A 111289-nucleotide genomic window follows, 5' to 3' on the forward strand; every position below is an offset into this window, starting at 1 on the left:
CTTGTGTCACAACTCGACATGATCGCGGCGGCTCTTCGCGTCACGCCACACGACCAGCGGCAACACCGTGAAGATCACGATCTACGGCTGCCGTAACATGTGAGCACCCTATTCTCGCGTAACTTTTTTGCCTCTTTGACGAGAAGTCTTTCCGTACAACAGAAAGTGAGGTGTCGGCGTGCCGCCCCGTCGTGGCTTGCGTCGAATGCGAGCATCGTACGGTCCCGGCCGAAAGGAACGTCACCGTGAAGGTCAGCTCTCCATCTGGAACCGCGGCCCCGGCCCGGCGCGGGCCGAGCTGGAGAACGGCGACGCTGGTCGCCGCGGGGTCTCTCGCCACTGTGCTGGTCGCCACCCTGTCCCCGGCGGCCGGCGCTTTCCCCACCCCCAGCCCCAGGCCGACGCCCACCCCGACGCCCACCCCGACGCCCACGCCGACGCCCACGCCGACCGAGGAGCCGGACGACACGGAGACCGAGGAGCCGGAGGCAACGCCGACCCCGACGCCGCACAGGCATCTCAAGTGGGACTTCAAGGAGGAGGCCGACCACCGGTGCAACCCCAGGACCTTCTTCAAAGTCCACGGTCTTTCGCCGCGCAACTTCTACATCCCGCACACCCGTTTCATCGACGGGCCGGGCGGCACGATGACGGTGAGCGTCACCCGTGAGTACGAAGTGCTCGCCTTCCTCGAGACCGAGTCGGAAAAGCAGATAGCCCTCACCACCGGGGACGTGGTGCGCCACCTGCGCCGGCTGGGAATCCCGCACCTTGAAGAACGGCACCGGGTCTTCGCCGGGCACGAATACACGCGGGAAATCAGCAAAGGCAAGTACGGCAACATGCGGTACCGCGTTTTCGGCTACCGCATCGGCTGGTCGGCCTGGCAGGTGATCGGCACCTGCCGTCACCGCTTCATCGACCGCGGCATAGCGAACGTGCCCGCGCGGGTCGAGGGCTGGCGTTACTGGGAGACCAAGCGCCCGAAGTTCAAGGGCCGGGTGCTGCGCCGCAAATAGTTCGGGGCCCGCCGATGAGTTCCGGCTCGCTCCGTGGTCAACACCGTAACGGCCGAACCCGCAGAGGAGCAGAACATGGTCATCGTCGCAGGACACCTCATCGTCGATCCGCGGCGCCGCGAGAGCTATCTCACCGACTGTGTGAGCGTCGTCGAGCTGGCCCGCCGCGCGCCCGGCTGCCTCGACTTCGCCATCAGCGCGGACCTGGCGGACCCGGGCAGGATCAACGTCTTCGAGCGCTGGGAGTCGCGGACCGCCGTCGAGGCCTTCCGCGGCAGCGGCCCCGGCGATGCCCAGCAGGAGGCGATCCTGGCCGCTTCGGTGAGCGAGTACGACGTCGCGGACGTGCGCTCGCTGACCTGAGCACGCAGGCTGGGGGACGGCGTGTAAGGCGTTCATCGGCGGCTTTTCAGCTGGGACTTCAGCACGTCGACCTCGCAGCCCGGCGAGGACGGGTCGAAGCCGTGCTCGGCCAGCCACCGCACGCCCAGCAGGCTCCGCACCGACCACCACCCGCGGATCACGTCGAGGTCGACGTCGGTGCCGTAGCCGGAGACGACGTCATCGAGATGCTCCTGGTGTCCGAGCGTCAAGGTCGCGAGGTCGAACAGGCCGTCGCCCCGGCCCGCCTCGGACCAGTCGATCACACCGGTGATCTCGTCACCCTCGACGAACACGTGACTGACCTGCAGGTCGCCGTGCGTGAACACCGGCCGCCACGGCCGCAGCGCCGCCTCCGCGACCCGCCGGTTCCGCTCGACCAACTCGGCGGGAAGAACGCCGTGCCCGACCAGCCACGCGCACTCGGCGTCGAGCCGCGACACGATCTCGTCGAGGCTCCGGCCCTGCCACGGCGGCAACGGCGCGTCGTGCAGCCTCCGCGCGGCGGCCCCCGCCGAGGCCCAGGCCGCCGGGGACGCGGCCGACGGCTCCCCGAGACGGCCGAGCGCCGCGCCGGGGAGGGCGGCGAGCGCGAGCACGGGCGGCTTGCGCCACAGCACCTCCGGCGTCGGGACCGGCGCCCTGGACATCGCCTCCACCTCGACGTCCGTACGCCTCTGATCGGCGTCGACCTTCAGGAACACGTCGCCGACGCGCAGGGTCGCGCGCTCGTGATGGGCGACGACGACCTCGACCTCATCCACCCTCGCCATTATCACGTGAGCGGGAAAGGCTGCCGTGAGATCCCGGCAGCCACGGATCAGACGGTGAGGACCGTGCCGGGGCCGCCTTCGCGGATCGCGAAGAAGGGCTGCCGGGATCCCCTCAGAGATCCCGGCAGCCGCGGATCAGACCGTGAGGACGGTGCCGGCGCCGACGGTCAGGCCGCCTTCGCGGATCGCGAAGCCGAGGCCCGGCTCCAGGGCGACCGGCTTGCCGAGGGTGATCGGGACCTCGACCGTGTCGCCCGGCCGGGCGGGCTCGGGCAGCAGCAGCTCGCCCGGCACGTCCGTCGTGCGCAGGTAGAACTGCGGCCGGTAGCCCGAGGCGATCGGCCCGCGCCGGCCGCCCTCCTCCGCCGTCAGCAGGTAGACCCGGGCGGTGAAGGCCCGGTGAGCCTGCTGGGTGCCCGGGGCCGCGAGCACCATGCCGCGCCTGACCTGGCGCCGCTGGACGCCGCGGAGCAGCAGGGCGGCGTTGTCGCCCGCCTCGCCGCGCTCCATGGTCCGGCCGAACGTCTCGACCCCGGTGACGACCGCCGACAGGTCGCCGCCCAGCCCGACCGCCTCGACCGTGTCGCCGACGCGGACCGCGCCGCGCTCGATGGCGCCGGTGACGACCGTGCCGCGCCCGGTGATGGACATGATGTTCTCCACGGGCATGAGGAACGGCGCGTCCACGTACCGGACCGGGACCGGGATGTGGTCGTCCACGGCCGTGAGCAGCGCGTCGATCGACGCCGTCCACGCCGGGTCGCCCTCCAGCGCCCGCAGCCCGGAGACCCGGACCATCGGCGAGCCGGGGAAGCCGTGCTCGTCGAGCAGTTCCCGCAGCTCCAGCTCCACCAGGTCGGTCAGCTCCGGGTCGGCCCCGTCGGCCTTGTTGACGGCGACCACCAGGTGCTCGACGCCCACCCGGCGGGCGAGCAGGACGTGCTCCCTGGTCTGCGGCATGATGCCGTCGCGCGCCGACACGACCAGGATGGCGCCGTCGAGCTGCGCCGCCCCGGTGATCATGTTCTTGACGTAGTCGGCGTGGCCCGGCATGTCCACGTGCGCGTAGTGGCGGGTGGCCGTCTCGTACTCGACGTGCGAGATGTTGATCGTGATGCCCCTGGAGTGCTCCTCCGGGGTGCGGTCGATCCGCTCGAACGGCGTGTACGTGGCCTGGCCGCGCTCCGCCAGCACCTTCGTGATGGCGGCGGTCAGCGTGGTCTTGCCGTGGTCGACGTGGCCCATCGTGCCGATGTTGAGGTGCGGCTTGTTCCGCACATAGGCCTGCTTGGCCATGATCCCTTCCTGAGAACCTGGACGCCTGGTGACCCGTGCGGGCCGTCTACCTCTCCCCGCCGGGTCACACTCCGGGACGAACGGGAAGAGGTCAGCGCTCCAGGCCGCCGAGGGCACGCGCGAACGCACCCGCGGGGGGCGTCGTCGGAAGCGCGTGCCGGATCATGGTGAACATGGTGATGCGCTCAGCGCCGGGGGGCAAGCGAATATTCCCTTTGGTCCCGCGTACAAGACCGGGGGCCTCGTTCGTCCTGCAGACCGAAGCAGGGGCCGCGGCGCTCGCCTAGCGTTCGCTCATGGCCCGCCTCACGCTCGACGACCTGTTCCGCCTCGCCGTCCCCTCCGACCCGCAGGCGCGGCCGGACGGCGGCGCGGTCGCCTACACGCTCACCACCGCCCGGCGCGAGCCGGACGAGAACCGCGCCGAGATCTGGCTCGCCGTCCCCGGCGCGGAGCCGCGGCGGCTCGCCGAGGGGGCCTGCCCGCGCTGGTCGCCGGACGGGCGCGTGCTCGCGTACCTGCGGCCCGTCGAGGGCCGGCCGCAGATCCACCTGCTGCCCATGGACGGCGGGGAGCCGCGCGTGCTCACCGCCGCGCCGCTCGGCGCGGGCCCGCCGGTGTGGTCGCCCGGCGGCGACAGAATCGCGTACGCGGGACCTTGCGGCGAGCCCGACCCGCACGCCCCCGTGGTGGCGGACCGGCTGGACTATAAGGCCGACGGGGCGGGGCTGCTGCGCGGTGTCACCACCCAGGTGTTCGTCGCCGAGGTGGCGTCGGGGGAGACCGTCCAGGTCACCGAGGGCGACTTCCACGCCGGGCAGCCGTCGTGGTCGCCGGACGGGGAGCGGCTGGCCTTCACCGCCGGTATGGAGCCGGACGGCGACCTGCGGCTGTCGAGCTCGGTGTACGAGGTCGCGGCGGGCGGAGGTGAGCCCGGGCGGCTGACCGGTCCCGAGGTGATCGCGACCGGGGTGTGGTGGCTCGGGGAACGGCTGGTCGCGGCCGGGCTGCCGGAACCGGTCGGGCACACCCGGCTCTACCTGGTCGAGGCGGACGGCGCCCGGGAGCTGAAGACCGGCCTGGACCGCAACGTCATGGTGGGCGCGCCCGGCTATCCCGGCGCCGCACCGCAGCTCGCAGGCGGTGACCTGCTCTTCGCGGCCCGGGATCAGGGGTGCACCCACCTGTACACCGTCCCCGTCACCGGAGGCACGGCGGTCAAGGTCGTCGGCGGGGACACGGTGGTCGCCGGGGCGAGCGCCGCCGGAACACGCCTCGCCTACGTCGCGGCCACCCCGACCAGTGCGGGGGAGGTGTACCTGACGGATCTCCCCACAGGGGAAGCGCCGGTGCCGGGGGAGGCGCTCACCTCGTACGCGCTCGACGACGTCAGCCTGTTCACCCCGCGACGCCGCACGTTCACCGCCCCCGACGGAACCCCCGTCGAAGGGTTCGTGCTCCGCGACGAGTCGGCGGCCACGCCGGGGCCGCTGCTGCTCGACATCCACGGCGGCCCGCACAACGCCTGGGCGCCCGTCTTCGACGGCGCGCACCTCTACCACCAGGTGCTCGCCGCACGCGGCTGGACCGTGCTCACCCTGAACCCGCGCGCCAGCGACGGGTACGGCGAAGCCTTCTTCAAGGCGACGACCGGCGCCTGGGGCCTGGCCGACGCCCAGGACTTCCTGGCCCCGCTGGACGACCTGGTCGCCGAGGGCGTCGCCGACGCGGAGCGGCTGGCCGTCACCGGCTACAGCTACGGCGGCTACATGACCTGCTGGCTGTCCACCAGGACGGCCCGCTTCAAGGCCGCCGTCCCCGGCGGGGCCGTGACAGACCTCGTCAGCGCCAGCGGCACCTCCGACCTGGGCTTCTTCCTGAAGAGGTACGAGTACACCGGCGACCCCGCCGCCCAGTCCCCGCTCACCCACGTGGACCACGTCACCACCCCCACCCTGCTGCTGCACGGCGACGCCGACGACCGCTGCCCGGTGGGCCAGGCCGAGCAGTGGTTCGCGGCGCTGCGCGAGCACGGCGTGCCCGTGCGGCTGGTGCGCTACCCGGGCGCCTCGCACCTGTTCATCCTCGACGGACGCCCCTCACACCGCTTCGACTACAACGAGAGGATCATCGCGTGGCTGCAGCAATGGGTCACCGGCTCGCCGAGCTGATCGCCGAGTACGAGGTGCCGGGAGCGGCCCTCGCCTACCTGCATCGGGGGGAGGTCCACGAGTTCGCCGCCGGCGTGCTCAACACCGCCACCGGTGTGGAGGCTACCCCGGACTCCCTGTTCCAGATCGGCTCGGTCACCAAGGTCTGGACCGCCACCCTGCTCATGCAGGAGGCCGAGCAGGGCCGGCTCACGCTGGACACGCCCGTCGCCGAGGTGCTGCCGGAGTTCAAGGTCGCCGACCCCGAGGTGACCGAGAATGTGACGATCAGGCATCTGCTGGCGCACACCAGCGGTATCGACGGCGACCTGTTCATCGACACCGGGCGCGGCGACGACTGCGTGGCCAAGTACGTCGAGGCCTGCGCCGACCTGGTGCAGAACCACCCGCTCGGCGTCACCCAGTCCTACTGCAACTCCGGCTTCGTCATCGCCGGGCGGGTCGTGGAGAAACTGGCCGGCAAGCGCTGGGACGACGTGCTCCGCGAGCGGATCATCGAGCCGCTGGGCCTCACCCACACCTGGACGCTCCCCGAGGACGTGCTCCGCTTCCGCGCCGCCATGGGCCACGTCGACGGGCGGCCCGCCCCGGTCTGGGGGCTCATGCGCGCGGTCGGCCCGGCCGGCCTGATCTGCGCCCGGCCCGCCGACGTGGTCGCGTTCGGCCGCGCCCACCTGGAAGGCGGCCTGCTGGAGAACCCGGCCGCCCTGTGGGAGCCGCAGGTCGACATCCCCAACCCGCACACCCTCGGCAGGCAGTGGGGCGTCGGCTGGATCCTGGACGAGTGGGACGGCCACCGGATCGTCTCGCACGGCGGCAACACCATCGGCCAGCACGCGATGCTCTGGCTCGTCCCGGACACCGGCACGGTCGTCGCCGTCTCCGTCAACGGCGGCCACAGCGGCGCCTTCACCCGGGCCGTCGCCACCGAGCTGCTGGCCGAGCTCGACGGCATCACCGTCCCGCCCGTGCTCGGCCCGCCGGAGACGCCGGTCGAGGTGGACACGGCCCGGTACGCGGGCGTGTACGAGCGGGCCGGGTCCCGGATGACGTTCAGCGACCGCGAGGGCGGCCTGCACCTGCGCATGGAGGCCACCGGTGCGCTCGCCGAGCTGAGCCCGCCCGAGGAGGTCGACCTGATCCCCGTCGACGACGTCACCTTCGTCGGCCGCAGGGACGGCGACCCCGACTGGATGTCCGCCGTGTTCTACGAACCCACCGGCGGGACCACGTACGTGCATCTGGGCGCCCGCGCGACGCCCCGGATCAGCTGAGAGGCGGAGGACATGGAACTGAGCGAACGTCTGGAGACGGCGGCCCGGGCGCACGGCGTGCCCGGCGCGGCCGTCGCCGTCTGGCACGACGGACGGCTGCGCGAGGCCGCCACCGGGGTGCTCAACACCGCCACCGGCGTCGAGACCACCACCGGCAGCGTCTTCCAGATCGGCTCCGCCACCAAGCCGTGGACGGCCGCCCTGGTCATGCAGCTCGCCGAGGAGGGCCGCGTCGACCTGGACCGGCCGGTCGCCGACTACCTGCCCGAGTTCGCCTTCCCCGCCACCGTGCGGCAGTTGCTCACGCACACCGGCGGCTTCGACGGCGACGTCTTCGAGGACACCGGGCGGGGCGACGACTGCCTGGACGCCTACGTCGCCCACCTCAAGGGCGCGGGCCGGGTGCACGAGCCCGGCGAGCTCTTCTCGTACTGCAACGCGGGCTACTGCGTGCTGGGCGCGCTCGTCGCCCGGCTGCGCGGCACCACGTGGGAGCAGGCGATGCGCGAGCGGCTGATCGGGCCGCTCGGCATCACGCAGGCGGCGCTCTTCGCCGAGGAGGCGGTGCTGCTGCGCGCCTCGGCCGGGCACATCGGGCCGGACGCGGACGTCTTCCCGCGCTGGCAGATGCCCCGCTCCAACGGCCCGGCCGGCTCCACCCTCTGCCTGGCGCCGCGCGAGCTGGTCCGTTTCGGCCGCATGTTCCTGGCGGGCGGCGAGGGCGTGCTGTCGCCGGAGTCGGCCGAGGCGATGCGCACCCCGCAGGTGGAGGTGCCCGGCGTCGCCGGGCTGCTGGCGGGTGCGTGGGGGCTCGGCTTCGAGATCTTCGAGTGGGGCGCGTACGGTCACGACGGCGGCACTCCCGGCCAGAGCACGTTCTGGCGGATCGTGCCCGGCGCGGATCTCGTCATCGCCATGGTCGGCAACGGCGGCGCGTTCCTCGGCCTGATCGAGGACGTGGCGTACCCGGTCATCCGGGAGGCGGGGGTGGACGTGCCCGGCTTCCCCGTCCCGCCGGAACGGCCCGGGCGGGTGGACGCCGCACCGTACGAGGGCAGGTACGAAGGCCCCGCGCTGACCCTGGAGGTGGCGGCGGCGGACGGCGGCCTCGCCGTGACCACGATCCCGGGCGAGACCGCGCGCGGGCTGGGCATGCAGACGAGCACCAGCAGGTACGTGCACCTGTCCGGCGACTCGTTCGTCACGGCCGAGCCGGAGGCGGGCGCGCACCACACGATCACGTTCGTGATGCGGGACGGGCGGGCCGCCTACCTGCACAACGGGAGAGCGGTCGCGCGTGCCTGAGCCGCCCGCCGGGCGGGCGCGCCCGTGACCGCCGGCCTCTATGGTGAGTGGATGACCGTCCGCCCCCGGGCCAGCCTGGGACGGATCCTGCACGACCTCGGCAGCACCGTCCTCGACGTGGCCGTCGCCCCCGGTGACCTCGACGCGGAGGTCACCGGCGTGCACATCTACGACCCGCACGACGAGCCGCTGGTGCCGCCCGGCGGGCTCGTGCTCGCCGTCGGCGTCCGCGGCGCCGGCCATGTCCGCGCCCTGCTGGAATGGGCGCCGCAGGCGGCCGGAGTGATCGTCAAGCTGCCGGTCGAGGTGGACGAGCAGGTCCGCGCCGCCGTGGCCGCGACCGGCGTGGCCGTGCTCGGCCTCACCCGCGCGGCCTCCTGGTCGCAGGTCGCCGCGCTGCTCCGCTCGCTGCTGGCCGAAGGCGACCTGGACGGGCCCGAGGACGAGCCGCAGGGCGACCTGTTCTCCCTCGCCAACGCCGTCTGCGCGCTGCTGGACGCGCCCGTCACGATCGAGGACCGCTCCTCCCGCGTCCTGGCCTTCTCCGGGCGGCAGGACGAGGCCGACCCCGGCCGGATCGAGACCGTGCTCGGCCGCCAGGTGCCCGAGCGCTACCGGCGCATGCTCGACGAGCGCGGCGCGCTCAAGGAGCTCTACCAGAGCCGCGACCCCATCTACATCGAGCTGCCCGGCGACATGCTCGACCGGGCCGCCGTCGCCGTCCGCTCCGGCGACGAGATCCTGGGTTCCATCTGGGCGGCGGTGCGCGAGCCGCTCACCGAGCAGCGGCAGCGGGCGCTCGCCGACGCCGCCAAGGTCGTGGCGCTGCGGCTGCTGCGCGAGCGCGCCGGCGCCGACGCCCAGCGGCGGCTCCGCGCCGACCTGCTGTCCACCGTGCTGGCCGGCGGCAGCGGCGCGGCCGAGGCGGCGGGCAGGCTGGGCATCGCCACCCAGCGGCTCTGCGTGCTCGCCGCCCAGCTCACCGACCAGGGCGAAGGCGACCCCGCCCGCGGCGAGAGCGACCGCCAGCGCTTCTGCGACGCGCTCGCCCTGCACGTCGCCACCATCCACCCCAAGGCCGCCGCCGCGCTCGTCGGCTCCGTCGCCTACGCCGTGCTGCCGCTCACCGCGGGCTCGCAGGACGAGGAGGACCGGGCGGTCCGCATCGCCCAGGACTTCCTGGCCCGGGTCGGGCCGCGCCACCCCGCCAACATCGGCGTCGGGCGGCTCGCCGCCACCCTCGCCCAGGCGGCCAGGTCCCGCGCCGACGCCGACCGGGCGCTGCGCGTGCTGCGCGCCCGCGGCACCACCGGCCAGGCCGCCGGCTACACCGACGTGCACTTCGAGTCGCTGCTGCTCCAGGTCGCCGACGTGGCCGGGGCCGAGGAGCAGACCCCCACCGGGCCCTACCAGCGGCTGCTCGACCACGACCGCGAGCACGGCAGCGAGCTGGCCGCCACCCTGCGCGCCTACCTGGACGCCTTCGGCGACGTCAACGCCGCCTCGGCGCGCGTCCACGTCCACCCCAACACCTTCCGCTACCGCCTCAAACGGCTCGTCGAGATCAGCGGCCTGGACCTGTCCGACCCCGAAGCCAGGCTCACCGTCATGCTGCAGATGCGGATCTTCGGGCCGTAGCACGACGCCGACCGCGGATTTCGTGGCCGGGCACGAAGAACGGATCGCCGCCAGCGGAAAAGGTGGGGCATCACCTCCCACCTCCCGGAGTTCCCATGAAGAGAACGGCAGGAGCCGCCGCACTGGCCCTGTTGGCCCCCCTGGCCGCGTCGGGCTGCGGCGCCGGCACCCCCGAGGCGGCCTCCACCTCCACCACCGACACCAGCGGCACGTTCACGTTCGCGATCCCCGCCGACCCCGGCGCGCTCGACCCCGCGATGGGCGTGCTGTCGATCACCAACACGGTGCTCTCGGTCGCCTACGACACGCTGGTACGGTCCGGCGAGGACGGCGGCGTCGTCCCCGGTCTCGCCGAGAAGTGGGACGTCAAGCCGGACTCCGTCACCTTCACCCTGCGCAAGGACGCCACCTGCTCGGACGGCTCCCCGGTCACCCCCGAGAACGTGGCCGCCACCGTCAACCACATCACCGACCCGGACACCAAGTCGCCCGTCAACGGCGTGCTCGTGCCCGCCGGCATGAAGGCCGAGGCCGGCCAGGACACCGTCACCCTCTCCACGCCCGAGCCGTTCGGGTTCATCCTGGAGAGCGCCAGGGACATCTTCATCGTCTGCGGCAAGGGACTGGAGGACCGCTCCCTGCTCACCCGCGGCACCTCCGGCTCCGGCCCGTACGTGCTCAGCGAGGCCGTGCCCGGCGACCACTACACGTTCAAGGTGCGCCGCGACTACGCCTGGGGGAGCAGCGGCACCGGCGCCGACCTGCCCGAGCAGGTCGTCCTCAAGGTCGTGCCCAACGAGCAGACCGCCGCCAACCTGCTCGTCGCCGGCACCGTCAACGGCGCCCAGTTCCTCGGCCCCGACCGGGCCCGCATGGAGTCCACCCCCGGCGTCGGCCAGATCGTCCACTCCGTCGGCAACGGCCAGTTCTTCTACCACCAGGGCGAGGGCCGGCCCGGCGCCGACCCCGCCGTCCGCAAGGCGCTCACCCAGGCGCTCAACCTGACCGAGCTGGGCGGCATCGCCTCCGGCGGCACCGGACGCCCCGCCACCGGCCTCGTCGCCGAACCCCGCCCCTGCCCGGGCGACACCGTCGCCGGACACGTGCCCGCCTTCGACGAGGCCGCGGCCGCCGCCGCGCTCGACGCCGCCGGTTGGAAGCCCGGCCCCGACGGCATCCGGGTCAAGGACGGCGAGAAGCTCACCCTGAGCCTGCTCTACCCCACCACCAGAGGACCCGGCGTGCAGGCTGCCGCCGAGTACATGGCCGCCGCCTGGCAGAAGGCCGGCGCCGACGTCAAGCTCAACGGCGCGCTCGACACCAAGCTGTCGGAGTCGCTCAACGTCACCCAGGACTGGGACGTCGTCTGGCTGCCTATCACCGTCACCCTCCCGTCGCAGCTCGTCGGCTTCCTGTCCGGCCCCGCCGCCCCCGAGGGCGCCAACTTCGCCCACCTGGACAACAAGCGCTACGCCGAGCTGGTGACCGAAGCCAACGGCATCCCCGGCGAGAAGGGCTGCGAGCTCTGGCTGCAGGCCGAGTCCGCCCTGTTCGAGAACGCCGACCTGGTTCCCGTCGTCGCGAACACCGTGCTCACCGCCACCAGGAACGCCACCTTCGGGTTCTCCGGCGGGCTGTTCGACCCGAGCTCGTTCCGGCTTACCCAGGGAGGCTGAGTGCGCCGAACGCTCATCCGGCGGCTCATCCGGTTCGGGGTCTCGCTCGCGGTCCTGGTGCTGGCCGCGTTCGCGATGATCCACCTGATCCCCGGCGACCCCGTGCGGGCCTCGCTCGGCCCGGCCGCACCGGTCGAGCTGGTCGAGGCCCGCCGGGCCGCGCTCGGCCTGGACCGGCCGCTGCCCGAGCAGCTCGTCACCTACGTGTCGGGGCTGGTGACCGGCGACATGGGCACCTCGTTCCTGACGGGCGAGCCGGTCACCGCCGTGATCGCGGCCCGGCTGCCCAACACGCTGACGCTCGCCCTGCTCGCCACCGCCGCGGCGCTGCTCGCCGCCGTCCCGCTCGGCATGTGGGCCGCCGTACGGACCGAGAACGGCCGCAACCGCGGCACCGAGGCCACGTTCGGCGGCGTCACCAGCGCCGTGGTGGCCGTCCCCGAGTTCCTGTACGCGATCGCGCTCGTCGCGGTGTTCGCCATCGGGCTGCGGCTGCTGCCGCCCGCCGGGCAGTCCGGGCCCGAGTCCTACCTGCTGCCCGTGCTCGCCCTGGCCCTCGGCCCCGCCGCCATGCTCGCCCGCATCGCCCGCGTCGAGACGCTGCGCGTGCTCGGCACCGACTACGTCCGGCTGGCCAGGGCCAAACGGCTGCCCGCCGCCCGCCTGCACCTGCGGCACGTGCTGCCCAACACGCTCACCGCCACCCTCACCCTGGGCGGGCTGCTGCTCGGCTCCCTCATCGCCGGCAGCGTGCTGGTCGAGTACGTCTTCGCCTGGCCCGGGCTCGGCGGCAAGATCGTCGAAGCGATCACCCAGAAGGACTACCCGGTCGCCCAGGGCGTGATCCTCGTCTACGGCGCCGTCGTGCTGCTCGTGAACCTCCTCGTCGACGTGGTGCTCGGCGTGCTCGACCCGACCTCCGCCATCAAGGAGTCGTGATGCTCCGCACCCCCGCGGCCATCGCCGGCGCGGCCCTGGTCACGCTCATGCTGGTGCTCGCCGTGATCGGGCCGCCCATCTGGGGAGAGGCCGCCGCCCGCGTCGACGCCGGCGCGATCCTGCAGGGCTCCTCGGCCGCCCACCCGCTCGGCACCGACAACCTCGGCCGCGACCTGCTCGCCCGCGTGCTCGTCGCCTCCCGCTACTCGCTGCAGCTCGCGATCGCCGCCGCGCTCATCGGCGCGATCGCCGGGATCGTGCTCGGCGCGCTGCCGTCCGTGCTGCCCCTGCGCGCCGGACGGCTCGTCACCGGCACCGTCAACGCGCTCGTCGCCTTCCCCGGCCTGCTGCTGGCCATGTTCACCGCCGTGGTCGCCGGGCTCGGCGCACGCGGCGCGGTCCTCGGCATCGGCGCGGCCATCGCCCCCGGCTTCGCCCGGCTCACCCAGACGCTGGCCGCCTCCGTCGCCCGTGCCGACTACGTGGCCGCCGCCCGCATGCTGCGGGTGCCCCGCCGCCGCATCCTCGCCCGGCACGTGCTGCCCAACATCGCCGAACCGCTCATCCTCAACCTCACCCAGGCGCTCGGCGGCGCGCTGCTCGGCCTGGCCGGGATGTCGTTCCTGGGGCTCGGCGTGCAGCCGCCCGACTACGACTGGGGACGGCTGCTCTTCGACGGCTTCGGCCGCATCTACATCCACCCCGAGGTCGCGCTCGGCCCGGCCGCCGCCATCGCGCTCGCCGGGATCGGCTTCAACCTGCTCGGCGACGCCCTCGCCCGGCACGCCGCCCGCACCCCCGCCCCCTCACGCGCCGCCGAGCCCCGCCCGCGGCCGGTCCCGGACACCGAGCCCGAACCCGGCGCCGTCCTCGACGCCGCCGGGCTCACCGTCACCTTCCCCGGCGGCGTCACCCCGGTACGCGAAGTGTCCCTCACCGTGCGCCCCGGCGAGATCGTCGGCCTGGTCGGCGAGTCCGGCAGCGGCAAATCGCTCACCGCCGCCGCCGTCGGCGGGCTCGTCCCGTACCCCGGAACCGTCCACCACGAGCGGCTGCGCCTCTGCGGCGAGGACATGGCGGGCCTGAGCCGCGAACGGCTCGGCACCTCGCTCGCCATGGTCTTCCAGGACCCGATGGCCTCCCTCAACCCCGCGCTCAAAATCGGCGGCCAGCTCGCCGAGGTCGCCGTCGTCCACCAGAACGCCACCCGCGACGAGGCCCGGCGGCGCGCCGTCGACCGGCTCGGCCACGTCGGCCTGCCCGAACCCGGCAAACAGGCCGGCCGCCACCCCCACCAGCTCTCCGGCGGCATGCGCCAGCGCGCCGTCATCGCCATGGGCCTCATGGGCAACCCCAAGCTGATCATCGCCGACGAGCCCACCACCGCGCTCGACGTCACCGTCCAGCGGCAGATCCTCCGCCTCCTCCGCGACGTCGTCGACGAGAGCGGCGCCGGGGCGCTGTTCATCTCCCACGACATCGCCGTCGTCGGCGAGCTCTGCGACCGGGTCGTCGTCATGTACGCGGGCAGGGTCGTGGAAGAGCTGCCCGTGGACCGCCTCGCCAAGGACGCCGCCCACCCGTACACCCAGGCCCTCATCGCCTCCCTGCCGGACATGGACACCGACCGGTCGCTCCCGCTCGCCAGCATCCCCGGCCGCCAGCCCGCGCCGGCCGAAGTGGGCTTCGGCTGCGCCTTCGCACCCCGCTGCCCGCTCGCCACCGCCCGCTGTACGACCGACCGGCCCCCGCTGGAACCCCACGGCCACGACCACCGCGTCGCCTGCTGGGAGGTCTCGTGAGTCACTTGCCGGGAAGTCGCGTGAGAGCCGGAGGTTCTGTGAGAGTCGATGACCTGACCGTCCGCTACGGCGGGTTCACCGCCGTCGAGGCGGTCACCCTGGAAGTCCCGCCGGGCCGCATCGTCGGGCTGGTCGGCGAGTCGGGCAGCGGCAAGTCGTCGCTGGCCCGCGCCGTCAGCGGCCTCGTCCCGCACACCGGCCGCGTCAGCGGCGCCTCCCGCGTCCAGATGGTCTTCCAGGACCCGTACGCGTCACTCGACCCGCGGATGCGCGTCGCCGAATCCGTCGGCGAAGCCCTGCTCCACCTCCCGCGCAGATCCCGCCCGGCCGAGGTGACCCGCATGCTGGAACTGGTCTCCCTGCCGCCGGAGACCGCCCGCCGCTACCCCAGAGAGCTCTCCGGCGGCCAGCGCCAGCGCGTCGCCATCGCCCGCGCCCTCGCCGCCGACCCCGACCTCCTCGTGGCCGACGAGATCACCAGCGCGCTCGACGTGTCGGTGCAGGGCGCCATCCTCAACCTGATCCGTTCCCTGCGCGACCGGACCGGGCTGCCGATCCTGTTCATCTCCCACAACCTGGCCGTCGTCCGGTACGTGTGCGACGAGATCGCCGTCATGCACCGCGGCCGCATCGTCGAACACGGCCCCACCCTGGACCTCGTCTCCAGCCCCGCCGACCCGTACACCCGCACCCTCCTGGAGGCGGTGCCCCGCCTGCCGCGCTAGAGTGCGCCATGACCACCGATGAGTCCGCACGCCACCAGCGGTCATAACGGTCATGGCAACCTTCGCACTCATCCACGGAGGCGGCGGCAGCGCCTACGACTGGCACCTGCTCGAAGCCGAACTCCGCGACCGCGGGCACGACACGATCGCCGTGGACCTGCCGGTGACCGACCCGCAGGCAGGCCTCTGGGACTACGCGGACACGGTCGTGAAGGCGGCCGGCGAACGCCGGGACCTCGTCGTGGTGGCCCACTCCTGGGGCGGCATCGTCGGCCCGCTCGTCTGCACGCGCACCCCCGCCATCGCGCTCGTCCTGCTCGCCGCCATGATCCCCAGCCCCGGCGAGACTCCGGACGAATGGTGGAAACGGTGCAGCCCGCCCTCGTCCGGCATCGACGACCACTACGAGCTGTACATGCACGACGTCCCCCGCGACCTCGCCGAACGCGTGCAGGCCCACGACGCAGCGCTCAACGAGCACATGAACATGGACCGCGCGATCCACGAGCCCTGGCCGCTCACCACCTGGCCGGACGTCCCCACCCGATACCTGCTCTGCCGCGACGACCGCTGCTTCACCCCCGACTTCACTCGCCGCCACGTCCGGGAACGCCTCGGCATCGTCCCGGACGAAATGCCGGGAAGCCACATGGTGATGCTGTCCCGCCCCGCGGAACTGGCCGCATACCTGGTCGATGTCCTGCCGTGACGGGTGCCGAATGTGATTCGAAACCCTGTCCTGAAGTGCCAGAAATGTGGAAACAGTAGGACAGAAAGTCACTTACGCCCTGCTTGAAGCGCACAGCCTCCCGCCCGGTGACGAAATCCGGCTCGTCGTCCTGGCGGAGAAGGGCGGCTCCTTTCACACTCAGAGCCAGCCGTGTGTCGTCATGCGGGATGAACAGCTCAGGTGTCCTGAGTTGTATGTCGGAGATCCGGACAGTAAGAACGAGAAGTACACGATGATGGCTGTCCAGGCGAACGACGAAGTCGCCCGGGAGTTCATGAAGTACCTTCTCGACGCAGAGGCACGCGGTTACCCTGGGATCGGCGGCCTGCCTGATGACGCACGCATACTCCATGACGTGAAGGTCCAGCGCCATAGCTCAGTGGACTGAGGAATTGGCACCCTTTCGTGCCGCTTTCGCCAAGTACTGTCTTAATCGCGGAACTCGCCCAGCACTCGGGGGGTGCGGGGGCCGGAGGCCACCCGCCGGGGGTGTGGGGGGCACCCCCCACAGAGCGCAGTCCGAGCCGGCTCGCGCGGAGCGCGTCTACCGCGAGGGCCATGCTTTTGTACGGGCGACCAGGCTTTCAGAGGGGGATCCACTCCTTGGAGGTGGTGATCTCTTCCAGGATGGACGGGATGGGCTCCACGCCGAGGCCCGGGCCGGTGGGGACCGAAAGGTGGCCGTCGGAGAGTTCGAAGGGTTCGGTGAGGTCGGTGGCGTAGTAGCGGCGGGAGGCGGAGGTGTCGCCCGGGAGGGTGAAGCCGGGCAGCGCCGCCAGCGCCACGTTCGCCGCGCGGCCGAGGCCCGTCTCCAGCATGCCGCCGCACCACACCGCGACCCCGTGGGCCCGGCACAGGTCGTGGACGCGGCGGGCCTCCAGGTAGCCGCCCATCCGTCCGGGCTTGATGTTGATGATGGAGCAGGAGCCGAGGGCGATGGCGGCCGCCGCGTGCTCGGCCGACTCGATGGACTCGTCGAGGCAGATGGGGGTGCGCAGTTCGCGGGCGAGGCGGGCGTGCTGGACGAGGTCGTCGTCGGCGAGCGGCTGTTCGATGAGCAGCAGGTCGAAGGCGTCGAGGCGGGCCAGGTGGCGGGCGTCGGCCAGGGTGTAGGCGGCGTTGGCGTCCACCTGGAGCAGCACCTCGTCGCCGAAGCGTTCGCGGACGGCCCGGACCGGTTCGACGTCCCAGCCGGGCTCGATCTTCAGCTTGATCCGCACGTACCCCTCGGAGAGGTAGCCCTCGACGGCGTCGAGCAGGCGCGGGACGGAGTCCATGATGCCCACGGACACCCCGCACGGCACCCGGTCGCGCGCCGCCCCGAGGAAGCGGCCGAACGACTCGCCGGACGCCCTGAGCTGCGCGTCCAGCACGGCCGTCTCCAGCGCGGCCTTGGCCATCCGGTGCCCCCGGACCGGCTGCATGGCCCGGGCGGCTGATTGGGCGTCGACGTCCGAAGGCAGCCGGGGGAGCAGGAAGCGGCGGATCACGTCGGCGGCGCCGTCGGCGTACTCGGCGGAGTAGAGCGGCTCCGTCATGGCCACGCACTCGCCCCAGCCCTCCGCGTCGGGTGTCACGACCCGTACCAGCAGCACGTCGCGGACCGTCTCGGTGCCGAACGAGGTGCGGAACGGGGCCACCAGCGGCATCGCGACCCGCCGTAGCTCGACTCCAGTGATCTTCACGCCTTCTCCACTACGTAGTACGACTTGTCGTGAAATCCGATGACCTTGCGCCCCTCGGCCAGCATGTCACCCAGCGTCTCCCGTACGGCATATCGCCAGGACTTGGCCAGGCCGGGCTCGGTGCGGCGCAGGCGCTCGACGTCCTCCGGCACGGCGATCAGCACGGTGGCGGCGTCGGCGCGGCCGGGCACCGGCCGCCCGCCGTCGTCGGCGAGCGCCACCACCGCGTCCGGCGGCACCGGTACGGGGGAGCGCGGCCCCGAGACGAGGGCCTCGACGCGCGGATCGCTGATCGGCCAGACCGCGAGCACCCGGTCGGCCTCGTCGCCCTGGTTGATCGCGTCGTCCATGACCCCGTAGAAGGCCGGCAGGTACTCCTCGGGGCGGGCGCCCAGCTTGGCCAGGTTGAAGTGGGCGTTCCGGCGCACCAGCGGGTCGAACGTCCAGGTGATCCGCCGCAGCCCGCGCTCCAGCGCCCACCGCCGCTGGTGCAGCTTGAGCGCGAACCCGGCGCCGGGGCAGTTGAGCACGCCGGTGATGTGGGAGTGCAGCGTGGCGTCCGCGCCGAAGAACGCCACTGAGGCCCCCACCAGCCGCTCGCCGTCGAAGGCGCCGGTCACGTAGTTGCCCGCGTGCGCCAGGGCCAGCATCAGCTCCGGGGTGATCGGCCGCCCGGCCGGGCCGAAGTGCCAGATGTCCTCGAACAGCGCCATGACCTGCTCGAACTCTCCGATCTCGTGGAGCTCTTCGATGGAGATCAAAGCTGTCGGCCCTCTCAGTGCGGCGGATGTCACCGCGACGCTATGCCACCGCACCCCTGCCGGGATTCGTCCGGGCATACCAAGACGGTGCGCTTCTTCGTCGCCCAGCACGGTCAGCGCAGGCTGCGCACGTCGAGCTGGTTCAGCACCCGGCTGACCACCTGCGGGTTGGCGGCCGGGTCGCGGCGGGCGTCCAGCACCGCCTGCCGGGCCGCCGACATCATCTCCGCCTGCACGCGCCTGACCAGTTCCGACCGCTCCGCCCGCTTGGCGTAGGCGGCGCGCCGCTCCTCGTGGGCGCCCTCCGGGCTGATCCGCCGGCCGAGGTCCGCCATCCGCCGGTTCGCCGCGTCCAGCACGTCGGCGGGCAGCTCCTCCATCTCGTCGATCTCCTTCAGCCTGCGCTTGGCCGCGGAGACGGCCTCGGCGGCCAGCCGTTTCTCCAGCTCGCGCTCGGCCGCCGTGCCGGCCTTGACGCCGAGCCGGCTCACCAGCCACGGCAGGGTCAGCCCCTGCACCACCAGCGTGGTCAGGATGACGGTGAAGCCGATGAACACCAGCACCGGCCGCTGCGGGAACGGCGACCCGTCCGCCGTCTCCAGCGGGATGGCCAGCGCCAGCGCCACCGACAGCACGCCGCGCATCCCCGACCACCACATGACCACGGTCTCCCGCCGGCCGAGCGTCACCATCGCCCCGCCGGGCCGCCCGCCATGCGTCTTCCTCGCCAGCCAGGTGGCGGGCAGCAGCCACAGCAGCCGCACCGCGGACAGCACGCCGAGCACGGCCGCGCTCCAGACCAGCACCTCGCCGAGCTGCCCGGCGATGCCGAACAGGGCGCGCAGCTGCAGCCCGATCAGCCCGAACGCCACCGCCGTCACCAGGGTCTCGACCACCTGCCAGAACGCCGACGCCACCAGCCGGCCGGACACGTCGTCGGGGTCCGTCACCCGCTCGTCCAGATAGAAAGCGGTCGTCAGCACGGCCAGCACGCCCGAGCCGTGCAGCTGCTGCGCCACCGCGTAGCTGATGTACGGGATCAGCAGCGACAGCGCCACCTGCAGCCGCGCCTGCCCGAGGTAGGCCCGGAGCGCGCCGCCCAGCCAGCCCACGCCCAGCCCCACGACCACGGCCACCGCCGCCGCCAGCACGAACTCGCCCACCGCGCTCGTCAGCGAGAAGGAGCCGGTCACCATCGCCGCGATCGCCACGTTGTAGAGCACGATCGCGGTCGTGTCGTTGAACAGCCCCTCGCCCTCCAGCAGCGACACCAGCCGCTGCGGCAGCCCCAGCCGTCCCGCGACCGACGTCGCCGCCGCCGGGTCGGGCGGCGACACCAGCGCGCCCAGCGCCACCGCCGCGGCCAGCGGCAGCCCCGGCACGATCGCGTGCGCCACCACGGCCACCGCCATCGTGGTCACGAACACCAGCACCACGGCGAGCATGAGGATCGGCTGCCAGTCGGCCGCGAACTGCCGCCACGAGGTCCGCTGCACCGCCGAGTACAGCAGGGGCGGCAGCAGCAGCGGCAGCACCAGACCCGGCTCGATCGGCATGTCCGGCACGAAGGGCACCAGCGCCAGCCCGACGCCGAACAGCGTCATCAGCACGGGGCGGGCAGCCCGTGCCGCTCGGCGAGCGGCACGGTCAGCAGCGCGCCCAGAAGCAGGACGACGAGCAGTACGAACTGGTCCACGCATCGGGTCTACCCCGCTCCCACCCCTCTGACCGGCGCGAACACGGCCCCCGCCGCAACTTCCAGAGCCGGCGGAGGGGAGGGACGGGCCGGACTGGGCACGGGGCGCGAACACGGCCCCCGCCGCGATGTTCGAGGGTCGGATGAGGAACACGGTCCCCAGGTCAGTGTTCGAGGATCGGCAGCGGAGAAGGAGCGGCGGTCAGGGGACGGGGGCCGGACTCGGTGCAGACAACCATGTCGGCCACCCGGGCGCCGAAGAGCTCCGGCACGTAGATCGCCGGTTCCAGGCAGAGCACCATCCCGGGCTCCAGCGGCGTGTCGTCGTCCGTACGCAGCCGGGGGTCCTCCTCGATGCCCAGCCCCACGCCCCGGCCCGCGCCGGGCGCCGCGTACCGGCCGTAGCCGCTGTCGTCGATGGCCCGCGCCACCGCCGCCGCCACCGCCGAGGCCGGGACGGACGGGCGGACGGCCGCCATCCCCGCCTCGCGCGCGGCCACCACGACCGAGTACATGGCGTCGAAGTCCTCCGGCGGCTCGGCCACCGCGAAGACCCGCGCCACCTCGGCGCAGTAACCGTCCCACCGCGCGCTCAGCGACACCAGCAGCGCGTCCCCCGGATTGATCACCCGATCGGACGGCGCCCGCCGGGGCCCCGCCGTGCCCGGCCCGGCCGTGACCCGGACCGCCGGCACCTCCTCGCACCCCGCCTCCAGCGCCAGCACCCGCAGCCGCCCCGCCATCTCCCGCTCGGTGGCGCCGAACCAGGACAGCTCCCGCGCATAGCCCAGCACCGCCTCGGTCGCCCGGGCCGCCGCCTCCGCCAGCGCGACCTCGTACGGCTCCTTCACCAGCCGCAGCGGCGCGAGCACCTGCGCGGCCGGGACCAGCTCGGCCTCCACGGCCAGCCCGAACAGCTCCCGCACCCGCATCTCCGGGTCCACCCCGACCCGCCGCACCCCCTCCAGCAGGTACGGGCGCGGGTCCGCGGTCTCCACGGCCGCCTCCGCCGTCACCACGAGGAAGCCGTCGCCGCGCCCGCCCAGGAACCGGAAGTCGGGCGAGGGCCGCAGCACGAGCGCGTCGATCCCGGCCGCCGCCATCGCCTCGCGCACCGCCCCCAGCCGGTCCACGCCGGATGGGCGCACGGCCTCGCTCAGGCCGTCCGGCGCGGGGGATGGGTACTCCTGCAACGTCTGGCTCCAGGGAGGTCAGGACGGTCCGTGCAGCCAGCAGGCGACCGGCCCGAACTCCGGCTCCTTGGTCCGGCACACGTCCATGACCAGCGGGCACCGGGGATGGAACCGGCAGCCGGACGGCGGGTCCGCCGGGTCGGGCACGTCACCGGGCAGCTCGGCCGGCAGCACGCCCATCCCGTCCGGTTTGGGGATGGCGCCCAGCAGCGCCCGCGTGTACGGGTGACGCGGGTCCGCCCACACTTCGGCCGTGTCGCCGACTTCGACGATCCGCCCCAGGTACATGACCGCGATCCGGTCGGCGATCAGCCGCACCACCGACAGGTCGTGGCTGATGAACAGCAGCCCGGCCCCGGAGGAGACGGCCAGATCCCGCATCAGGGTGGCCACCTGAGACTGGGCGGAGGCGTCCAGCGCCGAGATCGGCTCGTCGCCGATGAGCAGCCGCGGCCGGGCGGCCAGCGCCCGCGCGATCGCGATGCGCTGCCGCTGCCCGCCGGAGAACTCGTGGGGGTGCCGGGAGGCGAAGTCGCGCGGCAGCCCGACCCGTTCCAGCAGGTCGGCCGGGCTGCTCGCGGTGTCGCCCGCCACCCGCAGCCCGTCGGCGATCTGGTCACCGACCCGGCGGCGCGGGTTCAGCGACGCGTACGGGTCCTGGAACACCATCTGGACGCCCGTCATCGTCCTGCGCCGCAGCCCGAGCGGCGTCACCGGCTCGCCCTCGAACGTGATCGACCCGGAGGCGGCCCGGTTCAGCCCCACCACGGCGCGGGCCAGCGTGGACTTGCCGCAGCCGGACTCGCCGACCAGGCCCACCACCTCGCCCGCGCGCACCTCCAGGCTCGCCCCGGCGACCGCCCGGACCACCGGACGGCCGGGGGTGCGGTGCTCGACGACCAGGTCGTCGATCTTCAGCAGGCTCCTCATGAGACCTCCGCGTCGGGCAGCGACGCCAGCAGCGTGCGCGTGTACGGGTGATCCGGCTCGCGCAGCACCCGCGAGCGCGGCCCGGTCTCCACGACCAGGCCGTCCTTCATCACGCTCACCTCGTCCGCGACCGCCGACATCACGCCCAGGTCGTGCGTGACCAGCAGTACCGCCAGGCCCAGCTCGTCGCAGAGCCCGCGCAGCAGCCGCAGCACGCCCGCCTGCACGGTCACGTCCAGCGCGGTGGTCGGCTCGTCCGCGATGAGCACCTTGGGGGAGCAGGCCAGCGCCACCGCGATCGCGATGCGCTGGCGCATGCCGCCGGAGAACTGGTGCGGGTAGCGCCGGCAGGCCTCCTCCGGGCCGGGGATGCGGACCTTGCGCAGCAGCTCGACCGCCCGCTCCCGGGCCTCGGCCTTGCCGACGCGCAGGTGGTGGCGCATGTGCTCGGTGAGCTGCCTGCCGACGGTCAGCATCGGGTGCAGGCTGGTGGCCGGGTCCTGGAAGACCATGGCGACCTGGCCGCCGCGCACCTCGTTCAGCTCCTTGGCCGGCAGCGTCAGCAGCTCGCGCCCCTCCAGCGCGACGCTGCCGGTGACGCGGGAGCCGTGCGGCAGCAGCCCGAGCACGGCCAGCCCGGTCATGGTCTTGCCCGACCCGCTCTCGCCGGCGAGCCCGTGCACCCGGCCGGCCTCCAGCGTCAGGTCCACGCCGCGCAGGACGTCCTTCCCGCCGATCGTCACCTTCAGGTCTGTGATCGCCAGCGTCACAGCGCACGCTCCTTGATCGCGCGGGCGGTACGGGGGTCGAGGGCGTCGCGGAGTGTGTCGCCGAGGAAGTTGAACGCCAGCACCACGGTCAGGATCGCCAGGCCCGGGAAGGTGGCGACCCACCAGCTGTCGAACACCTCCACGCCCGACGACACCATCGCGCCCCACTCCGGCGACGGCGGCTTGGCGCCCAGCCCCAGGAACGACAGGCCGGACAGCAGCAGCAGCGCGGTGCCGATGTCGAGCGTGGCCAGCACCAGGATCGGGCCCGTCACGTTCGGCAGCACGTCCACCCGGAGTGAGCGCCACGCCGAGAAGCCGAGCAGCCGCCCGCTCAGCACGAACTCCCGCTCCCGCACGCCCAGCACCAGCCCCCGGGTGACGCGGGCATACGCGGGCCAGGCCACGACCAGCACGGCCAGCACCGCGTTGGTGAGGCTGGCGCCCAGCGCCGCGGCCACCACCATCGCCAGGATCACCGTCGGGAACGCGAACACCAGGTCCGCCAGCCGCATGATCGTCTCGTCCACCCATCGGCCGAAATATCCGGCGCAGGCGCCGAGCAGCCCGCCGATCAGCAGCGACATCGCCACAAGCGCCATCGTCAGCGGGATCGACACCCGCGCCCCGTGCATCACCCGCGACAGCACGTCCCGCCCCAGCTGGTCGGTGCCGAACCAGTGCTCCGGCCCCGGCGGGGCCAGCCGCGGCAGGTCCTGGGCGAGCGGGTCGTGCGGCGCCAGCCACGGCGCCGCCACCGCGATCACCAGCCAGGCCGCCGCGATCACCACGCCGGACACGGCGAGCGGCTGCCGCCACGCCTGCGGCAGCCGGGCCGGCAACCCCTTGCGGGCCAGGGGATCCCGCCTCATCGCAACCTCACTCGGGGGTCGATCACGCCGTACAGGACGTCCACGATCAGGTTGATGACCAGGTACACCACGCCCACCACCAGGCCGACGCCCATCACCGCGGGCAGGTCGAGCGTGGTGGCGCTCTTGTAGGCGTACTGGCCGATGCCCGGCCAGGCGAAGATCGCCTCGACCAGGACGGTGCCGGACAGCAGGCTGCCGAAGGCCAGGCCCGCCACCGTGATGACCGGCACCAGCGCCGAGCGGAGCACGTACCGGAACAGGATCACCCGGCCGGGCAGCCCCTTGGCGCGGCCCGCCCGCACGTAGTCCTGGCCCAGCACCTCCAGCACCGCCGACCGGGTGAACCGGGTCAGCAGCCCGATCGTGTAGAGCGCCAGCACCAGCGCGGGCGTGATCAGGTGGCCCACGGCCGAGGTGTACACGTCCCACTGCCCGGCCAGCAGCGCGTCCACCGTGTGCAGCCCGGTCACCTTCGGCGGCGCGCCGAGCGCCGGATCCACCCGGCCGCTGCCCGGCGTCAGCTGAAGCCGGTAGAAGAACACGTAGAACGACACCAGCGCCAGCCAGAACGTCGGCACCGAGATGCCGATCAGGCTCAGCAGGCGCAGCAGATGGTCGGAGAGCCGGTCCCGGCGCAGCGCGGCGATCACGCCGAACGCCACGCCCAGCACCAGCGAGATGAGGATCGCCGCGCCGGCCAGCTCCAGCGTCGCAGGCACCGCCTGGGCGAGGTCCTGGCTGACCGGCCGGTGGCTCTGCTGGCTGGTGCCCAGGTCGCCCTGGACCAGCCCTTGCAGGTACAGGCCGTACTGCTCCCACAGCGGCCGGTCCAGGCCGTGCTCGGCCCGCCACTGCGCCACGATCTCCGGGTCGTTCATCGCCCGCTGGCCCAGGTTCGCGGCCACCGGGTCGCCCGGGACGAGGTTCGTCAGCACGAACGTCACCAGCGTCACGCCCCAGGCGAGCAGGACGGCCACCAGCAGCCGGCGGATCAGGAACCGGGCCAGCGGAGGCAGCGCCGGCCGCCGGGGGCGCGGCGGGGTGACCGCCGCGCCCTTCTCCGCGCTCGCGGACACCGCTACTTCGCGCCCAGGTCGGCGACGTCGATCTGCCACACGGGGTGGTACTCCACGCCGGTGACCGAGTCGGCGGCGACGATGTTCTGGCTCGGCTGGATGAGCGGGACGAACGGGCCGGAGGCGTTCAGCTCGCGCTGCACCTCCTGGTACGCCTCGGTGCGGGCCGCGTCGCCCACCGCGGCCCCGGCCTTCTCGCCGAGCTGCTCCAGCTTCTCGTCGGCGCCGGCCTTCCACCCGGCGCGCTCGCCGACCAGCTGGCCGGGCAGGAACGCCAGGTAGATGTTCGGGTCGGGGTAGTCAGGGCCCCAGTACCACAGGCCCATCTCCTCCTTGCCGTTGCGGTAGTTGTCCAGCGCCGTCGTCACCGGGGCGGGCTGGAGGTCCACCGTGATGCCGACCTCCTTGAGGTTGGCCTGGATGCGCTCGGCCAGCGGCTGGAAGGACAGGCCGTTCACGGTCAGCTCGGTCGGGTACTCCAGCTTGACCGTCGGGTCGGACAGCCCGCTCTCGGCCAGCGCCGCCTTGGCGCCCTCCACGTCCCGCTGGACCGCCTCGCCCTCGGGCAGCGCGCCCAGGATCTGGGAGGGGATCACGCCGGGAGCCCGGGCCGCGCCCTCACCGGCCAGCTCCAGCAGGCCCGCGTAGTCGACGCCCTTGCGGACGGCCTCGACGAACTTGGGGTTCGTCGTCACCTCGCTGATCTCGGGGTTCTGGTTGGCCAGCAGGAAGAAGACGTTCGCCGAGGCGCTCTTCTTCACCTGGAGGTTGTCCGGCATGCCCGTCACCTGGTCGCCCGACAGGTTGAGCGCCACCTGGCTGTCGCCGCGCTGCACGTTGAGCTTCTGCGTCGCCGACTCGACGTTGCGGATGACGACCTTCTCGTACGCGGGCTTCTCGCCGTGGTAGTTGCCGTTCGCCTTGAGCACGACCTGGCTGCTCACGTCGAACGTCTCGATCTCGTACGGGCCGGAACCCGCGGAGTTGGCGTTCAGGTACTGCTCGGCCTTGTCCTGGGCGTCGGCGGTGCCGCCGTTCTCCTTGACCACGTCGCTGTTGAGGATGCCGAGCGCCGGGTTCGGCAGGATGTACGGCAGCGCCGCGTTGGGCTTCTCGGAGGTCATCGTGACCGTCGTGTCGTCGGTCTTCTCGATCTCCACGCCGTCGAGCAGGAACGACGGGCTGCCCTTCATGTCGCGTACGCGGGTGAGCGAGAAGACCACGTCGTCGGCCGTGACGGGGGAGCCGTCGGCGAAGGTGGCGCCCTGCTTGAGCTTGAGCGTCAGCACCTTGCCGTCCTTGGACAGCTCGTACGACTCGGCGAGGGCGGGGACGGGCTTGGTCACGTCCGACCCCTCGAAGGTGAGCAGCGTCTCGTACGTGGCCTTGCCCACGATGAGGCCGGTCGGTTCGTAGGTGCGCCCGGGGTCGGCCGTCTTCAGGTCGAAGGACGTGTCGATGACCAGGGTCTTGCCGCCGCTCTGCGCGGCGGGGGCCTGGGCGCCGCCGCCGCCTCCGCAGGCGGCGAGGGCGAGCGCACCGGCGAGCAGCAGTGCCGCCGTCTGCGAGCGGGTCGCCATGTGTGGTCCTCCATGTGGACGGTTCGTAGGGGATCGCCGTGGATTGTGCGGCAATCCGTCCATGTACTGCGCACTCGCTGAGACGGATATAAAGGAGCGCGAGGTATCAATGACTGAAATTTCCAGAAACAGTGGCAGTGGTGGCACCCCCTCTGGACGGATCGGCATCGGTCTGGAGCTGGATTCCACCCATATGAAGATCCTGGAGGTGCTGCGCGAGAACGGCAGGATCTCGGTCGCGTCCCTGGCCGAGCGCGTGGGCATCTCCCGGGCGAACGCCTACACCCGCTTCGAGGCCCTGCGCGCCGAAGGCGCCATCCGGCGCTTCACCGCCGAGGTCGACCACGTCAAGGCCGGGCTGGGTATCACCGCGCTCATCTTCGTGACCGTACGGCAGCAGATGTGGAAGCAGTTCAGGGCCGAACTGGCGCGGATGCCGGAGGTCGAGTACTGCGCGATCACCACCGGGCAGCACGACGCGATGATCCAGGTCAGGATGTCCGACGTGGCCGAGGTGCACGCCATGGTCACCGACCGGCTGGCCAACATCCCGGCCGTCAAGGCCACCGAGACCGTGTTCATCCTGGACGAAGTGCTCAAACGGCCCTACGTGCTGCCGAGTGACCGCGAACGGGCGCGCCCCGCCCGGCGGCCCGCCCCCGAGACGCACGGGGACGTGCCGCTGGGCAAGATGCGCTTCGTGCAGGCCGCCGAGGGCAGGGCGGCGCTGCGCAAGGACACCTGACCGGTCAGGCGACGACCTCGGTGCACACAGACACGTGCAGCGTGTCGTCGCCCGCGAACTGGAACTCCTCCACCAGGCGCAGCCGCCCGTCGGGCTCGGTCTCCAGCCTGCTGTCGCTCCGCCCCGCCGCGGTGCCCCCCGCCACCAGGGCGTGCACATACGAGATCGAGACCTTCTCGCCCTCCCGGGTGCCGACGAACCGGCCGACGGTCACGGTGTCGCCGGTGTAGCTGCCCCACACCACGCCGTCCTCCTCCCAGTACTCGAACTCGGTGGGCCCGTCCGGGTCCACCTTGCTCGCGGTCGAGCTCACCATTTTGAATCTGCGGCCGTTCAGTAGGTTCACGGGCCCCATCGTGGAGTCTGCGCGCCGCGGTCCTCCGTCCGGCTGGACAGATGGCCCGCCACCACCCCGCCCCGGCGGCGATCCGTCCAGCCGGGCCCGCGGATTCCCCGGCTCTTCCGATCGGCTCGCCACTGCCCCGCCTTGGTGGCGAACCGTTCAGTCGCGCTTGGCTCTTCCGATCGGCTCGCCACCGCCCCGCCCCGGCGGCGAACCGTTCAGCCGGGCCCTGCGGACTCCTTGGCTATTCCGATCACATCGCTTACTGTGATGGTCAAATCACAGTCAGTAGCGAGGAGATCGCATGGTCGCGTACGTGCTCTCGGTCATCGCGGCGGTCGGCCTGGTGGGGGCCGCCGCCTTCACGTTCCGCCTGGCGGGCAAGGGCAGCGACGACCGCGACGCCGGCGGACCGTCGGCCGGGCACGCGGGCGCCATGCTGTCGGCGCTGTTCCTGCTGGTCTTCGCGATCGCCATCATCGTCCCCTGGACCACCGCCGACGCGGCCAGGCAGAACACCCAGGTCGAGAGCCGCGCCGTCGTCGACGCCTACTGGACCGCCGCCGGGCTGCCCGCCGACATGGTGGGTCCGGTCCGCACCGGGCTGCGCGAGTACGTGACCTTCGTCGTCGAGGACGAGTGGCCGCGCATGGCCCGCGGGAACCTCGACCCGATGGGCGGCGTCCGCCTCGACGAACTCCGCTCCCGCATCACCGAGCTCACCTCCGACGACGAGGACGTACGCGAAGCCAGGGCCGGCATGCTCGACCACCTCGCCGACATCACCGCCGCCCGCGCCCAGCGCGCCGCCGACGCCGCCGCGGCACCGCCCTCCGGGCTCCTCACCCTCACCATCCTGACCGGCCTCTCGGTGGTCCTCTTCCCCTTCCTCGCCGGAGCCCGCCCCCGCGGCATCACCCTGCTGCCGCTGGTTGCCATGGCCGCCATGCTGGGCTTCGGCACCTACCTGACCTGGGACATCACCCAAGCCTTCGCCGGCCCCCTAGCGGTCGGCCCGGACGCCTTCACGGCGGCGCTCCACGAGTTCGCCCGCGTCACGGGAGGGATCTGACATGCCCCGACTCCTGACCCCCCTCCTCACAGCACTCACCCTCCTCGCCCTCCCAGCCTGCGCCCCTTTCGTCCCGTCGAACGAAAGCACACCCCCCTCGGCCCTCAATGGATCGGAAGAGGGCCGGACCGCGCGATCGGATCGTGTGACGGAGTCCGGGGAGGCGGGGCTTGCCCGATCAAGCCGTACGCCGGGGCGGGTTGTCGGTGCGGCGGGGCGTGTGGTCGGTGGTGGTACGCAGGCAGTCGGCGTGAATGTGGGCCGGGCCGGGGCTTCGGGGGCGGCTCCTGGTGATGGGCCTGAAGTGCCGGGGCCTGGAGTCGCCAAGCCTCGGGTGCGGACGGATTACGGTCCCGGGGCGGGTGCCGCCGGGCGGCTGGGAGCGAAGGCCAAGCGGGGCGTGGCCGGAGCCCGTGAGGTGGAGCGGCGCACGAGAAAGCTGGCCCGGGTGGCGAAGCCGGGGAAGGTCCGGGTGACGAAGCCGCGGGTGGTGAAGCCTCGGGTTTCGAAGCCCATACCGTCGGTGGGTGAGGGGAGGGTGCCGGGGAGGCCGCGGCCCCGGCCCAGTGCGTCGGTGCCGGATGTGCGCGTGTACGAGGACGCGGTGTGCGTCGACACCCCGAATTCGTACATACACATCGGGCGGTGCCGGGTAGCCGGGCCGCGACCGCGTGCACAAGGGACGCCCGCACCGGAGAGGGCACGGGAGCTTCAGGCGGCCGAGGCGACGCCGACCCCCACCCCAACGAAGGCCGAGCCCACGCCCAAGGCGAGGATCGTGGCCGAGCGCCAGGCCCCGCCGGAGCGGCCCAATCCGCTCGGGACCGTCCTGCTGATGGTGGTGCTGACCACGGCCATCGCCTCAACGACCGCTGTCGCGTTCGGCGCGTTCAAGTGACGGGTGCGACCGCCGCGAGGAAGGGCAGCAGGGCCGCGGCGGTCCGCTCGGGCATCTCGGCGTGCGGGTAGTGACCGGCGCCGTCGATCATCCGCACCTCGGCGGGGCCGCCGAGCTTGGCCGCGGTGCGGGCGGCGTCGGCGGCCGTGTCGGGGAAGTCGGCGTCCTTGGACCCCATCACCAGCAGCGACGGCTGGGTGACCTCGGCGTACCGGTTCTCCACGCCTGACAGGGAGAGCGCGATCTGGGCGCGCAGCGCGGCGAGGCGGCCGGGCTGGCGCAGGTTGCTCTTGAGCTCGGCGAGGTAGGCGGCGAAGTCGGCGGGCCGCGTTGTCGGATAGCTCGAACGTACGAAAAGCCCCCACAGACTGACATGTCGGGAAACGAGCCAGGACGCCGCCCGCATCCACGCCTTGATCGGGACGTCACCCGAGAACGTGCCGATCAGCCCGAGCCCGGCCACCGACTCCGGCGATGATGCCGCCGCCCAGACCGCGGACGAGCAGCCGATCGAGTGGCCCACGACCGTCGCCGGTCCGCCCAGGTGACGGATGAGGGCGAGCACGTCGGAGCCGGTCGCCGCCACCCCGGGCCAGCCGGTGCTGGAGGCGCCGTAGCCGCGCACGTCCAGGGCGGCCACCCGGTACCCGGTGAGCAGCGGGATCAGGTGGCGGAAGGTCCGGTGGGTGTCGCCCATGCCGTGGACCAGCACCACCAGCGGGCCCTCGCCGGTGACCCGGTAGGCGAGCCGGCCTCCGGGCACGGTCAGGAAGTCCACAGTTCACCGCTCCAATGTGAGAGCACCGTTCTCTATCGAGTGCAGTGAACCACGAAGGTGCCGCGAAGGCAAGGCTCAGACGTTGGAGCGGCGCCCGCCGGTCAGGTCGCAGCTCTGGCCGCGTTCCAGGTAGACCACGCGGTCGGCCAGCCCGCTGCGCCGGATGTGATGCTGGAAGTCGCTCAGCGGCGAGGCGAACACCGAGTAGTCGTCGAAGTGGACCGGCAGCACGGTCGCGGGGTCGACCAGGTCGACGTACTGGGCGCCCTGCTTGCCGTCCATGGTCAGCGTCATCCCGAGCAGCCGGGTGCCGCCCAGGTGCACGATCGCCACGTCGATGTCGGGGAAGCGGCGCGGGATCGCGTCCAGCCGGCGGTCCATGATCGTGTCGCCGCTGATGAGCAGCCGCAGGTCGGGCAGCCCGTCCGGGTCGCTGAACTCCAGCACGCTGCCCATCACCGGCGGCAGCAGCGACTCGGCGGGGCCGGGCGCGTGCCGGGCGGGCAGCGCGGTGATCGTCACCGAACCGCCGGGGCCGCGCAGCTCGTGCTGCTGCCAGATGCTCAGTCCCGTCGCCCGGCTGAACCCCTGCCTGGACAGCCGCCGCGCCGCGTGCCGGGTGGTCACGATCTCGGTGTCCCGGTCCAGGCCTCGGCGGGCCACCCGGTCCCAGTGGTCGCCGTGCAGGTGCGACAGCACCACCGCGTCGAGTGGCGGCAACTCGTCGATCTTCACGGCCGGATCGGTGAGCCGTTTGGCCGTGAGCCCGTAGCCGAGATAGGCGCGCTGGCCCCGGTGCAGGAAGTTCGGGTCGGTGAGCAGGTTGAACCCGTTGTACCGGATCAGCGTGGTCGCGTTCCCGATGAACAGCAGGGTCCCGTGGCCGGTGACGGGCATGGCGTCCTCTTCTCCTGCGTAGCCGGGTCAGGACGGGTACGGGGGCCGCTGGCCCGGGGGGACGCCGCCGCCCTTGCCGCCGCCTCTGTGGCCCTTGTCCGTACCGTGCGCCTGACCCGTGCCCCGGGTGCCGCGCCGCTTCTCGGAGATGGCCTGGGCCGAGCCGGAGTCGGTGGCGCCCTTGCCGGATATGCGAAGCTCCGGCTGCTGTGGCTTGACCATGACTTTTGCCCCTTTTCGTGCTGCAAGTCACCCTCTGCCACCGATGCGTAGAACCAAACCCGCCGTACGGGCGACGCACCCCACCGCGCTTCCCGACGTTTCCGCCGGGAAGCGGGTTAACCTGCCCGCATGACGATCAACGCGCACCCCGTGACAGACCCCGTGGCCCACCACGGCGAAGGCCCCGTCTGGCATCGGCGCTGGGGCGGCCTGCGCTGGGTGGACATGCTGGCCGGCGACGTGCTCGCGCTGGACGAGCGGGGGGAGGTGCGGCGCCGGCACGTCGGCGCGGTGGCCGCCGTCGTCAGGCCGCGCCGGAGCGGCGGCTTCATCGTCGCCGCCGAGCGCGAGCTGATGCTGGCGGACGACGACGACCTCGACGCGCCGCTCCGCTCGCTGGGCGAGGCGTGGCAGGACCCGTCCGTGCGGATGAACGACGGCGGCTGCGACCCCGACGGCCGCTTCTACATCGGCACCATGGCCTACGACGCGACCCCCGGCAAAGGCACCTTCTACGTCGCAGACCCCGACGGGAAGCTGACCGTGGTGCTGCCCGACGTGACGATCTCCAACGGCTTCGACTTCAGTCCCGAAGGCGACCGCGCCTACTACATCGACACCCCGACCGGGCGGGTGGACGTCTTCGACTACGACGGGGAGCGGGGCCTGACCGGCCGCCGGCCGTTCGTCACCGTGGACCGGGGCTCTCCCGACGGGCTGACGGTCGACGCCGAGGGCGGCGTCTGGGTGGCGCTCTGGGACGGCGGCGCCGTACACCGCTACACCTCCGACGGTGCCCTCGACTCGGTCGTCGAGCTGCCGGTCCGCAAGGTCACCTCGGTGGCGTTCGGCGGGCCGGACCTGGACCGGCTGTTCATCACCACCTCGGCGGTCGACACCGACCGCAAGGAGCAGCCCCAGGCGGGCGCCCTGTTCGCGGCCGAGCCGGGAGTGCGCGGCCGCCCGGTCCTGGAGACCGCTCTCTGACGGGTGGCGCCGGTCGGCGAGACGCCTGCCCGGCACGCCGGGGCCGGCTCACCCGGATGGATCCACGTAGTGCGCCGAGGTCGAGCATCGGCAGCGCTGAACCCTCTTGACGGTGCAGGCTGCTGCCCTCCGGCGCACGCCTCGGCCAGCAGAGAAGTGAGCAGGGCCGCGTACGCCGGTAACCACTGCATGAACTCTCCTGACGTTTGATGCAAGAGAGCGCTCTCCTGTCCTAGACGACCAGCGGGGAAGAGCAGGCCCCGGCGAATGGTTGGCAAAGACATGGACGAGGTCGATGTAGTGGTGATCGGAGCCGGGCAGGCAGGGCTGTCCAGCGCCTACTTCCTGCGCCGGTTCGGCTACGACCCGCTGGTCCTGGACGCCGACGAGGGCCCCGGCGGGGCGTGGCGGCACCGCTCACCCACCCTCACCATGGACAAAATCCACGGCGTCTTCGACCTGCCCGGCATGCGGCGCACCCCGGACAACGCCGCAAACCTCCCCGCCGCCACCGTCGTCCCCGCCTACTACGCCGCCTACGAACGAGAACTCGGCCTGGAGGTACACCGCCCCGTCAAGGTGACCGCCGTCGAACCAGGCCCCGCCGACCGCCTCCTGATCACCGCCGAACTGCCCGCACCCAGCGCCGATCCGGCCACCGCGACCCACGCTGACGGCCCTGTGGCCGGATCGGCGCTGCCTGCAACCAGCGCCGATCCGGCCAGCGCGCCCCACGCTGACGGCTCTGTGGCCCCGGCTGCTCGCGCCGACCGCCATCCGGTCACCGCGAGGGTGCACGCGACCCGCGCCGCAGGCTCCGGCGTCAACGAAGAGGGCAGTCGTACCGCTGTCTGGGCCGCGCGCGCCGTGGTCAACGCCACCGGCACGTGGACGCGCCCGTACTGGCCCTACTACCCGGGAGCCGCGGACTTCCGCGGGCGGCAGCTCCACTACGCCTCCTACCGCGGGCCCGCCGAGTTCGCCGGGCTGCGGGTGGTCGTGGTGGGCGGCGGTCACTCGGCCACGCACGTGCTGGCTGAGCTGGCCGGGGTCGCCCGGGAGACGATCTGGGTGACCCGCCGCGAGCCCGAACTGAGGGACGACGACTTCGGCGAGCAGGCCAGGCGTGAGGCGGTGGCCAGGGTCGAGGCCCGGGTCCGCGCCGGGCTGCCGCCGCAGAGCGTCGTCAGCGTGACCGGCCTCGGTGCCACCCCGGTCGTCCGTCAGGCGATGGAGGCGGGGGCGCTGCGCCGGTGGCCGATGTTCGAGCGGATCACCGCCGGGGGAGTGGTCTGGCCGGATGGGCGGTACGAGGAAGCCGACGTGATCGTCTGGGCCACCGGCTTCCGGTCGGCCCTCGACCATCTGGCGCCGCTGCGCCTGCGGGAGCCAGGGGGCGGCATCAAGGTCGACGGCACCCGCGTGCTCAGGGAGCCCCGGCTGCAGCTGGTCGGGTACGGGCCGTCAGCGAGCACAGTGGGCGCCAACCGGGCGGGGAGGGGCGCGGCCCGCGCCGTCCGCAGGCTCCTCGCCGAGCGCAGCGCCGCCGCCTGAGCAGCCCCATAACCTCCGGGCGCGGCCCGCACTGTCCGCCTGCTCCTCGTTGCCGCCTGACCAGGGACGCCGCCGCGCCGTTCAGCGGCTCCTCAGCCTGCTCCGCGCTGCCGCTTGAGCAGCCCGGTGGCCTGCCGTCCGATACGGATTCATCATGTTTGGTCACAGCTGAACAGAAGATCCCCTACTATCGAGCCCGGAAGTGGGCGCGCCCCGCCGGTGTAGTCCGGGGCCGGAGACGCGCCCGGCACCCCCGTGGCGAAGGAGTAGCGTGGCGGTTGCGTCCCCCGCCCCCAGGCGGCGCGCTCCCCTCCGAGTCCTCGGCACGACGGCCCTCATGACGGTCCTCTGCACCTGCGTGATCGCGCCGCCCGTGCTCGCGGACCCGAAGCCCACGATCAAGAAGCTGGAGAAGGAGCTGGCCGCACTCCAGAAGGAGTCGGACAAGCTGATCGAGGACTACTACCACGGCCGCCGCGCCCACCAGAAGGCGGAGCGGGCCGTGAAGACCGCCCGGGAGCGGCTGGCCGAGGCGCAGGAGGTGTTCGACCGGCAGGCCACCGAGCTGCGCGCGATGGCCGTCAGCCAGTACATGACCGGCGGCTCCGAGAACGTCGCGCTGCTCACCGGAGTCGAGGACCGGGGCTCCCTGATCCGGCGGCTGGCGCTCACCCACCACCTGATCCAGGAGCAGCACGCCACCCTGTCGGGCTTCGCCCAGGTGCGGGACCGTCACCAGCAGGCCCGGCGGGAGGCGGAGAGCCGCGAGGAGGAGCTGGCAGACAGCGTCGAGGACCTCGAAGGCCGGCGCAAGAAGGCCGAGAAGACGATCGAGAAGATCAAGGACAAGATCGACCAGTTGCACGAGGCGCCCGGCCGCCGCGCCGACGGCACGTTCGTGCCGCAGCTCCCCGACGGGCCGGACAACATCACCCCGCGCATGCGCCTGGTCAGGAACCTCATCGAGAAACGCTTCGGCGTGCCGCACGGGATCGGCTGTTACCGGGCCATCAACGACGGCGGCGAGCACCCGCTGGGCCGGGCCTGCGACTTCATGCTCAGCCGGGGCGGCGCCTTCCCCTCGCCCGCCGAGGTGCGGCGGGGCCAGGAGATCGCCGAGTGGGCCGTGAAGAACGCCAGGCGGCTCGGCATCATGTACGTCATCTACCGGCAGCGGATCTGGCATGTGCGGAGGGGCGGCTGGCGGGTGATGACCGACCGCGGCGGCACCACCGCCAACCACTACGACCACCCGCACATCTCTGTTTACTAGCCGCACGGCGTAAGTCACCGCTTGCAACCATCGATACAGTCCGTTGCAGGCGAGCGGCATCGAGCGGGCAAGCCCCCGGCAGGCGGCCGGGCTTATCAAGGTGGTGCACACCCCGACAGCACGGGGCCCCCGGAAAGAACCGGGAGCACTCATCCTCAAGGAGAAGCCATGCGCCGCTCACTTCGCACCGTCCTCACGCTCGCCGCCGCCTCCGCCGCCACCGCCGTGGTCGTGGGCACCCCGGCCGCCGCCGACCCGCAGCCGCTGATCGTGAACCCGCCGGTGCAGAACTGGGGTTCCTACTACTCCAGCAACTTCAAGGCCAAGGCCCGGGGCACGGTCAAGACCGACTGGAACCCGGCCCACACCAAGAACAAGGTCCGCATCAAGGGCAAGCTGTACGACCTGGACTTCCGTACCCTGCAGCAGGGCGGCAAGTGCGCGTTCGTGCAGGTCCGCGTCCACCACCTCTACCAGCCGAACTGGAAGTGGGACCAGGCGGGCTCCTACAAGCTGTGCAACGCCGGCCAGGTCCGGCACTTCACGCTCTGGAAGCACAACGTGGACAAGGTCCGCATCCGCGTCAGCCAGATCGGCTACTACAGCAACGCCATCACCAAGCGGGGCGCCTGGCACCAGGTCACCATCTGATCCCCGGTGAGAAGGATCCCCCGTAGAAGGAACCCTCCGAAAGAAGGAAGGCCCGCTCACCCCGAGCGGGCCTTCCGTCGTGTGCGGGGTCAGTGGCCCGAGCGGGCCTGCCACACGGGTGCGGGGTCAGTCGCCCGCCAGGGCCGCCAGGATGCGGTCCTCGGTGACCTCGGGGCCGGTGAGCCGGCCGGTGATCGCGCCGTCGCGCAGCACCACCACGCTGTCGCAGTTCTCCACCAGCTCGGCCACGTCCGACGAGATGAGCATGATCGCCAGCCCGGCGACCGCCAGCTCGTCCAGCAGCGCCTGCATCTCCACCTTGGTGGCCACGTCCACGCCCCGGGTCGGCTCGTCCAGCAGCAGCACCTTGGGGTGCATGGCCAGCCAGCGGGCCAGCAGCACCTTCTGCTGGTTGCCGCCCGACAGCTCGCCGGCGGGCTGGTGGGGGGAGACGGCCTTGATGCCGAGCCGCTGGATGAACGTGGTGACGATGCCGTCGATGCGGGCGTCGGACACGATCCCGGCTCTGGAGAGCCGGGGCAGCGCCGCCAGCGCGATGTTGTCGCGCACCGACAGGGTGGGCACGATGCCCTCGGTCTTGCGGTTCTCCGGCACCAGGCCGATCCCGGCGCGCACGGCGTCCCTGATCGACCATTTGCGGGCCGCCGCGCCCGCCACCGTGACCTGCCCGGCGTCGACCGGCAGCGCGCCGGCGATGGCCCGGGCGGTCTCGCTGCGGCCCGCGCCCATCAGCCCGCCCAGCCCGACCACCTCGCCGGCCCGCAGCTGCAGCGACACGCCGTCGAGCACGTGGTGGCGGGTCAGCCCTTTGGCCTCCAGCACCGGCTGGTCGGCCGGGACGTCGGGCTCGCCGGCGATCGGCTCCGGCCGGGACGGCTGGAACGGCCTGCCGAGCATGAGCGACACGAGCCGCAGCCGGTCGAGCCCGGCCAGCGGCCCGGTGTGGACCACGCGGCCGTCGCGCAGCACCGTCACCCGGTCGCAGATCCCGTATAGCTCCTCCAGCCGGTGGGTGACGTAGACGACCGAGCGGCCCTCCTCGCGCAGCCTGGCCACGGCCCCGAACAGCGTCTCCAGCTCCGCCGGGTCGAGCGCGGCGGCCGGCTCGTCCATGATCACCAGGCGGGCGTCGGCGGAGGCGGCCCTGGCCAGCGCCACGAGCTGGCGGGCCCCCTCGCCGAGCGATCCCAGCGGCCTGCGCACGTCGGTGCGGAGCCCGTACGCGGCGAGGATCGCCTCGGCGCGCTCGTGCACGGCCGCGAAGTCGATCAGCCCTAACCTGCCGCGCGGCTCCCTGCCCAGCAGCAGGTTGCGGGCCACGCTCATGGTCGGCACCAGGTTGGTCTCCTGGTGGACGGTGGCGATGCCCGCCGCCCTGGCCTCGGCGGGGCCGGCGAACCGGACCGGCTCGCCGAGGTAGCGCAGCTGGCCCGCGTCGGGCTGGTAGACGCCGGACAGCACCTTGACGAGGGTGGTCTTGCCCGCGCCGTTGCCGCCGATCAGGGCGTGCACCTCGCCGGGGCGCACCGAGAACGTGACGTGGTCGAGCGCGACGGCGCCCTGGAAGGTCTTGAGTACGCCTGCGGCCTGTAGCACGGTTGCCTCCGCCTCGAATGGTGGTCGCGAGAGGAAACAATCCCGTAACGACAATGTCACATTCGATCAGACCTGGGCAACGTGCAGGCGCACCCCGCGCGCGGCCAGCTCGTCCAGGACCTCGCTCGGGGCGGTGTCGTCGGTGACCAGGTGGGCGATCTGGTCGGGCGGCACGGTCTGCACCATCGTGTCCACGCCGATCTTGGTGTGGTCGGCCAGCACCACGACCTCCTCGGCGGCCGCGGCCAGCGCCCGGTCGACCCCCGCCACCTGCATGTTCGGCGTCGACAGGCCGCGCTCGGCGGTCAGCCCGTTGCCCGAGACGAACGCCCGGCGCACCCGCAGCCCGGCCAGCGAGTGCTCGGCCGCGCTGCCCACCAGCGCCAGGATGGAGCCGCGGAGCGTGCCGCCGGTCAGCACGACCTCGATCCGCGGGCTCCCCGCGAGCACCTGGGCGACCAGCAGCGAGCTGGTCACCACGGTCAGGTCGCTGTGCCGGGTCAGCCGGCGGGCGAACTCCTGGGTCGTGGTGCCGGGCCCGACCACGATCGCGTCGCCGTCCTCGACCAGCGCCGCCGCCAGGTCGGCGATCGCGCCCTTCTCGGCCGCCTCCAGCGACACCTTGTGCGCGTAGCCGGCCTCGCGGGTCAGCTCGCCGGGCAGGGTGGCGCCGCCGTGGTGGCGGTTGAGCAGCCCCTCCGACTCCAGCGCGCGCAGGTCGCGGCGGACGGTCACCTCGGAGGAGCGGACGGCCTGGGCGAGTTCGCGCAGCGACACGGCGCCGTTGGCGCGCACGAGTTCCAGGATGCGCTGCCTGCGCTCGGCGGCGAACACGGGCCTGCGTTCGCTCTGCGTGTCGCTCACAGTCCCGATCATATGCGAACACCCGGGAACGGTTCAGCTCGGACCGTTTGAGAACGAATTTGATCGGAAACCTTGACCGAGTGCTTCCGGTGGTGCTTATTTGTTGCCGTAGAAGGTCAGAACCTGTCGAAACCTGATCACCCCCCAGTCGTGACGCCTCTGCGCTCGGATTGCGAAAGGACCCCCGTGCGAACGTCACTCGCTGTCCTGCTGACCATGCTGCTGGCCGTGCTCGGCCTGGCGCCCCCCGCTACAGCCACCACCGACGCCGCCGCCGAACGGCACGGCCTGCGCGGCGACTACCACCTGTCCACCGGCCCCGGGAAGCTCGACTTCGGCGAGCTCAAGGCCACGGTCGTGGACCCCAACCTGGAACTGCCCGACCTGAACCCCACGTTCAGCCTGCTCACCGGCCGCGAGGACGACGTCTCCGTGCGCTGGACCGGGCAGATCACGCCGGAGTTCTCCGAGACGTACACCTTCTCCATGATCGGTGACAACGGCTTCCGCCTCTGGGTGGACGGGCGGCTGATCATCGACCACTGGGTCGACGACTGGGACATCGAGCAGGTCGGCACCCCCATCGCCCTCGAAGCCGGCCGCGCGTACGACTTCAAGGTCGAGTACTTCGAGCACTACGGCGGCGCCCACCTGCGGCTGCGCTGGGAGAGCCCGAGCGTGCCCAAGCAGATCGTGCCGACGGAGGCGTTCACCCTGCCCGAGGGCTTCGACCCGCCCGGTCCCGCCGGCGCCCGGCTCGACGAGAGCGGCAAGCTGATCACGCTCAGGTTCCCCAAGCCGCTCGGCGAGCTGCCCGCCGGAGCGAAGGACGCGATCGGCGTCACCGTCGCGGGCACCCCCTGGCCGGTCAAGAGCGCCGCCCGCACCGGCGGCGACACGATCGAGCTGACGCTGGAACACCCCATCCCCGCCAAGGCGGTCAACACGCTGCGCGCCTCCTACGGCGGCGACGGCGGGCTCGTGCACGCCGACGGCACCCCGGTCGAGGCGTTCCCGTACGCGTTCGTGGTCAACGGCTCGGCCTACATCCTCCGTACGAAGTGGGCCGACGAGATCGACCCGGCCAACCCGCTGCCCGAGTACCCCCGGCCGCGGCTGGTCCGCGACGAGTGGCGCAGCCTCAACGGCACCTGGCAGTTCGCCGCCGCGAAGGAGGGTGAGGCCGCGCCGGTCGGCCGCGACCTGCCCGAGCGGATCGTGGTCCCGTACCCGGTCGAGTCGCAGCTGTCCGGCATCGGCCGGCATGAGGACCGGATGTGGTACCGCAGGACGTTCGAGGTGCCCCGCTCCTGGCGCGGCGAGCGCGTCCTGCTGCACCTCGACGCCGTCGACTGGCACTCCACCGTCTACGTCAACGGCAAGAAGGTCGGCGAGCACAAGGGCGGCTTCGACCGCTTCACCGTCGACGTGACCGCCGCGCTCAAGAACCACGGCCCCCAGGAGCTCATCGTCGGCGTCGCCGACCCCAGCGACCAGGGCTCCCAGCCGCTCGGCAAGCAGCGGCTGAACCCCGGCGGCATCTGGTACACCACCGTCTCCGGCATCTGGCAGTCCGTCTGGATGGAGCCGGTGCCCAGGCGGGACCACATCGAGCGGGTCGACGCCGTCCCCGACGTGGCGAACCAGGCTGTCAAGGTCACCGTGCACGGCGGCGGCGGGAACGCGATCGTGACCGTCCGCGACGGCAAGCGCGTCATCGGCCGCGTCACCGGCCGCGTCGGCACCGAGCTGACCGTGCCCGTGCGCGACCCGAGGCTCTGGTCGCCGGAGGACCCGCACCTGTACGACCTGACCGTCCGGGTGAAGAGCGACGAGGTCCGCTCGTACTTCGGCATGCGCAGCATCGAAGTCCAGAACAACCGGATGCTGCTCAACGGCAAGCCCGTCTTCCAGATCGGCCCGCTCGACCAGGGCTTCTGGCCCGACGGCATCTACACCGCGCCCACCGACGAGGCTCTCAAGCACGACCTGGTGGAGACCAAGCGGCTCGGCTTCAACGCGGTCCGCAAGCACGTCAAGGTCGAGTCCGACCGCTGGTACCACCACGCCGACAAGCTCGGCCTGCTCGTCTGGCAGGACATGCCGTCCGCGGCCCGGGCCGGTGACAAGACGCAGTTCGAGGCCGAGCTGAAGGCCATGGTCGACCAGCACCGCGGCAGCCCGTCGATCATCATGTGGGTGCCGTTCAACGAGGGCTGGGGCCAGTACGACCAGGCCCGCATCGCCGACCTGGTCAAGAGCTGGGACCCGACCCGCCTGGTCAACAACATGAGCGGGATCAACTGCTGCGGCGCCGTCGACGGCGGCAACGGCGACGTCAAGGACTTCCACATCTATCCGGGCCCCGGCAACCCCGGCAAGCCCACCGGCACCCGCGCCAACGTGCTCGGCGAGTACGGCGGCCTCGCCCTGCCGATGGTCGGCCACACCTGGACCGGCGGCGGCTGGGGCTACGCCACCGAGCCCGACCCGGCGGCGCTCACCGACCGCTACGTCGGCATGGTGCAGGAGCTGCGCAGGCTGCACGCCTGTGAGGACCTCAGCGCAGCCATCTACACCCAGACCACCGACGTCGAGACGGAGATCAACGGCCTCCTGACCTACGACCGCGCGGTCACCAAGCCCGACGTGCGGCGGATCCACGAGGCGAACACGGCGCTCACCGGCGAGCTCAGCCCGGCCTGCGCCTGATAGGAAGGAACACCGATGCGACCCCCCACCATGAAGGCCGCCGGCCTGGCGCTCGCCGCGCTCCTGACCCTCTCGGCCTGCGCCAAGGCCGAGGAGCCGGTCGCCGCCCCCGCCGCCACCAGCACCGCCGGGCAGCAGGTCGTCCAGACCCCCGCCGGCGACGCCGGGCCGACCTGCACGCTGGAACAGTTCGGCGGCGAGAAGTTCGACCTCAAGACCGCCGTGGTCGGCTTCTCCCAGTCGGAGAAGGAGGCCAACCCGTTCCGGATCGCCGAGACCCAGTCGATCAGGGACGAGGCGGCCAAGCTCGGCATCACCGAGCTCAAGGTCACCAACGCCCAGTCGCAGTTCTCCAAGCAGATCACCGACGTGCAGCAGCTCATCGCCCAGGGCGTGCAGCTGCTGGTGATCGCGCCGCTGAACTCCGACGGCTGGGAGCCGGTGCTCCAGCAGGCGGCCGAGAAGAAGATCCCCATCATCACCGTCGACCGGCAGATCAACGCCAAGCCGTGCGACGACTACCTGACGTTCATCGGCTCCGACTTCTACGAGCAGGGCAAGCGGGCCGCCGACCGCATGATCGAGGCGCTCGGCGGCAAGGGCAAGGTGGCGATCCTGCTCGGCTCGCCCGGCAACAACGTCACCACCGAGCGCACGAACGGGTTCAAGGACCGGGTCAAGGAGCAGGCCCCGGAGATCGAGATCTCGTTCGAGCAGACCGGCGAGTTCGCCCGGGAGAAGGGCCAGCAGGTCACCGAGCAGCTCATCCAGTCCAACCCCGACATCAACGGCATCTACGCCGAGAACGACGAGATGGCGCTCGGCGCCGTGACCGCGCTGAAGGGCGCGGGCAAGGAGCCCGGCGACATCAAGATCGTCTCGGTGGACGGCACCCGCAGCGCCGTCCAGGCCATCGTCGACGGCTGGCTGTACGCGGTGATCGAGTCCAACCCGCGGTTCGGGCCGCTCGCCTTCCAGACCGCCCAGCGGTTCCTGGACGGCGAGGCGATCCCGGACAAGGTCATCATCTCCGACCGGGACTACGACGCCTCCAACGCTCAGGACTCCCTCGGTGAGGCGTACTGACTTGGAAGCGGTACTCGAGGCGAAGGGGATCAGCAAACGCTTCCCCGGCGTCCTCGCTCTCGACGGCGTGTCCCTCGCCCTTCACCCGGGCGAGGTGCACGCCCTCGTGGGAGAGAACGGCGCCGGCAAGTCCACCCTGATCAAGGTCTTCACCGGCGTGTACCGGCCGGACGGCGGCGAGCTGCGCTACCAGGGGCGGCCCGCCGCGTTCGGCACTCCCATGGAGGCCCAGCACGCCGGCATCTCCACCATCTACCAGGAGGTCAACCTCGTCCCGATGATGAGCGTGGCCCGCAACCTGCTGCTGGGCCGCGAACCCCGCGGCCGGTTCGGCGTCATCGACGCCGCCGCCATGTACGCCCAGGCGGAGCGGGTGCTGTCCGGGTACGGGATCGACACCGACGTCCGCAGGCCGCTGCGGGACCTGGGCGTCGGCGCCCAGCAGATGGTCGCCCTGGCCAGGGCCGTCTCCGTCGACGCCCGCGTGGTCATCATGGACGAGCCCACCTCGTCCCTGGAGCCGCGCGAGGTCGAGACGCTGTTCGGGGTGATCAGGAAGCTGCGCGAGGACGGCATCGCCGTCATGTACGTCAGCCACCGGCTCGACGAGCTCTACCAGGTCTGCGAGCGGGTGACCGTGCTGCGCGACGGCCGCGTCGCGCACACCGGCGACCTGGCCGACCTGGAACGGATCGAGCTGATCTCGCTCATGCTCGGCCGCGAGCTGGGCCAGGTCCGCTCGCGCGGGCTGACCGAGTTCTCCCGCGACCGCCCCGGCGACGGGGAGCGGGCCCCGGTCGTCGAGGCCCGCGGGCTCACCCGCAAGCACGTGCTCGACGGCGTCGACGTCACCGTCAGGCCCGGCGAGGTCGTCGGGCTCGGCGGGCTGCTCGGCGCCGGACGCACCGAGACCGCCAAGGCCATCGTCGGCGCGCTGCCCCTGGACGGCGGGCAGGTGCTGGTCACCGGGCTGCCGCTGCGCGCCGGCTCCACCAGCGCCGCGATCAGGGCCGGGGTCAGCATGCTGCCCGAGGACCGCAAGGCCGAAGGCATCATCCCGACGCTCTCCGTACGCGAGAACATCGCGCTGGCCGCGCTGCCCACGCTCGCCCGCGCCGGGGTGGTGTCCGAGGCGAAGATCGACCGGGTGGTCGAGATCTTCATGCGCAGGCTGCGGATCAAGGCCGCCTCGCCGGACCAGCTCGTCTCCGAGCTGTCCGGCGGCAACCAGCAGAAGGTGCTGCTGGCCCGCTGGCTCGCCATCCGGCCCAAGGCGCTGCTGCTCGACGAGCCCACCCGGGGCATCGACGTGGGCGCCAAGGCCGAGGTGCAGGCGCTCATCGACGAGCTGGCCGGCGAGGGGCTGGGCGTGCTGCTGATCTCCTCCGACCTGGAGGAGCTGGTCGAGGGCGCCGACCGCATCCTGGTGCTGCGCGAGGGCGCGGTCGTCGGGGAGCTGTCCGGCGACGAGGTCACCGAGGAGAGGATCATGGCGACGATCGCGGAGCAGGGTGATGGCTGAGCTGACCGTGCGGGCCGCCGCGCCCAAGCCGCGCGTGTACGCCTGGGTGCAGGACTACGGCGTGTACGCGGCCGTGCTGGCGCTGCTGCTGTTCAACGTGCTGTTCACGCCGCACTTCCTGGACGTGGCCAACTTCCGCACCCAGCTCGTCCAGGTCACGCCCATCGTCATCGTGTCGCTGGGCATGGCGCTGGTGATCGGCACCCAGGGCATCGACCTGTCGGTCGGCTCCGTCATGGCGCTGTCGGCCGCCCTGGTCGTGCTCTACCTCGGCTACGGCTGGGTGCCCGCGCTGGCCGTCGCCCTGGCCGGCGGCGCGCTGGCTGGCCTGGCGGGCGGGGCGCTCGTCGCCTACATCGGAGTCCAGCCGATCGTGGCCACGCTCGCGTTACTCGTGGGCGTGCGCGGGCTGGCGAACGTGCTCGTGCCGCAGCTCGTCGAGTTCCGCAGCCCCGGCCTGATCGCGCTCGGCAGCAGCTCGGTGGCCGGCATCCCGGTGATCGTGCTGGTCGCGGCGGCGCTCACCGTCGTCATGGTGTTCCTGGTCCGCCGCACCACCTTCGGCCGGCAGGTCGTCGCCATCGGCGGCAACCGCCCGGCCAGCGAGCTGTCCGGCCTGCCGGTCAAGCGGGTGCTGCTCATCGTGTACGTGATCTCCGGGCTGCTCGCGGCGCTGGCCGGGGTGCTCGCCACCGCCCGGCTGCAGGCCAGCGACCCGACCTCGCTCGGCCAGTTCATCGAGCTGTCGGCCATCACCGCCGTCGTGGTCGGCGGCACCCCGCTGACCGGCGGCCGGATCCGGGTTGTCAGCACCGTCATGGGCGCCCTGCTCATGCAGCTGCTCGCGGCCACGCTGATCAAGCACAACCTGCCGCAGTCGTGGACCCAGATGGTCCAGGCCGTGATCATCCTGGCCGCCGTCTACGCCACCAGGGAGCGCCGATGACCTCACGCGAACAGGTGAGCCGCGTCCTCCAGCAGCACGGCGCCGTCATGGTGCTGGGCGTGCTGGTCGTCTTCGGCAGCCTCGCCTTCGACTCGTTCGCCACCCCCGGCAACGCCGCCAGCGTCGTCGTCTCGTCCTCCTTCCTGGCGATCATCGCGATCGGCATGACCTTCGTGATCATCAGCGGCGGCATCGACCTGTCCGTCGGGTCGCTGTTCGTGCTCGGCGGCGTGCTCGCCGCCTACGGCTCCCGGTACGGGACGCTCGCCGCGCTGCTCCTGCCCCTGGCCGTCTGCGCGGCGGTGGGGCTGGCGCAGGGCCTGATCATCGCCAGGACCGGGATGGCGCCCTTCATCGTCACCCTGGCGGGCCTGCTCGGCGTCCGCGGCCTGATGCTGGCGGTCTCGGACGAGGGCGCGACCACGTACCTCGTGGAGGACCGCGCCTTCGCCGCGCTCGGGCAGGGCGAGCTGTTCGGGCTCAGCCACCCCGTCTACGTGACGGCCGCGCTGGCGCTGGCCGCGATGGTGCTGCTGCAGCGGACCGGCTTCGGCCAGAACGTGTACGCGATCGGCGGCAACGAGCAGGCCGCCGCGCTGATGGGCGTGCCGGTGGCGCGGACCAAGGTGTACGTGTACGTCATGTCGGCCCTGCTGGCCGGGCTCGCCGGGGCGCTCAACGCGGCCCGGCTGTCGTCCGGGGTCACCATCCTCGGCATCGGCCTGGAGCTGGACGCCATCGCGGCCGTGGTCATCGGCGGCACCCTGCTGACCGGCGGCGCGGGCGGCATCACCGGGACGATCGCCGGAGTGCTGCTGCTGGGGGTGATCCAGAGCCTGATCAACCAGGTCGGCACCCTCACCTCGGCGTTCCAGCAGGTGGTGAGCGGCGCCTTCCTGGCCCTGGTGGTGGTGGCCCAGCGCCTCCTCAGCAAGGCGCAGCGCCTGTCGTGACCTAGAGCGCCGCCAGGAACATCATCAGGATCCAGGCGAGCACGATGAGCAGCATGCCGACCGGGATCGCCAGCAGGGCGATCATGCAGCCCAACCCGTTCCACGGCTGCGGCGCCGGGCCGAGCGAGCCCCGCGAGTAGGCCCACAGGGGAGCGCGGTACTCGACGTTCAGCGCCATCCCCGGCTGCAGCCAGACGGTCAGGTCGGCGGGGCCGATGCGCGTGGGCAGGATGTACGGCAGATGGACGTGGAGGTGGTGCTGGCCGGGCGGGAGCGGGATCGGGTTGACGCCCCACCGGCCCGGCATCGCATGGCCGTTGATCACGATCATCGGCGTGATCATGGCCAGCGCGAAGCCCAGCCAGTGCCGCTTCACGTCGAGGACCAGATGCGCCTGCCCCGGCGGCTGGGGCGGCTGATTCCAAGGGGCGGGGGGCGGAAACATGGCGGCCATGCTACTTGCGCCCCACGGGTCTCGCGATCTACCGCGTCCGGCCCCGCGGCTTCAGCCGGACGCCGGGCAGGGCGGGGGCGGGCAGCGGCTCGCCGTCGTAGCCGCGCACGGTCCCGAACCCGTCGCCCTCCATCCACTCCTTGCGGAACGCGGCGATCTCGTCGTGGTCGCGGCCGACGAAGTTCCACCACATCACGATCTCCTCGGCGAACGGCTCGCCGCCGATCAGCAGCACCCGCCCGTGCCCGCTCAGCCGCAGCCGGTCGCGGCCCGGCGGCAGGTAGCGCAGCGGCCCCGCAGGCAGCGGGGACACCTCCCCGTCCAGCAGCAGCACCCCGTGCTCGAACGCCGGATCCAGCGGCAGCTCGGCGTCCCCGTCAACCGCCACCTCCGCGCCCGCCAGCGGGCTGTACGCGGTCGCGGGCGAGCGGACGCCGCCCAGCCCGCCCAGGAACACGGTGGCCGCGAAGCCCGGCCCGGACAGCACCGGTAGCTCGGCGTGGTGCTCGAACGAGGGCGCCACCTGCCGGTGCCCGTCCGGCAGCGCCACCCAGAGCTGCACGCCGTGCAGCAGCCCGAGCCGCGACTCCTCCGAGTGGGAGATGCCGCGCCCGGCCGTCATCAGGTTGAGACCGCCCGGCCGGATCACTTGCAGGCTGCCCAGGCTGTCGCGGTGCAGCACCTCGCCCGCCACCAGCCAGCTCACCGTCTGCAGCCCGGTGTGCGGGTGCGGCGCGACCCGCATCTCCGCCTGCTCCGGGCCGTAGGCGTCGACGAAGCACCAGGCGCCGATCATGCGCCGGTGCACGTGGGGGAGGGTGCGCGTGACGGTCATGGCGCGCGGGCCGCCGAGCGGCACCGCCCGCCCCTCCAGCACCTCGACGCCCTCGTCGCCGCCGCGCGCGCAGCGGATCTCGCGGGGGTCGGTCTCCAGATTGCTCATTCCTCGACTGTACGAGGCGAGCCCAGCATCTCCCACCAGGTGTCCACCGCGGGCTCGACGGCGGTGTCCACGGCCTCGCCCGGCCTGGGCACCACGAACCGCACGTCACGGGCCTTGGCCTCGCGCCAGAGCCGGTCGACCGGCTCCGCCCACGGGTGCGGCGCCAGCGTGAACGTCGCCCAGTGGACCGGCAGCATCAGCTTCCCGCCCAGGTCGACGGTGGCGCTGACCGCCTCCTCCGGGGTCATGTGGATGTCCGGCCAGTTCTCGCCGTAGGCCCCGATCGGCATGATCGCCAGATCGAACGGCCCGTGCGCGGCGCCGATGCCCCGATAGCCCTCGAAGTAGCCGGAGTCGCCCGCGTAGAAGACCCGCTTGGCGGCCCCGGCGACCACCCACGACCCCCACAGCGTCTCGTTGCGGACCACCCACCGGCCGGAGAAGTGCCGGGCGGCCGTCGCGGTGAACCGCAGGCCCGCCACCTCCGCCTCCTCGTCCCAGTCGAGCTCGACGATCCGGTGCCCGGGCACGCCCCAGCGTTCCAGATGGGCGCCGATGCCCAGCGGCACCAGGAACGGCGCCTCCTGCGTGCGGGTGAGCGCGCGCACCGTGGACATGTCGAGATGGTCGTAGTGGTCGTGCGAGATCGCCACCGCGTCGACCCGGGGCAGCCCGTCGAGCGGCACCGGCACCGGGTGGTGCCGCACCGGCCCGACCAGGCGCGTCGGGGACGGCCGCCGGCTCCACACCGGGTCGAACAGCACCCGCCTGCCCTCGATCTCCACCAGCGTGGACGCGTGCCCGTACCAGACCGCCCGCAGCCCGGCGGGGTCGGGCGCGTCCGACGGCGGCACCCGCACCGGGACGGGGCCGGGCGGGCGGCGCAGCCGCCGGTCCCTGATCATCTCGGCCACCATGCTGACCGGCGGCGTGTTGATCCGCTCGACGGACTCGGCCATGGGGTTGACGAAGGCGCCGTCGCGGAACCGCGGTGAACGCCTGATCCTGTCCGCCCTCTCCGGCCCCGAGGTGAGAGGCCGGACGCCCAGCTGCGCGGGCACGTCGCGCAGAGCCCAGGCCGCCGCCAGGACCGCGCCGCCCGCCAGGACACGCCGTGCCGTCCGGAAACCCGACATGTTGCTCCCCCCTGGAAAGAATGTCCTCCTTGCTGATACGTACGATATATCGCGATAGTTCGGTGCGCGCGGCGGAATTCAGCCGATCACGGAGACGCCGGACCCGGCCCACAGCTTCCGCGAGACCGCCTGCGGGTCGTCCACGTCGGCCGGTTCCAGGTCGAACACGTGCGTCGTAGCGGACTCCGGCGCGTAGCGGGGCCAGCCCGGGTCGCCGGTCGCGGCGAACCGCACCCACGCCGCGCGGAACCGCTCCGACATCCGCTCCAGATCCGGCGAGCCGCCCGCCACCATCCGCGCCATCTCACCGTCCACCGTGCCGAACACCAGCGGCACGTCCAGCCCGTGACAGGCGCCCAGGAAAGGGGTCGGCGCCCAGGCCAGCTCATACAGCCAGGCCGGGCCCCGGTGCGCCTCGGCCAGCAGCGTGCTCGGCATCCTGAACAGCCAGTCGGACATCAGCCGGACGTACGCCTCGTCTCCGTCCGCCTCCCGGTAGACCGCCTCCGCGCCCGGGGGAGCCAGCCGCTTGAGCGCCCCCGCCAGGTCGACCGGCCGCCCGCCGCTCATCGCATGGAAGGTGCGGAACTCGTCGCGGGTGTAGCCGGAGATCAGCTCCACGCCCGCGCTCGCCCCGCCGCGCAGGGCATCCCACGGCAGCTCGGGCAGCACCTCGCCGTCCACCACCGGCGCGAACGGGATCGCGGCGCTGGCCAGCAGCCCCCACCGGTCGTGCCGCCCGGTCAGCTCCTCCTCGCCGAACTCCTCCGCCGCCGTCACCAGCCGCTCTGGCGGCACCTCATGAGCGGGGCCGCCGCCCGCCCGCTCCAGGATCGCCGCCGACACGCGCCCGGCCAGCCCGGGGGAGAGGAACACCCCGGGCACGCTCTGCGCGATCGCCCGCCGGAACAGCCCCGCCGCCGACGGCATCGCCAGCAGGCACGCCACCGACCCGGCCCCCGCCGACTCGCCGAAGACCGTCACGTTGCCCGGATCGCCGCCGAACGCCGCGATGTTCTCCCGCACCCAGCGCAGCGCCGCCACCTGATCGAGCAGGCCCCGGTTGGCCGGCGCGCCCGGCACCTGGCCGAACCCCTCCATCCCCACCCGATAGTTCAGCGTCACCACCACGACGCCTTCACGGGCCAGCCGCGTCCCGTCGTACTCGGGCCAGTCGGCCGACCCCACCAGATAGGCGCCCCCGTACAGCCAGACCATGACCGGCAGGCCCGAACCGCCCGGATCGGGCGTCCACACGTTCACCGTCAGGATGTCCAGCCCGCCGGACGGATCCCAGGCCGGCTGGCCCGGCACCGCCACCGGCTGCGGCGGGCGCGGCCCGAACCGGACCGCCTCGAACGTGCCGTCCCACCGCTCCGCCGGCTCGGGCGCGGCGAACCTGCGCGGCCCGAACGGGCTCTTCGCGTACGGAATACCCCTGAAGACGGCGACACCGTCGTGCACGGACCCGCTGACCTCACCGGTGCTGATCGTCGGCATGTCGTTCAGCCTAACGCTCCCGAGGGCCCCGCCCCGGGTGCGGCCACGGGTTCGGGCGGCAGCCCTTCAGCCACCGCGACTGCTGCAGCATCACCGGGGCCAGGCGGCCCTTCTTCGGGCACCTGGCGTGCCGGTGGCCGAGCGAGTGCCCCACCTCGTGATTGATCAGGTACTGCCGGTAGGCGGTCAGGTCGCCGCCGAAATGCGGCACGCCCTCCGCCCAGCGCAGCGCGTTGATGACCGCGCGGGTGCCGTTCCAGCAGGACAGATCGCCGTGCGTGCGCAGCGGCCGGCACTCCCGGTCGGTCAGCCGCGGGCTGGACAGTGCCACCCGCAGCGTCGCCGGCGGCCGCCCCACCCGCCGGAACCGGCCCCAGCCGCGCACGTCGTTGAGCGTCCGGTGCACCTCCGCCGCGAACTCCCGCGCGTCGAACGGCAGCCCCCGCTCCACCTCCACCAGATAACGGATCACCCGGCCGCCGCCCCGCCGGGGCGCCTCCTCGCCGCGCACCACCTGGTACTTCCCCGACGCCCGCTGCGGCACCAGCGGCACCGGCGGCCCGAGCCGCTCCGCCCGCGGCGGCGCGCTGGAGACCGGAGGACTCGACTCCGGGGGAGGAGGGCCGGTCGGGACCGGTGCGGCGCACGCCGCCACGGCGAACAGGACAACGACCAGCAACGCGCGCAAACCGCGCCTCCCCACGAACGTCTCGAACGGGGGAGGTCACGATCGTACCCACCACCCGGCCACCCGCAACGGCGGTTCACCACACCCGGTACCGGGACCTTTTCGCGACGGGCGGCTACCGGGCTTCCGCGTCGTACGCCTGGTCGCAGCCCTTCAGATCTACGGGTGCCCGCTGGTCGCAGCCCTTCAGATGCCGGTACGGGCGAGGACTCGACGCGCTGGTCAGCGCACCTGGTTCAGCGCACCTGGGGGCGGTAACGGCCGACGTCCAGCGGCGGCTCCTCGCCCAGCGCCAGATCGGCCGCCAGCCGCCCGGCGAACGGCCCCGCCGTCAGCCCGTACGCCCCCAGCCCCGTGGCCACGATCACCCGGTCGGTGAGCGGCCCGATGAGCGGCGAGCCCGGCGCGTACACCGGCCGCAGCCCCACCCGAGCCTCCGTCACCGTCGCCCCGAAGAGCCCCGGCGCCACCCGCAGACCCGCCTGCAGCACCTCGTCGAGACCGCCCATCGTGACCCGTGGCGTGAACCCCACGTCCTCGATCGTCGCCCCCACCACCACCCGCGACCCCGGGAACCCCAGCAGGTACGGCCCGGCGTGCGGCAGCACGATCGGCCACTCGGAGGTGTCCACCCCCTCCAGCGTCACGTGCACGATCTGCCCTCGCCGCGGAAACACCGGCAGTTCCACCCCGAGCCCCCGGCACACCTCTCCGCTCCACGCCCCCGCGGCCACGATCACCACATCGGCTTCGATCACGACCCCGGCACCGCTCGCCTCGTGCCTCTCTTCCCCCGCCTCCCCACCGGCCACCACCCCGGCGAAAACCGGCGACCCGTAGGCCGTCCTCCCGGCTTGACGCGCGGCAGCCTCCGGACCGGTGGCGGTCGCGCGCGGAGGCGGAGCATCGGACCCGGGTTGTGCGGGGGACGCCGTACGGCTGCCTGGACCGGGTGGGTGAGGGGTGGCCTGCCGCCATGATCCTTCAGCGGATGAGCCGGGTGCAGGCGTGACGTAGCCGTGCAGATCCGTCTCCTGGACGTCTCGTACCAGCACCTCGCCGTCCGGCGTGAGCGTCGCCGTGCCCGTGCGGAGCTCGGCGCCCTGACGGACGGCGGCGCGCAGCAGCGCGTCCCGTACCGACCGCCCGTCCACCCGGGCCGCGCCCGGCACCAGGAGCGCGCTCAGATCCTCCGCCAGCGGCGGGAACAGGGCGGACGGCGCGGCGACGTCCGCCACCTGCCCCATCTCCGGCGCCTCCGCGTAACGCCGGGCCAGCAGGGCGCGCACCGGCTCCAGGTCGTCGGGGTCGCCGGCGACCAGCAGCGCGCCGACCCGCGCGTACCCCAGGTCCCCGCCCAGCGAGGACAGCAGCTCCGGGTAGCGGCGGGTGCCTTCGCGGGTCAGCCGGTACCAGTCGTCGTCGCCGGGATGGTCCACCCACGGGCAGACGATCCCGGCCCCCGCCTGGGTGGCCTGCCCGGAGTACGCCCCGTCCACCACCGTCACCGACACACCGCGCCCGCTCAGGTGGTGAGCCGCGGCGGCTCCGACGATGCCGCTCCCGATGACCGCAACACGCATGCCCACATGATCCCAGCCGGGTTAACGTCAGAGGATGACAGTCGTACTCATCGGCACCCTCGACACCAAGGGCGAGGAATACGGATGGTTGCGTGACCGGCTGATCGAGCTCGGCCAGGACGTCCTGGTGATCGACGCGGGCACGGCCGCCCCGGGCGTGTCCTACCCCGTCGACTATCCCGGCGACCGGGTCGCGGCGGCGGCCGGCGCCGACCTGGAGAGCCTGCGCGCGTCCGGCGACCGCGGGGCGGCCGTCACCGCGATGGGGGAGGGCGCGGCGGCGGTGCTGGCGGAGCTGCACGCGGCCGGGCGGGTGTCCGCCGTGCTGGCGGTGGGCGGCAGCGGCGGCTCGTCGATCGCCGCGCGGGCGGTCCGCGACCTGCCGATCGGCCTGCCGAAGCTGATCGTCTCGACGATGGCGTCCGGCGACGTGTCCCCGTACGTGGGGGCGAAGGACGTCACGCTCATGTACAGCGTCGTCGACATCGCGGGCGTCAACCGGCTGTCGCGGGCGATCCTCGGCAACGCCGCCGCCGCGGCCGCCGGGATGGCCGCCGCCTACCGGGGGCAGCGGGCCGAGGAGGGCGACCGGCCGCTGGTCGGCGCGACCATGTTCGGGGTGACCACCCCGGCGGTGGACGCCGCCCGCGAGCGGCTGCGCGAGCTCGGGTACGAGGTGCTGGTCTTCCACGCCACCGGGGCGGGCGGCCGGGCGATGGAGGGCCTGGCCGCGAGCGGCATGCTGGCCGGGGTGCTCGACCTGACCACCACCGAGCTGGCCGACGACCTGGTGGGCGGGGTGCTGTCGGCGGGGCCCGACCGGCTCACCGCGGCCGGGCGGCACGGCGTGCCGCAGGTGGTCGCGCCGGGAGCGCTCGACATGGTCAACTTCGGGCCGCGCGACTCCGTACCGGAGAGGTTCGCCGGCCGCGACCTGTACGTGCACAACCCGACGGTCACGCTGATGCGGACCACGCCGGAGGAGATGGCGGAGCTGGGCCGCAGAGTGGCGGCCAAACTGGCCGAGGCGACCGGGCCGGCCGAGCTGTTCATCCCGCTCAAGGGGGTGTCCGCGCTGGACGCCGAGGGCATGCCCTTCCACGACCCGGAGGCGGACGAAGCCTGCTTCGCCGCCCTGGCGTCCCACCCCTCGACCGTGCGGCTCGACCTGCACATCAACGACCCGGAGTTCGGGCGGGCGATGGCCGACCGGCTCCACGAGATGATCGGAGGCAGCCGGTGAACCGCCGGGAAGTGCTGGAACGGCTCCGCGCGACCGTCGCGGAGGGCAGGCCGGTGATCGGCGCGGGCGCGGGCACCGGACTGTCCGCCAAGTGCGCCGAGGCCGGGGGCGTCGACCTGATCATCATCTACAACTCGGGCCGCTACCGGATGGCCGGGCGCGGCTCGCTCGCCGGGCTGCTCCCGTACGGCGACGCCAACCAGATCGTGGTCGAGATGGCCGCCGAGGTGCTGCCCGTGGTCCGGGACACGCCGGTGCTGGCCGGGGTCTGCGGCACCGACCCGTTCCGGGTCATGCCGCGCTTCCTCGACCAGCTCAAGGCGATGGGGTTCGCGGGGGTGCAGAACTTCCCGACCGTCGGGCTGTACGACGGGGTGTTCCGGCAGAACCTCGAGGAGACCGGGATGGGGTACGCCCTGGAAGTCGAGATGGTCAGGCAGGCGCACGAGCGGGACCTGGTGACGGCGCCGTACGTGTTCGACGAGGACCAGGCGCGGGCCATGACCGAGGCCGGGGCCGACGTGCTCGTCCCGCACGTCGGGCTGACCACCAAGGGCAGCATCGGCGCCGGCACCGCCCTCACCCTCGACGAGGCCGTGGACCGGGTGCAGGCGATGCGCGACGCGGCCGTCGCCGTCCGGCCGGACATCCTGGTGCTCTGCCACGGCGGGCCCATCGCCGAGCCGCAGGACGCCCAGTACGTGCTCGCCCGCACCGAGGGGGTGGCCGGTTTCTTCGGCGCCTCCTCCGTCGAACGCCTCCCCACCGAGCGGGCCATCACCGAGCAGGTGGCCGCCTTCAAGAGCCTGGAGATTTGAATGCGCATCAACCCCGAGGCGGTCCCGACGACGACGTTCGACTGGGGCTCGATCAAGTGGTTCGTCACCCCGGACGCGGTCCCCGGCGCGGGCAGCACGTTCGGCGAGGTCATCGTCAACCCCGGCATGGGCCACGCCCGCCACAACCACCCGGACGCCGAGGAGATCCTCTACGTGATCTCCGGGGAGGCCCGCCAGATGGTCGGCGACGGCGAGGAGTTCCCCATCCGCGCGGGCGACGCCGTGCACATCCCGACCGGCGTCTACCACTCGACGTACAACACCGGCTGGCAACAGCTCCGCCTGATCGTCACCTACACCCCGGGTGGCGCGGAGAAGGCCCTGGAAGCCGCGCCCGGCTTCCGCCTCCACCCGGCGGGCGACATCCCCACCTGGCGCCGGCCCTGACCCGGGCGATCCCCGCATGGCGCAGGTCCTGACCGCCGCGGGGCCTCACCGCCCCGCGGTCCACCCGTACGTGCGCATCAGCACCGCCGCCAGCCGGGTGAACCGGTCGAGGTCCAGCACCGCGCCCTCGCGCCGGATGTCGTCCTCGTCCAGCACGAACACCCGGTCCAGGCGTACGTGCGAGCTCTTGCCGTCGCGGCCCCACACGCCCAGCTCGAACCAGCCGGGCCCGTCGCCGCCCCGGCTGGACAGCATCAGACCCAGCAGGTTCCGCCCGCTCCGGCCCACCACGAGCAGGGGCCGGTCCTTGCCCCGCGCCGGGTCCTCCTCGTACGGCACCCACGCCCACACGATCTCGCCCGGGTCGGCGAGCCCGTCGAGCTCGGGGGAGTAGGTCAGCTCGGCGGCCTCCCGCAGGGACCGGATCTCCCGCACGGCGCCCTTGACGGGCCGCGGGTCCTCACCAATATCGCGCACCCGCGGATTCTACGCGTTCCGGCCACGATGTCGATCATGACAGGGCCCGCGCCAGAGCAGCGAACCGCGCCACCTCGCGGGGATCCGGCTCCCCGGTGAGCAGGGCCGCGGCCACGAGCCGGAACGTCAGCGCGCGGGCGAGCCAGCGCGGCCCCTCCGCGCCGAGCGCGTCCACCAGGTCGAACCCGGCGTCGTGGTAGAGGAGGGCGTCCGCCACCACGATCGCCTCCGCGTACCGGACGGGCCGCCAGTACGGCGAGAAGTCGATCACGGCGGGCGGGCTGCCCCGGTGGTACAGCACGTTCCCGGTCAGGTCGCCGTGCACGAGCTGGTCGGGCTCACCGCGCGGCGCCGGGACCGCGCGCAGCTCCGCCAGCACCCGCCCGGCCTCCCCGCGCAGGGTCACGTTCTCCTCCTGCCACGCCACCCGGTCCGCGACCGCCCACGGGTGTACGCGCCGGTCCAGCAGATCGGGGCGCGGCACGTCCCGCAGCGCCGCGTGGAAGGCCCTTCCGACGGCCAGCAGCGACGCCCACCGCCCGCCGGGCCCCGCCCGGCCCGGCACGAGCTCCGACGCCACCCACCCGCCGGCCACGTACGTCCCCGAACCCGCTGGCCGAGCGGCTCGGCGTGGCTGTGCGGACCGTCCGCCGCGATGTCGGGCGGCTGCGCAGTCTCGGCTACCCGATCCACTCCACGCCCGGAGTGTCCGGCGGCTACCGGCTCGGCGCCGGTGCCCGGATGCCGCCGCTGCTGCTCGACGACGAGGAGGCGGTCGCGGTGGCCGTCGGGCTGCGCACCGCGGCGGGCGGCGGCGTCACCGGCATCGAGGAGACCTCGCTGCGCGCGCTCGCCAAGCTGGAGCAGGTCCTGCCGTCCAGGCTGCGCCACCGGGTCGGCGCGCTGCAGGAGCACACCGTGCCGATCGCCCGCACCGGGCCGACCGTGGACTCCGGCACGCTCGCGCGCATCAGCGCCGCCTGCCGCGACCGCGAGCAAATCCGCTTCGACTACACCGGGAGCGAGCGGCGGGCCGAGCCGCACAGCCTGGTCCACCGGCGTGGAGCGCCGCCTGGGCCACCAGATGTGGCCCATCGAGGCCCGCGTCCTGCTGCACGCGCCCGCCGAGCGGATCGCCGGCCTGACCACCGGCGTCGTCGAGCCCGTCGACGAGCGGTCCTGCCTGCTCACCCTGCGCGGCGACGACCTGCATGTCATCGCCGTCGTGGTGGCCTTCCTGGACGTCGACTTCGACGTGCTCGACCCGCCCGAGCTACGTGAGAGGCTGCGTGACCTGGCCCGGCGGCTCTCCTCTAGAATCTGATTCTGTGACGTCCCCGTTCTTCACTTCCCACGACGGCGCGTACGTGCCCGCCGCCCACGCCAACAGCCCCTGGTCGCCGGAGATGCTGCACGGCCGCCTGCTCGGCGGGCTGGCGGCCCGCGCCATCGAGGCCGAGTACGCCGGGAGCGGCCTGCAGATCGCCCGGCTCACCGTCGACCTGTTCCGCAACAGCCCGCTGCTGCCCGTCACGGTCGAGACCGGGCTCGTCAGGGACGGGCGGCGGATCCGGGTGGCCGACGCCACCCTGAGCACCGAGCGGGGCGTGATCGGCCGCGTCAGCGCCGTCCTGCTGCGCACCGGCGAGCACCCGGAGAACCATCCGGTGCTCACCGAGCGCTGGGACGAGACCCCGCCCGACGGCCCCCCGCCGGCCACGGAGGGCTGGCAGCCGGCGTTCGACATCTGGTGGACGCCCGGCAGGCGGCGGATGTGGACGCGTGAGGACCGCCCGCTCGTCGACGATGAGAAGCTCACCCCGATCGTGCGCGCGGCCCTCGCCGGAGACTTCGCCAGCCCGCTCACCTCGCTGACCGACGACGGCGTCCCCTTCATCAACGCCGACTACACGCTCACCCTCTCCCGGATGCCCGAAGGCGAGCTGATCGGCATGGAGGCCACCGGCAGCGTCGCTGCCGCCGGACTCTCCACCGGCCAGGTCACCCTGCACGACGTCAGGGGCCCGTTCGGCTTCTGCGTGGTCACCGCCCTGGCCAACCCGGTGCTGAGAACCTGATCAGGCGGGCCGCTCCACGCGGTCGCCGGACCAGTCGGTGTGGAAGGAGCCCTCCCGGTCGACCCGCCGGTAGGTGTGCGCGCCGAAGTAGTCGCGCAGCCCCTGCACCAGCGCGGCCGGGAGCCGCTCGCGGCGCAGCCCGTCGTAGTAGGCCAGCGCCGAGGAGAAACCGGGCGTCGGCACGCCGATCTGGACGGCCGTGGTGACCACCCGCCGCCACGACTCCTGCGCCACGCCCAGCGCCGCCGCGAACGCCGGGTCGGCGAGCAGCGTCGGCAGGTTCGGGTCGGCGTCGTAGGCCTCGCGGATCCGGTCCAGGAACTTGGCCCGGATGATGCAGCCGCCGCGCCAGATCGTCGCCATCGCGCCCAGGTCGAGGTCCCAGCCGTACTCCTTGGACGCGGCCGCCATCTGGTCGAACCCCTGCGCGTACGCCACGATCTTGGACGCGTACAGCGCCTGGCGCACGTCCTCGATCAGCTCCTTCGCACCCACCCCGGACACCGCGGGGCCCTCCAGCGACCTGGCCGCCTTCCGCTGCTCAGGGTGGCCCGACAGCGCCCGCGCGAACACCGCCTCGGCGATGCCCGTCACCGGCACGCCCAGCTCCAGCGCGCTCTGCACCGTCCACCGGCCGGTGCCCTTCTGCTCGGCCTGGTCGACCACCACGTCCACGAACGGCTTGCCGGTCGCCGCGTCCACCTGGTCGAGCACCTCGGCGGTGATCTCGATCAAGTACGAGCCGAGCTCGCCCCTGTTCCACTCCCGGAACACCTCCGCCAGCTCGGCCGGAGACGCGCCGAGCGCCTGGCGCAGCAGGTCGTAGGACTCGGCGATCAGCTGCATGTCCGAGTACTCGATGCCGTTGTGGACCATCTTCACGAAGTGGCCGGCGCCGTCGGGGCCGACGTGCACCGCGCACGGCACCCCGTCGACGTTGGCCGCGATGTCCTGAAGGATCGGGCCGAGCGCCTCCCACGACTCCTTCGACCCGCCCGGCATGATGCTCGGGCCGTTCAGCGCGCCCTCCTCGCCGCCGGAGATGCCGGTGCCGACGAAGTGCAGGCCCTTCTCGCGCAGCGCCGCCTCACGCCGCCGGGTGTCGTCGAAGTGCGCGTTGCCGCCGTCGACGATCATGTCGCCCGGCTCCATCAGCTCGGCGAGCTGGTCGATGACGGCGTCGGTGCCCGCACCCGCCTTCACCATGATGATCGCCCGCCGCGGCCGCTTCAGCGACGCCACGAAGCCGGCCAGGTCCTCCGACGGCACGAACGTCCCCTCGCCGCCGAACTCCCGCACCAGGTCCTGCGTACGAGACGCCGACCGGTTGTGCACGGCCACCGCGTAACCGTTCCTGGCCAGGTTGCGGGCCAGGTTGCGGCCCATCGTGGCCAGGCCGGTGACGCCGATGTCTGCCAAGTCCATGTGAAAGCTCCTCTGTGGGTGATACGCAAGATCCAGCCCCGAGGTTCGGCCCCGTATTCCCGCTAGTCGCCGTGGCGCACGCCCAGCTCGTCCAGCCGGGCCAGCATGTCGGCGGGATCGGCGTACACCCGGAATGCCCCCGCCCGCTCCAGCTCGTCCCGTCCGTAACCGCCGGACAGCAGCCCGATCCCCAGCGAGCCCGCGCGGCGCGCGGCGAGCAGATCCCAGATGCTGTCGCCCACCACCATGGCATGCGCCGGGTCGGCGCGCAGCAGCGCGGCCCCGGCCAGAAACAGGTCGGGATCCGGCTTGGCGCGGCGCACCAGGTCACGCGTCACCAGAGGCGTGTCCTCCGGCAGCCCCAGCATGCCCAGCGCCAGCCGGGCCGTGCGCGAATACCCGCTGGTGGCGATCGCCCACGGCACGCCCCGGGCCGACAGCTCCGACAGCAGCTCCTTGGCTCCGGGCAGCGGCCGCACCGAGCCGACCTGCTGCTCGTACGCCTCCGCGTGCGTCGTCTGCAGCTCGTCGATCTGCGCCTGGCTGAGCTTCAGCCCGGTCTCGCGCAGCAGCGCGCTCACGAACAGGCCGCCGCTCATGCCGATCCGCCGGTGGATCCGCCACACCGACAGGTCGATGCCCAGCCCCGACAGCGCCTGCCGCCAGGCGATGACGTGCTGGTAGACGCTGTCGATCAGGGTGCCGTCGAGATCGAACAGAAACGCCGGTGCCGGCGCCTCAGGGAAGTCCTGCATGCTCCCATGACACCATGCCCGCATGAGGATCATCATCGCGGGCGGGCACGGCCAGATCGCGCTCCGGCTGGAGAGACTGCTCGGCTCCGCCGCCGTCGGCCTGGTCCGCAACCCGGCCCACCTTCCCGACGTCGAGGCCACCGGCGCCCAGGCCGTGCTCTGCGACCTGGAGAGAGCGAGCGTCGACGAGGTCACCGAGATCGTGCGCGGCGCCGACGCGATCGTGTTCGCCGCCGGGGCCGGGCCCGGCAGCGGCGCCGCCCGCAAGGACACCGTCGACCGGGCCGCCTCCGTGCTGATGGCCGACGCCGCCGAGCGGGCCGGGGTGCCGGGCTTCGTCCAGATCTCCTCGATGGGCGCGGGCCGGCCGCCCGCCCCCGACCTCGGCGAGGTGTGGGCCGCCTACATCAAGGCCAAGACGGAGGCCGAGGAGGACCTGCGCCGCCGCGACCTCGACTGGGTCATCGTCCGGCCCGGGCGGCTCACCGACGAGCCCGGCACCGGCCTGGTCCGGCTCGCCGCCGAGGTCCCGCCCGGCCCGGTGCCCCGCGACGACGTCGCCGCCGTCGTCGCCGCCCTCCTGCGCGCCCCCACCTCCCGCCGCACCCTGGAACTCGTCTCGGGCGACATCCCCATCGCAGAGGCGGTCGCGACGGCCTGGTGACGGTAGCGCCAGTCTCCGGCCATCTCCCGGCGCCCTCAACCCTCAGCGTTCTCCACCCCCCACTTCGGGGAGGTCGCGGGACGGCGGGTCAGTCTCCGGCGAGGGCCGCGCGGGCCAGTTCCCGGCATTCCGCCAAGGTGTGGCGGGACAGGGCGTCGCGGACGGCGGGGACGCAGACCGGGGCCATCGACAGGCTCGTCACCCCGAGACCGGCCAGGACGGGCGCGAGTCCGGGGTCGCCGGCGGCCTCGCCGCAGACGCCCACCGGCTTGCCCACCGCCCGCCCGGCCTCGGCACAGCGCTCCACCAGCCGCAGCAGGGCGGGCTGGGCCGGGTCCAGCAGGTCGGCCAGCGCCGGGTGCTGCCGGTCGGCGGCGTAGGTGTACTGGCTCAGGTCGTTGGTGCCGATGCTCAGGAAGTCCACCTCGCGCAGCAGCCGGTCGGCCAGGAGAGCCGCGGCCGGCACCTCCACCATCGCGCCCACCTTGGCGATGCCCCGCTCGCGGGCACGGCGGGCGAACGCGGCGGCCTCCCCGGGAGTGCTGACCATCGGCGCCATCACCCACGCCTCCGCGCCGGTCCGCCGGGCGGCCTCGGCGATCGCGTCGAGCTGGGTGTCGAGCACGTCCGGCAGCACCCGGTCCACCCGCAGGCCGCGGATCCCCAGCGCCGGGTTCGGCTCCTCGGCCAGGCCCAGGAAGGGCAGCGGCTTGTCGGTCCCCGCGTCGAGCGTGCGCACCACCACGTACGGCACGGCGGCGAACACGTCGGCGTAGGCCGTGACCTGCTCCTCGTACGAGGGAGCCTGCCTGCGGTCCAGGAACAGGAACTCGGTCCGGAACAGCCCGACCCCCTCGCCGTCAGGGCGCAGGTCGGCGGCCGAGCCGATGTTGAGCAGCAGCTTGACCGGGTGCCCGTCGGCGGTCCTGCCGGGCCCGCTGGTGGCCGCCAGCCGGGCGCGCTCGGCGATCTCCGCCTCGCGGATCCGCGTCGCCTCCACCTCGGTGACTCCGGCGACGATCTCGCCGGTGCCGCCGTCCACGGCGACGAGCGTGCCGTCCGCCAGGTCCGCGGCGCCCGCGCACGCCACCACGGCGGGCAGGCCGCGCCCGCGGGCCAGGATCGCGGTGTGGCTGGTCGGGCCGCCTCGCACGGTCACCAGCGCCAGCACCTCCGGGCCCAGCCCGGCGGTGTCGGCGGGGGAGAGGTCGTCGGCGATCAGTACGAACGGGTGCCCCGGGGACGGCACGCCCGGCATCGGCACGCCGAGGGCGGCGGCCACCGCGCGGTGCTTGAGGTCGTCCAGGTCGGCGGCCCGCTCGGCGAGGTAGCCGCCCAGCGCGGCGAGCGCCTCGCGGTGCCGGGTGAAGGCGGCGTCCAGGGCGTGCGGGGCGTCCATGCCGTCGCGCACCGCCTGCTCGGCCTCCTCCCTGAGCGTGGGGTCGTCGGCCATCATGGCGAGCGCGTCCAGGATCTCGGCGGCGCTGCGGTCCGCGCTCGCGGCGGCCGAGCGGCGGCGCAGGTCCTCGGCGACCGCCTCCAGCGCCTTGCCGACGACGGCCAGTTCGGCGTCCACGTCGGGCACGGCGTACGGTGCGGGCAGCTCCGGCGGGCCGGCCATGCGCAGGCAGGGCCCCGCCGTCCGCCCCGGGCTGACCCCCAGCCCGGCCAGCGTGGCCGGGCCGGAGGCGGCGTCGTCAGCCATCGAGCGCCTCTTCCGCGTCCAGATCGCGGGAGAGCAGCGCCGCCAGGGCGTCCAGGGCCTCCTCGGCCCCGGGGGCGTCGGACTCCAGGGTCACCTCCGTGCCGTGGACGACGCCCAGCGACAGCACGCCCAGCATGCTGTGCGCCGGGACCGACTTCTCTCCCACCCGGATCCGCACGGGAACCCCCAGCCGGGCCGCCTCCTGGACGAACAGCTTGGCGGGCCGGGCGTGCAGCCCGCTGGCCGACGCTACGGCCACGGTCCTTTCCGGCATGGCAATCTCCTCACGGTTCGATGGTGACCTTGATGGCCTCGCCCCGGCTGACCAGGTCGATCCCGTCGAGCACCCGCGACAGCGGGAGCCGGTGGGTGATCAGGTCGGCCACCGGCACCGCGCCCTCGGCGATCAGGCGCAGGGCCTCGGCGTTGTGGGCGGGGCTGGAGCCGTTGGCGCCGACGATCGTCAGCTCCCGGTAGTGCACCAGGTTCGAGTCCAGCCGGATGAACGGGTCGTCCTTCGGCAGCCCGCCGAAGAAGCTGATGCGGCCCTGGCGGGCGGTCATCAGCACGGCCTGCTCCTGGGCGGCGCCCGCCGCGGCGGCGGTGATGACCACGTCGGCGCCGCGGCCGCCGGTCAGCTTGAGCACCTGCTCCACCGGGTCGGCGTCGATCGCGGCGTCGGGACGTACCAGCTCGGCAGCCTTCGCGAGCCGTTCGGTGTTCACGTCCACCAGGAACACCCGCGCGGCGCCGCGCGCCCGCGCCAGCCGGACGTGCAGGCACCCGATCGGGCCCGCCCCCATCACCACCACGTCGTCACCCGTACCCACCCGGGCCAGGGCCTGCCCGTTGAGCACGCACGCCAGCGGCTCGGCCACCGACGCCTCGGCGAACCCGATGCCGGGCGGGACGGCGTTCACCCCGTTCACCGCCAGCACCTTGGCCGGGACGACCATGTACTCGGCGAACCCGCCGTCGTAGTGGTAGCCCATCGACTCCTGGTTCGGGCAGACGGTGAGGCGGCCCGCCTGGCAGTCGGGGCAGGTGCCGCACGGGATGGCGGCGATCACCTGCACCCGCTCGCCGGTGCCGACCACCTCGCCGGCGATCTCGTGGCCCATCACCCGGGGCGGCCGGATGTGGTGGTGGCCGAACTTGTAGATCTTCGCGTCGGTTCCGCACGTCGAGCAGTTCCGCACCCGGATCTTCAGCTCGCCGGGGCCGGCGACCGGCTCCGGGGCGTCCTCGATCCGGATGTCGCCCGGCGCGTGGAATCTGGCGACCTTCACGTCAGCTCCTCGATTACCTGTCGGGTCTCGGTGGCCTCGCGCAGCGTGCGGGCCCGCTCCGGATCCATGAGGATCTCGGCGAGCTCGGCCAGCAGCGGCACGTGGCCGTCGTTCTTCGCGGCGATGCCGACGCAGACGGTGACCTGGTCGCCGTCCCAGTCCACGCCCGCGGGGAAGCGCACGACGCAGATCGCGTCGCGCTTGACGTCCTCCTTGGCGGCCGCGGTGCCGTGCGGGATCGCCACTCCCTCGCCGACGTAGGTGGAGATCGAGCGCTCCCGCTCGATCATCGCCTCGACGTACGGTTCCGCGACCGCGCCGATGCCGACCAGGACCCGCCCGCACAGCCGGATGGCCTCGTCGCGGTCGGCGGCGCGCTCGTCCAGCCGGATCGCGCGCGGGTCGAGCAGGTCCTCACGCATCGACGGTGCCGCCGTTCTTGATGGTGTCGACCAGCTTGGTGACGGCCGGGTCGCCCAGGAAGATCTGGAACGGCACCAGCACCTTGCCCGGCGCCGACGCCCTGGCCCGGGCGGCCAGCCCGGCGTGGCAGAGCACCACGTCGGCGTCGGCGGGGATGTCGTTCACCGGGGTGTGCTCGACGGTGACGCCGGCGTTCTTGAGCTGCTTGCGGAGCTGGCTGGCGAGCATCACGCTGCTGCCCATCCCCGCGTCGCAGGCGACGATGATCTTACGGATGTCCTTGCTGTCGATGCTGGGCACGGTTCACGCCTCCTTGGCGGCGGTACGGGTCTGGGTCTCCTCGCGGGCGGGCTCGCCGTTCGCGCTCTGCTCGCCGGCGGTGGCCGACTGGGGCTCGGGGGCGTCGTCGGCGGGCTCCTCCTTCTCGCCCCGGCCGAAGCCGAGCAGCAGCGCGGCCAGGACGAACGACACGGCGGTGGCGACCGCGATGCCGGCGAGCGACGCCAGCAGGCCGCCGCGCGGCGTGACGGCGAGGTAGGCGAAGATGCTGCCGGGCGACGGGGTGGCGACCAGGCCCGCACCGGTGATCATGAAGGTGAACACGCCGGCCGCGCCACCGCCGATGACGGCCAGGATGAGCCGGGGCTTCATCAGCACGTACGGGAAGTAGATCTCGTGGATGCCGCCCAGGAAGTGGATGATCATGGCGGGCGGGGCGCTGGGCCGCATGGCGCGCGGGCCGAAGAACATGAAGGCGAGCAGCAGGCCGAGGCCGGGGCCGGGGTTCGACTCCAGCATGAACAGGATCGACTTGCCGGTGTCGGCCGCCTGCGCCACGCCGAGCGGGCCGAGGACGCCGTGGTTGATGGCGTTGTTGAGGAACAGCACCTTGGCGGGCTCGATCAGCAGCGACGCGAAGGGCAGCAGGCCGTTGCCGACCAGCCAGTCGACCGCGTTGCCCGCGCCGGTGGTGATGACCTGGACGACCGGGCCGATGCCCAGCACGCCGGCCACCGCCATCGCGCCGCCGATGATGCCGGCCGAGAAGTTGTCGACCAGCATCTCGAACCCGGCCCGGGTCCGCGCCTCAGCGAACTTGTCTACATATTTCAGGATCCAGGCGGTGAGCGGGCCGATGATCATGGCGCCGAGGAACATCGGCACGTCCGCGCCCACCACGACGCCCATCGCGGCCACGGCGCCGACCACGGCCCCGCGCTGCCCGTGCACCATCCGGCCGCCCGTGTAGGCGATGAGGACGGGCAGCAGGACCTTGATCATCGGGTCGACCAGCGCTGCGAGCCCCTCGTTCGGCAGCCAGCCGGTGGGGATGAACAGGGCGGTGATGAGACCCCAGGCGATGAACGCGCCGATGTTCGGCATGATCATGCCGGCCAGGTGGCCGCCGATCCGCTGGATCGTGGCCTTGACGCCGGTCCCGTAGACCGGGGGAGTGTAGGTGTCGGCCATTGGACTTTGCTCCTTAGGGGGGTGAGCAGGCTCTTGCGTGGTGAGCCGGGGTCAGCGGGGGGACGGCGGCGGATGCCGTTCCGCCCCGGTGGCCGGTGGCACCGGCCCGGACGGGTCCGCCCCTGCCTGCTCGGCGGGACGGGACCGGATGCCGAGGACCGGCGGGGTGCCGTCCTCGTGCGGGGTGCCGGCCCCTGACACGGCACCCCTCTCCTCCGGCGTGAGGCCCGCCGCGCCGGAAGCGGACGCGTCCGGCCCGAGGCGGGGTGTGTCGGCGGGCCGGGCCGCCGTGGCGGGGGTGGGTGAGAGCGGCGCGTCCGGCCGGTGGCCGGTCGAAAGCGCAGGTGTTGCGGCGGGCGGGGAGGGGTGGTCGTTCGTACTCGGAGCTTGGGCGGATGTACGGGGATACGGGGAGGTGAGAAGGCGGGCAGGGTCGGGCCGGGAGACGCGGACGGCGTCGCGGCGGATGTCCGAGGGCCCCGGCATGCGGCTGCCCGGCAGGCCGACCGCGGCGGCGCCCCAGGCCAGCGCCTCCACCAGCGCGTCCGCGCCGCGCCCGCCGCCCGCCAGGAAACCGGCGAGCATGGCGTCGCCCGCGCCGACCGCGTTGCGGGGCTCGGCGACGGGCGCCTCCCCGTACCAGGTGCCGCCGTCCTCGACGAGGACGGCGCCGTCGGCGCCGAGGCTGGCCAGCACGGTACGCGCGCCCGCCGCCCGCAGCTTGGCCGCGGCGGCCACCACGTCGCCGACGCAGGTGATCGCCATGCCGGTGGCGGTGGCCAGCTCCTCCAGGTTGGGCTTGACCAGCGCGGGCCCGCCGCCGAGCGCGGCGGCGAGCGCCGGCCCGCTGGTGTCGACCGCGACGTGGATGCCCGCCCCGGCGAACCGGCGGCACAGCCGGGCGTAGACGTCCTCGGGCACCTCGGGCGGCAGGCTCCCGGAGGCGACCACCCAGTCGGCCTCGCGCGCCTCGGCCAGCACCGACTCGGCGATGGTGTCGAGCTCGGCGGGGGAGAGCGCGGTCCCCGGCTCGTTGATCTTGGTGACGGTCCCGTCGGGCTCGGCCAGCGTCACGTTCGAGCGGGTCCGGCCGGTCACCGGGACGGTCACCATGTCCAGGCCCTCCTGCCGGAGCAGGTGGACGAGCTGCCGTCCCTCGTCCCCGCCGAACGGCACCACCGCGCGTGAGGCGACCGCGTTGGCCAGCAGGGCGCGGGAGACGTTCACCCCCTTGCCGCCGGGGTCGAGCCGGGCGGCGGCGGCGCGGATGACGGCGCCCCGGTCCAGCGCGGCGATCTCGATCGTCCGGTCCAGGCTGGGGTTGAGGGTCAGCGTCACGATCATGCGCGCACCACCTGGGGGCCCGCGGCCGACAGCTCGGCGGCGAGCGCGTCGTCCAGGCCGGTGTCGGTGATCACCACGTCGATCTCGCTCAGCTCGGCGAAGCTGGCCAGGTAGGTGTTGGTGAACTTGGTGTGGTCGGCCAGCAGCACGCTGCGCTCGGCGGCCCGCACCATCGCCCGCTTGATCGCCGCCTCCGCCGGGTCGGGCGTGGTCAGGCCCTTCTCCACTGAGCAGCCGTTGGTGGCCATGAACGCCACGTCCACGTGCAGGTGGGCCAGCGGCTGGAGCGCCCAGTCGTCCACCGTCGCCAGGGTGCGGCCCCGTACCCGCCCGCCGATCATGATCACGTTGAGGTTGCTCCGCGCGGCCAGCGCGGTGGCGAGCGGCGGCGAGTTGACCACCACGGTCAGCTCGCGGTCGGCGGGCAGCACGCCGACCAGGCGGCCCGTGGTGGTGCCCGCGTCGATGATGATCGACCCGTCGTCGGGCAGCTCGGCCAGGGCGGCCTTGGCGATGCGCTCCTTCTCCGCGGTCATCACCTCGTCGCGGGTGGCGAGCGCGGGCTCGAAGCCGAGCCGTTCCACGGGGATGGCGCCGCCGTGCACGCGGCGCAGCACGCCCGCCTTCTCCAGCGCCGTCAGGTCGCGGCGGATGGTCTCGGTGGTGACGTCGAGCTCGGCCGCCAGCGACACCACGTCGACGCGGCCCGCCGCGCGCGCCCTGCGCAGGATCTCCTGCTGCCGCTCCTCGGCGTACATGATGTTGATTCACCGCCGTTTCGAGTTGGTTTCCTCTGTGTTTATCTCCGTTTCTGTGGAAGGTCAAGACTCTGATAGGTATGTGCGATGCGAATGAAGCCGTGGGCCGCGCTGGCGGCGGCCGTTCCTCTCGTGGCGGGATGTGTCGCGGGCCCCTCGGCCGGCACCGCCCGCGCGTCGGGCGGCACCCCGCAGAGCGCCGCCGTCCAGAGCCCGTCCGCGCGGACTTCTTCTGCGGAGAGCCCGTCCGCGCGGCCCCCGGCCGCCCGTCCGGCGCCGCCCAGGGTGACGCCGGGCACGACCGCGTCCTGGCTCGTGTACGACCGGCAGAAGCGCAAGTTCGTGGCCACCCGCTACGCGCACCGCAAGTACCGCACCGCCTCGGTCGTCAAGATCCTGATCGCGATCGACTTCCTGGAGTCGCGCCGCAAGGTCTCCGCCGCCGACGCCCGGCTGCTCAAGGTCATGCTGAGGGAGAGCGACGACGCCGCCGCCACGGCGTTCTGGAACCGGCGCGGCAAGGGGAAGATCATCACCCGGATGGCGCGCAAGCTCCGGCTGTCCGACACCACCCCGCCGCCCGCGTCCAGGCCCGGCTTCTGGGGCTACGCCACGCAGAGCGCGCGCGACGTCGTCCGCACCTACCGCTACCTGCTCGACACCGCCTCACCCCGGGTGCGCGACACGATCCTGGGCCACCTGCGCGCGGCCACGCCGTGCGGCAGCGACGGCTTCGACCAGACCTTCGGCATCCCCGACGCGGTGCCCGGGCGCAAGGCGGTCAAGCAGGGCTGGTCCGGCTTCGGGACGGTGCCGCCGGTCCGATGCCGCCCCAGGGCGCAGGGCGGGGCCATCGCCCTGGCCGCCTCACGCTCGTCCAGCGCGATCGTGCCCGACTACGGCAGGCCGGTCCTCTACACGACCGGGCTCGTGGGCAAGGACGAGCGGTACGTGATGGTGGTGCTGACCGCGCACCCCGCGGGCGCCACCTGGCGCAGCTCGGTGAACCGCGTCACGAAGCTCACCAGGCAGCTCTACCGCGGCCTCGCGTGACGGGTCAGGACGTCGCGACGTACGCCGCGTACACCTTCTTCGGCACCACCATCCGCCACGCCTCCAGCACCAGCTCGCGCATCTCGCCCGGGCCGAGGGCGGACAGGCGCGCGACGACCCAGTTGTAGCGCAGGTCGGACTCCGGAGGCAGGAGGAACTTGCCGGGCTCGGCGGCCACCAGCGCCGCCCGCTCCTCCTTCGGGAAGGCGAACCCCATCAGCGTCTCGTCGCGCGAGAACGCGACGTAGACGATGGAGCCCACCCGGAACTTGACCCGATCCCTGATCAGATGCTCCGACGTCCGCGGCAGGGCCGCCGCGAACCGCCGCACGTCCTCGACTGTGACCACCCGGCCAACGCTAGCGGTTGGCCTGCGCGGCGGAGATGTCGGCGAGCGCCGAGTTCGGGTCCTGCTCCATGGCCAGGTCGCCGATGCTCAGGATGCCGATCGCGCGGCCGTCCTCCACCACCGGCAGGCGGCGCACGGCGTGCTCGCGCATGAGCCGGACGGCCTGCTCGATGCTGGTGTCCGGGCCGACTGCCTCGACGCCGGCCGAGCACGCCTCGCGCACCGGGGTGTCGGGGCCCTTCTCGTCGGCGACGCACCTGATCGCGATGTCGCGGTCGGTCACGATGCCGGTCATCCGGCCGTGGTCGTTCACGATGATCGCGCCGGTGTCGTGGTCGCGCATGAGCGCGGCGGCGACGCTCACCGGCTGGCCGCCGTCGACGGTCGCGGGGCCGGTGGTCATCACGTCTGCCACGGTCCTGGCCATGGTGTGCCTCCTCGGTTCTTCCTGGTCGGAGGAGCACCACCTACCCGATATCGCGCCTCGCATGAGACGTGCCGGATTCAGCCCGCCTTGCGGGACTCCTCGTAGGCGGCCAGCACCCGCTTGCGGCGCTTGGCCGGGAGGCGGTCGATGTAGAGGTGGCCGTCGAGGTGGTCGGTCTCGTGCTGGAGGCAGCGCGCGAGCATGCCGGTGCCCTCGACCGTGACGGGCCGCCCGTCGGCGTCGAAGCCGTGCACCTTGGCCCTGTCGGCGCGGGGGAGCGGGGCGTACTGGCCGGGGACCGACAGGCAGCCCTCCTCGCCCGGGTCGAGGCGGCGCTCGCCGACCTCGGGCAGCTCCAGCACGGGGTTGACGACGACGCCCTTGTGGCGGACGCCGTCCTCGTCGGGGCAGTCGTAGACGAACACCCGCAGGGGCACGCCGATCTGGTTGGCCGCCAGCCCGACGCCCTCCGCCGCGTACATGCTCGCGAACATGTCGTCGACCAGCGCCCGCAGCTCGTCGTCGAACTCCTTGACCGGCTCGCACGGCGCGTGCAGCACCGGGTCGCCCACATACACGATCGGCCGGACCTCTCCCACCGCAACCGCCCTTCCGTCAGTCGTCGGAAACAGTGTACGGTCGAGCAATAGATGTCCAAATAATAAGACATTTTCTCTTAAATAGTGAGATAGGTGCTAGCGTGCGATCATCAGCCGAGGCGAAGGAGTCCCGATGAACGCCGTCTACACCCACGGCCACCACGAGTCCGTGCTGCGCTCCCACCGCTGGCGCACCGCCGCCAACTCGGCCGCCTACCTGCTGCCCCATCTCCAGCCCGGGCACACCCTGCTCGACGTCGGCAGCGGCCCCGGCACCATCACCGCCGACCTGGCGGGCCGGGTGGCCAGGGTGACCGCGACCGAGGTGAGCGACGAGGCGCTGGAGCTCGCCAGGGCCGAGGCCGCGCGACGGGGCGCGGCCAACGTCGGCTTCGCCGTCGCCGACGTGCACGCGCTGCCCTTCCCCGACGCCTCCTACGACGTCGTCCACGCCCACCAGGTGCTCCAGCACGTCGGCGACCCCGTACAGGCCCTGCGCGAGATGCGGCGGGTGGCCCGCCCCGGCGGCGTCGTGGCCGTCCGCGACAGCGACTACGCGGCCTTCGCCTGGTACCCGCGCGTCCCCGCGCTCGACACCTGGATGGAGCTCTACCAGAAGGTGGCGCGCGGCAACGGCGGCGAGCCGGACGCCGGGCGGCGGCTGCTCTCGTGGGCCCGCGCCGCCGGGTTCACCGACGTCACCGCCACCTCGTCCACCTGGTGCTTCGCCACCCCCGACGACCGCGCCTGGTGGGGCGGCATGTGGGCCGAACGCGTCCAGCGCTCCGCACTCGCCGAGCAGGCCCTGGCCACCGGCGCCGCCACCGCCGGCGACCTGCGGCGCATCGCCGACGGCTGGCGCGAGTGGGCGCAGGCCGACGACGGCTGGCTGTCGATCCTGCACGGCGAGATCGTCTGCCGCGCCTGACCGCTGAAGGTCAGAGCCCCAGCGTGCGCACCCGCTGCCACTGCGGGTCGCGGAAGAGCACCACGTCGGTGCCGTCGATCAGCTCGTCCGGCGCCGACACCATGGTGATCTCGCCCGCCGACTGCATCTCCAGCAGCAGGTCGCGCACCCGCGGCCCCACCGGCAGGCGGCCCGGAGGCAGCGCCAGCCCGTCGCGCACCGCGTCGGCGATCTCCGACAGGCGGAACGGCCCGTCGAAGGACTCCACCACCCCGCGCACCACCGGGAGCGTGATCAGCTGCTCCGCCTCGGCGTGCGCCAGCTGCCAGGTGATCTGCTCGCGCCGCCGCCCGGTGCCCGCACAGGAGGTGCAGGGACGTTCGAGGCCCGGCGCCGGCTCCTCCTCCGCCGAACCCAGGCAGACCGTGCACTGGCGGTTGTCGGCCGCGTGCACCTCGGCCGCCATCCGCCCGGCCAGCTGGGCGCCGCAGTCGCAGCCGTACACTTCGCCGAGGATCGTCCCGGTCCGGAGGGTGATCGTGTGCTTCGTCATCGACGCCGACTCTACATCCGGTTCCTCACCCGCGGACCGCGGCCAGCCCGTGCAGGCGGCGCAGCGCCTTGCGGGCGGCGGAGGCCACCGCCACGTCCGGGTGATGGTCGATGAACACCCGCAGCACCGGCTCGGTGGCCGGATGGTCGCAGAGCGCCAGCAGCGCGATCGTGCTCGCCTGCTCGTCCGCGCCCATGCCGGCCGCCACCGACTCCACCACCTCCGACGGCTCGCCGCCGAACTCCAGCAGCGCCGCCGCCATGTCCACCAGCACCCAGCCGATCTCCTCGGTCGCCGGCTGCCGGTCGTCGCGGCTCAGCCTGGCCGCGATCACCGCGCCCAGCTTGGGCTGGATCACCAGCTCGTCCAGCTCCGCACGGCCCTCGTCGCCCAGCTCGAAGCCGAGCAGCTCGATGCCGATCGCCCGGCTGAGCGGGCTCACCTCCGGCAGCGCGCCGGCGATCTCCCGCGCCGCCCCGGCCCGGTCGCGGCGGGCCAGCCAGCCCGCCAGCTCCTCCGCACGCTCCGCCTCCGGGTACGAGCGCAGACCGAGCAGCAGCCCGGCCGCGTCGCGCTCCGCCAGCGAGCCCAGGACCGGCACCTCCTGCCCGGTCAGCTCCCCGATCAGCCGCCGCCCCATCCACAGCCCGACCGGGGTCGCCTCGTACGGGTCCGACCCCCGTACCAGGCCGAAGGCCACCAGCTCGGCGGGCGGGTCGCCGGCGGCGGGCTCGCGCGCCACGAACAGGCGCACCACCTCCAGGAGCAGGCCCTCCCCGAGCCGGTCCCGGCACACCTCACCCCAGGACTCCAGCACGTCCTCCTGGCCGTCGAGGAACTCCGCGGCCAGCGGCGCGGCGCGCACGGCGGCGGCCAGCTCGTCCTCCGGCGGCAGGCGGACGGGCGGCTGGAGCGGGAACACGTCTTCAAAGGCGGGCATCCCCCTATCCTGTCGGACGTTCCCGGCGAGTGCGATAGTGTCCCCGCGTACCCCGTAAGACCGGACGAAAGGAGGCGCTGAGATGTCCCGCTGTCCCCGGACGCTCACCGCGTCCGACCCCGCTCTTCGGAGGACCCGTGCTTTTCCGTCCCGCGACCGAGGCTGACCTCGGCCGCCTGCTCCACTGCGCCGTCGGCGAGCCCGTCAGCTGGGCCCACCCCGAACGGCTGCGCTCCTTCCTCGCCGACGGCCACTACCGCTACGACCGCGTCTGGGTGGCCGAGCAGGACGGCGAGATCCTGGCCCGCGCCGTCTGGTGGGGCTTCCCCGGCACCGGGCCGCTCGCGCTCGACTGCCTCTACAGCCACCCCTCGGTCACCGACCGCGTCACGCTCGCGGCCGACCTGCTCCGCCACGCCCACGACGCGTTCGGCGACCGGCCCGCCTACCACGTGTTCCTGCCGGTCGGCTGGCGTGACAACCACGCCGTCGCCGCCGCCGTCGGCTGGCGTCACGAGGCGTGCCGCCGCGCCGGGCTGACCGACGAGCTGGAACGGCTCCGGTACGCGTGGACGCCCGGCAGCCCGGTGCCGGAGCCGTCCGGCAGGCTGATCTTCCGGGAGGAACCCGACGACGAGGCCTTCGTCGCCGCCTTCGCCGCCGCCTCGGCGGGCAGCCTCGACCACCACACCCGGCAGGCGCTGCTCGTCAAGGACCCCGAGACGCAGGCCCGCGAGGACCTGGCCGACTACCTGGCGATGCCCGGCGACCGCTCCTGGTGGCGCCTCGCCTGCACCCCGTCCGGCGAGCTCGCCGGGTTCGCGCTGCCGTCGGCCAACGCCTCCGGGCCGGTCGTCGGCTACCTGGGCGTCCTCCCCGAACACCGCGGCCGGGGCTACGTCGACGACCTGCTCGCCGAGATCACCCGCTGCCACGCCGCCCGCGGCGCCCGGCGGATCGCCGCCGACACCGACACCGGCAACCTCCCGATGGCCCGCGCCTTCGAACGGGCCGGCTATGAACTCTTCGCGATCAGGCTCGTGCTGTCCGCGAATCCCGTGAACACGTGATGCGCGCGGGCCGCCTCCGCCAGCAGGCGGCTCTTGCCGATCCCCGCCGGGCCCTCCACGAGCACGCACCCGGCGCCGGCGGCCAGTGTCCGGCGGATCAGAGCGAGCGGTTCCCGCCTGCCGACGAACGTCACGGCCGTCCCAGGCGTAGCCGGACCACGAGGTCGTGCAGGGCGGCGTGCGCGGAGGCCGTCTCGGGCAGCGCCGAAGCGTCCCTGGCCAGCTCCAGCTCGCCGGTCATCCGCGCGACGTCCCGCGCCGCCGGGCCGATCTCGGGCGCGGCGGCGTGCTCGGCCTCCCGCTTGGCGGCCACCAGTTCGGGCAGATAGGAGGGCCCGTATCCGTACAGCTCGGTCAGGTCCGCGCGGAGCTCGCCCGTCTTCATCAGGTGGATTCCGGTGGCCAGCACCCGGAAGGTGTAGAGCAGCGGCTTCAGCTCGCCCGTCTTCTCGTACAGCCGCCACTGCGTCCGCGCGAACCCGAGGTAGTGGTGGGCGTGGTGGCGGGTCAGGCACGCGGGCGCCAGCGCCGTCAGCTCCTCGTGCGCCGGCGAGGATGCCACCACCAGCGGCGACAGGAGCTGCTCCAGCACGTAGCCGTTCCGGCTCAGCAGCAGCCGGCAGAACTTGGCCAGGTCGTGCGTCACCAGGTCCACTTCGACGCCGTCCCGGGTCCACGTCGTGTCGAGTGTCTGCGGGCCGGTGACCAGCCCCGCGACCTCGGCGGCGGGCAGCACGTGCACGCCGCGCAGGTCCACGTCCGAGTCGGCCGACGGGAACCCGTACAGGTGGGCGCCGCTCACGGTGGCGAACACCAGCGGGTACGGCTGCTCGCCGGGGATCTCCGGCAGCCAGGCGGGCAGGTTCACAGGTTCTCCCTCCGTACATCCACCAGGAACGCCTCGACGGCCTCCCGGTCCGGCCGCTCCGGCAGCACCGAGACGGGCGACGCCAGCTCGGCGGCGAGCCGCGCGCGCCAGGCGTCCACCTCCGCCCACGGCATCTCGCCCCGTCTGATCGCCAGCAGGCGCTCCCGGTCGTCGCCGACGTGGACGCGCGGCTCGCCGTGCCGGGCCAGGTGGACACCGCTCAGCAGCAGCCTGATCAGGTGCATCGCCTGCTTCCACCGGGGCGCGGCCGGGTCCAGCCGCCGGAACTGCGCCTGCGCGTACCTGGAGAACGTCTCGTGGGCGCGCTGGGACAGGAACGCGCCGCGCAGCTCCAGCAGCCGCCGCCCGGCGGGCGTGGCCACCTCGACCAGCGGCGACCACAGGCACTCCAGCACCGTCGGGTTCGCCTCCAGCGCCAGCGCGCAGAACCGCTCGACCTCCCACGAGAACTGCTCGGGCAGCGGCCCGTCGCGGTGCGTCGGCGGCTTGTCCAGCCGCCAGAAAGCCGCGGTGGGCACCGCGAACACGCCGCGCCGGTCGGTGTCGGACGTCTCCGTTTCCAGCCCGTACGCGCGCGAACCGGTCACCACGGACAGGATCAGATCGTCGCTCATATCGGCCTCCAGAGGGCATACCGTAACCAGACGGGCAGCCGGTGTCGCTTGGTTTAGGAGTTCGTTGCCCGTTGCGGGTTGATGATCGTCGCGCGCTGACGGAGTCTTGAGAGGTGGGAAGCGCTCCAGAGGTACGCGATTACGCGTCCGTCTACCGGCAGAGCATCGAGGCGCCCGAGGAGTTCTGGCGCGAGGCGGCGCGGGGCGTCGACTGGGAGGTGGAACCGGAACGCGCCCACGACGGCGGGCGATGGTTCCCCGGCGGGCGGCTCAACACCTGCCACAACGCCGTCGACCGGCACGTCGCCGCGGGCCGGGGCGACCAGGACGCGCTGATCTACGACAGCCCCGTGACCGGCACCGCCCGCCGCTACACCTACCGGGAGCTGCTCGACCACGTCGCCCGCACCGCCGGGATGCTGCGCGGCCTCGGCGTCGAGGCGGGCGACACCGTGGTCATCTACATGCCGATGGTGCCCGAGGCCGTCTTCGCGATGCTCGCCTGCGCCCGGCTCGGCGCCGTGCACTCGGTGGTCTTCGGCGGCTTCGCGGCGCACGAGCTGGCCGTCCGCATCGACCACGCCCGGCCCAAGGTCGTGCTCTCGGCCTCCTGCGGGATCGAGCCGTCGCGGCTCGTGGCGTACAAGCCGCTGCTCGACGACGCGCTGGAGCAGTCCTCGCACCGGCCCGAACGCTGCGTGATCCTGCAGCGCGAGCAGTGTCCCGCCGAGCTGGCCGAGGGCCGCGACCTCGACTGGGAGAGCGCCGTACGCGACGCCGAGCCCGCCGGGTGCGTCACCGTGTCGGCCACCGACCCGCTCTACATCCTCTACACCTCCGGCACCACCGGCGCCCCCAAGGGCGTGGTGCGCGACAACGGCGGCCACGCCGTCGCCCTCCACTGGAGCATGGCCAACGTGTACGGGGCCGCGCCCGGCGAGGTCTTCTGGGCCGCCTCCGACGTCGGCTGGGTGGTCGGCCACTCCTACATCGTCTACGCGCCGCTGCTCGCGGGCTGCACGACCGTCCTGTACGAGGGCAAGCCCGTCGGCACGCCCGACCCGGGCGCGTTCTGGCGGGTGGTGTCGACGTACGGGGTGCGGACGCTGTTCACAGCGCCCACCGCGTTCCGTGCCATCAAAAAGGAGGATCCGACCGGCAGTTTCGCGAAAAAGTGGGATCTGTCCTGTCTGCGCTACCTCTTCCTCGCCGGCGAACGGCTCGACCCCGACACCTACCACTGGGCCTCCGCCCTGCTCGGCGTCCCCGTCATCGACCACTGGTGGCAGACCGAGACCGGCTGGCCGATGGCCGCCAACTGCGTCGGCATCGAGCTGCTGCCCATCAAACCCGGCTCGCCCACCAAGCCCGTCCCCGGCTGGGACATGCGCATCCTCGACGACGACGGCGACGAGTGCCCGCCCGGCGTCGAGGGCGCCGTCACGGTCCGGCTGCCGCTCCCGCCGGGCTGCCTCACCACGCTCTACCGCGACGACGCCCGCTTCACCGAGGCCTACCTGTCCCGCTATCCCGGCTACTACCTGACCGGCGACGGCGGCTACATCGACGAGGACGGCTACCTGTTCGTCATGGGCCGGGTCGACGACGTCATCAACGTGGCCGGGCACCGGCTGTCCACCGGGGCCATCGAGGAGGTCGTCGCCGGGCACCCGGACGTGGCCGAGTGCGCGGTGATCGGCGTGCCCGACCAGCTCAAGGGGCAGCTCCCGGCCGCCTTCGTGGTGCTCAAGTCGGGCTGCGAGCGCGACCCCGGCGACCTGCAGCGCGAGCTGGCCGCCCTGGTCCGCGAGCAGATCGGGCCCGTCGCCGCCTTCCGCAGGTCCGTGGTGGTGAACCGGCTGCCGAAGACCCGCTCCGGCAAGATCCTCCGCACCACCATGCGCGACATCGCCGCCGGGAAGACCTACCGCGTCCCGTCCACCATCGAGGACCCCGCCGCCCTCGCCGAGATCGCCGACCTCCTCAAGAGCTGATCTCGCCCGCCGGCAGCTCGACCGTGACGGTCAGGCCGCCCTCCTTGCGGGGCCGGGCGGTCACCGTGCCGCCGTGCGCCTCGGCGATGACCCGCACGATCGACAGGCCCAGCCCGCTGCCGCGCTCGGAACGCAGCCGGTCGCCGTGCATCCGCCGGAACGGCTCGAAGATCGTCTCGATCTCGTACGGAGGAACCTGCAGCCCGGTGTTGGCCACCACCAGCTCCACCCGGTCGGCGCGCTGCCGGGTCGTCACCCACACCTCGCCCTCCGGGTGGTTGTGCCGCACGGCGTTCTCCACCAGGTTCTGCACCAGCCGCTCCACCAGCACCGCCTCGCCCGCCGTCGGCGCCGTGTCCAGCAGCCGGTGCACGGCCACCTCGCGCTCCGCCGCCTCGCCGGCCGCCTGGTCCAGCACGTGCTCGGCCACGTCCGCCAGGTCGAACGGGCGGCGGTCCAGCACCGCCCGCTCGCCCTCCGTCAGCGCCAGCAGGCCGTCGATCAGCCGTTCGTGGCGGGCGTTGACCAGCAGCAGCGACTCGCCCAGGCGTTTCACGTAGTCGGTCGCGTCCGGCCGCCGCACCGCCACGTCCACCAGCGTCCGGTTGATCGTCAGGGGCGTGCGCAGCTCGTGCGAGGCGTTGGCGACGAACCGCCGCTGCCCGTCGAAGGAGCGGGCCAGCCGGCCGAGCATCGTGTCGAAGACGTCGGTCAGCTCCTTGAGCTCGTCGGACGGCCCCTGATGGCCGATCCGCTCGGTCAGGTCGTGGCTCTGCGCCACATGCCGCGCGGTCGCGGTGACCTTGGCGACCGGCCGCAGCGCCCACCGGGCCGCCCGCCACCCGATCGGGAACGCGACGGCCGCCGCCCCCGCCGACAGCAGCGCGCCGTAGAGCCCCACCCGGCCGAGCACGTCCTCCCGGTACGCGGCGTGGTTCTTCATCGCCTGCGCGCGGGCCGCCGAGCCCCGCCACCACGAGGGCCGAGACCACCAGCGCCACCCCCGAGCAGGCCAGCGCGAACCTGAGACGCATGCTCATGGGATGCGGTACCCCGATCCCGGCAGGGTCTCGATCACCTGGGGCGGGCCGAGCTTCTTGCGCAGCTTCGTCATCGTGGTCCGCACCGTGTTGGTGAACGGGTCGATGTGCTCGTCCCACACCTTCTCCAGCAGCTCCTCCGCCGACACCACCGCGCCCTGCGCGCGCAGCAGCTCCGCCAGCACCCCGAACTCCTTGCGCGCCAGCGGCACGTACCGCCCGTCCCGGAACGCCTGGCGGTGCGCCCAGTCGAGCCGGATCCCGGCCCGCTCCAGCATCGGCGGGTCGGCCTTCCTGGCGCGCCGCCCCAGCGCGTGCACCCGCGCCACCAGCTCCTCGAACGCGAACGGCTTCGGCAGGTAGTCGTCGGCCCCCAGCGACAGCCCCGCCACCCTGGCCCGCACGTCCGACGCCGCCGTCAGCATGAGCACGCGCACCAGCAGTCCCCGCTCGACCACGGCCGCGCACACCTCGTCGCCGTGCGTGCCCGGCAGGTCCCTGTCCAGGACGAGCACGTCGTAGTCGTGCACGCCCAGCCGCTCCAGCGCCTTCCCCTGGGAACCCGTCCCGCACCCGAAGCGGATGACGCCCACCTCCACCTTCCCGTACGGCGTCTGGACCCTGCCCGACCACGAGCTCGTACGGAAGGTGCGCGCCACCTACGACCCGGACATCCGGGGGATGCGCTCGACCGAGCCGTGGGGGTCGGTGCTGGCCGCCTACCCGTACCCGTGGTTCCTGCACGGCACCCTCTTCGGCGTGCTGCTGCTGGCCGGGGCCGCCGGGTCCGTCGGCAGGGGCAGACCGGCCCTGCCGTCCTGGGCGTTCGCCATGTTCCTGCTGGTGGCGCCGGTCGCCGCGATCGACTTCGACCACCGGTACGTGCTGCCCGCGATCCCGCCGGCCTGTGTCGCCGCCGCGCTCGCCGTACACCGGATACCGCGCCCGCGGTATCGCGCGGCGGCGGAGGAGCGCACTACGGTACCGGTGTGAGGACGTTCGCCCTGGTCTGCGGCATGGCCGTGGTCGTCACGTACTCGACCGTCCTGGCCTACGGCAACCAGCCCGGAGCCACCCCGCTCGACGTCACCGGCCACCTGCTCCTCGCCGGGACCGCGCTCGCGCTGGCATGGCTGCCCCGCAGGCCGGAGGTAGCGCTGGCGGTGAGCGCCGCGGCCACCGCCGCCCTGTTCACCCTCGGCTACGCCTACGCCTTCTGGCCCGCCCCCGCGCTCATCGCGGTCTTCGCCACCATCTCCACCGGCCGCCGGGCCATCGGCTGGGCGGGCGCGGCGTTCCTGGTCGCCGTCCCCGCCGTCGGCGCCGCCCTCCATCCCGGGCTGGACAACGCGGTGGCCGTCGTCATCTGGGCGCTGCTCGTCCTCGTCATCGCCCAGCCCGCCGAGGTGTCACGGGCCCGCCGCGCCTACACCCGCGAGGTCGAACGCCGCGCCGCCGAGGCCGAACGGACCCGCGAGGAGGAAGCCTTCCGCCGCGCCCAGGAAGAGCGGTTACGGGTCGCCAGGGAAGTCCACGACGTCACCTCCCACACCCTGTCCGTCATCGCCCTGCACGCCGCCGTCGCCGCCGAAGCCGTCGACCGGGCGGGCGGACCGCCCGAGGCCCGCGACGCCCTCACCGTCATCCGCGACAGCACCCGCCAGGCCCTGGCCGAGATGAAGAACGTCCTCGGCGTCCTCCGCCCCCGCCACCCCCTCCCCGGCACCGCCCAGCTCCCGGACCTCATCCGCCACGGAGGACGATCTCACCGTCGTCGGGGAGGCCGCCGACGGGGCGCAGGCGGTGACGGAAGCGGCCCGGCTGGCGCCCGACGTGGTGCTGATGGACATCCGGATGCCCGGCGTCGACGGCCTGGAGGCGACCCGCCGCATCACCTCCGGCCGGACCCGCGTCGTCGTGGTGACCACGTTCGACCTGGACGAGTACGTGTACGAGGCGCTGCGTTCGGGCGCCAGCGGATTCCTCGTCAAGGACGCCGAACCGGCCGAGATCCGTCACGCCGTCCGGGTGGCCGCCCGGGGCGACGCGCTCCTGTCTCCGGGGGTGACCCGCAGGCTGATCGAGGAGTTCGCCACCCGCCCCGGCCTGAACGAGCAACGGCTCGCCCCGCTGACCGCCCGCGAACGCGAGGTCCTGGCCCGGGTCGCCCGCGGCCTCACCAACGACCAGATCGCCGCCGAGCTCTTCATGAGCCCCGCCACCGTGAAGACGCACGTCAACCGCATGATGGTCAAGCTCGGCGTGCACGACCGCGCCCAGCTCGTGGTCCTCGCCTACGAAACCGGCTTCGCCCGCCCCGGCCACCACCCCTGATCCCGTAGGGAAGTAAGAAGGGAAAGCCAAGTGCGAGGGGAAGACTAGTGGGCATGCCGCGGCTGGGGTAGCCGGGAGACCGCGCTGGGGGGACGACCGGGAGCGGAGGCCGTTCCTAGCGTCGGCCGCATGACCCGATTCTGCATCCGCCACCGGCGGCTCGTCCTGCTGGCCTGGCTGGCGCTGGTCGCCGCGCTCGCCGCCGGGGCCGCCGCCTTCCCGCCACCGGTCGCCACCGGCTTCACCCTGAACGGCAGCGAGAGCGAGAGAGCCGCCGCGTTACTGGGCGACGCGCCCGCCGAACCCCGGGGCACACTCGTCGTGTCCGCCCCCGCAGGCGTCGAGTCCCCGCCCGCCCGAGAAGCCGTGACCGCCCTGATCGCCCGGATGAACACACGGCGGCGATCCTGCTGTACGCGTTCCGGTCGCTGCTGGCCGCCGCCCTCCCGATCGCCGTCGGGGTGGTCGGCGTCGTCTCCGGCACCGGCCTGCTCGCCCTGCTCGGCCATCTGGTCGCCACGCCGGACTTCGCCGTCTACCTCACGATCATGCTGGGGCTCGGCGTCGGCATCGACTACGCCCTGCTCATCGTCACCCGCTTCCGCTCCGGTCTGAGCGAGGGCTTGACACGCAGGCGGCCGTCACCGCCGCGATGCGGACCGCGGGCAGGTCGGTGCTGCTCGCGGGCGTCACCGTCGTCGTCACCGGCGCCGGCATCCTGTTCCTCGGCCCGGAGCTGGGCGGCGGCATCGCGCTGGCCGCCGGGTGCGGGGTGCTCATGGTGATGCTCGCCTCCCTCACCCTCCTCCCGGCGCTGCTCGCCATGATCGGGCACCGGGTCGACCGTTTCGCGCTGCCGGAACGTACCGGAAAGGAGCCCTGGTCGGCGCGGTGGAGCAGGGCCGTGCAGGCGCGGCCGTGGACGGCGCTGCTGCTGGCGACGGCGCTGCTGGCCGGGCTGGCGCTGCCCGCGCTGGACCTGCGGACGGGCTGGTCGGACGCGTCCAACCGGCCCGTCACCGACACCACGAGGCGCGCCCACGACCTGCTGGCCGGCGCGTTCGGGCCGGGCGCCGGCGCGCCGCTCCTGCTGGCCTCCGACCGGCCGCTCGGCGCCGCCGTCGAGCAGGCCCGCGCCACCCCCGGCGTGGCGGAGGTGACGCCGCTGGGGGAGCGGGCCGCGCTCGTGGTGCCCGCCACGGCGCAGCAGGACGAGGCCACCACGGAACTGGTGCACCGGCTCCGCGCCGAACTGCCCGAGCCCGTGCTGGTGACCGGCTCCACCGCCGCCGCCGTGGACTTCGCCGGGCACGCCGCCGACCGGCTGCCGTGGATGGTCGGCGCGGTGCTCCTGGCGGCGCTGGCGCTGCTGACGGCCGTGTTCCGGAGCGTGGCGGTGCCGCTCAAGGCGGTCGTGGTCAACCTGCTGTCGATCGGGGCCGCGTACGGGGTGGTCGTCGCGGTGTTCCAGTGGGACGTGCTCGGGCTCGGCACGGGTGGGCCGGTCGACGCGTGGGTGCCGACGATGCTGTTCGTGATCACGTTCGGGCTGTCGATGGACTACGAGGTGTTCCTCGTCTCCCGGATCCGCGAGGAGCACCGCAACGGGCTGGGCAACAGCGCCGCGGTCACCGCCGGGCTGGCCAGGACGGCGCGGGTGATCACCGCGGCGGCGGCGATCATGTTCTGCGTGTTCGCCGCGTTCGGCGCGTTCGACGACCGGGCGCTGCGCGTCATGGGGGTCGGGCTGGCCGCCGGAGTGCTGGTCGACGCCACGATCGTGCGGATGGTCCTGGTGCCCGCGGCCATGGAGGTGCTCGGCGAGCGTAACTGGTGGTTCCCCGGCCTGTCCTTTACGAGGCTGACACCCGGGCGGGATGTTTCGTAGTATCCGCATTATCGAACCCTTGGGGGCGCGAAGGTGCCAGGGCAGAGCGTGGGAGTCGTCGTCGACCCGGCGGTGCCACCGGAGATCGCCGGGCTGCTGCGTGCCAACGCCCCGCTGCTGTCCAGGATCCGCTCGGGCTGGGTGCCCCGGGCCGGGCCGCCCGCGCCCGCCAGGCGGCGCAACCCGTCCAGCGTGGCCCTGCTCGCCGCCACTCCGCTGGTCGTCGCGCTGATGGCCGTGCTGCTGGAGTCGCCGGCCGCGCCCGTGGGGTTCCTGCTGCTCGGCGGGTTCGTCTTCGTCGTCCTGGTCAAGATCGCCAGTATGAGCGAGCTGACCGAGGACGACCGGCCGCAGGAGCGGATCCTGTACGAGAAGGCCCGCCGCAACGACGGCCGCTACCTGCTCCCGCAGGACTTCGACGAGGAGGCCGCGGAACTGCTCCGCCGGGCGCAGCAGGCGGTCGGCACCGTGCTGCGCTCCCACGTCAACGCCGAAGGGCTGCTCGACAGCGCCCGGAACGCGATCATGCTGCCGGAGCAGGAGTGGGAGATCGCCCGCCTGCTCGCCAAGTTGTCGGCGCTCCGCGCCGAGCACCGCGAGATGCTCGACCGCGGTCTCGCCCCCGAGGTCGAGGCCGTGGTCCAGCCCTTGCAGGGCGCGCTCGACAGCAGCGAGGCCGCCGTGCTCGCGCGCGTGGAGGCGCTGGAACGTTACGCCGGGCACGTCGCCGAGGCCGAGCGCGCCTACCACGCCCGCGACCAGATCGAGGAGCTGCGCGCCAAGCTGCCGCGCTACGAGGAACTGCTGGCCGAGTCGGGCGCCGGCACGCTGGCCCTGGCCGAGATCGAACGCCTCGCGGAGGACGCCGACGCGCTGGAACGCGCGCTGCGGCGGAGCGTCACTTCCGCACAGGACGCCTTTCGCTACTTAGAAGGCTAACGTTCGGACAGACCGGAACATAGGATCGTTTATGTGCCGGGTCGTCATGCGAACGTGGTTGTCGAACCGACCGTGCCCGCCGAGACCGCCGACCTGTTCCGCGACCATCGCACGCTCCTGCTGCGCATCCGCGCCGGATGGACGCCCCCGAACCGGCGCCGCCCGCCCGCCCTCGGCCTCGCCAGCCGGATGACCGCCACGCTGGTGGCGCTGCTCTCCGTCGGCGCCGGGTTCGACTTCTTCTTCGCGGGCCTCTACACCCCGTTCGTCGTCGTCATGACCCTGGCCGCGCTGCTCATCGTCGGCGTCCTCGCCAAGCCCCGCCCCGACGCCGAGACCGAGCGGCGGCACCTGGTCGAGCGGCAGGTCTACTACAGCGCCCGCAGGTTCGCGGGCCGCTACGTGCTCCACGAGGACCTCGACGAGGACGCCCGCAAGCTCATGACCCGCGCCCAGGACGCCATCGGCTCCGTCATGGAGTCCCACGTCCACGCCCGCGGGCTCCTCGACGACGTGCGCAACACCGTCATGCTGCCCGCCCAGGAGTGGGAGATCGCCCGCCTGCTGGCCAAGCTGTCGGAGCTGCGGTCCGGCCACCGGCAGGTGGTCGCCGAGGGCGTCACCCCCGAGGTGGCGGCCGTCGCCGAACCGCTCGCCCAGGCGCTCGACAGCAGCGAGCGCGCGGTGGTGGCCCGGGTCGAGGCCCTGGAACGTTACGCCGCCCACGTCGCCGAGGCCGAACGCGCCTACCGCGCGCGCCACCAGATCGAGCGGCTCGGCGCCCAGCTGCCCCGCTACGAGGAGCTGCTGGCCGAGTCCGGCGCCGACGACGCGGCCGTGCCCGAGCTGAAACGCCTCGCCGACGACGCCGACCGGCTCGAACAGGCGCTGCGCGACAGCGTCACCTCGGCGCACGAAGCGTTCCGTCATTTACGCGGGTGAAAGCCCGACGTCCGCCAACAGGAGGGTCGCAGACCGTTTGTCGTACAAAGAATCGAGACCGAGCATAGGATCCGGATCCGTGGGAATCGTGGTGGATCCCGGGGTGCCGCCCGAGGACGCGCGGCTGATCAGGGAGAGCGGCAAGATCCTGGCCAGGATGCGCCGCGGCTGGATCCCCGATCCGCCGCGGCCCGCCGACCCCGCGCGCTCCAAGGGCACGGTCGCCACCGTGATCGCCGTGGCCGTGGTGCTGGTCGCGCTCGGCATCATGAGCCGCGGCATCGGGCTGCTGCTGCTCGCCTTCATCGGCGCGCCCGTGCTCCTGGTCACGTTCCTCCGCAACGACCTCGCCGACGAGGACGAGGACGAGGAGACCCTGCTGGAGCGCGAGATCTACGAGCAGCTGCGCTGGTACGAGGGCCGCTACGTGGTCGCCGACGACCTCGACGAGTCCTCCCGGAGGCTGCTGGCCCGCGCCCAGCAGGCCATCGCCACCGTCAACGGGTCCGCGGTCAACGCCGAGGGGCTGCTCGACGACGTCCGCAACGCGGTGATGCTGCCCGCCCAGGAGTGGGAGATCGCCCGCCTGCTGGCCAAGCTGTCCGCGCTGCGCACCCGGCACCGCGAGACCGTCACCGGCGCCGCCGCCCCGGAGGTCGCGGCCGTCGCCGAACCGCTCGCCCGGGCGCTCGACAGCAGCGAGGAGGCCGTGGTGGCCCGCGTCGAGGCGCTGGAGCGCTACGCCGCCAACGTCACCGAGGCCGAGCGGGCCTTCCGCGCCCACCAGCAGATCGAGGAGCTGCGCGGCCGGCTCCCGCAGTACGAGGAACTGGTCGCCGAGACCGGGGCCGACAGGCTCGCGGTGCCGGAGATCGCCCGGCTCGCGCAGGACGCCGACCGGCTGGAGCAGGCGCTGCGGCGCAGCCTCAGCTCCGCGCATGAGGCCTTCCGCCACCTGGAGCCCGGCGAACGGCCCGACGGCCCGCGGCAGTGAGCGACCGAGGGCGTCCCCTCGACGGTACGGGGCCGTCCAGGCTCGCGTGGAGCAGGCGGGGCTGCGGAATCCCGGTCCCCGCCGCCAGCGGACAGAACAGCGCCTCCGTACGGATGATCCCGCGATCATTCCGTCGCCGGCAACCTCCATGGAAACGCAATCTCGTACAGAGAAAGAGCCCCCGGCGCGGAACGGCCGCTGTTCAGGCGGCCGGTTGCGCGGTTCGCAGCAGCAGGTCGCTGAGCGCGTCGGCGGCGTCCACCCGGCCCAGCTTCTGCGCCGCCTCGCCCATCGACGCCCGCAGGCCCGGGTCGGCCAGCAGCGGCATCAGCTCGGCCAGCAGCTGGTCGGCCGTCGGGTTCGGCTCCAGCAGCGCCCGCGCCGCGCCCGCCGACACCAGGTAGCCGGCGTTCTTGCGCTGCTCGTCGCCGCCCGTCGGGATCAGCGGGATCAGCAGCGACGGCTTGCCGATCGCGGTCAGCTCCGACACCGTGCCCGCCCCGCTGCGGGAGATCACCACGTCCGCCGCCGCGTACAGGTCGGCCAGCTCGGCCCCCACGTACGGCACCGGGTGGTAGCGCTCGGCCAGCTCCGGCGGCAGCGCGATCGCCCGCATCTGGTCGATCCAGGCCGGGCCGCACTGGTGGACGATCTGGGCGTGCGGCAGCAGCCGGGGCAGGATCTCCGCGATCAGCGTGTTGATCTGCTTGCTGCCCTGCGCGCCGCCCGTCACGTAGATCAGCGGCACCTCGAACGTCAGCCCGAACAGGTCGTAGGCCGCCGCCTGGTCGCCGTGCAGCAGCTCCGGCCGGATCGGGTTGCCCGTCACCACGGCCTTCGCCCGGGCCTTGGCGGGCAGGTACTCCAGCGACGACTCGTGCGACAGCGCGATCCGGGTCGCCAGCCGCGACAGGATCCGGTTGGCCAGCCCCACCACCGTGGTCTGCTCGTGCATGACCAGCGGCCTGCGGATCAGCTTGGCCGCCACCCCGATCGGCACCGCCACGTACCCCCCGGTCGACAGCACCACGTCCGGCAGGTATCGGGCGGCGTGCCCGATCGCCTGGAGCACCCCGACGGGGATGCGGAACATGTCGGCCACGTTGGTGCCGAGCTCGCGCAGGTTGGGCCGGCGGCGCAGCTTGCCCGTGGTGATCGCCTTGAACGGGATGCCGTGCTCGGCGGTGATCCTCGCCTCCAGGCCGTTGGCCGTGCCCACCCAGAGCACGTCGTGCGGCACCCCGCGGCGCTGGAGGGCCGTCAGGGTCGTCAGGGCCGGGTAGGTGTGACCACCGGTGCCGCCGCCGGTGATCAGCAGTCGCAGGGTTGGTGACATGGGCTCAGACTATGGCCGCGCAGCGGAAACCCGTGTGTCCGGTCGCGGAGTCCGGGGTGTTGGCGGTGCGGGCGGCCAGCCGGTAGCGGTTGCAGTAGGAGTCGTGGCACAGGTAGGAGCCGCCCCTGATCACCTTCATCGTGCCCTCGGCCGGCCCGGCCGGGTTCTCCGCGTACGGTTCCCAGCGGGTGTCCCACCAGTCGGCGGTCCACTCCCAGACGTTGCCCACCACGTTGTAGAGGCCGTAGCCGTTCGGCTGGAACGACTTGACCGGCATCGTGCCCCGGCTCGGCGCCGACGGGAACGGGCCCTGGAAGATGTTGCACCGCTGCCGCCCCTTCGGCGCCAGTTCGTCGCCCCACGGGTAGCGGGTGCGCTCCAGGCCGCCGCGGGCGGCCATCTCCCACTCCGCCTCGGTCGGCAGCCGTTTCCCGGCCCACCGCGCGTACGCGGTCGCGTCGTTCCACGACACGTGCACGACCGGGTGGTTCTGCCGGTCGCCGATCGACGAGCCGGGCCCTTCGGGGGAGCGCCAGGTGGCCCCTTCCACGCCCACCCACCAGGGCGCCTGCGGCACGCTCGCGTCCATGACGCCGCCGGTGGCGAACTGCCGGAACACGAACGACCAGCCGATCCGCTCGGCCTCGGTGACGTAGCCGGTCTCCTTGACGAACCGGGCGAACTGCGCGTTCGTCACACAGGCCGGGTCGATCAGGAACGGGTCGAGCCGCACTTGGCGGACCGGGCCCTCGCCGTCGCCGGGGTTCGCGTCGGGGTCGTCGCCGCCCATCCAGAACGTCCCGCCGGGGATGCGGACCATCCCGCGCGGCGGCTCGCGCCGCACCGGCGCCGGTGTCACGGGGACCGGCGTCCCCGCGACGGCCGTCCCGGTGACGGTCTCCCTGCCGGGCCCGCAGCACGCGCTCATCAGGCTCCCTCTCTCTGTCACCACCTCTGCGTAGCGTAGTGCGAACGATCACCCACGCCGTCCAGGCACCACGGCCGCCACGGAGTAAGAGGGGTATAGCGCCGCATAACACCCAACTAACGGGGATGAAACTGCAGCGGACCCGCCCCGGCGGGCAACGCTGACAGGGTGTGGACGCTGCTCGGCGCGATCGGCTCGACGCTGGTCGCCCTCACCCTGTCGTTCCTCGCGCTGCTGCTCATCGCGGTGCTCGTGCTCATCTGGCTGGTGCTGATCTCCATGACGACGGCCAGGTCGTCGTCATGAGGGGCCCGTCATGACACAGGGCGGCTCCGGGCGGCGGAGCGGCCGTGAACCATGACGCGCTCACGTCGTGATGAAATGCGGCCCCGCCGCGCCCGGCGAGTAACGCAGCCGCTTCTCCAGGCACACCACCGCGCCGTTCTCCCGCTTGTTGCTGAACCGCACGTCGTCCGCGAGCGCCCGCATGATCTGCAGCCCGCGCCCGCTCTCGGCCCCGGGCGCCGCGTCGTGCACCTTCGAGGGGTCGAACCCGTGCCCGGTGTCGACCACCCGGATCACGCACAGGTCGTCGTAGACCATCGCGCTGACCGTGTACTCGTCGCTCGGTACCGCGTGCCTGATCACGTTGGAGCACGCCTCCGTCAGCATGAGCTCGATGTCGTCGCGGATCTGCGGCTCCACCCCGAGCGAGGTCAGCGTGCCGTCCAGCATCTGCCGGATGAGAGGCACGCTCGCCGCGTCCCTCGGCAGCCGGAGCGCCATCGTCGTCTCCACGGGCGCCTCCCTTCCGTGTCAGAGGGAGCACCTGCCCTTGATCCGGGGAAGCAATCCTGCCCGCGTCAGCCTGGCGGCAGGCTGAACAGCCGGTCGAGCGCCGTCATCCGCAGCATGCTGCGCAGATAGGGCGTGACCGCCACCACCCGCAGCACGGCGTCCTCGGCGGCGGCCCGCTGGTGGAGCCGGACCAGCGCGGCCAGCCCCGACGAGTCCACGAACCCCACCTCCGACAGGTCGACTTCCACCCGCTCGAACCCCTCGCCCAGCGGCACCGCCGACAACTCGCCCGCGGTGCCGAAGTCGAGGTCGCCGCGGAGCGCGAGCTGGACCGTCCCCCCGTCGGACGAGGCGATCTCTATCTGGAGGGGTGTCCTGTCCAGCATCCCCTCAGCCTAGCGACCCGGGAAAAGCTGATGCGCGGCGAGGCACCCGGCCATCACAATCACCGCGTGAACCCCCTCCACCGGATCACCCGCCCGCGCGCCGCCGACGCCCCGGCCATCTACGAGCTCACCGCCGCCTGCGACACCGCGGTGCTCGGCCGCCCCGACCTCACCCCGGACGACGTCGCCGGCGAACTCGCCGAGCCCGGCTTCGACCTCGGCACCGACGCCTGGCTGGCCCACGACCCCGGCGGCCACCCCGCCGCCGTGGCCGATGTCGGCGTCTACCGCGCCGACCTCGCCAAACAGGCTCTCGTCCAGGAGTACGGGTTCACGCCCGCCACCAGCTTCCACCGCATGCGCGTCGACTTCGACGGCCCCGTCCCGCCGCCGGAGCCGCCGCCCGGCGTCACCCTGCACGACGGCCGCGACGAGCAGGTCCGCCGCGAGGCCCACCGGGTCCACCAGGAAGGCTTCGTCGGCCACTTCGGCCACACCTACGCCGGCTACGACGCCTGGTACGCCCGCAGGCAGGCGCGGTCCACCACCGACTGGGCTCAGCTCGTCCTGGCCAGGGTCGACGGCCGCCCCGCCGCGATGGTGCTCGGCGACGACCAGTTCGCCTCCGACGAGGGCTGCGGCTACGTCGCCACGCTCGCCGTGCTGCCCGAGTTCCGCGGCCGGGGCCTGGGCAGGCTGCTGCTCCGCACCGCCCTGGCCGCCGACGCCGCCCGCGGCCGCAAGGGCACGATCCTGCACGTCGACAGCAACAACACCACCCCCGCACTGGGCCTGTACGAGTCGGAGGGGATGCGCCCGGTCCTGGTCGTGGACGTCTGGCGGCGCACTGTACGACCAGACGCGATATGACTAGACCCGGTGCGCCGCCAGGTGCTCCAGCACCGCCTGGTTGGCCTCCCACCCGTCGGGGAACTTCACCGGCACCCCGAGCTGCACCGGCTCCGCCGACGGATGCGCGTCCAGCAGTTCGGCGATGCCCGCCCGGGCCACCACCACGCACGCGTGCCGGTGCCGCGAGGTCAGCACGCACAGCCGCCCCGACTCCAGGTGGAACGCGGTCGCGTCGCGCCGCCCCGACAGCGGGTGCAGCACGATCGTCACGTCGTACTCGCGCCCCTGCAGCCGGTTGGCGGTGTCCACGGTGATCTCCGGCGGCAGCCCGGCGTCCCTGATCGCCGCCACCTGGTCGCGGTGGGCCGCGCCGACCGCGATCCGGTCGGCCGTCACCGGCCGCTCGCCCTGTTCCGAGCTCGCCACCGCGCCGCGCTGCAGCAGCCGGGCGGCCAGCAGCGCCACCGCCTCCACCGCCTCGGCGTCGGTCCGCACGGTGTGCCGGTTGGGCAGCTCCAGCAGCGCCCACCCGGACCGGGCCGCCTCCTCCAGCGCCCGGTCGTGCACCGTGCCCATGCCGCCGGTGACCAGCTCCAGCCGCCGGTCGTCCGGCCCGGTACCGGCGCGGAACCCGGTGAACGGGTAGAACGCCCGCGACACCACCGGCGCCGCCGACGCGGGCAGCCGCCACGACACCGGCAGCCGGTGCACCGGCAGCTCCGGGTTGTGCCGCAGCAGCACCGACACGGCGCTCTGCAGCGGATCCCACGACAGCCCCGACCAGCGGTCGCCGGCCACGATCGAGAACGGGTCGAGCTGCCCCGGATCGCCCACGAACAGCGCCCGCTCGAACAGCCCCGCGATGCGCAGCAGCTTGTCGGAGCGCATCTGGTACGCCTCGTCCACGATCGCCCACGGCCACGTCCGGCCGCTGATCCACGCCCACTTGTCGGCGGTGGCCAGCACGATGTCCGGGTCGCCCAGGTCCTGGACGCGGGTGCCGACCGTCACCCCGGGCAGCTCCAGCATCCGCTTCGGCGGCACGTACCCGCTCGCCGACAGCCGGCCCACGGTGAGCCGCGGATGCTTGTCGCAGATCCGCGCCACCAGGTCGTCGACCTGCTCGTTCGTCTGGGCGACGATCATCAGCGGCTCGCCGGTCGCCGCGATGTGCGCCGCGGCCCGTACCACCAGCGTGGACTTGCCCGCGCCCGGCGGCGAGTCGACCACCACGCCGCGATGCCGCGGCAGGTCGTCCAGCACCCGCCGCACGACCTCCTCGGGCGTCGGCTCGGACGCGGCCTCGGTCACGACCATTCCTCCTGGGCGTCCTCGTCGGTCGGCTCGTAAGGCTCCGGCGGGCCGCCGTGCGTCCACGGCGTCTCCTCCGGCTCCGGCAGCGCCGCGGCGCCCTGGAAGTCGCCGGTCAGCGAGCTGTAGCAGACCCGCTCGCCGATCTCCGGCACCGCGCCGGGCGCCGGGGTCTTGCCCCGCCCCATGCCTTTGGTGATCTTCAAGGTGACCAGGCCGTCACTCGCCGACACCAGCTCGGCTCCCTGCCCGCGCCGCTGCGGCGTGCCCAGCGACGTCCCGGGCGCGATCCGTACGAGGTCGTCGGTCTTGACGGTCACCAGCGGACGGAGCTTGCGTGAACGGCCCTCGCCCTCGGTGTGGTCCGGCACCGTGTCCACGACCTCGCCCGCGAACGCCTCGCCCGTCAGCCGGTATTCGGCCATCACCAGCGGGTCGTCGTAGGCGCGCTGCACCTCGTAGGCGGCCTGCGCGCGCTCCATGCGGGCCAGCCGGGCCGCCGCCGCGACCGCGCCGTCGCGGCGGGCTTGCGGCGGCCCGCCCTCCGCGAGCTGCTGGACCATGCCGCTGAACGAGCCGCGGTCCTGCTCCCAGCGCTGCGCCACGCTCGCGCCCGGCTCCAGGCCGCGCAGCAGGCCGATGGCCCGCCACACCAGCCGCCACGTCGGCTCCAGCTGGGTACGCAGCGCCTCGGTGATCCGCTCGGCCGAGCCGCTCTCCATCGCCGGGGCCAGCACCTCGGCGTCGAACCCCGGATCGGTGGCGGGCCCGGCGGGCGGCCAGATCAGCGGGTCCTCGGCGGCGTCGTCGGGGCCGTCGGTGATCCAGGCGAGCAGCGCCGCGAGGTTCGCGTCCTCCAGCGCGCTCTGCCCGCTCGCCCAGTGGCGGGCCAGCTCGTCGGTGGCGGCCAGCATCAGCGACGAGCCGGGGTAGGCGGCCCGCTCGGCGAAGTACGTCAGCCACCGCCCCAGCAGCGGCACCCCCTCGGGCACCGGGTACGGCCCGTCGGTGCGCCGGAAGCGGGTGGAGCGGCCGAGCAGCCGGGTGAAGGCCACCCCGGCCCGGTTCGGCACGATCAGCTGCGGCGCGTCCAAGGTCCGCTCGTACGGGTCGGCGTTGCGCCGCTCCACCGTCTCGGTCTCGGCCGTGAAGCCCGCCACGTACGGCAGCAGCTCCCCGGCCAGGTCGGCCGCCCAGGCGAAGCGCAGGTCGCGGTCGCGCGGCTGGGTCACCACCAGCAGCCGCGGGCTCTCCGGATCGGTGCCGAGCATGGCCGCCAGCGGCGCCGCCGCCTCGCCCGCCAGCTTCAGCGGGATGAACACCATCGGCCGCGCCGACAGGTGGCAGTGGCGGACGGTCGCGATCGGCTGCGCGATGCCCTCGTCGATCGCCCGCAGCCGGGCGAGCGAGGTGAGCAGGCTCACGACGGGCACCTCCCGTTCACGCCAGGCACTCCCGCCGCAGCCGCTCGGCGCCGCGCAGCAGCCGGGCGATCTCCTCCTGCCCCTCCGCCGGGGCGCGCGAGCCGTCGGCCAGCGCCAGCGCCTCCCGCACCGAGGCCACCCCGCCCAGCTCGTCGCGGACGGCGCGGCCCAGCAGGTCGGAGGCGCCCTCCTGGCGGGCCTCGTCGCGGCAGAAGAAACACAGGTCGCAGGTGGACAGGCAGTCGGGGGCGTAGCGGGCCTCGGCCGTGCGCACCGCGTCGGCCAGTTCCGCGACCGGCCGGGCCGGGCGCCCGTCCTCGCCCGGAGCCAGGTCGAACGTCACGCCCTCGGGGAGCGCGTCCAGCAGCCGGTCCAGGCTCGTCATGCGGGCGAGCTGGCGGCGGAGCACCGCGAGCTGCCGGCGCACGTCGACCAGTGTCGCCACCGGGCGGTTGGCGAAGTTCTCCGGGCAGACCAGCACCACCTCGTGCGCCACCCGGAGCGGGTCGTGGCCCAGCTCCTCCAGCAGCGTGCGGAGCGCGAGCACGTAGACGGCCGCCTGCCGGGCCGCCGCCGCCACCGCCGCCGGGTCGGCCTGCCCGTCGATCACCGCGAACGACTTGATCTCCACGATGTGGAACCGGCCGCCGAGCTGGAACGCCACCACGTCCGGCTCCAGGTAGGCGGTGTGACCGGCGATGGCCAGCGCGAACAGGGGATGGTCGTAGAGGGTGCCCGCACCCTCGCCCCGGGCCGCGCGGTCGATCAGCGTCCGGGTGTGGGCGTGGCGCAGGTGGGCGCCGACGTTCAGCACGTCGTGGTAGGCGACCTCGTCGATCGGCAGGCCGAGCAGCTCGCGCAGCATCCGGATCAGCTCCGCGCACCCGTCGGCCTTCACCAGCGCCTCGAACGCGTTGCCGCGGGTGATCGCGAACGGCGACTGGCCGAACGGGGCGGGGAACCCCAGGTGGTGCGCGACGGCGCCCTTGTCGATCCCGGCGCCGTCCATGAGCGCCCGCCGCGCGCAGCCCGGATTGGCCGCCAGCGCGGCGATCGCCCGGGCGTCGTGCGGCTTCGGCGGGGTGGTGCCGCGCAGCGCGTCGAGCCGGTTCATCGGGCGTCTCCCATAGCCATCAGTGATCGTGGAACGGTGGTCAGCGTAGCGGCCCCGAACAGCCGGGCCGCGTCGTCGAGCTGGGTCACGGCGCGCCGGGCCAGCTCCGCCCGGTCGGCGGCGTCGCGCTCGGCGTGCACCGCCAGCTCCCGCCGGGCCGCCTCGGCCACCCGCCCCGGGTCGGGCGGGACCTCGTCGCCGGCGCCCGGGATGTTGCGCGCCATCCGGGCTAACAGCCGGTCGCCCTCGGGCGTGCGCGCGGGCTGCTCGGCGATCCGGACGGCGCAGGTGAGGAAGTCGACGCGGGGGCTGAGCGGCCCCACCATCCGGCGCTCCACCGGCCAGGTGCTGACGGTGAGGTAGCCGCGGGCGGGGGAGAGCCGGTCGGTCAGCGCCGCGCACAGGTAATAGGGCCGCCCGTACGGGGACGAGCGGAACGAGCGCTCCTCGTCCCTGCGCAGGCTGGTGAGCTGGGAGCTGCGGATCGTGCCGGCCAGGAACGCGCCGCTCACCGCCACCACCAGCCGGGCCTGCGCGGGCACGCCCAGCAGCGCCAGCGCCTGGTGCACCTGCTCGCGCACGGTCACCAGCCGCGGCCCGCGCGCCTTCTCGGCGGGCTGCTCGCCGCTGACCAGCGCGTCCCACGCCTTCTCCGCCGTACGGAGCTCCGCCCGTAAGACCCTGGCCGCGGCGCCGTCCCGGGCCCGCATGGCCCTGCGCACCCCGGCCCTGAGCTCGTCGATCCGCCGTTCGAGCTCGTCCAGCCGGTCACTCATGGCGCGAGGGTATCAGGGGTTCCAGTAATTTCCAGTATTTTCCTCGCGTGTCCGTACGCGGCCGCACCCGGAAAGAGCGCGGCCGCGTACGGAGGATCAGGCGGACTTGAGGCCGAGCTGCTCGGTGGGGACCCGGTAGGTCTCGCGCGCGGTCACCACCGCCACCGCGCTGATCGCGCAGAGGACCGCCGTGAAGACGCCCACGCCGACCCAGCCCTGCAGCCCCAGCCAGCCCTCGGGGGAGACGATGCCGGCGGCCGAGGCGACCGCGAAGCCGGCGACGGCGAAGCCGATCTGGGTGCCGATCGCCATGCCCGACAGCCGCACCTGCGTGGTGAACATCTCGCCGTAGAGCGCGGGCCAGATGCCGTTGGAGGCGCTGTAGACGACGCCGAGCGTGAGCACGCCGACCAGGAAGATCATCGGATAGCTGCCGGAGTTGATCGCCGCCAGGTAGGCGAACATCATGATCGGGCTGCCGACGGCCCCGATGAGGAAGACCGGCTTGCGGCCGATCCGGTCCGACAGCATCGCCCAGAGCGGGATGGCCAGTAGCGCGACGACGTTGGCCACGATGCTCACCCAGAGCATCAGGGCCCGGTCCAGGCCGACGTGCTCGGTGGCGTAGTTGAGCGCCCAGACGGTGAAGATGGTGCTGACCGTGGCGATGAGCGCCGCGCACACCACCCGCAGCACGCTCGCCCAGTGGTCGCGGAAGAGCACCGACAGCGGCATCCGCGGCACCGTGCCCGCGGCCACCTCCCGCTCGAACGCCGGGGTCTCCTCCAGCTTGCGCCGGATCACCCAGGCGGCCACGGCCACGATCACGCTCATCCAGAACGGGACCCGCCAGCCCCAGGTCAGCAGCTGCTCCTCCGGCATGGCCGCCACCGGGATGAACACCAGGGTGGCCAGGATCTGCCCGAACTGGGTGCCGTTGAGCGTGAAGCTGGTGTAGTAGCCGCGCCGGTCCTGCGGGGCGTGCTCCAGTGTCATGGAGTTGGCGCTGGCCTGCTCACCCGCCGCCGACAGGCCTTGCAGGATGCGCAGCAGGACCAGCAGTGCCGGGGCGAGGCCGCCGATCTGGTCGCGGGTCGGCAGGCAGCCGATGAGGAACGTCGACACGCCCATGAGGATGAGCGTGAACACCATGATGCGCTTGCGGCCGAACCGGTCGCCGTAGTGGCCGAGGAAGAACGCGCCGATGGGCCGGGCGGCGTAGGCGACGCCGAAGCTGGCCAGCGACTGGAGGGTCGCGGTGGCGGGGTCGGACTCGTCGAAGAAGACCTTGGAGAAGATCAGGGCGGCGGCGCTGCCGTAGATGAAGAAGTCGTAGTACTCCAGCGCGCTGCCGATCCAGGCCGCGACGGCCGCCTTGCGCGGCGTGCCCTCGCGGGCAGCGGGGGGTTGGGTCACGTTGGCTCCCTTTGGGTGCGGCGTCGTTCGAGTGCTGGGCCGTGCCCCCGTCTCAGGCCGCTGACTTGTGACGAACTAGATAGTTAATTGCCCGCCATAGTCCAGGCGACGTCTTCTCGTGTCAAGACTCTTCCCCGGACGGCTCGGGAGATGTTATGACTAACTCACTAGTTCGTACATAAGTCACGAGGGTGAGCATGACCTCCTACCTCATCGGGCTCGTCGGCACCGGCATCGGGCCGTCGCTCAGCCCCGCCCTGCACGAGCGGGAGGCGTCCCGCCTCGGCCTCCCGTACGTCTACCGCCTCATCGAGGTGGCCGGGGCGGGGGAGGCGGGCGAGATGGTCCGCGCCGCGCGGCGGCTGGGCTTCGACGGGCTCAACATCACCCACCCGTGCAAGCGGGCCGTGCTGCCGCACCTGGACGAGCTGTCGGCGGACGCGGCCACGCTGGGCGCGGTCAACACCGTCGTCTTCGACGGCGGCCGGGCGGTGGGGCACAACACCGACTGGACCGGGTTCGCCGAGTCGTTCACCCGCGGCCTGCCCGGCGCGCCCACGGGTCGGGTGACGCTGCTCGGCGCGGGCGGGGCCGGGGCCGCCGTCGGGCACGCGCTGCTCACGCTGGGCACGGGCGAGCTGACCGTCGTGGACGCCGACCCGGAGCGGGCGCGGACGCTGGCGGGGGAGCTGGCCGCCCGGTTCGGCGCGGAACGGGCCCGCCCGGCCGCCACCGGCGACCTGGCCGAGCTGCTGCCGGACGCGGACGGGCTGGTGCACGCCACCCCCACCGGCATGGCCGGCCACCCCGGCCTGCCGCTGCCCGCGGAGCTGCTCCGCCCCGATCTCTGGGTGGCCGACATCGTCTACCGGCCGCTGGAGACCGAGCTGCTGCGCCGCGCCCGCGCCCTCGGCTGCCGCACCCTCGACGGCGGGGGCATGGTCGTCTTCCAGGCGGCCCACGCCTTCCACCTGTTCACCGGCCGGGAACCCGACACCGGCCGGATGCTCGCCCACCTGACCGACCTCGTCGACGGCTGACAGGAGCACGCCATGCGCAAGTCCATCGCCACCGTGTCCGTGAGCGGCACGCTGACCGAGAAGCTGGAGGCCGTCGCCGCGGCCGGGTTCGACGGGGTGGAGATCTTCGAGAACGACCTCATCGCCTGCCCGCTGAAACCCGAGGAGATCCGCCGCCGCGCCGCCGACCTGGGGCTCGGCATCGACCTGTACCAGCCGCTGCGCGACTTCGAAGGAGTGCCCGGAGACGTGCTCCGGGCCAACCTGCGCCGGGCCGACCACACCTTCGACGTGATGAACCGGCTCGGCGCCGACACCCTGCTCGTCTGCTCGAACGTCTCCCCGGACACGGTGCCCGACGACGCGCTCGCCGCCGAGCAACTGCGCCTGCTCGCCGAACGGGCCGCCGGGCACGGCATCCGGGTCGCCTACGAGGCGCTGGCCTGGGGGCGGCACGTCAGCGAGTACCTGCACGCCTGGCGCATCGTGCGGATGGCCGACCATCCGGCGCTCGGCGTCTGCCTGGACAGCTTCCACATCCTGTCGCGCGGCTCCGACCCCATCGGCATCGAGGCGATCCCGGGGGAGAAGGTGTTCTTCCTGCAGCTCGCCGACGCGCCCCGGCTGGCGATGGACGTGCTGCAGTGGAGCCGCCACTACCGCTGCTTCCCCGGCCAGGGCGGCTTCGACGTCACCGGCCTGGTCCGGCACGTGCTGGCAACCGGTTATACGGGGCCGCTGTCGCTGGAGGTGTTCAACGACGTCTTCCGCCAGGCCGACGCCCGCCGGACCGCGCTGGACGCGATGCGGTCGCTGATCGCGCTGGAGGAGTCGCTGGAGCCCGCCGGGACGGCGCCCGTCGTGCCGTCCGGGTTCGCCTTCGCCGAGCTGGCCACCGGGGGATCCGCCGAACTGCCCGCCCTCTTGTCGGCCCTCGGCTTCGCCCGTACCGGCACGCACCGCACCAAACCGGTCGAACTCTGGGAGCAGGGCGGCGCCCGCATCCTCCTCAACGCGGCCCCGGAGCCCGCCGGGGAGGAGCCGGGGCTGGTGGCGATCGGGCTGGAGAGCCCCGACCCGGCCGCGTCGGTGAAGCGGGCCGAGACGCTGCTCGCGCCGGTGCTGCCGCGCGAGCGGGCGCCCGGGGACGCGCCGCTGGACGCCATCGCCGCCCCCGACGGGACCGCCCTGTTCTTCTGCCGCACCGGGCACGCCGACCACCCCGACTGGACGGCCGACTTCCCTCGCGAGTCGCCCGTACCGGATGGAGAGGTGACGGGGATCGACCACGTCGCGCTCACCCAGCCGTGGCAGCACTTCGACGAGGCGTCGCTGTTCTACCGCGCCGTGCTCGGGCTGCGCCCGCAGGAGAGCCTGGAGGTCGCCGACCCGTACGGCCTGATGCGCAGCCGCGCGATGGCCGGGGGCGGCACCCGCGTGGTCGTCAACATCGCCCGGGTGGGCACCCCGCCGGCGTCCCGGCAGCACGTCGCGCTCGCCGTCCGCGACCTGCGGGCGCTCGCCCGGCGGCTGCGCGCCGGGCATCCCGAGCTGCTGCTGCCGATCCCGGCCAACTACTACGACAACCTGGAGGCGAGGTACGGGACGGACCCGGAGATCAGGGAGCTGGGGCTGCTGTACGACAGGGACGAGCGGGGCGAGTTCCTGCACCTGTACACGGTGACGGCGGGCCGGGTCTTCTTCGAGCTGGTGCAGCGGATCGGCGGCTACGACGGGTACGGCGCGGCCAACGCGGCGGTTCGGCTGGCCGTGCAGCACGCCGAGCGGTCATAGGATGGGGCGAATCGTCCCCGCCGTCCCGTGGAGTCCTATGACCTCGCAGCCAGTCACCGGTGAGCGCCGGCGCGACGCCGACCGCACCAGGGCGGAGATCCTCGACGTCGCCCAGCGGGAGTTCGCCAGGCGCGGCTACGCGGGAGCGCGGGTGGACGAGATCGCCGAGATGACGCGCACCACCAAGCGCATGATCTACTACTACTTCGGCAGCAAGGAGAAGCTCTACATAGCCGTCCTGGAGCAGGCGTACTCGGTGGTCCGCGCCGCCGAGCGCGACCTCGACGTGGCCCACCTGGCGCCCGTCGAGGCGATCAGGACGCTGGCGGAGCTGACGTTCGACCACCACGACGCGCACCGCGACTTCATCAAGCTCGTCGCGATCGAGAACATCCACGAGGCCGAGCACATCCGCAAGTCGCAGGCCCTGGCCAACCTCGGCACGCCCGTGCTCGGCGTCATCGAGCGCATCCTGGAGGCGGGCAAGGCGAGCGGCGACTTCGACACCGAGGCCGACGCCGTCGACGTGCACATGATGATCAGCGCGTTCTGCTTCTTCCGGGTGTCCAACCAGCACACCTTCGGCGCGCTGTTCGGGCGCGACATGACCGCGCCCGAGCACCGCGAGCGGCTGCGCCGCATGGTCGGCGAGATGACCGTCGCCTACCTGCGCGGCTGTCACAGACCGTAGGTCTCCAGCAGGCGCAGCCACACCTCGCTCACCGTCGGGAACGACGGCACCGCGTGCCAGAGCCGGTCCAGCGGCACCTCCCCGGTGACCGCGATCGTCGCCGAGTGGAGCAGCTCGGCCGTGCCCGGCCCGGCGAAGGTGACGCCCAGCAGCACCTTGCGGTCCTCGTCCACCACGGCCTTGGCCCGGCCCCGGTAGCCGTCGCCGAGCAGGTAGGCGCCGGCCACGCTCGCCAGGTCGTACTCGACCGCCCGCACCCGGAACCCGGCCTCGCGCGCGGCGGCCTCGGTCCGCCCGACCGAGCAGATCGGCGGGTCGGTGAACACCACCTGCGGCGGCCCCAGCCCGTCGGCGGACGCCCGCATCCCCGGCCGGTCGTCGGGCCCGCCCTTGGCCCGGGCCGCGATCACGTCGCCGCACGCCCGCGCCTGGTACTTGCCCATGTGGGTGAGCAGGTTGCGCCCGTTGACGTCGCCCACCGCGTACAGCCAGCCCTCCGGCACGCCGGTGGCGCGCAGGCTGTCGTCCACCTCCACCGGCCGGTCCGCCGGCAGGCCGACGCTCTCCAGCCCCAGCCCCTCGGTCGCGGGCTTGCGGCCCGTCGCGACCAGCACCTCGTCGGCCTCGACCGGCGGGCCCTCCGGCAGGTGCACGGTCACCTTGCCGCCCTTCTCCGGCCGCTCCACCCGCTCCGCCGAGGTACGCAGCCGCACGTCGATCCCGGAGGCCGCGAACGCGTCGGCCAGCAGCTCGCCCGCGAACGGCTCCATCCGCTCCAGCAGCCCGCCGCCGCGCACCAGCAGCGTCGTCTGCCGGGCGCCCAGCCCGTGCATGGCCTGCGCCATCTCGCAGCCCACCACCCCGCCGCCGATCACCACCAGCCGGTCCGGCACCGAGTCGGCGGCCGTCACCTCGTGGCTCGTCCACGGCTCCGCCTCCCGCAGCCCCGGCACCGGCGGCACCGACGGGACGCTGCCGGTCGCCAGCACCACGGCGTGCCGGGCGGTCAGCACCCGCTCGCCGCCGTCCGCCGTGTCGACCACCACCCGGCGGGGGCCGTCCAGCCGGCCGCGCCCGCGCACGAACGCGATCGGCACGCTCTCGATCCACCGCACCTGACCGGCGTCGTCGTAGCCGCTGACCGCCTCGTCGCGGCGGGCCAGCACCGCCCGCGCGTCGATCGGCCCCAGCTCCAGCCCCGGCACCCGGGACACCTCGGCGGCCAGCTCGACCGGGCGCAGCAGCGCCTTGCTCGGGATGCACGCCCAGTAGGAGCACTCGCCGCCCGCCAGCCGCTCCTCCACGATCGCGGCCGACAGCCCGCCGCGCACCGCCCTGTCGGCGACGTTCTCACCGGCCGGGCCGGCTCCGATCACGATGACGTCGTACTCGTCGGCCACGGCTACCTCCAGGATGGCGTTTCCTCTCGGCACAGTCTGCCCAGCCGATCAGCCACCACTCAAGGGCACCGCCTTCACCCAGCCCCTGTCTTTGGTGAGGAACCCGGCGAGCCGCAGGCCCGCCTCCTCCAGCGCCCGCGCCAGCTCCTCGTCCGACAGGCGGCGGGAGGTGAACGACTGCGTCCACTCGTGTTCCCCGTGCCGGTAGCGCATGGTCGCGTTGACCACGCCCGGCGCGACCCGCTCCAGCGCCGCCAGCTCGATCCGGAAGCCGCCGTCGGTCCTGCCCTGACCGGGCGCCTGGGCGTCGTGCGCCTCCGGCGGCAGCCACTGGATCAGCACCGCCCCGTCGTCCGCGACGTGCCGCGCGCACGCCTCCAGCAGGCCCCGCCGCCCCGCCTCGTCGGCGGTGTGCACCAGATGCGAGGCCAGCAGCACGCCGTCGAACCGCCGCCCCAGCCGCAGGTCCTGGATACGCGAGCGCACCGTCTCCGCGCCCCGCACCTCGGCCAGCATCTCGGCCGACTCGTCCACCGCGACCACCTCGTAGCCGCGCTCGACCAGCGGGTGCGTCACCCGCCCCACGCCCGCGCCCAGATCGAGCACCGACCCGCCGGCCGGCACCACGCCGGCCACGATGTCCGGCTCGGCGCCCACCGGCACCAGCTTGTAGAACTCCACGGGCGAACCGTCGGGGGTGATGGGACCTGACCCGGTGCCGCTGTTCGGAGTGATCTCCATGCTCCCGACAGTAAACCCGTCAGTCCCCGAACCGGGACAACTTCCCGTGACGTCGTGCGTACCGGAGAGCCCAGCCGAACACCGCCAGCGTCGCCCCCACGTAGACCACGTCCAGCGCGGCCGCCCACGCCATCCGCTCCCACGGCACCGCGCCGCCCGCCAGCACCGTCCGCATGCCCTCGAACACGTGCGAGGCGGGCGTGAACCACGCCACCGTCTGCAGCGGCCAGCCTGCGGCCGGGGGATGAGTCAGCGCAACGGGTTTTCCTCCAGCATGGCCAGCAGGTCCCACTCGTTCTCGCACACCCGCCGCCCGATCGCCGCCAGCTCCACCGACCGCGCCTCGCCGCTCAGATGCCTGCGCGCCTGCACGACGCAGATCACGCCCCACTTCAGCACCCCGAACGTCTCCCACCAGCGCAGCGCCTCCCGGTCCACGGGGTGCCCGGACGCTTTCTCGTACGAGGACAGCAGGTCGTCATAGGTGCCGAAGCCGCCCACCGGCAGCGGCGACCCGAACCGCCACGCCTTCACGCAGAGCCAGCCGAGATCCTCCAGCGGGTCACCGGCGTGCGCCAGCTCCCAGTCGAGCACCGCCTCGACACCCCGGGGGCCGACCACGAGGTTGCCGTTGCGGAAGTCGCCGTGGACCACCGTCCGCCGCGTGCTCTCCGGCCGGGTGGCGGCCAGGCGGCGCAGCGCCAGCTCGAACACGGGATGCGGCTCACCCGCGGCGTCCAGCGCCTCCCGCCACACAGCAAGCGGATCGCCGTCGGCATCCCCCACCCCGCGAGGACCGGCCATCTGGACATCCGCGGCAGGCGTTCCGGCGTCCGCGTCCCGCGTATCGGTGGCCTGGGGGAGCGCCGACAGCGGCATCCGGTGGATCGCCGCCAGCGCCTCCCCGCACTGCCCCGCCAGCAGCGGCCGGACCGCCTCGTCCCGCAGGATCCGCCGCGGAATCGTCTCACCCTCGACCCGCTCCATCAGCACGTACGAGTCGGCAGCCGCCACCACGCCCGGCACCGGCACCCCGGCCTCCCGCGCGGCCCGCATCAGCCGCGCCTCCGCCGCCAGCCCCGCGGCCCCCGAGCGGAAGACCAGCGGATGCCGCACCCCGTCAGCCGTGACCACGTCCAGCGCCCACGTCTCCCGCGACGCCCCGCCGGACAGCCGCACCAGCCCCTCGACCGAGGCCCCGCCGCCGAACGCCTCCCGCACCACCGTCCCGACGTCGCTCATCGCAGCCCGAACTCCCAGTTGCCGCCGCCCGCGTACTCGCCCAGGATCCGCCGCCCCACCGAGTCGACGTGCACCTCGTCCGGCCCGTCGTAGATCCGCGCGGCCCGCGCGTGCCGGTACATCCGGTCCAGCGGCGTGTCCGGTGTCAGCCCCGCCGCCCCGTACACCTGGATCGCCCGGTCGATCACGTTGTGCAGCATCCGCGCCCCCACCACCTTGATCGCCCCGATCTCCACCCGCGCGTCGCCCCCGGCGTCCACCGCCTCCGCCGCCCGCAGCGTCAGCAGCCGCGCCGCCTGGATCTCCGCGTACGAGTCGAACACGTGCTGCCGCATCAGCTGCTTGCGCGCCAGCGGCTCCCCGAACGCCGTCCGCTCATGCAACCGGCGGCACATCAGGTCGAACGCCCGCTGCGCCTGCCCCAGCCAGCGCATGCAGTGGAAGACCCGCCCCGGCCCGAGCCGTCTCTGCGCGATCACGAACCCCTGCCCGCGCGGCCCGAGCAGGTTGCCCGCCGGTACCCGCACGTCCTCGTACCGCACCTCGCAGTGCGACCCGTCCAGCCCGAGCACCGGCGTGTCGCGCACGATCGTGTACCCGGGCGTGTCCGTCGGCACCAGGATCATCGAGAAGGCCAGGTGCGGCGGCGCGTCGTCCTCGGTCCGGCACATCACGGTCGTGTACGCCGCCCGGGACGCGCCCGTGGTGAACCACTTGTGCCCGTTGATCACCCACTCGCCGCCGTCGAGCACCGCCCGCGTCGCCAGCTGCGTCGGGTCGCTGCTCGACACCGCCGGCTCGGTCATCGCGAAGCTCGGTGAGATCTCGCCCCGCACCAGCGGCCGCAGGTAGCGCTCCCGCTGCTCGTCGGTCCCGTGCTCGTACAGCATGAGCGAGTCCTGCAAGGTGTACGTGCCGAGCGCGAGCTGCCCGTACTCGCTGCGCCCCTGCACCTCGTTCACGTACACGTAGTCGAGGAACGGCAGCCCGCCGCCGCCGAGCTCCTTCGGATGCCCGAGCGCCCAGAGCCCCTCCTTCTTCGCCTCCTCCTGCAGCTCGCGCAGCGCCTCACCCTCGTGGAGCAGGTGCTCGGCGGGCTCCACCCGCTCCGTCATGAACGCGTACACGGCATCCCGCAGCGGGCGGACCCTGTCAGGAACGGCGAAGCTCATGCGATGATCCCAACCGAAAACAGGTTCCCGGTCAACGGAGCAGCCATGCCCGCCCCGCACGACGCCCCGACCGCCGCCCAGCTCGTCGCAGCGGTCCGCGAGTTCCTCGAAACGGACGTGCTTCCGGCGGCCGAGGGCCGGGTCCGCTTCCACACCCGGGTCGCCGTCAACGTCCTGGCGATGGTCGAGCGTGAGATCGAACTCGGCCCGGCGCAGGCCCGCGACCACGAGACCCGCCTCGCCGCCCTCGGCGTCGCCGACGACGCCGAGCTCGCCGCCGCGATCCGCGAGGGCCGCCTCGACGACAGCCCCATGCTGGTGCCCTTCCTGAAAGAGGCCGTACGGGCCAAACTCGCCGTCGCCAACCCCTCGTACGGCTGAAATTTTCACGCGTACGAGCGATCTTCGGGAAAGCCTTTTCCGCTGCTCACCCCCGGGTCTTAGCCGCTCGCCCCCGAACTTGACAATCTTGAGTCACTGGCACACCCATCGGCGGTCAGATACCTTCGCGGCTGGGAGCGCTCCCACCCCCGGACCCCAACCGGAACACGGAGACCGCCAATGACCCACGCCAGACCCCGCCGCCGGGCGCGGCGCATCCTCGCCCTGCTCGCCGCCACGGTGACCCTCCTCGCCATGCCGCTGGCCGGCACCGCCTCGGCACACGGCTCGGTCATCGACCCCGCCTCCCGCAACTACGGCTGCTGGGAGCGCTGGGGCCACGACTTCCAGAACCCCGCCATGCAGCAGCAGGACCCGATGTGCTGGCAGGCCTGGCAGGACAACCCCAACGCCATGTGGAACTGGAATGGCCTCTACCGCGACAACGTAGGCGGCAACCACCAGGCCGCCGTCCCCAACGGCCAGCTCTGCAGCGGCGGCCACGCCGAGGGCGGCCGCTACCGCTCCATGGACACCCCCGGCGCCTGGAAGACGACCAACCTCGGCAGCACGTTCAGCATCAACCTGTACGACCAGGCCCGCCACGGCGCCGACTACATCCGCGTCTACATCACCCGCCAGGGCTACAACGCCACCACGACCCCGCTCGGCTGGAACCACCTGGAACTCGTCCGCGAGACACCCCGGTACGCCCCCGCCGAGACCTACATGATCACCGGCCTCAACAAGGGGTCGCGCACTGGACGCCACGTGGTCTACACGGTCTGGAAGGCGTCCCACATGGACCAGACGTACTACATCTGCAGCGACGTCAACTTCAGCTGAAGTTACGCGCGGAAACTCCCGTTCGAGGGCACTCGGCACCTTGGAGAGCTCTGCGCCGAGAACGCGTCCATCGCCCGCCGGGCGCGGTTCGCCGCGTCCGGCGTTGGCGTCCCCGCTCTCATCTCCCGTGCCGATCCGTCAATCGATGCAGCTATAAGGCTTAGTGATACGCCTTTCTGGGCGATGCGGTGCATCGGCTGCTCGCGCGCCTGCGGCGAACATACACTGAGGTCATGTCCCGTCCATGGCTCCCCAGCAGACTGAAGGAGGATGCGTCGCGATGACGGCCGAACCGCACGGCATGCACCGCACGCCGGAGGAGATCCGGGCCGCACTGAATGCTGACCGCACCAGCCTCAGGACAGTCCGGGACGCGCTGCCGGCCGAGGACCAGGAGGCGTTCGATCACGCGTACTGGCACGCCATCGACAAGGCCAAGCTGAGCTACGACCTGAAGCCCGTCTTGGAGTTCCAGAAGCGCTGGTGGTGGATCGCATACGAAAAGGCCGACCCGGCAGAGTGCGCGGACACGATCGCGAGAGCCGAACGGGCCATGGAGTATCTGGAGCGAGGGGAGACGCCGCCTGGCGCCGTCATCGTGGACGACGCGTACAAGCAGCGCATGCGTGAACGCATCGAGCAAGGCGAGTAGGGGTGTACGAAGTCGCCTTGGACCCGCAGGCCGAGCGGGAGCGCGACGGGCTGCAGCCCGAGGCCTGCGCCGCCTTCATGGAGTTGCTTGCGATGCTGGAGGTCGCCCCCTGGGGCGGCAAGTCCTTCCGCGAGGACAGGCCGAAGGGCAACATGCTCACCCAGCCCTTCGGTGATGGCTTGGGTATGGCCACGTACTTCGTCCTGGAGGAGCGCCGTCTCGTCTACATCGTCCGCATCGCCTGGACGGGCTGACCTCACACATCCGCGCCCAGTGAATGCGGGCCGCACCTCGTAGGAGTCGACGACGCTGCGGAGACGCCCGACTGCCCGGCTCCGCCATGATTCCTTGCCCTACACGAGCGGCCGTGACAGAAGGGATCCGCGGCCAGCCCGCATGCTTCTAAGCGTTCGCATGTCTTGCCTGCTGCTGGGTGGTGAGTTCGGCATGGCACGGAACGACCTCGGGACGTCTCATCAGATGCTCCTTGCTCCGTCCGACGGCCCGGGCCTACTGCGGGAGAGAGTCGCCTTCGTCTTCGACCACGAAGCTGCCCATTCCGGGCTCGGTGTAGATCAGGCCGTCCTCACGGAGTTTCTTGTATACCTTCTGCGCGGTCACGTTGGCGATCTGAAACTCCGCTACCAGCTCCAGCACGGTGGGGATCTTGGAGCCGGGAGGGTACGTTCCGGCCTCGATCCGACCCCGAATGATCTCGTAAACCTGCCGCCACCTGGGGCGATTCGGCTTCAGCTCCACCACGGAGATCACAATAGGTCGCCGCAGAGTGAGTTAGCGATCTGCCGTATGACATGGCGTACTACAGCATGACCGCACTAGTGTTCTCCTCGTGACGTTCCGTGCTCGCGACGTCACAGTCCATCGAAGAGAGGAGAGCGCCTGAATGGATCTGTATGGCTGTCACCTAGAAGGGGTGTCGTTCAGCCGGGCATGCGGGGGTAACCAGCAGGAGGAGGAGATGGAGTCCTGTGTCCTGATCGCGCCGATCCCGGGTGTGGAGGACGCCTACGCGGTGCGTGACTCGAAGAACCCGGATGCCGGGACGCTCCGGTTCACCGGTGACGAGCTTCGCGCCGCCGGTCTGACCATCCTCTAGGCGTCACCCGTAAGACGGCGGTCCCTGCCTGATCCAAGCAAGCAGGGGCCGCCACCCCCTAACCGTATCGGGAGCGCCCGTGCACTGGCATGCCTACCAATGGGTCGGTCCTGGGGTAGAACGCGCCAATGAGGCCGACCGCCGCCCCGCCTCGCCCGAGTTCACCACTTCTTTGCTGCCGCCGATGCGGACCGGCGACTGGCTGCTCAAACCCCCATCACGGATCGCGGCCACCTTCGAGGAGGTGGTTTCGGCGGTGGCCTGGATGGCCGATGAGTACGCCAAGATACGCGCGGCGCTGCTGCTGCCCGAGCCGATCCCCCTCGAAGAACGCCTGGAGACCGCCCGTGACCTGCTGCCTCGCGGCGTGGACGTGCAGTGGGGCGAATGGCTGCACGGCGGACGGTTCATCACCATCGGCATCATCTGCTGCCCGAACCGGCATGTCCCTCACCCGTGCCCATCCCGGTCTTCCTGAGCGCTCGGAGGCCATGCATGCCGAAAGACGAGTGCGTGGGAACGCACCTGCCGCCCCTCCGAGAGGGCCACACCATGATCGACTGGTCGGATCCCGCACTCCGCTGCAGCTCGGTCCGGGTCCGGAGTCACACCTGCGACTGCGTCCCGACCGTGTACGAGCTATGCACGGCTGGCGGCCTGGCCCACATCCGCCGGACTGTGAGGTGGGCCGGCGGCAAGCGTGTCAGCGAGAGCCCCTGGCTTCCCGCCGCCGAAGCGATGCGGCTGTGGGACCGCCTGCTGGCAGGGGACGCGCTCTGACCTGGGCTCCGTCAGTCATCTTGAGGGATAGGGAATTTCGGGCCCCTCTGTCAGAGTCTTGATCATTAGGACGAATGTCCAGGCACCCGAACTGAAGGGGATATCGATGACCGCTGAGCCTGCCGTCAAGCAGCTGCGACTCGTGGTGGAGGCCGAGGATTACGAGGCGGCCGTCGCCTTCTTCCGGGATGTGCTGGGCCTACCGGAACAGGCGGCCTTCTCCGGAGGTGACGGGGCCGAGGTGGTCATCCTGGAGGCCGGACGGGCGACGCTGGAGATCGCGAACCCGGCGCAGAAGCGGATGATCGACGAGGTGGAGGTGGGGCGGCAGGTGGCACCCAAGTTCCGGGTCGCCTTCGAGGTGGACGACACCCGGGAGACCGTCGACCGTCTGAAGTCGGCCGGGGCCGATGAGGTCGCGCCGCCCACTGTCACGCCGTGGCAGTCGCTGAACGCTCGCCTGGACGCGCCGGGCGGCATGCACATCACCGTCTTCCAGGAACTGCGGACCCTTGAGGAGCGAGAAGCCCTCGACGGATTCGGCACCGGGACCTGACTATCAGGGTCGAAGCGTTCTCTCCTTGTACGTTGACGAGGCTGACTGGTGCAGGTGTCAAGGGGCGCTAATGACGAACGTGCCCCCTGAATCACCGACCTACTCGACCTGCTCACGCTGGCTGAAGTCCTGAATGCGCTGTCCGCCCCGCGCAGCAGCCGAGGACGCCGATATTGGTTCGGGCCCCTCCTGGCCTTAACCCGCCGAACCCGGCGGAAAGGTACCCCTATGACTTTCATCGATGACGTGCTCAGCGGTGAGGCATCGCTCGAGGACTTCGACAACTACTGGGATAAGTGGCATGAAGGCCTGACTGGACTCCCTGCGCACACGTATCTCGGAATGCTGTGGCCCGAATACGCTATGTGGGCCAACGACTCCGACGCACTCGCTTACATCGTCGCCGGCCGACGGGAAGGCAGGAATCTGCTCGAACACCTTGAGCACCAGAAGGACCGCGACCCGAAGGCCATGGAACTGTGGGACCTGGCCCATCGCCTCTACTCGGAGGAATGGCGCAATCCTGAACTGGCGCCACCTCCAAAATAATCGATCGACCCTCGCCTATCGCTGTGGGTCACGCGACCAGTCTTGTGTTCCAGTGGTGGCTCCGTGAAGTGAAACGGATGCCTCTATCATCATGGGCTTCCGTCAGAACGTTGATTGATGACACTGAGATCATGTTCGGTGATCGCATCCGGTCCGTGCTCTCAGCGTGATCAAAGCGGAGCAGTATCACGATGATGAAGAGGATCATCGCGGCTTTGGCGGTCTGTGGTGCTCTGCTGGCGGGGGGTGACTCTTCTCAGGCAGTGACCAAGGACCCCGTACAGACGCTTGATGCTCTTCTGACGCCGGGACGCGGCGTGCACTTCACCGAGGTAACCACCCTGTCAGGCGGCGGTGAACGGGTGGAGCGCCGGCGTACGGGCGTCTTCGAGTTTCATCCGAAGGGCGGCGTCAAGGGCCTTGATGTCACCACCACAGGGGGCGAGCACGGACGCGAGCGCGTTATCGGCTTCAGCCACGACGTGGGCGGCGCCAGCTACCAGTCCGGGGGCTTTGTAGGTAAGTGGCTGAAGGAGGGCAACGTCTGGTGGGAGGACTCTCACCAGTCCCACCTCTGGCACACAGAGTTACTTGGTTATGACGAGCAGCTCGTCAACCCGGCCGAGCCCGCGACCCTGGCCGCTCTGCTGAAGAACGGCAAACGGCGTGGGAAAACCTTTACGGGCGCTATCACCTTCAAGAAGCTTGAGCAGGCCTCCCTCTGGGCTCAGCACTCAACGCACATCAGCTGGGGTTCGGCCACCAAGCTCTCCTACACCATCACCCTGAACTCCAGAAACCAGGTCAGCAGGGTACGGAGCACGTTCACGATCGCCGAAGGCCTGGACGAACTGATAGGCAAGACCCTTCACGTCGACACCCGCTACAGCCGATGGGGCGGCAAGGTCTCCATCAAGGCGCCGGACCCTCGTAGGACGACCGCCGAACTCTGCATCGAGGGCATCTGTAATTGGCGCCTGCCGAGCTGACTGGCAAAGCGCAGTTCGAACGCATTGGACCGCACGTGGATGAAGACCTCCAGACGAAAGTGGTGTCCCGTGGTCCGGACTCGATCGTCCTAGAAGCTTCCAGCAAGGAGACGTCCACCGTCATTGAGGGTATGCGCGAAGCAGATCAGGAGTTGGAATCTCCAAGGAAGATGGGGAAAGGTATGCGGGACACGTCAGCGGCGCTCGTATGTCCTAGGTTCGGGGACGGAGTCATTGGCCAGTTCTATCTGCTGAAGCGTGGCGTCGGCCGATGGGGGAGGCATGATGTACGACAACGCTAAGGCCGCAAGAGTGAGAACTCTCGTGGTTGCTCATTCGGGAGAACTCGTACCGGTCGAAAGCTGCGATGTCCAGTTCTGTCGAGATAGGTGCATCCAAGGGGTCATCGAGTTTTACGTCGACGGTATTCGAATCCTTGGACATGAAGATGTCGACACGATTGATGCACTCTGGTCTCTCATGCTTACGTCTCTCAAGACCTTTATCGGGGGCGAGGACGTGGTCATCAATTTTCCTGAATGCAGGTACATGCTCGTATTGAAAAGAATCTCCGGCGGAAGGGTCGTCGTCAAGTTCGTGGACCGTGACGAGGAACGCGTCGCTTCGGGTCGTATAAGGAACGTGTTGGAGGCCTTGACGAGAGGTGCTGTAGATTTCTTTGAGGCGGCCCTGAATACGCTTCCTGTAGATGAATGGACGTATAGGCGGGATTTCAATGCAGCCGTTCGACTGCATGAGGAATCTGCATACTTTGACCTCGATGACTCACGGGGTGGCCCAGAGCCGAAGCGTTCTCCGCTGAAGAGGGCATCACGGGATGACGTAGCACAGCTTTGAAGGTCATCGCCGACTTCGGGGGCACGTGGCAACGAGTCGCCTGGCTGGCCCTGCCGAGATCCCGAGGCGGAGCGGTACTCGCTTGCGATGACAATCGACCGAGCAGTCACCGAACGGACGCCTCGATGACCGTGGCGCTCAGGGGGGCAGGGTAGCCACCTGCTCTCCGGTGAGCAGGTCGGTACTAGGCAAGGCGGCGGGACTGTGGCGGCTCGTCGGCGATGTGGTTGGTGACAGGCCCAGGCTTCTGTGCCCGCTCGGCCCGGCAGTAATGATCGATATAGGCTTGATGCCACCGTCGGGCCTCGGCTACGGTCTCCTCGCCGCCAGAGTTGGCCACGATGTCGGCGCGGACCTCGCTCCACTTGCGAAAACTCGTCATCACTCCTTCTCCTCAGCTTCGCGTTCGGCCAAGTACTTCGCGTGCAGCTCACTGGATGGCAGGGGATGCGCGAAAGCCCTCGTGTACAAAAGTCTGTTTCTATGGCAGTAAGGGCGTGTATGCAAAGTCGTCCGCACAGCTAAGAAGCGTAATGGAGAGGGGGCTCTCGGGGTGGCTAGGACAGCAGTGTACGGGAGTCCGCTCTATGCGTACTTTCTCTTGTTGAAAGTTTTTGTACAGGGGGAAATTGACGCCTTAGAATTCGAGGTCATATTTCTACGCCTATACAAAAATGATCCAGAGATGTGGCCTCCTGAGGTCTTTGAGATTCTCGAATCCCTGTTTGGTGTGGTGGACGAATACTGTAGTGATCCGCACTTGAGGGAGGAGGCAGGAGGCCTCAGTGATGAAGATTTGCGAGCGGCAGCCGTGAGTGCGTTGGCGAATCTTGAACGTGTCATTGATGCAGGTCAACCTCGATGACTGCGGCGCTCAGGGGAGGCAGGGCAATCGTCTCCGCCACCTGCTCTCCGGTAAGCAGGTCGGTGCCGGGGAAAGGCAGCGGAACGGTGGCGGGCTCGTCGGCGCTGTGGTTCATAAGGAAGAGGTACTTGTCCCCTCTGATCGTGCACTCCACATGCGAGGGAACCCCGGCGAACGCCGACTCCACCCCCGCGTCCCGTACGGCATCCACCAGCACTTCACCGAAGGCGGACTCCTCCAGCAACGTGGCGAAATAAACCACCCGCCCCGAGCCGAACCCGTTCTCCACAACGGCCGCACGCCCCGCCAGCAGCCCATCCTGATAAACCGCCAGAGGCTTCCCGCTCTCCAGGTGGAGGTCCTCACGCCACCAGGTAGACGTCGTCACCCGGCCGTCGGTGAACTCCACGGTGAACGTCTCGCCAGACCGGGCCGGCCAGTATTCGTCGATTTTGGCGCCGATCAGCTCGCGGAACGCCCCCGGATACCCGTCCGGCCTGACTCGGTTGCAGGAGTCCACCACGCCGGAGAAGAACGACATGATGACCGTCTCGCCGTTGCGGGCGAACTCGTGGATGGCCGACACCCCGGCGTCGTCGATCAAATACGCGTTGGGGACGATCAGGACCTTGTACGAGGAGAGGTCGCTGGAGGTGGAGACCACATCCACCGGGATGTGTTCCTGCCAGAGCGGCGTGTAGTGACGCATGGCCGTGTCCGCGTAGCTGAAGTCATTACGCGGCAGGCCGTACATCTCCTCCAGCCCCCACCATCCGTTCCAGTCGAACAGCATCGCCACGTCGGCCCGCATGGTGGTGCCGGCGACCCCCGACAGCAGCCGCAGCTCGCGGCCCAGGTCGACGACCTCGCGGAAGGTGCGGGAGGTCGGCCCGGAGTGGGGGAGCATCGCGGAGTGGAAGCGCTCCTGGCCGCCGCGGCTGGCCCGCCACTGGAAGAACATGACCGAGTCGGCGCCGCGCGACAGCGCCTGCAGCGACCCGAGCCGCATCCGGCCGGGCTCCTTGACGATGTTGAGCTTCCACTGGCTCACCGCGGAGGCGGCCTGTTCCATCAGCATCCAGGGCTGCCCGCCCTTCAGCGAACGGAGCAGGTCGTACTGGAAGGCGGCGGAGACATGCGAGGTCGGGTCGGCGGGGTCGGGGTAGATGTCGAGGGCGGCCGCGTCCT

The 111289-nt window shown here is 72.3% G+C and carries 114 protein-coding genes and 5 pseudogenes (1 of these 119 cut by a window edge); 57 read left to right on the forward strand and 62 right to left on the reverse strand.

Translation table 11 applies throughout. The features are described from left to right. Nucleotides 1–245 precede the first annotated feature (245 nt). Both AB0J42_RS11690 and AB0J42_RS11695 read left to right on the forward strand, forming a co-directional pair. Nucleotides 246–1019 carry a hypothetical protein gene (locus AB0J42_RS11690; RefSeq protein ID WP_364291843.1) on the forward strand — a complete coding sequence of 258 codons (774 nt, stop codon included), beginning with the start codon at nt 246–248 and terminating at the stop codon, nt 1017–1019. A gap of 75 nt (nt 1020–1094) precedes the next feature. Next, nucleotides 1095–1382: an antibiotic biosynthesis monooxygenase family protein gene (locus AB0J42_RS11695; RefSeq protein ID WP_364291845.1), complete on the forward strand. Its 288-nt coding sequence runs from the start codon at nt 1095–1097 to the stop codon at nt 1380–1382. Nucleotides 1383–1414: 32 nt separating this feature from the next. Here the strand turns inward: AB0J42_RS11695 and AB0J42_RS11700 are convergent, their stop codons facing one another. Together AB0J42_RS11700 and tuf are read right to left on the reverse strand one after the other, a co-directional pair. After that, nucleotides 1415–2164 carry a phosphotransferase gene (locus AB0J42_RS11700; RefSeq protein ID WP_364291848.1) on the reverse strand — a complete coding sequence of 250 codons (750 nt, stop codon included), beginning with the start codon at nt 2162–2164 and terminating at the stop codon, nt 1415–1417. Nucleotides 2165–2308: 144 nt separating this feature from the next. Beyond that, nucleotides 2309–3469: an elongation factor Tu gene (tuf, locus tag AB0J42_RS11705; RefSeq protein WP_364291851.1), complete on the reverse strand. Its 1161-nt coding sequence runs from the start codon at nt 3467–3469 to the stop codon at nt 2309–2311. Nucleotides 3470–3765: 296 nt separating this feature from the next. Between tuf and AB0J42_RS11710 the strand changes: the two genes are divergently transcribed. From AB0J42_RS11710 to AB0J42_RS11755, 10 genes are all read left to right on the forward strand, one after another. Next, complete coding sequence (locus AB0J42_RS11710; RefSeq protein ID WP_364291853.1) at nt 3766–5640, forward strand: S9 family peptidase; 1875 nt, start codon at nt 3766–3768, stop codon at nt 5638–5640. After that, nucleotides 5604–6914 (forward strand): serine hydrolase domain-containing protein, encoded by a 1311-nt coding sequence (locus AB0J42_RS11715; protein ID WP_364291856.1) that lies wholly within the window; start codon nt 5604–5606, stop codon nt 6912–6914. The genes AB0J42_RS11710 and AB0J42_RS11715 overlap by 37 nt, the downstream gene beginning before the upstream one ends. Before the next feature lie 12 nt (nt 6915–6926). Further along, on the forward strand, nt 6927–8219 hold the full coding sequence (locus tag AB0J42_RS11720) for a serine hydrolase domain-containing protein (RefSeq protein ID WP_364291859.1): 1293 nt from the start codon (nt 6927–6929) through the stop codon (nt 8217–8219). 51 nt (nt 8220–8270) lie between these two features. Next, the gene (locus AB0J42_RS11725; RefSeq protein WP_364291862.1) at nt 8271–9857 is read left to right on the forward strand and encodes a helix-turn-helix domain-containing protein; all 1587 of its coding nucleotides are present in this window, start codon (nt 8271–8273) and stop codon (nt 9855–9857) included. Nucleotides 9858–9952: 95 nt separating this feature from the next. Then, nucleotides 9953–11533, forward strand: a complete 1581-nt coding sequence (locus AB0J42_RS11730; protein WP_364291865.1) for an ABC transporter substrate-binding protein — start codon at nt 9953–9955, stop codon at nt 11531–11533. Further along, nucleotides 11534–12472 (forward strand): ABC transporter permease, encoded by a 939-nt coding sequence (locus AB0J42_RS11735; RefSeq protein ID WP_364291868.1) that lies wholly within the window; start codon nt 11534–11536, stop codon nt 12470–12472. Then, nucleotides 12472–14274: a dipeptide/oligopeptide/nickel ABC transporter permease/ATP-binding protein gene (locus AB0J42_RS11740; protein ID WP_364291871.1), complete on the forward strand. Its 1803-nt coding sequence runs from the start codon at nt 12472–12474 to the stop codon at nt 14272–14274. The genes AB0J42_RS11735 and AB0J42_RS11740 overlap by 1 nt, the downstream gene beginning before the upstream one ends. A 38-nt stretch (nt 14275–14312) precedes the next feature. Continuing rightward, entirely contained in the window at nt 14313–14999 is a 687-nt protein-coding gene (locus AB0J42_RS11745) for an ATP-binding cassette domain-containing protein (protein WP_364291874.1), read from the forward strand. A 52-nt stretch (nt 15000–15051) separates the two neighbouring features. Then, nucleotides 15052–15708, forward strand: a complete 657-nt coding sequence (locus AB0J42_RS11750) for an alpha/beta hydrolase (RefSeq protein ID WP_364291877.1) — start codon at nt 15052–15054, stop codon at nt 15706–15708. A gap of 46 nt (nt 15709–15754) precedes the next feature. Next, nucleotides 15755–16117, forward strand: coding sequence for a hypothetical protein (locus AB0J42_RS11755; protein WP_364291880.1), 363 nt, complete (start codon nt 15755–15757; stop codon nt 16115–16117). A 196-nt stretch (nt 16118–16313) separates the two neighbouring features. On the opposite strand, the gene menC is transcribed toward AB0J42_RS11755, so the two are convergent. From menC to AB0J42_RS11800, 9 genes are all read right to left on the reverse strand, one after another. After that, complete coding sequence (menC, locus tag AB0J42_RS11760; protein WP_364291883.1) at nt 16314–17414, reverse strand: o-succinylbenzoate synthase; 1101 nt, start codon at nt 17412–17414, stop codon at nt 16314–16316. Continuing rightward, nucleotides 17411–18175, reverse strand: coding sequence for a GNAT family N-acetyltransferase (locus AB0J42_RS11765; RefSeq protein WP_364291886.1), 765 nt, complete (start codon nt 18173–18175; stop codon nt 17411–17413). Before AB0J42_RS11765 ends, menC begins: the two co-directional genes overlap by 4 nt. Before the next feature lie 113 nt (nt 18176–18288). Next, entirely contained in the window at nt 18289–19779 is a 1491-nt protein-coding gene (locus AB0J42_RS11770) for a Na+/H+ antiporter (RefSeq protein ID WP_364292571.1), read from the reverse strand. A 256-nt stretch (nt 19780–20035) separates the two neighbouring features. Continuing rightward, nucleotides 20036–21064 carry a M24 family metallopeptidase gene (locus AB0J42_RS11775; protein WP_364291889.1) on the reverse strand — a complete coding sequence of 343 codons (1029 nt, stop codon included), beginning with the start codon at nt 21062–21064 and terminating at the stop codon, nt 20036–20038. 18 nt (nt 21065–21082) lie between these two features. Beyond that, entirely contained in the window at nt 21083–21994 is a 912-nt protein-coding gene (locus AB0J42_RS11780) for an ABC transporter ATP-binding protein (RefSeq protein ID WP_364291892.1), read from the reverse strand. Then, complete coding sequence (locus tag AB0J42_RS11785; protein ID WP_364291895.1) at nt 21991–22764, reverse strand: ABC transporter ATP-binding protein; 774 nt, start codon at nt 22762–22764, stop codon at nt 21991–21993. Before AB0J42_RS11785 ends, AB0J42_RS11780 begins: the two co-directional genes overlap by 4 nt. Beyond that, nucleotides 22761–23636, reverse strand: a complete 876-nt coding sequence (locus AB0J42_RS11790) for an ABC transporter permease (protein WP_364291898.1) — start codon at nt 23634–23636, stop codon at nt 22761–22763. Before AB0J42_RS11790 ends, AB0J42_RS11785 begins: the two co-directional genes overlap by 4 nt. Further along, nucleotides 23633–24715: an ABC transporter permease gene (locus AB0J42_RS11795; RefSeq protein WP_364291901.1), complete on the reverse strand. Its 1083-nt coding sequence runs from the start codon at nt 24713–24715 to the stop codon at nt 23633–23635. Before AB0J42_RS11795 ends, AB0J42_RS11790 begins: the two co-directional genes overlap by 4 nt. A 2-nt stretch (nt 24716–24717) precedes the next feature. Beyond that, nucleotides 24718–26295, reverse strand: coding sequence for an ABC transporter substrate-binding protein (locus tag AB0J42_RS11800; protein ID WP_364291904.1), 1578 nt, complete (start codon nt 26293–26295; stop codon nt 24718–24720). 109 nt (nt 26296–26404) lie between these two features. Between AB0J42_RS11800 and AB0J42_RS11805 the strand changes: the two genes are divergently transcribed. Next, entirely contained in the window at nt 26405–27040 is a 636-nt protein-coding gene (locus tag AB0J42_RS11805) for an Lrp/AsnC family transcriptional regulator (RefSeq protein WP_364291907.1), read from the forward strand. A 4-nt stretch (nt 27041–27044) separates the two neighbouring features. On the opposite strand, the gene AB0J42_RS11810 is transcribed toward AB0J42_RS11805, so the two are convergent. Further along, nucleotides 27045–27386, reverse strand: a complete 342-nt coding sequence (locus AB0J42_RS11810) for a hypothetical protein (protein ID WP_364291910.1) — start codon at nt 27384–27386, stop codon at nt 27045–27047. A gap of 301 nt (nt 27387–27687) precedes the next feature. Here AB0J42_RS11810 and AB0J42_RS11815 point away from each other — a divergent pair, with 301 nt between their 5' ends. Then, the gene (locus tag AB0J42_RS11815; RefSeq protein ID WP_364291913.1) at nt 27688–28455 is read left to right on the forward strand and encodes a hypothetical protein; all 768 of its coding nucleotides are present in this window, start codon (nt 27688–27690) and stop codon (nt 28453–28455) included. An 890-nt stretch (nt 28456–29345) separates the two neighbouring features. Here AB0J42_RS11815 and AB0J42_RS11820 read toward each other — a convergent pair. The 3 genes from AB0J42_RS11820 to AB0J42_RS11830 all read right to left on the reverse strand — a co-directional run bounded on the left by AB0J42_RS11820 (nt 29346) and on the right by AB0J42_RS11830 (nt 31250). Continuing rightward, on the reverse strand, nt 29346–30131 hold the full coding sequence (locus AB0J42_RS11820) for an alpha/beta hydrolase (protein ID WP_364291916.1): 786 nt from the start codon (nt 30129–30131) through the stop codon (nt 29346–29348). Between the two features lie 75 nt (nt 30132–30206). Beyond that, nucleotides 30207–31028, reverse strand: coding sequence for an MBL fold metallo-hydrolase (locus AB0J42_RS11825; protein ID WP_364291919.1), 822 nt, complete (start codon nt 31026–31028; stop codon nt 30207–30209). A 27-nt stretch (nt 31029–31055) separates the two neighbouring features. Next, nucleotides 31056–31250, reverse strand: a complete 195-nt coding sequence (locus tag AB0J42_RS11830) for a hypothetical protein (protein ID WP_364291922.1) — start codon at nt 31248–31250, stop codon at nt 31056–31058. 129 nt (nt 31251–31379) lie between these two features. On the opposite strand from AB0J42_RS11830, the gene AB0J42_RS11835 reads away from it, so the two are divergent. From AB0J42_RS11835 to AB0J42_RS11850, 4 genes are all read left to right on the forward strand, one after another. Further along, on the forward strand, nt 31380–32237 hold the full coding sequence (locus AB0J42_RS11835; protein ID WP_364291925.1) for an SMP-30/gluconolactonase/LRE family protein: 858 nt from the start codon (nt 31380–31382) through the stop codon (nt 32235–32237). 282 nt (nt 32238–32519) lie between these two features. Beyond that, nucleotides 32520–33791 carry an FAD-dependent oxidoreductase gene (locus AB0J42_RS11840; RefSeq protein ID WP_364291928.1) on the forward strand — a complete coding sequence of 424 codons (1272 nt, stop codon included), beginning with the start codon at nt 32520–32522 and terminating at the stop codon, nt 33789–33791. A gap of 271 nt (nt 33792–34062) precedes the next feature. Beyond that, the gene (locus tag AB0J42_RS11845) at nt 34063–35064 is read left to right on the forward strand and encodes a hypothetical protein (protein ID WP_364291931.1); all 1002 of its coding nucleotides are present in this window, start codon (nt 34063–34065) and stop codon (nt 35062–35064) included. A 168-nt stretch (nt 35065–35232) separates the two neighbouring features. Next, nucleotides 35233–35715: a hypothetical protein gene (locus AB0J42_RS11850; protein ID WP_364291934.1), complete on the forward strand. Its 483-nt coding sequence runs from the start codon at nt 35233–35235 to the stop codon at nt 35713–35715. A 126-nt stretch (nt 35716–35841) separates the two neighbouring features. Here AB0J42_RS11850 and AB0J42_RS11855 read toward each other — a convergent pair whose 3' ends face one another. Beyond that, nucleotides 35842–37332 (reverse strand): sugar ABC transporter ATP-binding protein, encoded by a 1491-nt coding sequence (locus AB0J42_RS11855; protein ID WP_364291937.1) that lies wholly within the window; start codon nt 37330–37332, stop codon nt 35842–35844. 66 nt (nt 37333–37398) lie between these two features. Continuing rightward, the gene (locus AB0J42_RS11860) at nt 37399–38196 is read right to left on the reverse strand and encodes a DeoR/GlpR family DNA-binding transcription regulator (RefSeq protein ID WP_364291940.1); all 798 of its coding nucleotides are present in this window, start codon (nt 38194–38196) and stop codon (nt 37399–37401) included. 186 nt (nt 38197–38382) lie between these two features. On the opposite strand from AB0J42_RS11860, the gene AB0J42_RS11865 reads away from it, so the two are divergent. Genes AB0J42_RS11865 through AB0J42_RS11885 form a run of 5 tightly spaced genes read left to right on the forward strand, consistent with a single transcriptional unit; the run spans nt 38383 to nt 45415 of the window. Then, the gene (locus tag AB0J42_RS11865; RefSeq protein ID WP_364291943.1) at nt 38383–40908 is read left to right on the forward strand and encodes a PA14 domain-containing protein; all 2526 of its coding nucleotides are present in this window, start codon (nt 38383–38385) and stop codon (nt 40906–40908) included. Nucleotides 40909–40923: 15 nt separating this feature from the next. Then, nucleotides 40924–41994 (forward strand): ABC transporter substrate-binding protein, encoded by a 1071-nt coding sequence (locus AB0J42_RS11870; RefSeq protein ID WP_364291946.1) that lies wholly within the window; start codon nt 40924–40926, stop codon nt 41992–41994. Nucleotide 41995: 1 nt separating this feature from the next. Then, a complete protein-coding gene (locus AB0J42_RS11875; RefSeq protein WP_364291949.1) occupies nt 41996–43516 on the forward strand; it encodes a sugar ABC transporter ATP-binding protein in 1521 nt (506 codons plus the stop codon). Continuing rightward, entirely contained in the window at nt 43509–44462 is a 954-nt protein-coding gene (locus AB0J42_RS11880) for an ABC transporter permease (RefSeq protein WP_364291952.1), read from the forward strand. Before AB0J42_RS11875 ends, AB0J42_RS11880 begins: the two co-directional genes overlap by 8 nt. Beyond that, nucleotides 44459–45415, forward strand: a complete 957-nt coding sequence (locus AB0J42_RS11885) for an ABC transporter permease (protein ID WP_364291955.1) — start codon at nt 44459–44461, stop codon at nt 45413–45415. The genes AB0J42_RS11880 and AB0J42_RS11885 overlap by 4 nt, the downstream gene beginning before the upstream one ends. 1 nt (nt 45416) lies before the next feature. Here the strand turns inward: AB0J42_RS11885 and AB0J42_RS11890 are convergent, their stop codons facing one another. The 6 genes from AB0J42_RS11890 to AB0J42_RS11915 all read right to left on the reverse strand — a co-directional run bounded on the left by AB0J42_RS11890 (nt 45417) and on the right by AB0J42_RS11915 (nt 51719). Next, nucleotides 45417–45860: a hypothetical protein gene (locus AB0J42_RS11890; protein ID WP_364291958.1), complete on the reverse strand. Its 444-nt coding sequence runs from the start codon at nt 45858–45860 to the stop codon at nt 45417–45419. A gap of 37 nt (nt 45861–45897) precedes the next feature. Further along, nucleotides 45898–46812: a pirin family protein gene (locus AB0J42_RS11895; protein WP_364291961.1), complete on the reverse strand. Its 915-nt coding sequence runs from the start codon at nt 46810–46812 to the stop codon at nt 45898–45900. Continuing rightward, the gene (locus AB0J42_RS11900) at nt 46809–47948 is read right to left on the reverse strand and encodes an MBL fold metallo-hydrolase (protein WP_364291964.1); all 1140 of its coding nucleotides are present in this window, start codon (nt 47946–47948) and stop codon (nt 46809–46811) included. Before AB0J42_RS11900 ends, AB0J42_RS11895 begins: the two co-directional genes overlap by 4 nt. Nucleotides 47949–48026: 78 nt before the next feature. Then, entirely contained in the window at nt 48027–49448 is a 1422-nt protein-coding gene (locus AB0J42_RS11905; protein ID WP_364291967.1) for a carboxylesterase family protein, read from the reverse strand. 10 nt (nt 49449–49458) lie between these two features. Next, complete coding sequence (locus tag AB0J42_RS11910) at nt 49459–50136, reverse strand: DUF3152 domain-containing protein (protein WP_364291970.1); 678 nt, start codon at nt 50134–50136, stop codon at nt 49459–49461. 236 nt (nt 50137–50372) lie between these two features. Further along, complete coding sequence (locus AB0J42_RS11915; protein ID WP_364291973.1) at nt 50373–51719, reverse strand: FAD-dependent oxidoreductase; 1347 nt, start codon at nt 51717–51719, stop codon at nt 50373–50375. Nucleotides 51720–51753: 34 nt separating this feature from the next. Here AB0J42_RS11915 and AB0J42_RS11920 point away from each other — a divergent pair, with 34 nt between their 5' ends. Genes AB0J42_RS11920 through AB0J42_RS11930 form a run of 3 tightly spaced genes read left to right on the forward strand, consistent with a single transcriptional unit; the run spans nt 51754 to nt 54188 of the window. Then, a complete protein-coding gene (locus AB0J42_RS11920; protein WP_364291976.1) occupies nt 51754–52962 on the forward strand; it encodes a Tm-1-like ATP-binding domain-containing protein in 1209 nt (402 codons plus the stop codon). Beyond that, nucleotides 52959–53780: a phosphoenolpyruvate hydrolase family protein gene (locus AB0J42_RS11925; protein WP_364291979.1), complete on the forward strand. Its 822-nt coding sequence runs from the start codon at nt 52959–52961 to the stop codon at nt 53778–53780. The genes AB0J42_RS11920 and AB0J42_RS11925 overlap by 4 nt, the downstream gene beginning before the upstream one ends. Then, nucleotides 53781–54188 carry a cupin domain-containing protein gene (locus tag AB0J42_RS11930; RefSeq protein ID WP_364291982.1) on the forward strand — a complete coding sequence of 136 codons (408 nt, stop codon included), beginning with the start codon at nt 53781–53783 and terminating at the stop codon, nt 54186–54188. A gap of 45 nt (nt 54189–54233) precedes the next feature. Here the strand turns inward: AB0J42_RS11930 and AB0J42_RS11935 are convergent, their stop codons facing one another. Together AB0J42_RS11935 and AB0J42_RS11940 are read right to left on the reverse strand one after the other, a co-directional pair. After that, nucleotides 54234–54665: a type II toxin-antitoxin system PemK/MazF family toxin gene (locus AB0J42_RS11935; protein WP_364291985.1), complete on the reverse strand. Its 432-nt coding sequence runs from the start codon at nt 54663–54665 to the stop codon at nt 54234–54236. Nucleotides 54666–54699: 34 nt separating this feature from the next. Beyond that, nucleotides 54700–55260 (reverse strand): hypothetical protein, encoded by a 561-nt coding sequence (locus AB0J42_RS11940; RefSeq protein WP_364291988.1) that lies wholly within the window; start codon nt 55258–55260, stop codon nt 54700–54702. 17 nt (nt 55261–55277) lie between these two features. Here AB0J42_RS11940 and AB0J42_RS11945 point away from each other — a divergent pair. Both AB0J42_RS11945 and AB0J42_RS11950 read left to right on the forward strand, forming a co-directional pair. After that, a pseudogene (locus AB0J42_RS11945) lies at nt 55278–55989 on the forward strand (WYL domain-containing protein); the annotation flags it as partial. Nucleotides 55990–55993: 4 nt separating this feature from the next. Next, on the forward strand, nt 55994–56743 hold the full coding sequence (locus tag AB0J42_RS11950; RefSeq protein WP_364291991.1) for an acyl-CoA thioesterase domain-containing protein: 750 nt from the start codon (nt 55994–55996) through the stop codon (nt 56741–56743). On the opposite strand, the gene gndA is transcribed toward AB0J42_RS11950, so the two are convergent. Further along, nucleotides 56744–58168 carry an NADP-dependent phosphogluconate dehydrogenase gene (gene gndA / locus AB0J42_RS11955; protein ID WP_364291994.1) on the reverse strand — a complete coding sequence of 475 codons (1425 nt, stop codon included), beginning with the start codon at nt 58166–58168 and terminating at the stop codon, nt 56744–56746. It abuts the gene before it with no gap. A gap of 62 nt (nt 58169–58230) precedes the next feature. Continuing rightward, a complete protein-coding gene (locus tag AB0J42_RS11960; RefSeq protein WP_364291997.1) occupies nt 58231–58923 on the reverse strand; it encodes an HAD family hydrolase in 693 nt (230 codons plus the stop codon). A gap of 22 nt (nt 58924–58945) precedes the next feature. Between AB0J42_RS11960 and AB0J42_RS11965 the strand changes: the two genes are divergently transcribed. Continuing rightward, nucleotides 58946–59587, forward strand: a complete 642-nt coding sequence (locus tag AB0J42_RS11965; RefSeq protein WP_364292000.1) for an NAD(P)H-binding protein — start codon at nt 58946–58948, stop codon at nt 59585–59587. A gap of 88 nt (nt 59588–59675) precedes the next feature. Here the strand turns inward: AB0J42_RS11965 and ptsP are convergent, their stop codons facing one another. From ptsP to AB0J42_RS12005, 8 genes are read right to left on the reverse strand one after another with little or no spacing between them, the layout of a single operon-like run. Continuing rightward, nucleotides 59676–61292: a phosphoenolpyruvate--protein phosphotransferase gene (gene ptsP, locus AB0J42_RS11970; protein WP_364292003.1), complete on the reverse strand. Its 1617-nt coding sequence runs from the start codon at nt 61290–61292 to the stop codon at nt 59676–59678. After that, nucleotides 61285–61566 carry an HPr family phosphocarrier protein gene (locus AB0J42_RS11975; RefSeq protein WP_364292006.1) on the reverse strand — a complete coding sequence of 94 codons (282 nt, stop codon included), beginning with the start codon at nt 61564–61566 and terminating at the stop codon, nt 61285–61287. Before AB0J42_RS11975 ends, ptsP begins: the two co-directional genes overlap by 8 nt. 10 nt (nt 61567–61576) lie before the next feature. Continuing rightward, nucleotides 61577–62581 (reverse strand): alcohol dehydrogenase catalytic domain-containing protein, encoded by a 1005-nt coding sequence (locus AB0J42_RS11980; RefSeq protein ID WP_364292009.1) that lies wholly within the window; start codon nt 62579–62581, stop codon nt 61577–61579. Further along, on the reverse strand, nt 62578–63003 hold the full coding sequence (locus AB0J42_RS11985; RefSeq protein ID WP_364292012.1) for a PTS sugar transporter subunit IIA: 426 nt from the start codon (nt 63001–63003) through the stop codon (nt 62578–62580). The genes AB0J42_RS11980 and AB0J42_RS11985 overlap by 4 nt, the downstream gene beginning before the upstream one ends. Continuing rightward, nucleotides 62996–63304 carry a PTS lactose transporter subunit IIB gene (locus tag AB0J42_RS11990; protein WP_364292015.1) on the reverse strand — a complete coding sequence of 103 codons (309 nt, stop codon included), beginning with the start codon at nt 63302–63304 and terminating at the stop codon, nt 62996–62998. The genes AB0J42_RS11985 and AB0J42_RS11990 overlap by 8 nt, the downstream gene beginning before the upstream one ends. Before the next feature lie 3 nt (nt 63305–63307). Then, nucleotides 63308–64474, reverse strand: coding sequence for a PTS mannitol transporter subunit IICB (locus tag AB0J42_RS11995; RefSeq protein ID WP_364292018.1), 1167 nt, complete (start codon nt 64472–64474; stop codon nt 63308–63310). 51 nt (nt 64475–64525) lie between these two features. Then, nucleotides 64526–65818 carry a 1-phosphofructokinase gene (gene pfkB, locus AB0J42_RS12000; RefSeq protein ID WP_364292021.1) on the reverse strand — a complete coding sequence of 431 codons (1293 nt, stop codon included), beginning with the start codon at nt 65816–65818 and terminating at the stop codon, nt 64526–64528. Then, nucleotides 65815–66576, reverse strand: a complete 762-nt coding sequence (locus tag AB0J42_RS12005; RefSeq protein WP_364292024.1) for a DeoR/GlpR family DNA-binding transcription regulator — start codon at nt 66574–66576, stop codon at nt 65815–65817. Before AB0J42_RS12005 ends, pfkB begins: the two co-directional genes overlap by 4 nt. An 87-nt stretch (nt 66577–66663) precedes the next feature. Here AB0J42_RS12005 and AB0J42_RS12010 point away from each other — a divergent pair, with 87 nt between their 5' ends. Next, nucleotides 66664–67629 (forward strand): hypothetical protein, encoded by a 966-nt coding sequence (locus AB0J42_RS12010; protein WP_364292027.1) that lies wholly within the window; start codon nt 66664–66666, stop codon nt 67627–67629. Nucleotides 67630–67633: 4 nt separating this feature from the next. Here the strand turns inward: AB0J42_RS12010 and AB0J42_RS12015 are convergent, their stop codons facing one another. The 3 genes from AB0J42_RS12015 to def all read right to left on the reverse strand — a co-directional run bounded on the left by AB0J42_RS12015 (nt 67634) and on the right by def (nt 68983). Further along, complete coding sequence (locus tag AB0J42_RS12015; RefSeq protein ID WP_364292030.1) at nt 67634–67978, reverse strand: MmcQ/YjbR family DNA-binding protein; 345 nt, start codon at nt 67976–67978, stop codon at nt 67634–67636. A gap of 10 nt (nt 67979–67988) precedes the next feature. After that, nucleotides 67989–68405 carry a CBS domain-containing protein gene (locus AB0J42_RS12020; protein WP_364292033.1) on the reverse strand — a complete coding sequence of 139 codons (417 nt, stop codon included), beginning with the start codon at nt 68403–68405 and terminating at the stop codon, nt 67989–67991. A 77-nt stretch (nt 68406–68482) separates the two neighbouring features. Next, nucleotides 68483–68983, reverse strand: a complete 501-nt coding sequence (gene def / locus AB0J42_RS12025) for a peptide deformylase (RefSeq protein WP_364292574.1) — start codon at nt 68981–68983, stop codon at nt 68483–68485. A 154-nt stretch (nt 68984–69137) separates the two neighbouring features. On the opposite strand from def, the gene AB0J42_RS12030 reads away from it, so the two are divergent. Beyond that, the gene (locus AB0J42_RS12030) at nt 69138–69932 is read left to right on the forward strand and encodes a methyltransferase domain-containing protein (protein ID WP_364292036.1); all 795 of its coding nucleotides are present in this window, start codon (nt 69138–69140) and stop codon (nt 69930–69932) included. Between the two features lie 10 nt (nt 69933–69942). On the opposite strand, the gene AB0J42_RS12035 is transcribed toward AB0J42_RS12030, so the two are convergent. Beyond that, nucleotides 69943–70464: a hypothetical protein gene (locus AB0J42_RS12035; RefSeq protein ID WP_364292039.1), complete on the reverse strand. Its 522-nt coding sequence runs from the start codon at nt 70462–70464 to the stop codon at nt 69943–69945. Between the two features lie 25 nt (nt 70465–70489). Next, on the reverse strand, nt 70490–71404 hold the full coding sequence (locus tag AB0J42_RS12040) for a hypothetical protein (protein ID WP_364292042.1): 915 nt from the start codon (nt 71402–71404) through the stop codon (nt 70490–70492). A gap of 137 nt (nt 71405–71541) precedes the next feature. Here AB0J42_RS12040 and AB0J42_RS12045 point away from each other — a divergent pair, with 137 nt between their 5' ends. Continuing rightward, on the forward strand, nt 71542–72474 hold the full coding sequence (locus tag AB0J42_RS12045) for a GNAT family N-acetyltransferase (RefSeq protein ID WP_364292045.1): 933 nt from the start codon (nt 71542–71544) through the stop codon (nt 72472–72474). 130 nt (nt 72475–72604) lie between these two features. On the opposite strand, the gene AB0J42_RS12050 is transcribed toward AB0J42_RS12045, so the two are convergent. After that, nucleotides 72605–73342, reverse strand: coding sequence for a nucleotidyltransferase domain-containing protein (locus tag AB0J42_RS12050; protein ID WP_364292048.1), 738 nt, complete (start codon nt 73340–73342; stop codon nt 72605–72607). Beyond that, entirely contained in the window at nt 73339–73977 is a 639-nt protein-coding gene (locus AB0J42_RS12055; protein ID WP_364292051.1) for a nucleotidyltransferase domain-containing protein, read from the reverse strand. Before AB0J42_RS12055 ends, AB0J42_RS12050 begins: the two co-directional genes overlap by 4 nt. A 113-nt stretch (nt 73978–74090) precedes the next feature. Here AB0J42_RS12055 and AB0J42_RS12060 point away from each other — a divergent pair, with 113 nt between their 5' ends. Continuing rightward, nucleotides 74091–75971 (forward strand): propionyl-CoA synthetase, encoded by a 1881-nt coding sequence (locus tag AB0J42_RS12060; protein ID WP_364292054.1) that lies wholly within the window; start codon nt 74091–74093, stop codon nt 75969–75971. Here the strand turns inward: AB0J42_RS12060 and AB0J42_RS12065 are convergent. Both AB0J42_RS12065 and AB0J42_RS12070 read right to left on the reverse strand, forming a co-directional pair. Then, nucleotides 75961–76914: a HAMP domain-containing sensor histidine kinase gene (locus AB0J42_RS12065; protein WP_364292057.1), complete on the reverse strand. Its 954-nt coding sequence runs from the start codon at nt 76912–76914 to the stop codon at nt 75961–75963. The two genes, AB0J42_RS12060 and AB0J42_RS12065, sit on opposite strands and share 11 nt — an antisense overlap. A gap of 93 nt (nt 76915–77007) precedes the next feature. Further along, nucleotides 77008–77559: pseudogene (locus AB0J42_RS12070) on the reverse strand (response regulator transcription factor); the annotation flags it as partial. A gap of 34 nt (nt 77560–77593) precedes the next feature. Between AB0J42_RS12070 and AB0J42_RS12075 the strand changes: the two are divergent. After that, complete coding sequence (locus AB0J42_RS12075) at nt 77594–78004, forward strand: hypothetical protein (protein ID WP_364292060.1); 411 nt, start codon at nt 77594–77596, stop codon at nt 78002–78004. A gap of 214 nt (nt 78005–78218) precedes the next feature. Here the strand turns inward: AB0J42_RS12075 and AB0J42_RS12080 are convergent, their stop codons facing one another. Then, entirely contained in the window at nt 78219–78377 is a 159-nt protein-coding gene (locus AB0J42_RS12080) for a hypothetical protein (protein WP_364292063.1), read from the reverse strand. A gap of 40 nt (nt 78378–78417) precedes the next feature. Between AB0J42_RS12080 and AB0J42_RS12085 the strand changes: the two are divergent. The 7 genes and pseudogenes from AB0J42_RS12085 to AB0J42_RS12115 form a co-directional block, all read left to right on the forward strand. After that, nucleotides 78418–78660, forward strand: a pseudogene (locus AB0J42_RS12085) (histidine kinase); the annotation flags it as partial. A gap of 106 nt (nt 78661–78766) precedes the next feature. Then, nucleotides 78767–79345: pseudogene (locus tag AB0J42_RS12090) on the forward strand (response regulator transcription factor); the annotation flags it as partial. A 461-nt stretch (nt 79346–79806) separates the two neighbouring features. After that, a pseudogene (locus AB0J42_RS12095) lies at nt 79807–80204 on the forward strand (MMPL family transporter); the annotation flags it as partial. 330 nt (nt 80205–80534) lie between these two features. Beyond that, nucleotides 80535–81233, forward strand: coding sequence for an MMPL family transporter (locus tag AB0J42_RS12100; RefSeq protein ID WP_364292577.1), 699 nt, complete (start codon nt 80535–80537; stop codon nt 81231–81233). A gap of 48 nt (nt 81234–81281) precedes the next feature. Further along, nucleotides 81282–82172: a hypothetical protein gene (locus AB0J42_RS12105; protein ID WP_364292066.1), complete on the forward strand. Its 891-nt coding sequence runs from the start codon at nt 81282–81284 to the stop codon at nt 82170–82172. Between the two features lie 54 nt (nt 82173–82226). Continuing rightward, nucleotides 82227–83114, forward strand: a complete 888-nt coding sequence (locus tag AB0J42_RS12110; RefSeq protein WP_364292069.1) for a hypothetical protein — start codon at nt 82227–82229, stop codon at nt 83112–83114. A gap of 79 nt (nt 83115–83193) precedes the next feature. Beyond that, a complete protein-coding gene (locus AB0J42_RS12115; RefSeq protein ID WP_364292072.1) occupies nt 83194–84108 on the forward strand; it encodes a hypothetical protein in 915 nt (304 codons plus the stop codon). 202 nt (nt 84109–84310) lie between these two features. Here AB0J42_RS12115 and murG read toward each other — a convergent pair whose 3' ends face one another. Beyond that, nucleotides 84311–85444, reverse strand: coding sequence for an undecaprenyldiphospho-muramoylpentapeptide beta-N-acetylglucosaminyltransferase (gene murG, locus AB0J42_RS12120; RefSeq protein WP_364292075.1), 1134 nt, complete (start codon nt 85442–85444; stop codon nt 84311–84313). A gap of 4 nt (nt 85445–85448) precedes the next feature. Further along, entirely contained in the window at nt 85449–86372 is a 924-nt protein-coding gene (locus AB0J42_RS12125; RefSeq protein ID WP_364292078.1) for a formylglycine-generating enzyme family protein, read from the reverse strand. A 168-nt stretch (nt 86373–86540) separates the two neighbouring features. Here AB0J42_RS12125 and AB0J42_RS12130 point away from each other — a divergent pair, with 168 nt between their 5' ends. Further along, nucleotides 86541–86678: a hypothetical protein gene (locus tag AB0J42_RS12130; protein WP_364292081.1), complete on the forward strand. Its 138-nt coding sequence runs from the start codon at nt 86541–86543 to the stop codon at nt 86676–86678. A 60-nt stretch (nt 86679–86738) separates the two neighbouring features. On the opposite strand, the gene AB0J42_RS12135 is transcribed toward AB0J42_RS12130, so the two are convergent. Continuing rightward, the gene (locus AB0J42_RS12135; RefSeq protein WP_364292084.1) at nt 86739–87170 is read right to left on the reverse strand and encodes an ATP-binding protein; all 432 of its coding nucleotides are present in this window, start codon (nt 87168–87170) and stop codon (nt 86739–86741) included. A gap of 65 nt (nt 87171–87235) precedes the next feature. Next, entirely contained in the window at nt 87236–87556 is a 321-nt protein-coding gene (locus tag AB0J42_RS12140) for an STAS domain-containing protein (RefSeq protein ID WP_364292087.1), read from the reverse strand. Nucleotides 87557–87622: 66 nt separating this feature from the next. Here AB0J42_RS12140 and AB0J42_RS12145 point away from each other — a divergent pair, with 66 nt between their 5' ends. Next, nucleotides 87623–88426 (forward strand): GNAT family N-acetyltransferase, encoded by an 804-nt coding sequence (locus AB0J42_RS12145; RefSeq protein ID WP_364292090.1) that lies wholly within the window; start codon nt 87623–87625, stop codon nt 88424–88426. Here AB0J42_RS12145 and AB0J42_RS12150 read toward each other — a convergent pair whose 3' ends face one another. The 5 genes from AB0J42_RS12150 to AB0J42_RS12170 form a co-directional block, all read right to left on the reverse strand. Further along, complete coding sequence (locus AB0J42_RS12150; RefSeq protein WP_364292093.1) at nt 88427–89725, reverse strand: AAA family ATPase; 1299 nt, start codon at nt 89723–89725, stop codon at nt 88427–88429. Next, on the reverse strand, nt 89716–91143 hold the full coding sequence (locus AB0J42_RS12155; RefSeq protein WP_364292096.1) for a hypothetical protein: 1428 nt from the start codon (nt 91141–91143) through the stop codon (nt 89716–89718). Before AB0J42_RS12155 ends, AB0J42_RS12150 begins: the two co-directional genes overlap by 10 nt. A 16-nt stretch (nt 91144–91159) precedes the next feature. Next, on the reverse strand, nt 91160–92257 hold the full coding sequence (locus tag AB0J42_RS12160) for a hypothetical protein (protein ID WP_364292099.1): 1098 nt from the start codon (nt 92255–92257) through the stop codon (nt 91160–91162). Then, nucleotides 92254–93033 carry a hypothetical protein gene (locus tag AB0J42_RS12165; protein WP_364292102.1) on the reverse strand — a complete coding sequence of 260 codons (780 nt, stop codon included), beginning with the start codon at nt 93031–93033 and terminating at the stop codon, nt 92254–92256. Before AB0J42_RS12165 ends, AB0J42_RS12160 begins: the two co-directional genes overlap by 4 nt. Before the next feature lie 96 nt (nt 93034–93129). Further along, entirely contained in the window at nt 93130–94449 is a 1320-nt protein-coding gene (locus AB0J42_RS12170; protein ID WP_364292105.1) for an MFS transporter, read from the reverse strand. Between the two features lie 197 nt (nt 94450–94646). Between AB0J42_RS12170 and AB0J42_RS12175 the strand changes: the two genes are divergently transcribed. From AB0J42_RS12175 to AB0J42_RS12185, 3 genes are read left to right on the forward strand one after another with little or no spacing between them, the layout of a single operon-like run. Continuing rightward, entirely contained in the window at nt 94647–95489 is an 843-nt protein-coding gene (locus tag AB0J42_RS12175) for a shikimate dehydrogenase (protein WP_364292108.1), read from the forward strand. A 12-nt stretch (nt 95490–95501) separates the two neighbouring features. After that, nucleotides 95502–97262 (forward strand): TIM barrel protein, encoded by a 1761-nt coding sequence (locus tag AB0J42_RS12180; protein ID WP_364292111.1) that lies wholly within the window; start codon nt 95502–95504, stop codon nt 97260–97262. A 37-nt stretch (nt 97263–97299) separates the two neighbouring features. Beyond that, a complete protein-coding gene (locus AB0J42_RS12185) occupies nt 97300–97953 on the forward strand; it encodes a TetR/AcrR family transcriptional regulator (protein WP_364292114.1) in 654 nt (217 codons plus the stop codon). Here AB0J42_RS12185 and AB0J42_RS12190 read toward each other — a convergent pair. Genes AB0J42_RS12190 through AB0J42_RS12210 form a run of 5 tightly spaced genes read right to left on the reverse strand, consistent with a single transcriptional unit; the run spans nt 97941 to nt 102508 of the window. Next, nucleotides 97941–99353, reverse strand: a complete 1413-nt coding sequence (locus AB0J42_RS12190; RefSeq protein ID WP_364292116.1) for an NAD(P)/FAD-dependent oxidoreductase — start codon at nt 99351–99353, stop codon at nt 97941–97943. The genes AB0J42_RS12185 and AB0J42_RS12190 overlap by 13 nt on opposite strands. Nucleotides 99354–99401: 48 nt before the next feature. Further along, nucleotides 99402–100094, reverse strand: a complete 693-nt coding sequence (locus AB0J42_RS12195) for a class I SAM-dependent methyltransferase (protein WP_364292119.1) — start codon at nt 100092–100094, stop codon at nt 99402–99404. Nucleotides 100095–100113: 19 nt separating this feature from the next. Continuing rightward, nucleotides 100114–100308, reverse strand: coding sequence for a hypothetical protein (locus AB0J42_RS12200; protein ID WP_364292122.1), 195 nt, complete (start codon nt 100306–100308; stop codon nt 100114–100116). Between the two features lie 35 nt (nt 100309–100343). Continuing rightward, nucleotides 100344–101336, reverse strand: a complete 993-nt coding sequence (locus tag AB0J42_RS12205) for a phosphotransferase family protein (protein ID WP_364292125.1) — start codon at nt 101334–101336, stop codon at nt 100344–100346. Beyond that, complete coding sequence (locus AB0J42_RS12210; protein WP_364292128.1) at nt 101333–102508, reverse strand: acyl-CoA dehydrogenase family protein; 1176 nt, start codon at nt 102506–102508, stop codon at nt 101333–101335. Before AB0J42_RS12210 ends, AB0J42_RS12205 begins: the two co-directional genes overlap by 4 nt. Before the next feature lie 3 nt (nt 102509–102511). Here AB0J42_RS12210 and AB0J42_RS12215 point away from each other — a divergent pair, with 3 nt between their 5' ends. From AB0J42_RS12215 to AB0J42_RS12230, 4 genes are all read left to right on the forward strand, one after another. Continuing rightward, nucleotides 102512–102889, forward strand: a complete 378-nt coding sequence (locus tag AB0J42_RS12215) for a DUF6285 domain-containing protein (RefSeq protein ID WP_364292131.1) — start codon at nt 102512–102514, stop codon at nt 102887–102889. Nucleotides 102890–103069: 180 nt separating this feature from the next. Further along, nucleotides 103070–103735: a lytic polysaccharide monooxygenase gene (locus AB0J42_RS12220; protein WP_364292134.1), complete on the forward strand. Its 666-nt coding sequence runs from the start codon at nt 103070–103072 to the stop codon at nt 103733–103735. A gap of 280 nt (nt 103736–104015) precedes the next feature. Continuing rightward, nucleotides 104016–104387, forward strand: coding sequence for a DUF6247 family protein (locus AB0J42_RS12225; protein ID WP_364292137.1), 372 nt, complete (start codon nt 104016–104018; stop codon nt 104385–104387). Between the two features lie 2 nt (nt 104388–104389). After that, nucleotides 104390–104641: a hypothetical protein gene (locus AB0J42_RS12230; protein ID WP_364292139.1), complete on the forward strand. Its 252-nt coding sequence runs from the start codon at nt 104390–104392 to the stop codon at nt 104639–104641. A gap of 256 nt (nt 104642–104897) precedes the next feature. On the opposite strand, the gene AB0J42_RS12235 is transcribed toward AB0J42_RS12230, so the two are convergent. Beyond that, nucleotides 104898–105149, reverse strand: a complete 252-nt coding sequence (locus tag AB0J42_RS12235; RefSeq protein WP_364292142.1) for a winged helix-turn-helix domain-containing protein — start codon at nt 105147–105149, stop codon at nt 104898–104900. 217 nt (nt 105150–105366) lie between these two features. Here AB0J42_RS12235 and AB0J42_RS12240 point away from each other — a divergent pair, with 217 nt between their 5' ends. From AB0J42_RS12240 to AB0J42_RS12265, 6 genes are all read left to right on the forward strand, one after another. Continuing rightward, complete coding sequence (locus tag AB0J42_RS12240; protein ID WP_364292145.1) at nt 105367–105504, forward strand: DUF397 domain-containing protein; 138 nt, start codon at nt 105367–105369, stop codon at nt 105502–105504. A 79-nt stretch (nt 105505–105583) separates the two neighbouring features. Continuing rightward, nucleotides 105584–105982, forward strand: coding sequence for a hypothetical protein (locus AB0J42_RS12245; RefSeq protein WP_364292148.1), 399 nt, complete (start codon nt 105584–105586; stop codon nt 105980–105982). 408 nt (nt 105983–106390) lie between these two features. After that, a complete protein-coding gene (locus tag AB0J42_RS12250) occupies nt 106391–106840 on the forward strand; it encodes a VOC family protein (RefSeq protein WP_364292151.1) in 450 nt (149 codons plus the stop codon). A gap of 228 nt (nt 106841–107068) precedes the next feature. Continuing rightward, nucleotides 107069–107389 carry a hypothetical protein gene (locus tag AB0J42_RS12255; RefSeq protein ID WP_364292154.1) on the forward strand — a complete coding sequence of 107 codons (321 nt, stop codon included), beginning with the start codon at nt 107069–107071 and terminating at the stop codon, nt 107387–107389. Nucleotides 107390–107580: 191 nt separating this feature from the next. Continuing rightward, on the forward strand, nt 107581–108378 hold the full coding sequence (locus AB0J42_RS12260; protein ID WP_364292157.1) for a hypothetical protein: 798 nt from the start codon (nt 107581–107583) through the stop codon (nt 108376–108378). Between the two features lie 282 nt (nt 108379–108660). Further along, on the forward strand, nt 108661–109236 hold the full coding sequence (locus tag AB0J42_RS12265) for a hypothetical protein (protein WP_364292160.1): 576 nt from the start codon (nt 108661–108663) through the stop codon (nt 109234–109236). Between the two features lie 184 nt (nt 109237–109420). On the opposite strand, the gene AB0J42_RS12270 is transcribed toward AB0J42_RS12265, so the two are convergent. Next, entirely contained in the window at nt 109421–109618 is a 198-nt protein-coding gene (locus AB0J42_RS12270) for a hypothetical protein (protein ID WP_364292163.1), read from the reverse strand. A 186-nt stretch (nt 109619–109804) separates the two neighbouring features. Here AB0J42_RS12270 and AB0J42_RS12275 point away from each other — a divergent pair, with 186 nt between their 5' ends. Next, nucleotides 109805–110101, forward strand: coding sequence for a colicin immunity domain-containing protein (locus tag AB0J42_RS12275; protein WP_364292580.1), 297 nt, complete (start codon nt 109805–109807; stop codon nt 110099–110101). Here AB0J42_RS12275 and AB0J42_RS12280 read toward each other — a convergent pair. Continuing rightward, nucleotides 110076–111289 carry the 3' portion of a beta-galactosidase gene (locus AB0J42_RS12280; protein WP_364292166.1) on the reverse strand. The gene runs 808 nt beyond the window's last position, so 1214 of the gene's 2022 nt are visible here — the last part of the coding sequence; its start codon lies beyond the right edge, outside the window — the gene reads right to left on this strand; it ends in the stop codon at nt 110076–110078. The genes AB0J42_RS12275 and AB0J42_RS12280 overlap by 26 nt on opposite strands.

This window comes from Nonomuraea sp. NPDC049649 (genome assembly GCF_040675175.1).
Classification (GTDB): domain Bacteria; phylum Actinomycetota; class Actinomycetes; order Streptosporangiales; family Streptosporangiaceae; genus Nonomuraea.

What these genes read in the sequence shown, in the direction of transcription:
- AB0J42_RS12220 (WP_364292134.1), top strand. Translation starts at nt 103,070, where the DNA reads ATGACCCACGCCAGACCCCGCCGCCGGGCGCGGCGCATCCTCGCCCTG.
- AB0J42_RS11900 (WP_364291964.1), bottom strand. Translation starts at nt 47,948, where the DNA reads ATGTCGGGTTTCCGGACGGCACGGCGTGTCCTGGCGGGCGGCGCGGTC.
- AB0J42_RS12175 (WP_364292108.1), top strand. Translation starts at nt 94,647, where the DNA reads ATGACCTCCTACCTCATCGGGCTCGTCGGCACCGGCATCGGGCCGTCG.
- AB0J42_RS12255 (WP_364292154.1), top strand. Translation starts at nt 107,069, where the DNA reads ATGACTTTCATCGATGACGTGCTCAGCGGTGAGGCATCGCTCGAGGAC.
- AB0J42_RS12180 (WP_364292111.1), top strand. Translation starts at nt 95,502, where the DNA reads ATGCGCAAGTCCATCGCCACCGTGTCCGTGAGCGGCACGCTGACCGAG.
- AB0J42_RS12195 (WP_364292119.1), bottom strand. Translation starts at nt 100,094, where the DNA reads ATGGAGATCACTCCGAACAGCGGCACCGGGTCAGGTCCCATCACCCCC.
- AB0J42_RS11995 (WP_364292018.1), bottom strand. Translation starts at nt 64,474, where the DNA reads ATGGCCGACACCTACACTCCCCCGGTCTACGGGACCGGCGTCAAGGCC.
- AB0J42_RS11850 (WP_364291934.1), top strand. Translation starts at nt 35,233, where the DNA reads ATGCGCCGCTCACTTCGCACCGTCCTCACGCTCGCCGCCGCCTCCGCC.
- AB0J42_RS12065 (WP_364292057.1), bottom strand. Translation starts at nt 76,914, where the DNA reads ATGAAGAACCACGCCGCGTACCGGGAGGACGTGCTCGGCCGGGTGGGG.
- AB0J42_RS12185 (WP_364292114.1), top strand. Translation starts at nt 97,300, where the DNA reads ATGACCTCGCAGCCAGTCACCGGTGAGCGCCGGCGCGACGCCGACCGC.
- AB0J42_RS11730 (WP_364291865.1), top strand. Translation starts at nt 9,953, where the DNA reads ATGAAGAGAACGGCAGGAGCCGCCGCACTGGCCCTGTTGGCCCCCCTG.
- AB0J42_RS12035 (WP_364292039.1), bottom strand. Translation starts at nt 70,464, where the DNA reads ATGACGAAGCACACGATCACCCTCCGGACCGGGACGATCCTCGGCGAA.
- AB0J42_RS11835 (WP_364291925.1), top strand. Translation starts at nt 31,380, where the DNA reads ATGACGATCAACGCGCACCCCGTGACAGACCCCGTGGCCCACCACGGC.
- AB0J42_RS12125 (WP_364292078.1), bottom strand. Translation starts at nt 86,372, where the DNA reads ATGAGCGCGTGCTGCGGGCCCGGCAGGGAGACCGTCACCGGGACGGCC.
- AB0J42_RS12215 (WP_364292131.1), top strand. Translation starts at nt 102,512, where the DNA reads ATGATCCCAACCGAAAACAGGTTCCCGGTCAACGGAGCAGCCATGCCC.
- AB0J42_RS12080 (WP_364292063.1), bottom strand. Translation starts at nt 78,377, where the DNA reads ATGACGACGGCCACCGCGTTGTCCAGCCCGGGATGGAGGGCGGCGCCG.
- tuf (WP_364291851.1), bottom strand. Translation starts at nt 3,469, where the DNA reads ATGGCCAAGCAGGCCTATGTGCGGAACAAGCCGCACCTCAACATCGGC.
- AB0J42_RS11885 (WP_364291955.1), top strand. Translation starts at nt 44,459, where the DNA reads ATGACCTCACGCGAACAGGTGAGCCGCGTCCTCCAGCAGCACGGCGCC.
- AB0J42_RS12205 (WP_364292125.1), bottom strand. Translation starts at nt 101,336, where the DNA reads ATGAGCGACGTCGGGACGGTGGTGCGGGAGGCGTTCGGCGGCGGGGCC.
- AB0J42_RS11890 (WP_364291958.1), bottom strand. Translation starts at nt 45,860, where the DNA reads ATGTTTCCGCCCCCCGCCCCTTGGAATCAGCCGCCCCAGCCGCCGGGG.
- AB0J42_RS12140 (WP_364292087.1), bottom strand. Translation starts at nt 87,556, where the DNA reads ATGCTGGACAGGACACCCCTCCAGATAGAGATCGCCTCGTCCGACGGG.
- AB0J42_RS11695 (WP_364291845.1), top strand. Translation starts at nt 1,095, where the DNA reads ATGGTCATCGTCGCAGGACACCTCATCGTCGATCCGCGGCGCCGCGAG.
- AB0J42_RS11920 (WP_364291976.1), top strand. Translation starts at nt 51,754, where the DNA reads ATGACAGTCGTACTCATCGGCACCCTCGACACCAAGGGCGAGGAATAC.
- AB0J42_RS11720 (WP_364291859.1), top strand. Translation starts at nt 6,927, where the DNA reads ATGGAACTGAGCGAACGTCTGGAGACGGCGGCCCGGGCGCACGGCGTG.
- AB0J42_RS11985 (WP_364292012.1), bottom strand. Translation starts at nt 63,003, where the DNA reads ATGCGTGAGGACCTGCTCGACCCGCGCGCGATCCGGCTGGACGAGCGC.
- AB0J42_RS11915 (WP_364291973.1), bottom strand. Translation starts at nt 51,719, where the DNA reads ATGCGTGTTGCGGTCATCGGGAGCGGCATCGTCGGAGCCGCCGCGGCT.
- AB0J42_RS11930 (WP_364291982.1), top strand. Translation starts at nt 53,781, where the DNA reads ATGCGCATCAACCCCGAGGCGGTCCCGACGACGACGTTCGACTGGGGC.
- AB0J42_RS11790 (WP_364291898.1), bottom strand. Translation starts at nt 23,636, where the DNA reads ATGAGGCGGGATCCCCTGGCCCGCAAGGGGTTGCCGGCCCGGCTGCCG.
- AB0J42_RS11880 (WP_364291952.1), top strand. Translation starts at nt 43,509, where the DNA reads ATGGCTGAGCTGACCGTGCGGGCCGCCGCGCCCAAGCCGCGCGTGTAC.
- AB0J42_RS12005 (WP_364292024.1), bottom strand. Translation starts at nt 66,576, where the DNA reads ATGTACGCCGAGGAGCGGCAGCAGGAGATCCTGCGCAGGGCGCGCGCG.
- AB0J42_RS11895 (WP_364291961.1), bottom strand. Translation starts at nt 46,812, where the DNA reads ATGAGCAATCTGGAGACCGACCCCCGCGAGATCCGCTGCGCGCGCGGC.
- AB0J42_RS11975 (WP_364292006.1), bottom strand. Translation starts at nt 61,566, where the DNA reads ATGCCGGAAAGGACCGTGGCCGTAGCGTCGGCCAGCGGGCTGCACGCC.
- AB0J42_RS11805 (WP_364291907.1), top strand. Translation starts at nt 26,405, where the DNA reads ATGACTGAAATTTCCAGAAACAGTGGCAGTGGTGGCACCCCCTCTGGA.
- AB0J42_RS12020 (WP_364292033.1), bottom strand. Translation starts at nt 68,405, where the DNA reads ATGGCCAGGACCGTGGCAGACGTGATGACCACCGGCCCCGCGACCGTC.
- AB0J42_RS11960 (WP_364291997.1), bottom strand. Translation starts at nt 58,923, where the DNA reads ATGCAGGACTTCCCTGAGGCGCCGGCACCGGCGTTTCTGTTCGATCTC.
- AB0J42_RS12040 (WP_364292042.1), bottom strand. Translation starts at nt 71,404, where the DNA reads ATGCCCGCCTTTGAAGACGTGTTCCCGCTCCAGCCGCCCGTCCGCCTG.
- AB0J42_RS11815 (WP_364291913.1), top strand. Translation starts at nt 27,688, where the DNA reads ATGGTCGCGTACGTGCTCTCGGTCATCGCGGCGGTCGGCCTGGTGGGG.
- AB0J42_RS12240 (WP_364292145.1), top strand. Translation starts at nt 105,367, where the DNA reads ATGGAGTCCTGTGTCCTGATCGCGCCGATCCCGGGTGTGGAGGACGCC.
- AB0J42_RS11825 (WP_364291919.1), bottom strand. Translation starts at nt 31,028, where the DNA reads ATGCCCGTCACCGGCCACGGGACCCTGCTGTTCATCGGGAACGCGACC.
- AB0J42_RS12010 (WP_364292027.1), top strand. Translation starts at nt 66,664, where the DNA reads ATGCGAATGAAGCCGTGGGCCGCGCTGGCGGCGGCCGTTCCTCTCGTG.
- ptsP (WP_364292003.1), bottom strand. Translation starts at nt 61,292, where the DNA reads ATGGCTGACGACGCCGCCTCCGGCCCGGCCACGCTGGCCGGGCTGGGG.
- AB0J42_RS12210 (WP_364292128.1), bottom strand. Translation starts at nt 102,508, where the DNA reads ATGAGCTTCGCCGTTCCTGACAGGGTCCGCCCGCTGCGGGATGCCGTG.
- AB0J42_RS11840 (WP_364291928.1), top strand. Translation starts at nt 32,520, where the DNA reads ATGGACGAGGTCGATGTAGTGGTGATCGGAGCCGGGCAGGCAGGGCTG.
- AB0J42_RS11750 (WP_364291877.1), top strand. Translation starts at nt 15,052, where the DNA reads ATGGCAACCTTCGCACTCATCCACGGAGGCGGCGGCAGCGCCTACGAC.
- AB0J42_RS12165 (WP_364292102.1), bottom strand. Translation starts at nt 93,033, where the DNA reads ATGAGTGACCGGCTGGACGAGCTCGAACGGCGGATCGACGAGCTCAGG.
- AB0J42_RS11800 (WP_364291904.1), bottom strand. Translation starts at nt 26,295, where the DNA reads ATGGCGACCCGCTCGCAGACGGCGGCACTGCTGCTCGCCGGTGCGCTC.
- AB0J42_RS12270 (WP_364292163.1), bottom strand. Translation starts at nt 109,618, where the DNA reads ATGACGAGTTTTCGCAAGTGGAGCGAGGTCCGCGCCGACATCGTGGCC.
- AB0J42_RS12260 (WP_364292157.1), top strand. Translation starts at nt 107,581, where the DNA reads ATGATGAAGAGGATCATCGCGGCTTTGGCGGTCTGTGGTGCTCTGCTG.
- AB0J42_RS12030 (WP_364292036.1), top strand. Translation starts at nt 69,138, where the DNA reads ATGAACGCCGTCTACACCCACGGCCACCACGAGTCCGTGCTGCGCTCC.
- AB0J42_RS11710 (WP_364291853.1), top strand. Translation starts at nt 3,766, where the DNA reads ATGGCCCGCCTCACGCTCGACGACCTGTTCCGCCTCGCCGTCCCCTCC.
- AB0J42_RS11770 (WP_364292571.1), bottom strand. Translation starts at nt 19,779, where the DNA reads ATGACGCTGTTCGGCGTCGGGCTGGCGCTGGTGCCCTTCGTGCCGGAC.
- AB0J42_RS12055 (WP_364292051.1), bottom strand. Translation starts at nt 73,977, where the DNA reads ATGAGCGACGATCTGATCCTGTCCGTGGTGACCGGTTCGCGCGCGTAC.
- AB0J42_RS12075 (WP_364292060.1), top strand. Translation starts at nt 77,594, where the DNA reads ATGACGCCCACCTCCACCTTCCCGTACGGCGTCTGGACCCTGCCCGAC.
- AB0J42_RS12150 (WP_364292093.1), bottom strand. Translation starts at nt 89,725, where the DNA reads ATGGTCGTGACCGAGGCCGCGTCCGAGCCGACGCCCGAGGAGGTCGTG.
- gndA (WP_364291994.1), bottom strand. Translation starts at nt 58,168, where the DNA reads ATGGACTTGGCAGACATCGGCGTCACCGGCCTGGCCACGATGGGCCGC.
- AB0J42_RS11905 (WP_364291967.1), bottom strand. Translation starts at nt 49,448, where the DNA reads ATGCCGACGATCAGCACCGGTGAGGTCAGCGGGTCCGTGCACGACGGT.
- murG (WP_364292075.1), bottom strand. Translation starts at nt 85,444, where the DNA reads ATGTCACCAACCCTGCGACTGCTGATCACCGGCGGCGGCACCGGTGGT.
- pfkB (WP_364292021.1), bottom strand. Translation starts at nt 65,818, where the DNA reads ATGATCGTGACGCTGACCCTCAACCCCAGCCTGGACCGGACGATCGAG.
- AB0J42_RS11740 (WP_364291871.1), top strand. Translation starts at nt 12,472, where the DNA reads ATGCTCCGCACCCCCGCGGCCATCGCCGGCGCGGCCCTGGTCACGCTC.
- AB0J42_RS11830 (WP_364291922.1), bottom strand. Translation starts at nt 31,250, where the DNA reads ATGGTCAAGCCACAGCAGCCGGAGCTTCGCATATCCGGCAAGGGCGCC.
- AB0J42_RS12160 (WP_364292099.1), bottom strand. Translation starts at nt 92,257, where the DNA reads ATGAACCGGCTCGACGCGCTGCGCGGCACCACCCCGCCGAAGCCGCAC.
- AB0J42_RS12265 (WP_364292160.1), top strand. Translation starts at nt 108,661, where the DNA reads ATGATGTACGACAACGCTAAGGCCGCAAGAGTGAGAACTCTCGTGGTT.
- AB0J42_RS11965 (WP_364292000.1), top strand. Translation starts at nt 58,946, where the DNA reads ATGAGGATCATCATCGCGGGCGGGCACGGCCAGATCGCGCTCCGGCTG.
- AB0J42_RS12250 (WP_364292151.1), top strand. Translation starts at nt 106,391, where the DNA reads ATGACCGCTGAGCCTGCCGTCAAGCAGCTGCGACTCGTGGTGGAGGCC.
- AB0J42_RS11780 (WP_364291892.1), bottom strand. Translation starts at nt 21,994, where the DNA reads ATGAGGAGCCTGCTGAAGATCGACGACCTGGTCGTCGAGCACCGCACC.
- AB0J42_RS11725 (WP_364291862.1), top strand. Translation starts at nt 8,271, where the DNA reads ATGACCGTCCGCCCCCGGGCCAGCCTGGGACGGATCCTGCACGACCTC.
- AB0J42_RS11870 (WP_364291946.1), top strand. Translation starts at nt 40,924, where the DNA reads ATGCGACCCCCCACCATGAAGGCCGCCGGCCTGGCGCTCGCCGCGCTC.
- AB0J42_RS12225 (WP_364292137.1), top strand. Translation starts at nt 104,016, where the DNA reads ATGACGGCCGAACCGCACGGCATGCACCGCACGCCGGAGGAGATCCGG.